Below are 115,343 nucleotides of genomic sequence, written 5' to 3' on the forward strand. Positions count from 1 at the left end.
GCTTTGCTAATGATACATCTCCCAGCACAGGGATCATGTGGAGCAGCAATGCTGCAGCACATCCCGCAAGTCCGCACACTACCATGCTGACTGTTATGAAAAGTTTCATATTGCCTATACCTGTTATGTGTGACAGTTCATTTATCTTCGTACATACCCACTTCATAGAAATCACCTCTTTTCGTCCATGACTCAATCATCAGTCTATATGTTCTCCTGTTATCGAGAAGAGTACCCACTCTGATATATTCGTTGCGTGATCGCCAATCCTCTCAAGATACTTGGCAACCATAAGAAGGTCACAAGCCTGCTCTCCATCATCCGGATTCTCATGTATCATTGTGATGAGTTCATTCTTGACCTTGTCAAAAAGATCATCGACGACATCGTCATGCTCTATTACACTCTTTGCCTTTTTCTCATCTGCGTTGACATATGCCTCTATGCTTGATACCAGCATGACGATCGTCTCTTTTGCCATCTGCTGTATGTGCTCAAGCTTCTTTATATATGGTGTGCCAGCCATGCACAGTGTGAGTTCTGATATATCTGAGGCGTGATCTCCGATCCTCTCCATATCCGTTATCATCTTGAGTGCTGCGGATATATTTCTCATATCCCCGGCAACCGGCTGCTGGGTAAGGAACAGCTTGAGGCACAGATTCTCAATCTCTCTCTCCTGATGGTCGATGGCGTCATCCGCCTCGATCGCCTTCTTTGCGAGCTCTGTGTCCTGGGCCACGAGAGCCTTGATCGCTGTCTCGATCGCCTGCTCGACCATAGTTCCCATCTCTATCATCTCTGCGTGAAGCTTTCTAAGCTGCATCTCATATTTGTCTCTCATCGTGTCCCTCCTAACCAAATCTACCGGTGATGTAATCCTCTGTACGCTTGTCAGCCGGCTTGCTGAACATCTTTTCTGTCTCTGCGTACTCAACGACCTCTCCGAGAAGGAAGAACGCTGTGTTGTCCGCAACTCTGGTTGCCTGCTGCATGTTATGCGTAACCATGATAATGGTGTAATTGTCCTTCAGTTCAAGTACCAGGTCCTCTATCTTGGATGTCGATATAGGATCAAGGGCCGATGTAGGTTCATCCATGAGAAGCACCTCAGGCTCCACTGCCAGTGCTCTGGCTATACAGAGTCTCTGCTGCTGACCACCCGAAAGACCCAGGGCTGATTTCTTCAGTCTGTCCTTAAGCTCATCCCATATTGCCGCCTGTCTGAGGGATCTCTCAACTATCTCATCAAGCTTTGCTCGGTTTCTTATTCCATGGGTTCTTGGGCCATATGCTATATTGTCATAGACACTCATCGGAAAAGGATTCGGCTGCTGGAACACCATTCCAACTCTCTTTCTCAAAAGGTTAATATCCATTCCGCTGTATATATCCTCTCCATCAAGCCTCACATCACCTGTTATCTTGCATCCCTCTACCAAATCATTCATTCTGTTGAGCGACTTAAGGAATGTTGACTTACCACAACCTGATGGTCCGATAAACGCTGTAACCTCATTTGCCGGAATATCCATATCAATCCCCTTAAGGGCATGGAACTTTCCGTAATAGAGATTCAAATTTTTAACGCTGAACTTAACGTTATTATTCATCTATTTTTCTCCATTCTTAATTTGCTTTATCTGCTGCAACCCTGCCTGCAATCTTGTCGGACGCAAAGTTGATAAGCACTACAAGTACAAGAAGCACTACCGCTGTTGCATAACCCTGATCCGTGTGAAGTCCTTCTTTTGACAGAAGGTACATATGAACCGCCAGAGTTCTTGTTGAATCGGTAAGCTTTGTCGCCATCTTTGCAACCGATCCTGCTGTGTATATGAGTGCTGCCGTTTCGCCCACGATACGTCCTGTCGCAAGTATGATTCCTGACAGTATTCCAGGAACGGCACTTGGAAGCACTACTTTGAATACTGTTCTGAGCTTTCCGGCTCCCAGTCCAAAACTTCCTTCTCTATAAGACTTAGGCACTGCCATGAGTGCCTCCTCTGTGGTTCTCATTATGACCGGAAGAACCATTATCGCCAGGGTTAACGCACCTGATATGAGTGATAATCTAAGCCCACACGCATTTGTGAAAAACAGCATTCCAAATAGTCCGTATACGATCGAAGGTATTCCTGTAAGTGTCTCCGCTGTGATCCTCACTATCCCCACCAGCTTATTGCCAGTCTTCGCATATTCGACAAGATATATCGCTGCAAATATTCCTATCGGACCTGCTATCAGGAGAGACAGCAGCGTCATGTAAACCGTATTTATAAGTGCCGGCACCAGCGAACAGTTGTCCGATGTATATTCCCAGCTGAATATGTCCGCATTAAGATTTGGGATTCCCTTTACCAGTACATACACCAACAGAAATCCTATGGAGAGCACAGTTATGAGTGTCGCCAGATGTACAAAGATAAACATTATGAATGATCCCGGTCTCTTTCTGTACTCAGCCCATTTCTCAGACCATGTGCTCTTGTTTATAGCCTCTATGCTGTCCACATCAACTATGGATGAAGGATCGTCCTCAGGTGCCGTCTTTTTCGTGCTGATTATTGTATTTTTTGTTCTGTCATCGCCACATGCGACAACTGTCTTTATTCCTTCTACTCTCTCTGTCATCTATGCCACCGTCTTTCTCTTTATGATGGAGAACAGGAGGTTGATAATGAGTATGAATACGAACAGTACAACGCCCGTCGCTATCAGAGCCTGTCTGTGCAGGTCCGTCGCATATCCCATCTCCATTACTATATTTGTGGTGAGTGTTCTGACACCTCTCAGTATTCCGTCAGGCATATGGACCTGATTTCCAGCGACCATGATGACCGCCATAGTCTCTCCAACTGCACGGCCAACACCAAGGATAATCGCTGCCATAACTCCTGACTTTGCTGCAGGGACAACAGTCTTGAACACGCTTCGCTCATGTGTTGCTCCAAGTGCCAGGGCTCCCTGATAATACTTGTCAGGCACCGCTCTGATGGAAGTCTCGGATACACTGATGATCGTTGGAAGGATCATCATACCGAGAAGTACCGAAGCTGTGAGCATCGTGTTACCATTTACTCCGAATATGCTTCTGACCATTGGAACCAGCACGCACATTCCAAAGAATCCATATACAACCGAAGGTATTCCAGCCATCAGATTGATAAATGGCTTTATAACTTTATATAATCTGTCGGGACAAAACTTTGCCAGATATATCGCTGTCAGAAGTCCTATCGGAACTCCTATTATCAGTGCTCCGGCTGTTACATATATGCTTCCTAATATGAAAGGAAGAATGCCGTAGTATCCATTTGTAGGCTTCCAGATCTCACCAAGGGTGAAATCCCCGAAGCCTATCTCTTTAATGGCCGGTATTCCATTCACAAACAGGAACACACATATGAGTGCTACCGCCGCGATGGATACCAGTGCCGCTATCAGGAATACTACATGCATAATTGTTTCTTTAAGTTTATGCATAAGCTGATTACTTTACGTCCTCCCACTTTGCTGCTGAACCTGTGAATATGTCCTTGACCTGATCTACTGTGTAGTCCTCAGCAGGGTTGTTGTTATTTACTATAACTGCGATTCCGTCCATAGCTATTACAGTTGCCTTGAGACCAAGTGCTGTCTCTGTGTCCTTAAGCTCACGTGATGCCATACCTATATCGCATGTTCCATCTGATGTTGATGTGATACCTGTTGTTGAATCGCTCTCCTGAAGCTCGATGTCAGCATTTGTATTGATCGTCTTGTATGCCTCGATAAGCTTTTCCATAACAGGTGTTACTGACGATGAACCTGCAACAACGATCTTGCCCTTTGGATTTGTTGAAGTAAATGCTCCGCTGTTTGCAACCTCGATGTACTTATTTGCTGATATGATCTTCTGTCCATCCTCGCTCATGATATAGTTGATAAAATCCTGTGCAACATCGCTGATGCCATCCTTTGTAACGATGTTGAATGGTCTTGAGAGGGTGTATGAACCATTGTTGATGTTCTCCTCACTTGCCTCAACTCCACCGATCTTGAGTGCCTTTACTGTATCGTTGAGTGCTCCGAGAGATATGTAACCAATTGCATAATCATCTCCTGCTACTGTTGTGAGTACGACCTCTGTGCTGTTGCATGTGATGGCATTTGTTGTTGTGTTGTCGACCTTATTGCCATCTGCATCCTTCTCCTCAACTCCTGTGAGCTCTACGAATGCTCCTCTTGTTCCTGAGCCTTCCTCTCTTGATACTACTGATATATCCTGTGCTGCATCGAATCCGCCATCTGCGCTCTTTGATGAATTATTTCCACAGCCTGCAAGACTTCCTACCATAAGTGCTGCTCCAAGTGTAACTGCCAATACTTTCTTTAATTTAACCATTTTCTTTTTCTCCTTACTTTGTCCATATTCTTTCTTGGAACATCAGCCATGCAAAATCGCTTTATGGTATGGCTGATGCTACATAACAAGTTTTCTACGAAAACTTATTACATGTATTCTGGAACATCAGCCATGCAAAATCGCCTATCGGCGATGGCTGATGCTGCATAACAATTTTCTCCGAAAATTGTTACATGTGCCGGTTATCTCTTGAACCGGTCTTTGCAAATATTGTATTATTGGGACATATCATTCTTTGCTTATTTCCCGGAAAAGAACTCGCGCGCCTTTTGTTCTTTTCTTTGAACTATAATAAATGGCATAAGTAAAATACATAACCAACGCTATGTAAATTGAATGTAAAGTCGGCGTTAATCAATGCATGCTGAATGTACAGCAAATAATCTGCCATAACTTATAAATTGCAACCAGAAAGTGGGATAAATATACATGACAAATACCAGTTTAGAAGTAATAGGATATGTGAGATGTGACTATAAAGAAAAGTTCGGCATTCCAAGGCAAAGCGGTCTGACAGACTGCGCCACCGCTTTTATAGAGATGCTTCCACCGTACAATCAGGCAGAGGCGTTCAGAGGACTTGACGGATTCTCCCACATATGGCTGCTGTGGGACTTCTCCAGGGCTCACAAGAATGGTTTTACCGCAACAGTAAAACCCCCAAAGCTGGGTGGTAACCAGCGGATGGGGGTTTTTGCCACCAGATCACCTTTCAGGCCGAACAACATCGGACTGTCGTCGGTGAAGCTTCTGGACATTATATATAATGAAGAAACTGGCTGTGTACACGGGCTTGTGGTGTCAGGAGCCGATATACTGGATGGTACACCGGTGTACGACATCAAGCCTTATCTGCCATACACAGACAGCCACCCGGAGGCGACCGGGGGCTGGACGGACCCTCTTGATATTCCGGAGCTGTCAGTACGTTTCTCTGACGATATCGCCACCAAACTTGAAACGATATTTTCAAATACACAGATTGAGGCCCTGAAAGAGATACTTGCGCAGGATCCAAGGCCTGGCTATCAGGATGAACCGAATAGACGCTATGGAATGCTGTACGGCGGATACGATATAAGGTTTACAATATCTGGTGACACTCTTACCATATGCGAAGTGGCTGAGCCCGGACCACAATGATACAAAAAGGCATTTTACCGGCATGTAGCTGAAAAATCATGATATTTTCTCATCATCCTGGCAGTGACGCTCCTCTCCTCAAAGCTGATATTTCCCAGTATTTTCACCGGCATGACCCCCATCAAGGAATTGGTCACAAAGCATTCCTGATATGATGACAGTTCATCAGGGAATATCACCGTCTGCGTGACCGCCTCTGATTCACAGATATACCCCCTTACTGTTCCAGGCAGAAGACCTGAGTCTATCGCGGGTGTGTATATCCTGCCATCTCTCACAAAAAATATATTGCTCACCGTACCCTCGCATATCTGTCCCTTTGTATTCAGGAAGATCCGTTCATCCATTCCAGCTTTCCTAGACCGCCTTTTTTCAAGAATGCAGTCTCCGTAATTCATGGTTTTATGATATACGAACGGCGACGTCTCATTTCTTCTAACATTACTTATGTCCATTGCAAACCCCCGTTCGTATATATCCGTGGTGTATGGATTATCTCTCATTGAAAAAACCACATTTTTCTGAGTCAGCATGATCTTTAACGCACATCTCCTCATATGACCTGATCGATCTCTGTAATCATGCTCACTCATCCACTTTCTCAGATATTCCAGCACAGCTATCCTGTCTATGCCCCGTTCTGCTGGCATGCCAAGATCCAGGAATCTTGCAGCATCTTCCAGGCGTCTCAGATGCCTGTCAAGAAATATCAGCCTGCCGTCAACCACACTTATAGTTTCAAATGCTCCAAGACCAAATTGAAAGCAATCATCCATTTTTACATTCATTTTACATTTCTCCCATTTTCATCATTTTCAAATGCTACTGCAATGCACTGAGTATTGCTTTTGCCTTATCCCGTGTCTCTTCATACTCTGCACCAGGATCTGAATCGGCAGTAATACCGCCTCCAACGCCTAGATAATACCTGCCGTTTCTGTACAATACAGTTCTTATCACTATATTAAAATCACATTTTCCATCCAATGTAATATAACCAATAGAGCCGGTGTAAATATTTCTCTTCCCGCATTCAAGTTCATCTGTAATCTCCATAGCCCTGCGTTTCGGCGCTCCTGTAACAGAACCACCCGGAAATGCCGCAGCAAGAAGAGACATCACATCTTCCCCATCCTGCAGCATACCTTCAACATTTGCCACCTGATGGAAAACAGTCGCATAATCTTCTATCGAAAACAGTTCAGTCACTTTTACGCTTCCCGGTCTGCACACATGGTTCAGGTCATTCCTCTCAAGATCTACAATCATCAGGAGTTCACTCTTTTCCTTCTGTGATTTCTCAAGCTCCCTCCTGAGTGCCTCATCCTCCCTGTCAGTCTCTCCCCGTCTCCTCGTCCCCTTTATCGGCCGGGTGTACACACGACGATCCTTTATCTGCATAAACCGTTCAGGAGAGGCGCTCACTATCTGATAATCTCCCAGATCAAGATATCCACCAAATGGCGACGGATTGCTAACTCTCAGGTCATGGAACACGTCCAGAGGCTTTTTATCGCTGTCGACAATTATATGCCTTGTCATATTTGCAACATATACATCCCCCTCGGTTATATAATCCTTCAGTCTTCTTACAGAGTGCTCATACTCTTCCCTGCTGCATTCTTCGTACACATTCAAGTTATACTTCTTCCTCTTTTGTACAGCTTCACTCGTCCTGTCAATTATATTGCCATTTTCCCGATCATCCCTGCCGCAATACTTCTCTATATCATTCTCCATTACATCAATATTTGACTGTGCATCACCTGTCATCCCATTTGCCACAAGATATGTCTCTTTTTTTAGGCAATCTTCAACAACAAAACAGTCATAGAATGTCATAACTGCCTCTGGAACAGACACAAGGTCTTCATTGATGGAATCAAGCCCCATCCTATCCATTCCATAATCGTAGGATACATACCCTATCGCTCCTGATACGATTGGCAAATCCTCCGAACTCTTATCCATATGCTGTACAAGATACTGTCTCATATATTCTTCAAATGTTATATTCTTTTCAGAATCTCCATTAACCTCAAATGTATCCCCATTCTTAACAAGCCTGAGATACGGGCATCTCCCTATGATCGAATAGTGTCCCAGATTATTCACAAGGGATGAGTCAAGAAATGCTATTCCTGTCTCATCCTCATATATTTCAAAAACATCAGCTGCACACACATATCTGTCAAGTTTTTTTAGCACTCGCCTCATATTTCTCATATATGACTCCTTATCTGCAATTAAATTTCTCCGCCGCTATACAAAAATTATACAATATATCATGACCATACTCCGTAAGTACCGCTTCTGGGTGAAACTGCACCCCGTACAACGGCAGCCTTCTGTGTGATATTCCCATAACTGCACCATCCTCGGATATAGCATCCACCTGGTAATCATCCGGCAGACTACTGCCATTTATTACCAATGAGTGGTACCTTGTGACATGAAAGCTTTCCGGCAGCCGCGCGAACAGACCTGTTCCACAGGTATGTATCTCTGTCACCTTTCCATGCATTGGCATCTTTCCTTTTTCAACAATGGCGCCCGCACAATACCCAAGTATCTGATGTCCAAGGCAAACTCCAAGTATCGGAATCTTTCCCTTATACATGTTCACAACATCCACACACATTTTTGCCTCCCATGGCCGCCCAGGTCCCGGTGAAAGTATTATGCCCTCCGGCTCCAGATCTTCCACATCATGCAGAGATATCCGATCGCACCTTTTTACGGTCACACATCTTCCCATCTCTTCAAAATACGCCTTCAGGTTATACACAAATGAATCAAAATTGTCTATCATCAGATACATGCACTTCTCCTTATCCGCAATCACTATAAAACACAAAAAGGATAACAGCCGGCATGCCAAAGCATGCACAGTCGTTATCCTTTTCGGTCCGTAATCTGCACGTTATTTTTATCTTTGATTTTTACAGATTCTAACATATCTGACCGCAGAAAGCAAATGCCTTTGCTACTTTTGCGCAGTCTCACTATGCAATGCGCCTACTGACGTGCCCTCTCATAGGCATCTGCATACTGCTGTTCCTGATACGCTGCTTGATCTTATCATCATATATAGGTGTAGCAACCTCCACACGGCGGAGAGTGTTACGTGTCATAAAATCTGCTGAAGCTATATATATCTTGTCTCTGTCAGGAGTTCCGAAGATATATATTCTTGAGTGCTCAAGGAAACGTCCGACAATACTTCTTATATGTATGTTCTCCGTCTCGCCGGGGATTTCCGCCAGCAGACAGCATATTCCTCTGACTATAAGTTCAACCTTAACTCCCGCATTTGATGCCTCAACCTGCTTGATGTGACATGAATTAGCGCATATATATCAAGTTAATCACTTGATAACAAATAAAAAAGAGGTCTCCACGTTCTGATGCGCACCCGGAATTCCAGATGTATTCCAGTTACATTGATTGGGAGAACCTCTTTTTTATTTTCTTATATTATTCTCTTCTAATTGTGCTCTGGCACTACAGCATAGAACACCAGATCCTCATCGCCGTTGTTCTTCAGACTATGGCTGTGTCCCGGCGGGCAATAATGGCAGTCGCCCGGATTGAGTATCTCCATGGTATCGTCATACTCCATGGTTCCAACTCCTGAGATGATAAATATGATCTCGCTGTTGGTGTCATGTGTGTGCAGGCCAATGGAGCTTCCTGCTGGAAGTGTTGCCCTCATGATCTTGTTGTAATTGCCTACGTGCATGCGTGGCTTGAATACGCCTTCGCCACCCTTAAAGTTCTGAATATTCTGCTCCTCAAGGGAATCGAATGATATCTTCATCTGTTGTCCTCCTTACGAAAAATACGAAAAAATCCTGCAAACGCATGAAATGCGCTCCGCGCGGCGTCTGCGTGCTATGTCGTCAAGTGCACCACACTCTCAAGAAGTCTGTCACAGGCTTCCTCTATTATATCTTCTTCTATACCCGAATAATTGATAACCAGCGTGTGGCTGTCCTCCTGCTCTTTTCCGTGGCAGTACTGGCTGAGGCTGGATATGTTGATTCCTGCCGCGGCAGCCCTGTCCACCATCTCTCTGTCCGTGTATGACGTGTCGATCTCCATAAGGAAATGAAGACCTGCATTCTCTTCCTTTATCGTTACCTGTGGATACAGCCTGTGACTCCTGATACAACCAAGTATCCTGTCCCTGCTGTTCCTGTAAAACTTTCTCATCCTGTTGATGTGCTTTTCCAGATACCCCTCCTGGATAAACCTTGTGAGTGTATACTGATCAAAATTCGACACCGTACACGCATAAAAGCTTAGTATATGATTATACCTTACCATGAGCGGTATTGGCAATACCATGTAGCTTATTCGTATGGTTGATGACAAACTTTTTGAAAATGTATTCATGTATATGACCTTATCTGAGGCATCTATACTCTGAAGTGCTGGGATCGGATTGCCCACCAGACGGAATTCACTGTCATATTCATCCTCTATGATATATCTGCCCTTCTGCTTTGCCGCCCAGCCCAGCAGTTCATATCTCCTGCTCGCCGGAGTGACAGTTCCCGTAGGGAAATGGTGTGACGGTGATATATGCACCACATCAGCCCCGGACCGCTCTAGCGAATCTATGTTGACACCGCTCTCATCCATGTCTATATAACAGCATTTCACTTGATATGCATCGTATATGTGCTGTATCTTCTGATATCCCGGATTCTCCACACCGTATACGCTGTCCCTGCCGAGAAGCTGTATGATAAGACCATACAGATATTCCGTTCCCGCGCCGACTATGATCTGGTTTGGGCTTACAGACATCCCCCTGAACTGATAGAGATAATCCGCAATGGCCTTTCTGAGTTCAAATATCCCACCAGACGGCGATCTCTTCATAAGCTTTTCCCGGTCATCCATCATCGTCTCCCTCATGAGCTTCGTCCATGTCGAAAATGGGAAGTTCTCACTGAGGGTGGAATTGTTCACAAAGTCGGCAAAGAACCTGTTCTGGTCAGAGGCTTCTGCGTGTTCCCTGATCACATGAGTATGCTCTGTCACATGGTCTTCCGGTCGACTGGTATAGCAGGCATTGCTCACTCCCACAACATCCGCATCCTCAGCCTTCACGTCACACACATAGAACCCGCTCTTCGGCTTGGAATAAATATATCCCTCAGCCAAGAGCTGACTGTATGCGTTTTCCACTGTGACGACGCTCACATTCAGATGAGCTGCAAGCGCCCTCTTTGACGGCAGCTTCTCATGGGCTTTAAGATTTCCCATCAATATGTCATTTTTTATCTCTTTGTACAAATGCTCATAGAGGAAATCCATCCCTCTGTCGTCAAATGAATATGTAAGCATCCACTACTCTCCCAATACTATATCAACGATCTTCTGTGTGTCATGTATGACAAATGGTGCGCCAAGGCTCATGATAAACTCCTCGTCTCTGAATCCCCAGCCGACCATGATGACATCCGTTCCAGAATTTCTTGCTGTGGCAAGATCCACATCAGAGTCACCTATATATACGACATCCTTCTTCTCAAGACCAAGCGTTCTGAGGCACTCCTCCACCATGTCAGGTGCCGGTTTCTTGGCTATGCCAGACTTCTCACCAAGTGCGAAATCAAACATTCCCGGGAAATAGTCAACACACAGATCCTGGACTGCGAAATCCGCCTTGTTGGACACAACCGCAGTCTTCACACCTGCTGCCCTGAGCTTTGCGATGGCATCATGTATTCCGTCATATGGTCTGGTCTTGATGGCACTGTGCTCCTTATAATAAGAAGCAAATGTATCAAACACCTTATCTATCGTTGCCACATCAGTTCCCGCCGGCACAGCTCTCTCAATGAGCTTTCGTATGCCATTTCCAACAAATCTTCTAACCTCATCTATAGTTCTCTCAGGGAATCCATGATGAGAAAGCGCATAGTTTGTACTGTCTGTCAGGTCCTCCAGAGTATTGAGTATTGTTCCGTCCATATCAAATATCGCTGCCTTGTATCTCATGTCATACATCTCCTTGTCTTATTTGTAATTATGCTTATTCCCATTATAATCTGTGAGTTAAGGTTGTCAATCAACAATGACGCCACAAAAAATCCGGCACAGGAGGGAGGTTCCTGTGCCGGTCATCAACACTACGAAATGTATTTAGTCAGCAGACGCATTATATGCGCTTCGCGCGGCGTCTACATGCTTTGTGAAGTATTATTCAATTGTTATATACTTTGACTTTGGCTCCTCTGGTTTCTTTTCAATCTTTGGAACTGTGAGCTTAAGGACACCGTCCTCAAACTTAGCCTTGATATCCTCCTGTGTCAGATCCTTGCCTACATAGAAGGTTCTGCTTCCTGAGCCGCTGTAACGCTCTCTTCTAATGTATCTACTCTTCTTGTCCTCTTCCTTTGTCTCGCTCTTTGTTGTAGCGTTCACGATCAGGTAACCGTCCTTGAGCTCAATCTTCACATTCTCTTTCTTCACTCCCGGAAGATTCATCTCTACTGTATAATCACTTTCACTTTCTGTTACATCAGCCTGCATAAATCCATTCATCTGTGTCTGCTTTGGTGCTGTGTAAGTCCTCTCTGGATATCCAAAGAAATCATCTAAAAAGCTGTCTCCAATAATACTAGGCATTAACATAAGTCATCTCTCCTTCCAATATCTATCCCCTCTGCCTTTATCACATCAGGTATATATATGTTAATAATTTCGTTTTCTTTTCAAAGGATCGCTTCAAGGCTTATCGTTAATTTCTATTTAGAAGCTCTTTCCTTTGACTGATTATGTTATACCACTTCTGTTAGCACTCGTCAACACAGAGTGCTAATAAATTTTGTGAAAAAATTGTGAAATCATATAAATAATACAACTAGACCTTAATGAAACTTAGCAAAACATAAATTTAATGTATTTTATATCTTTGCCCAAAAAGAAAGTCACTGTAAAACATACAATTCCTTGGTTTACAGTGACTTTCTTCATATTTTTCTATTAAATTCTTCTGCCCTGTTTATATCAGCGAAACTTAGCGAAACTTAAATTAAGCCCAATACGGAATATACTTTTTATATCTTAGTGCTGTATCCGAATCCATTACTTTAATATACCCGGCTTCAACAGCACTGGTAAGAAGTCTCGATGCCTTAGCCTTCTCCTTTTCTCCCAAGCCAAATATTTTTCGAATATCTGAATTAGAAATACCTTCAAAATTGACATATACTAAGCACGCCTGCATATAACAGGTTCTTATACGATCTTCTTTCGTAGTCAATTCAAATGGCACTTTTGCAAACAATATTGCCTTTGTGAATTGATTATTCTGATTTTCAATTCTCGGAGCAAGCAGCTCATTCTTACCGGTTGCCTCTACTATCTTATCATAACCACTTCCTCGTTCCTCGCAAATACCACATTTGTGCATAAACCCTGCAATATTTTCATTCCTGGATACCGGAACTGAGTCCACAATTCTTTCGATTGCAACCAATGGCGCTCCTGCATTCGAGAATTCAATTCGATTTTTAAACACATCCACCATCGGATTCGTACCCCTTTGCTGAAGATCCTGATGTATCATTGCATTTGCCAGCAGCTCACGAATAGCAATTTCTGGGAAACTGACTACTGATTTTCTCGTAGCATCCACAATAACTTCTTCCTGTGTAATAATGGTCATAATATACTGCACGATTTCTTCATGTTAAAATACGTAGCCTGCACAAAATTCTTTCTCTCTTATAGCATCCAGCCTGGAGTTTTCTTTATACCATACCACTCTGACAGTTCTTCTATGCAAAAATTCAAATTTCTTTAAATCTTTTGCAATCATCAAAGCACCCATCGCTATTCGCAGTTCATATGGGGTGTAATCAAATGTTCTCCACAATTCTCTTTCTTTGTCCAGATACTCTTTTAAGTTCTTTTTGTTTGTTCCAGTTCTTATATATTCCCCACCAGCAAACTGCACCGGTTGTTTCTCTGCGCAGGGAATATCCATCAACACAATGGTACCTTCATCCATCGGAACTTCAAAAAAGCGAAAATTAATCCTTGGTGAAAGCATCCTGGAAAGCCATGCTTCCAACTCTTCATTCCCCTTTTTCATTTTGCGATACTGAAATTCAGTGCCTACAATTTTGTGCGTTGCATCACCTCTTTAAACTTATATTATTTCATTCTCTATGCAATACATTATATTTTTTATTTGTCCACAATTAATATTATATTTTACAGAACTAAAAAATGATGTCAATGCACACATCACACATAGAACACTTCTTCATCCTCCAGCCTGATACACGCAAGTCTTGCATTCTTTCTTGTGCCCCTCATCCAGCAGCCGCAGTCTATGTCATAGAACAATATATCACGTTCTTTATCGTACATGCGGAACACACGCCCATTGTTCCATGCAAACTCACCTTCCTTGACTGTCGGTGTATGACCGGCGATTATCGTACTATGGCACATACCGCCAACGGTATACCCATCATACCTGGCATTCATATAGAATTCTTCCCTTGAACTGTACTTTGCTTTAAGCTCCGGTGTGTCAAGCTTTCTTATATATCCGGCATGGACTACTATACATTTTCTGCCATTCACATCCATATCGTAGTAATATGGCATGTGCTTTATCCTCTCCGCCCATGCAGAGAGCTGTGAAAATGTGTATCCGGATTCTATCAGTTCATTCACCGTTCCGCATCGGTCAAACCTTACACTGTCATCACGACCTGCGAGCCTGCTCATAGACTTGTACAAAACCTTTGTATCCTTCAGGTCCTCCACGTCAAGATCCATTTTATAGCTGATAATTCTCATCGCCTCTATGTTCTGAACAAAATCCTCGTCATGGTTTCCCCGAATCAGAATGACATTTGCCGGCGCACGCATAATCCACTCCAGCATATCAGCATTCTTCGGTCCTTTATCTATATAATCTCCCGCACATATCAACGTATCCCCATCGCCGAATTGTATCTTTTCGAGCATCTTCTGCAGCTCATCGTAGCATCCGTGGATGTCCGATATAACGTAACTACTCATTTCCAGTCTCCTTTTATACAAACAAACCTTTACTCACAACAGACTTATGGTATTACCTTCATGTAAAAGTCGATACCGCGCAGATGTAAATTGTGGGTAAACGTATGATAATTATACACCCGATGTCTCAGCAAATGGGCATAAAAACAGTCATCTGCCCCTATATTTTTTTGTTATTCACATCAAATTAAACAGTCTTAATTACTTTCTTTCATTTTTCCTGTACCATATATTTCTGATAAATACATACAAAGGAGATTAACTATGGACACCATGAAAACATCTATAAAAAACTACTTGGAATACTGTGACAAACAGAAATGCCTAGATGAAAAGACCTTGAAAGCATATAAGATTGATTTAAATCAATTCGTAAGCTATATTTGCTCATCTGACATCACTGACATTTCCACAAATATATTGGAGGAATACATCGGAATACTTAATAACACATATAAACCCAAGACTGTAAAAAGGAAAATCGCATCTGCTAAGGCTTTTTTTCATTATCTTGAATACAAAGAAATTCTGAATAACAATCCATTTAATAAATTGCAGCTTAAATTTCGCGAACCCATAATATTGCCCAAAACAATTCCAATTCGCACCATTGAAATATTTTTGTCTACTATTTATGAACAACTTAATTGTGCCAAAACCACCTACCAAAGAAGAAATTCTCTGAGGGACGCCGCTGTTATCGAGCTTTTATTTGCAACTGGCATGAGAATTTCTGAGCTTTGTGCACTAAAAATCAATGATATCAACCTATATGATGGAAGTATCCTTATATATGGCAAGGGCGATAAGGAGCGACGAATTCAGATAGGAAGTCCTTCTGTTATAAATATACTGAATAAATACAAAGTTGATTTTCATTCGGAAATAGTAAATTGCAATCACTTTTTTGCAAATCAATCTGGTCGACCTCTGACCGATCAGGCTGTACGCAGAATGATAAATAAATATACTTCACTTGCCGCTATTGATCTACACATCACCCCACATATGTTCAGACATACTTTTGCCACCAGCCTGCTGGACGCTGATGTAGATATCCGCTATATTCAGGAAATGCTTGGACACAGTTCTATCAATATTACCGAAATATACACTCACGTTACATTGGCAAAGCAACGAAGTATCTTGGCAACTAAGCATCCAAGAAATAATTTTAATATTTGAATGCTGAAAATCTTACCAACTATTTCTCTCTACGTTCTGGTACATTTAATGGATAATTCTATATTATCATTCATAAAGCGGCTCAAATATTTAGCACATAAAGGATAAGCTAACATGTATATAAATAGAAAAAATGAGAAAGAAATAATAGAAAAATATATAGATAATGATAAAAATGTAATGTTTATAAATGTTAAGGGAAGTTCTGGATTCTCAGCATTTTTGAACGAACAATTAGGTAAACACAAAACATATCATATAATATATGAAGATCGCTCTATTGAAAGTTTAATGGAGAAATTAATTAAACTAATGAAACCGGGAGAAATTAAAAATATAATATCTTACGCCAATAAAGAATATGGAGAATACGATAAATCATTCCTATCAGCTTTGGCTTCCCAAAACATTCCATTTATTGGGGAGGTTTTAGCAACAATAAATGAAGGTAAAAGAGGAATTAATTATTTGAATTCAAACTTTGAAATCCTTAGTACGTCAATAATAGAATGCTTCAGAGAAATTTCAAGAAATGAAAAAGTAGGAATTCTTATAGATAAAGCTCAGTTCCTTAATGAATCTGATTTTGATTTTATCCATAAACTTTCTCAAATTAAAAATGTTTTTTTAATTATTGCATATACATCATTTACAGACAATATAAGAAAACTGAAGCTGAAAATGAGTGCATATGAAGAATTGACTTTTGGTCATCCTAATTCATATACCATTGTGGAGTTGTCTAAGCAATTTAAACATGAGATTTCCAAAGAAGAGGCAGAGGCTCTCTTGATTGATAAAGATTATAATATTCATAAAATATTATTTTATATTAAAGAGGCAGATAAAAATTTAACTATTTCAGAACTTGATAACGAAATCATATCGATATTGAACATACTTACTAATGGAATTGAAATTACAGAGCTGGAAAAAATAATTTCTTTTGATACCAATACTTTGCATATAGAGACAGATATTACTGAGGCCTTGAAGAAATTAATTGAATATGGAGTTATAAAGCAGCAAGAATCAATTTTATATTTATGTACCAGCGCATTGAGAGATGACAATATCAAATGTTCACAAGCTGATATATTTTACTATAAAGATCTTATTTTGAAATATTACTCTAAAGAAAATTCAGAATCAATCAGTAAAGCAGAAATTTGTTATGAATTAGCAAATGATTTAAACCTGAATAGCCAAGATTGGCTTGAACGAATACTTGTATATAAAATGAGAATTGATTTACCATTTGAAGCTAAATTGATTAGTTATATCAAAGATAATAAAAAATTACAGATAATAGCCTATACATATCTCAGATTATATACCGATGCAAAAAGAGAAATGAAAGAATTGAAAAAGCAGGAAAAATTAAAACTAGAGTGGGAAGAGCTTTTTGCAGTATTACTAAATAGGTGTAGAAAGCATAAAAAAGCTGAAAAAAAGATATTGACCTGCTTAGCAGAGGATCCGAATAACTATGTACTGAAAGCTTTTCTTATAAGTAATTACATTCATACCGAACAGTTGGATAAAGCAAGAAAACTTTACAAAATAGAAAAAAATAATTTAAAAGATACTAGCGCTGATAAAAATGCAGGTTATTTTTTCAGAAATTGTGGAGCTGCATTCTGGGATGATTTAACCCCTTTTAAAGACGCTTTAAAAATCTTCGAAAACTTTAAAGATGAGTTTGGTAGTATTACAACAATGTGCAACCTTGTTACCCGTAAAATGATACTTGATCGGAATGTATCGCAAAGTCCAAAATTCAGGGAGTTAGAAAATAAAATACAGAAATTTGGAAATAATAACATGCATATTTTTTATAATGATTGGGCAATTGCAGAATTATTAGACCGTAATTTTGATTATTGTCACAAATTATTAAATATGGCACATGCATACTCACATTCATTGATGCCTAACATATTTATCAAAATTAACGAAGCATGTTCATTGGTATATGAAAGTAAATTCTCGGAAGCCCTCAACATCATAGATGCAATTGAAGATGATGTTGAGGAAATATCCATAGAACGTGTAAAACAAAAATATTATATAAATAAGGCACTTGTGTATTATGCGAATAATAAATTAAGCACAAATATTCTGGAAAAATGCAAACAATATCCAGATAGATATAATAAAAATTTAACGTATACGAAAATACAATTTTATCAAAATCGACTCGAAGCAAATCAATGCTATATCACAGAAGATTTTACGAAATGTTATTGTCCGTGTTACTTGGAATATTGGTATATTAATCCTTTACAGCTTTTGTCCCAAGAAACTATCGATGAGGTTTTGTCTATATAAACTTGAATATAAGATATTATTGATGAGCTCTGAGTAAGTTATTCCTATATTTTGGGCAGCCATATTTATAGCCGCATGCTTACCTAAATTGCAACATACATTAAATTCTATAAAATATGGCTCCCCATTTGAATCAATAATATAATCTATTCGTGTATAATCAAGCGGTTGGATTGACTCGAAAAATGCTGTTGAAATTTTTTCTATTTGATTTTGCATAGAGCGATCAGTATTAACCGTTCGAGTTAATCCACTAGTAATTTTCCTTTTTTGTTTATACGTAATGACATTGTAGTTTAAATTAGAATTTTCAATAACAAATGGAAGAACCTTAGTTTCTCCGAAATTGTTCAAAATAGGAACCGTAATAGATGTTCCTTCGATAAATTGTTCAACAATAATATCAATATTTTTATCATAAAACTGTATGGCTTTATTTTGGACATCATGCAAATTATCACAAAAACAGGTAGAATCAATATTCATAGACGACGCACCATAACGTGGTTTTACAAAATATGGTCCGTCAAATGGGATACTGTTTATAATTTGATTTACATTATAAGTGCACCAGTTAGGTGTATTTAATCCCACATGTTTTGCTTGCATTTTAGCAATATGCTTGTCTTCAGCGATAGATCTTATATTGGGACGTGCGCCTAAATAGGCAATATTGTAGTATTCAGCCAGACTTGAGACAAATATTTCTGAGTTTCTAAATGGCAACCTGTTATAAAGTGAAAAAATGTAATCAACTTCAGGCCGCTTTTGAACATACGAATCAATATTGTTCGTGGATATAATATCATGAAAATTATTATATAAAATATTATAAATATCATAATGATATTCTGCATATAGTGTGTCTTCTATCCCAGATGGCAATGGACTATTGATGGAGTCGGGAGCATATTTGGCTAAAAAAAGTATTCTTATATCGTTATTTTTCATTTGTGTATCCTTCCAAAAATTAATTTGCGAATGATAATATAGAATTATCCTCTATTTCTAGACTATCAATTTAATTGGAGATTTTACTCATCCCCAACCACAATATACTCGTTTTTCTATATATTGTCAATTAAAAACACTCTTTTTAACCAGATAAGAAGCTTGTCCGTCAAGGCAAAAACAACTACTCCTACCATGCACCAAAAAGGATCTATGCGACATACGCATAGATCCAACTGTTTCGTATCTGCAACTGGCTACTATTTTTACAAACCCTGTAGCTTTACGTCACAGCCTTTCGACTGCTTTACCCATATATTCAGATGTTTGTAATTCTATTTTGATAGCAGCACAATCAAGCCAATCCAGCACTTCCACCTTCTCCAGGTTTTCGTCAGAATGCTCTATCTCTCTTAAATATCTGTATGCAAGTTCTATAAGATCGTCTACGAAAATCTGCTCTCCATTTTTCAGCCGCCTTGAAGAATCACCAAAGGCGACTCTTACGCTTTTATAACCTCCACTTATAAGGTAGGACTCACCTTTAGTAATATTTTTATTTTTCCGTAACATCTATAAACTCATCAGAGCCTGTATCCTCCCACTGCTTTTTGCCGCTGCTGACCACTTTCTTAGTTTCAAGTACATATGCATATATGTCAACCATATGCCCTTCATCGTATGAAACAGTTTCATCTGCAGACGCATCCACCTTATACCGTACATATATGCAGCATTTGCCATTGGGTGATTTTCCATTATAGACAATGTAATCAATCATACCTGTATTTTCATTCAGCACACATCTGGACGAACGCTCCGAGGCACCATATGTGACGTCGAATTCTGTGCGATTGTCATCGTTATACAAATCGTATACCGCCTTATATCCAGCTGTTATGCTGACGTCATCAGGCATTTCTTCAGAGTTATTCCCTGGTATTTCGCCACCTGTTGTTTCTGTATCCGTTCTCGCTGTTTCAGTGGTTGTGGCAGCTGCCTGTTTTCGAATCGTTGTAAGCCTTTTTCTTTCTACACCGCCATCAAAATACATGGTAACAAGTTCATCGTATTGTTCGTTTCCGGATAATACAACTTCCACTCTGTCGGATCACCATGTCACATCCCAACTGTCCTCATCAAATCTGGCTCCGTCATTGGCTATTTCAAATTCTGCTCTTGCCACCTTGCTATTTGCCATTTCCAGTATCAGCCTTCCCGGCGCACCGCCAAATGGCCAGTACGGCTCTCCAACCGAATACATCGACAATATGTATTGTTTATCAGGAGAACTTGTTTTATCAACGAGTTTCTCTTTATATCTGGTTGTGTATCTTAAACAGACAAACGGAATAAACACAATCAGCGCCAATACACCAAGTGTAATTGCCACTATTTTTATTGTCTTCTCCATATATCTTTATTTTTCTTCAATCTCCTCATAATACTTATTGAACACCAACCATGCAAAATTTTCATTGTTGATATTCCTGCATCTCCATCATCAACTCATGGCACATCACCAGTCGATCACATCAAAAAACTCTTCTATATTACTGCTCTTTATATTGATATTATCCATATCCACCACAGTATCTTTTACCACTATTTCAAAGTTCTTCTTCTTTATCTCATATCTGTTATATAGCAGCTTATCTTTTCCGGTAAGTGAAGACAGCATATTTACATATGATAACTCCCCACTATTGAGATAATTGTAAATATCTTTATTTCCCTTGAAAGCGGCAATACTTTTTGTACCAAATGATGACTGAATAAACTTATGAACATCCTGTCCTTTATACGCAGGACTGTGCAGGCAAGCCACATATTCAAAATTAGGATTGTCCATTATAATGAAATGTGGAGTGTTGCCTTTTTTATTTTGAATCATGCAATATTCAAGCAGCTTATTGAACCCATCCAGCTCGCCCTGTATAGTAGTAAGCCTATCCGCATCCACAATAATAAACTTTGCCAGATAGTTACTTTGCGACTCTGTTCTTATTTTCTGCAAGAAATTTGCATAGCCCCCACCATGCATATTAATTGGTTTCAAAACCAGTTCAACGCCCTGATTTCTTCTCATCTTATCTATATAATTATATTCTGTATCTCCTTCACAAAATATTGCAAATCTTTTCTGTAGGATTCGCTTTTTTCTACTCAAACGCTGTACCTCCCAAAATCCCCTTCATGTAAAACTCATATATTTTTGTGTTTTCGTATCTAACTTCAGGAAAATCCGCAAGAGAATAAAGCTCTGAAACAAGATTCTCCCTGTTCTTTGTAATAAAATATATCTGTTCTTTCATATATGTCTTCAAGTTCAAATGAAGTACATTATGCGTTGAAAAGATAAATTGTCCTTTATGCTCCATTCCATTTATATATGCAATTACACGTTCTGATAAGATTGGATTAAGCACCCTATCCATCTCATCTGCAAATACAACCTTATCTGCATATACAACCCGAAAGATCTGCACTGCCCATGCAAAAAATTCACGAACACCAGTAGAATCCTGAGAAAGCTCTCGTTTAAATGTCTGTCCATTTGCATTTGAACGAATTATCATCGTTTTTGAATACGGTTTCTCTTCATCTACCTCTATCCCACATATGCTATAATCCACCATTCTGAAAATTTCCACATATCTTGGATCTTTGAGAATTTCAATATCCGACTCCTGTCTTATTATGTTTTCTACCTGTTCAGAAGGCAAAGTTCCCGGATATAATACATCTGCCATCCAGTCAACAGTCTCAGCCGCATCTGCATTCCCCAACAACGCAAGCTTGCTTACAAATAAGCCATAACTATTGTTGCTGTTCTCCAGTACAGTTGCGATTTCCTTTGCTTTTCCTCTTTTCTGTATATATTTCGAGTCTGAATCCCGCTTAATTTCAAATACCTCACTTGCAGCTCTTTTTCTGAGCTGACTCCTTAGGAGTTTTTCACTATATATTCCCAAACTGTCCACTACTACTTCATATTCATAAACAAAATGATTTCTAGCTACAAACACGATATTAAATCTCTGTTTTGGTATTTTCTCATTTACCAATGTATCAGTATTTATATAGGCATTTACAGACTGCACTTTCAAGTTAGTATCAAACAACGATTTCAAATACTTTAAGCTGTTTATAAAATTAGATTTTCCACCTGCATTTTCACCGACAATTACAGCAGTCTTTAAAAGATCATATCCAATCAGAGTTGTTGTATAATTATCAGGAAAACGTTTCTTTACTTTTCCCCCAGGGGCTTCCATGGAAAACTCACTCTCTGCATTAAAGGAGCAGAAATTATCAAACGTATATCTTATAATCATATTTTTCACCACCTTTTATCACTAATTATATGCACAAAATTGCCATTGTAAACCATTTTTTTGTTTTACTTTTTTATATTTTCCCTAATGAATCTGCATATCATAATCATCCACACAAATAATATGAAAACAAAAATACCACTTCGCAATCTATACCTCTTCAGCTTCTGGCTGCACCTGTAATAGGATTTCTCCAGAACATCCTTGTCAGAATACAACTTTCTCTCATTTATGGACTTAAGCTCATCGCAGGTATCCCTCCAGAAATCAAAATCTGACCACTTTGACGGCAGATTTATGTCCGGTAAAATATCTAGATAATCTATAACATAGTAAAAGCTGTTGCCATAACCATGATGACAGGCTACATCATCTGCATATTCACTCCTATAATTCTCATCCGATACGTCGAGCACTATGCCATTTATAGTTTTACTGTCAACAAACTCCCAGTCACCTCCACGTTCCTGCCCTGCCTGAACGATTATATAACTTTCCTCAGAGTCAACGATAGAACGGACAACATAAGTTTTTTCAAACACTTTTATAATAGAGCCAACGGTGCGACTGCTTCCAAACAGCGTATATGAAAGCTCCCCGCTTATTATGCATCCATCTGTATCATCTCTTTGCAGAGCCCCGGTTACCCCTAAAATATCCTCTACAGTAAAATCAACAACAACTATATCAGATTGGACTTTTTTATATACACTGTCCCCGGCAACTGTCTCCTCTGGGAAAATTCTATATGTTCCCTTTACATAGTCCTCGTCCTTCATTCTGGTGTACACAGTCTGCCCTGTGGTGACAAATGCATAGTTTCTGTCGCCATCATACCTAATACTTATATTTATTACATTCATGACATTCCATATAAACAACCACACCAATACAATACCGAAAACTATGCCGATCACAGCGCTCTTATAAAACCTTCTATTTTTCACGTACAGTATCACCGGCTTCCACTCTCTTATCTGAGCTTACAATAATCTTATCATCACTGGTCAAAGGGCTCTTCTTCAAACCTACGTCATAATTATTTGTATACCCGACTGTCACATATACCTTCGCAGCAACATATTCCGTCCCAAGAAGGTTTTCCTTCGGTCTCTCGACAAGCACATATGACCCAGACACATCAGCACGTATTGCGGCCACAGGAACCACAGAGCTGTAACTCTCAGACTGATGTGAAATCTCTGCCAGCACGCTGTCACCCACTTCAAATATATCTCCTGGAATAACTGCCTCCACTATATATCCCTGTCCACTATCAGCATCACTGTATATCGCAGATATTTCCGTATTCACACCGCTGCCGTCCTGCTGAACCATAACCTTGTCCCCTTTTTCTATATACCTTTTCTGTTCCTCTGTCACAGATATTTTAATAGTGTATTTATCTGCTTTCTCCGTGACCACAAAAGCCGCACTCTCCTCAGTTTTATTTCCTACATCGACTCTGGACTCCGATATGATTCCGTCAAGCTCCGAATAAACAATTCCATCATCATCCATAAGTTTTTCCAGAGATTGGAGCTGTTCATCTACCACTGCAATTTTGTCATCCATAACATCCATCTCTTCTCCCCATGTATACCAGTATTGCTCCTTCAGGCTTTTCTGCTCAAGCTTCTTCTCAAGATACACAGATCTGGCCATGTTCACATCCACCCTCATAAGCGGATCTCCCCGGTTAATCTTTTCCCCTGCACTGACAAATATCTCCTGCGTCGGGAGTCCGGGATAGATATACACCGGCGTCTTCTTATCCCCATCTATAACCACATCCTGTAAAACCTTCATAGACACCGTCCCCGACACTGCATACTCCGTTTCAACCCTCGGGGTAAGAGCACTGCTCGCAAACCTCGACACAAATGTGCCGACAATAACCACCGCCATAAAGATCATAACGGCCTTTATACCGCAGTCTGTCCATCGCTTTCCTGCAAATCGTCTCATAATACTTCTCCTGTTTTCTCCTACAATCTGCCTTTATCAATCTTCGGCAGAACCTATTGATATTCCATCAGCCAGAATTCCCCTACCGACATAGAACACGATCAGTGACGGAATACAACTGAACAGTGCAAATGCAAACGCTCTTCCCGCACTTCCCTCCGTCACATTTGGCAGATAAACAGACAATGGCCACAGGTACTTGTCCTTGAGAAACACGACCGGCTGCTCCACAACATTCCAGTATTCGAGAAATCCCAATATCACTGCAGCTATGATTCCTCTCTTTGCTATGGGTATGGCCATGTGTAAAAATATAGTGAAACTGCCCGCACCATCCAGCCGTGCCGCCTCTACCACTGAATCCGGGATCTGCTCAAATGCGCTATACATAATAAATATCGGAAAGGTTGAGAACATCAACGGCAGAATAATCGCCCAATGCGTATTTATCATGTTTAGCCTATTTAACACAATGTACTGCGACAGCATTGTCACCTGAAATGGAAGTATCATGCAGAACATATACAGACCAAATATCAGATTTGCCCATCTGCTGCCGCTCCGCGACAACCCCCACGCTGCTGGCACAGCGAACACAAGCTGTCCGGCTATCACCACCCCGACTATCTTCACGGAATTCCAGAAAAGTACATAGTATTCCGGAGTGTCAAATAACAGTTCTACAATATTTTTAAATGTCGGATATAGCGGGATCATATGCCACACAACATGTCTCGCACCACTATCTGCCCCCTGAAACAACAACTGATCCAGCTCCATCTCACCCATAAATGTTCCACTTAACAGAATCAATAAAGGGATTACCGCCAGCGCCGCTCCCATTATGACCAGTATCTTCAATAACAAATGTATCCCCTCTGCTACATACCTCATTTGATTCCACGTCCTCTCAGTAAAATCTTTCTTTTATATTTAACTGATATCTCATGCCAATCAGTGAGACATACCAAACGAATTATAAGTATGATTCCGAAAAATACCACGGCTGTCATAACTGCCCCCGCCGTAAGCCTGCTGATTTCCAGCTTCTCAAACCAGTTGTTAAACACATGCTGTATCTGATATATGCTCATGTCCGGATAGCTGCCTGCCATCAAATATTGCTCCCTAAATATCTTAAGGGAATTCACCACAGACAACATGGCAACTATGAAAAATGACCTTTTCATATTTGGAAGCGTGATCCTGAATAGCTGGGTATATCTTCCCGCTCCATCAACTCTGGCAGCATCGTACACAGTCTCCGGTATCGCCGACAACCCAGACATCCATATAAGCATATTGTACCCTGTGTTCTTAAATATAAATGTGCCCACAAACAGCCAGAAGACCGCCTTTCCCGAAAGAAGATCAGCAAACAATAGCCTCCAGACCACCGCAAGTGAATTTGATGGTATAACAAGCGGCACGAGAAATGCAAACCTGACTGCGCTGCTTTTCATTCCATATACCTCTACCGCAGCTATCAACGAGATTACCATGAGAAGTGGAACACTCACCAGCTCAAACTGCAGGGAGTTGCCTGCTGCTAGTCTGAATGCCGTATTTTCCCATACCGCTTTGTAATTTTGCAGTCCTGAAAAGCCACCATGCCCCACACTCTGAAATGACGATATAAATACATCCATCAGCGGAATAACAACAAAGATCATAACCCCCAAAAAACCCGGAATCACAAATCCGACTGTTCCTTTTGTCCTTCTGCTAACTAATTTATTCACTCAAATACACCCCTAAAAGTTTATCTATGGAATTAACTGTGCTGTCCAGACTATCCCCATTTTCAAGATAGTCTCCAACGTTATCCCTTATCACACTGCGCACCCTCGCATCAGTATTCGACGGAGTATCAAGCTCTCTCAATTTATCTATATAGTCCTCAAGATACTCATCCTTACGCCAATACGACCAATCCATGTAATCATTTCCCCCCAGGGTGATCTTTCCTCCCGGAGTTCCCATGGACTGTGCCTCTCTGTTCCATTCCCGCACGCCCTCCATATTGACCGGATTTCCACATTCAACGCCGTAATATATTTTCTGTACATCCGTACTGAACAGATCCTTCATAAAACTTATAGCCTGATCTAAACTCTTTGATCTGGAATTTATCGCAACAACCGTGTTTGGCACAAACACCTTTCCTCCACCATTTCCCCATATTTCATATGCGTAATCCGTATTTTCGCCGCTCTCACCTGTTCCGACCTCATAGTCCTCTTTTATACTGTAAAAACGCCAGGATTCTCCCATCGTCTTCATGTTCACAAATGCTGTTTTTCTTCCAGACCAGGCGCTGTTGAACAGCGGGCTCATATACTCACTGTTTATAGCTTTTTTTATCTGATCACTGTAGGTGCCCCACGTTGCACTCCACTCATCAATCTGATCCTGAGTCGTCCTTTCCATCTCCGTGTCATACAAAAGCTTTAAGTCCTCTAGAAATTTTCTGAGCATCTCTTCGTCATAATTTCCATTGCTATCCACAATCTCCGATGCGTATCCTGAATACAATATATCAAAATAACACTCCCAATTATAGAATGACAGGTCATTTCCATATTTTGGTCTGTCTTGACTGCTTATATATGCTGCAAGCGACTGTACATCCATCATGTTCTTTACCTCTTTTTCCGGCCCGATAATTGCAGTAAACGTCTCCATGGATGGAATTGCGTATATCGAACCATCCTCTTTCCTGTATGTGTTGAGAACATTTTCCAGACAGTCTGAATTTTCCTCCAGTATATCGTCATACACCTGTGACAATTCCAAGAGCACTCCGGTATCCTCATAGCTTCCCACATTCAATCCGTCCATTATGATAACATCAGGTCCCTCACCAGCGAGAAGCTGTGTATTGAGCGCTCTTATTGCATCGCTCTCAGATATTCCATTATCATCATCTATTCCCCATGTATACTTCACCGTCATGTCAGAATGGTATTCCTCGTACCATGAGATGAGAGTTTCATAGCTCTCTGCATAATATAACGAATATAGTGTAACTTCATTATCACCCATCTCTTCTTTGTCTTCTGCTGAAGCATAACCTGAATCATATGAATACACCACCACATACTTTCTTCCACTCTTGCCACCAGCTATCGCAACAAATGTATCACCGCCTTCAACCACATAGTCGTACTCAATATCTGAATCCCTGAACGTAGCAAGTCTAATTCCCAGCCTATCCTTCAGCTTATACTCATATAAACCTGTGCTCAGCATAAGATACAGTGAGTCCGAATCTTCGTCATATTTCATGATATTTCTGCAGCTCACCGCATCCATCCCCTTTTCGTTGAAGGTCTCGTCCAGGTCGTCCGCCATACTCTTATCAAATGCTGTGATGTTTTCAGTCTCACTTCCATCGGATATGTCATATGACAGAAGGCTCTTCTCTGTCAAAACCATAATCCTGTCGCTCGCCACACATATATCTGTGTAATTCATATTTTTGATGACAAATCTCTCTTCACCATCCATTGAAAAACACCTTATATCACCGCCCGGGCAGCCCGAGATATAGCCGGATCCGTCAGCAAGCACTCTGATAGCTGTCACATTTCCCTCAAATTCATCAGATAGCTGTCTGACCTCTCCATTCCCTGTTATGACGGCTATCCTGCTCTCCATGTCTCCATCTCCCAAGACACTGCTCAAAGCTATATATATACTTCCATCCCCATCAACATATGCCGCTGATATCTTCTCGTCCACTGACATCACGAAAGCTGAGTCAAGCTTTTCCTCCTGTACCTCACCATTAGGTGACGTGAATGTCAGCTTTACAGCCTCGCCGTCAGAATTTTCTCCTATACACACATAACCGTCCTGTGTCTTTCCTATTCCATACACCTCCGCCACATTCAATTGTGTCATCTGATATTCAGACAGTTCCTTCACCACCTCTTCATCTCCTGATGTTCCAGCGCAGCCACAGCATATTATCATGACAGCGGCAAGCAGTAAAAATATATTTATACGCCCCATGATTACCTCCTTTTCCCCAGTTAGCACTTCCTCTATTCACATATTTTCATGTACAAATTGTAGCATCTACAGACTCTCAGATTATCTAAAAACCATCTAAATTGCGTATACCGCTTTCAAACGCTCCCCAAATGAATTACTATAAAGTAAGAATGAAATGAACTACATTCCAGATTACAATAACGAAAAGGGGATATGTATGAACCTGCTGCTTGTGGAGGACGACCTCAATCTTGGGAAAATACTGAAAAGACAAATGGAAGATCACGGAATATCTGTGACGCTGTGTACAACTGGAAAGCAGAGCACAGAGCTCATATATTCCGGGGTGGATATCGACATCCTGGTGCTTGACTGGATGCTCCCTGACATGTCCGGTCTGGACATTCTCAATCAGTTATACTTTGACAGGATATCGATACCCGTGATTATGCTCACAGCCCTTGGGACACTCGAGAACAAAACTGCAGCATTTTCCCACGGTGCCGACGATTATATTGTCAAGCCTTTTGAATTTGATGAGCTGTTGGCTCGTATAAACGCACTTTACCGAAGAACCCAACAGATTGGTACATTTGACTATTCATATGGTGATGTCACTTATATGCTCGACAGCCGGACACTTCAATGTGGTACCCAGTCGGTGCGGCTCACCAACAGAGAATCCCAGCTATTTGAATTATTGCTGAGATCTGCTGGTAAGCTGGTAAGTCAAGACGAGATCATCGAAGCCATATGGGGACTGACCTCAAATGTGGGAAATGGGAATATACTGAATTACATTTATTTTCTGAGAAACAGATTAAAAACCATCCATAGCAGTCTTGTGATAAAGGTCGTATACGGCAGTGGCTACATGCTAGTCTGCAGAAAGGAGGACACATCTATATGATAGAACAGCTCAAAAGAAAACTTTCCATATTTCTCTCCTCCGTCATAGCAATTATTCTGACTGCCATGTCCATTCTTCTGCTCCACACTGTGATAAAGGAGTACACAAACAGCACGTACATATCGTACACAAGGGATGTAAACCTTTTATTCTCATATCTTGAACAGGTGAGCATCATAGACATGCCTATCCTCAATGAATATAGTGAGAAAAATCTTAATATAGACGTGCTGCGAAACAACAACACAATCGTCTCCACGAACAGCTTTGCAGAGAGCGCGTCAATTTTTGAAGCTGCATCTCCTTACAATCAGCCGATGTACTGGAAAGATTATTACAATGCGATAAATCAGGGCGAAAACAACAGGAGATTTTATATTGTCAGATATGATCATACCGACTACTGGAACAGCTACAGCATCATAAATATAGGTGGAAATTTCTATACCATACACACCATATTCAACAACGCTACGCTGTCTGCATACAAAGCAAAAATGATGATTTTATTTCTGATCATTACTACCATAGCAATAATACTTCTGTCCATATTCTCATGCATTTTTACAGGCAGGATACTTATCCCTGTAAATGTGGCTTATAAGAAACAGGATATGTTCATAGCTGTAGCATCCCATGAACTGAAGACTCCTGTAACCGTCATAAAATCATGTCTCAACGGACTGTCTGGCAGTAATCCTGACAAGACTGACAATGATTATATTTTGACAGCCCAGAGGGAATGTGACAGAATGACCGATATGGTGAACAATCTCCTGACATTTGCTGATATAAAGAAGTCAGGCAGGGATAACTTCGATGACATTCACCCGGAAGATATAATAATAGAATTATACGATCGCTTTGAATCAATTGCCATGCAAAAAAGTCTTGACCTGGCAGTATCCATACCTGACAATCCCCTTTCACCTGTCTACATGGACAGGGATAGAATGCTTCAATGCCTATCTATTCTGGTGGACAATGCCATATCATGCACCGCCGATGGACAGATAGCAATATCTGTATCCGCGGATGTTTCAAATCTATACTATACAGTATCAGATACAGGTTCTGGAATAAGCGATGAAGATAAGCCGCACATTTTCGAAACCTTCTATTCCAGACGCAACGACCATAAAAATCACTTTGGACTCGGTCTCAGCATCGCCAGGAGCATAGCAGAGCTCCACGGTGCTGACATAACAGTCAGTGACAATATTCCGCACGGAAGTATATTTACTATAACATTTAAGCTGTAAGTTACTTATTTCTACAAGCGGTGTAAGGCTTAATTTTGCAAATCGTTTTTACTTTCTGCCAGCCTGCGTATTTGCAACTATATAGCTGTAATACACTGTATCAAGCATCTCCCTGTCGTTGAAGTCATCGCCAAAGCTTTTTCCATTTCAGACTTATACATTTCTATCGTGTTGTCCAGAATTTTCATCATCTCCTCACAAACCAATAGACTAATCTATCTTTCCAAACCAATCCAGCACTTCCACCTTCTCCAGGTTTTCGTCAGAATGCTCTATCTCCCTTGAATATCTGTATGCCAGTTCTATGAGGTCATCCATGGAAATCTGCTCTCCATTTTTCAGCCATCTGGCCATGAGCAGCATATAAAGCTCAACAGCATGTCCTACGCAGGCCTCCACTTTGCCGATGATGTTGTCGTCGTACACGGCTCCCAGAAGATATATCGAGATGAAGTATACTACGATCTGCTCTAGCACAATCTCCATAGAAGGCAGTATTTCACCGACAGATGCATCGCAGAAATCAGAGTTCAGATCGCGCATGCCTTGATCATCAGCATTTACATTCTCTTCTGAAGCATTGCTGTCCGCAGCCCGCTCATCTGCCATATCCTGACACGCAGAATGCCTGCGCCACCATGCCTCAAACCTTCTCCTGTTCTCCGCAAATGTTTCCGCGCCATCGCTGAACAGAAGACTCTGTGACTCTATGAGCACATCCTCCCAGTCGTCGTACAAAAGCTCCAGCTCACCCCGAAGAAAGCCAAACTGTCTCTGTAACAGGACATATTCATCATCTGAAAAGACTTCATTATTGATCTCCGTATTAGAATGCTCCGGGCAAGATTCTAATTTCCTGCAAATCTCCGGCTTATCCTGCTCTCCGCAGTCATCCCACATGACAAGGTCGCCCTCATCATAGTGTCTCTGTGCCGACGCGCCAATCTGTAGAACTCTCCTGACACGATCACGGATATCTGTATTTCTGTCCTGAATGATCTTCAGAATCTCCTCCCTTATATCCTCAAGATTCGAGTACAGGAAATAATCAAAATCGTCGAACACCTCATCCTCGTCATCCTCCTCGGTCACAAATGTCACCTTGCCCGTGATGTTCATCAGCATCCGTGCCACCTCCGGGCACGACAGAGACAGCGAGATCTCACGGACATTTTCAAATTCCTCCGTATGTCTCGGATACTCCCTGCATGTAGTGCAGAGGCTGTCCTTGCCCATATGTATATACATATCACACAGCATGTCATCCCGCAGAAATGCACACTTTCCACTTCTGCCGTGTCTGAAAACGCCCTCTTTCCAGTTTACTTTCCGGTGAAGTTCCGGTCTGTAATCTCCATCATACTCCTGATACCTTTCAAGAGAATCGTCATCTATCACTATCTGCCATTTGCCGCAGCATGTGTCCGGGCATTTGTCCGCTATGCAGCTGAATTTCTTATAATAATCCGGGTATGTGTAAATCATATGTACTCCTTTATATATAATCATGCCATTATTCCATTCATCGGCTCTGCAGCACGATCACGAACTTGTTACCATCCTTTTGTGGAATAACACTTAACATTCCGCCCTGTTTTTCTATGATCTCCCTTGACAGATAAAGACCTATTCCAACGCCATCCTTGTCACCGGAATTTCTGCCACGGTAAAACCTCTCAAATATATGTGTACGCTCATCCTCTCCTATTGGTTCATTCTCATCTGTCACACTGATTTCAACCGTGAGCCCTAGTTTTCTGACCGACAGGACTATCTCACTTCCGGTTTTTCCGTATTTTATCGCATTATCCAAAAGATTGAAACACGCTTCCGCAGTCCATCTTCTGTCATGCTGTATATCACATTTCACCTGTTCATCATATCTGATAGTTATATCGGCGTTTTTCGCACTCACATATACATCTTTCACTGCCTGCAGCACAGTGTCATTTATACTCTGGCTTTTCACATCGAGATTGATAAGTCCGCTTTCCAGTCTGGATACCTTTATCATACTCTCCAAGAGAAATGACAAGCGCTCCACCGCCAGTTCAAGGACTTGCAAGTACTGAGTACGCTCATCATCACTTATATCCGGATTTTTCAGAAAATCCGTGTACATCCTCAGGTTCGATATTGGCGTCTTCAGTTGATGGGAAAGATCCGATACCAGCCCCTTAATCTTCTCATGCTCCAGCCTCTCTCTGGAATTCTGAAGCTTCAGCGCATCGATTATCTTGTCAACCTTGCTCTGCAGCCTTGATACCAGCGAGTCATCATTTTCCGGAAATACCTGCTGCCGTTTCAGCTCAGAGAGATTGTCCAGAAGATCCGACATAGCTGCCACGACCTCCGAAATAAAGTCATCATCCGCCTTCTGCAGCAACTTTATGACAACAAACATAACTACACCACACGCCAGTGCACCTATGGCCGCAAGTATTTTTCCTGAACATACATACTCAAATACTGCTAAAAACACAAACAAAAGAAGTGAGCATACATACAGCATCCTCACTCTCTTCGTATATTTACCATAGTTTTCAATATATTTATCCATATTATCTCTGTTATCTGCCCCTGCCTATGTCTCGCCAAATGTATATCCAATTTCAAACACCGTGATCACGTACTCCGGATTGCCGGCATCCTTTTCTATCTTCTGACGCAGTCTTCTGATATGCACATTCAGCGTGTTCTCATCCACATAATTTTCATTGTCATCCCAAATCTTCTGTATGATCATATCCCTTGTGAGAACGCGCCCCTTATTTTTTATCAGCAGTTCCAGTATCCTGTATTCCGTAACGGACAGCTTTACAGGTTCATCCGATATGTACACCTGCATCCGTTCAAAGTCAACACTCATATCTCCATAATGAAAACGTTCGCACTTTACCCCGTCCAGTGCATTTTCACTTCTTCGAAGGACTGCCTCTATCCGCTGATACAGAAGTTCCACGGAAAACGGCTTCGCTATATAGTCATCGCAGCCGGCCCGGAACCCCTCTATCATATCAGCCTCCGTATCTCTTGCCGTGAGGAAGATGATCGGGACTTTTGTACTTTTTCTCAGTTCTCTGCAATAGTCAAGACCTCTTCCATCTGGAAGGTTTCTGTCAAGCAATATCAGATCGAGGCCATGTTCCAAACAGCCATCCGCCTCCTTGCATGAGTACGCAGTTTCAACTTCGTATCCCCTCTTTTCAAGGAATAGCTTCACACCTCCACATATGATCACATCATCCTCCACGACCAAAATACGTTTCATACTTTCTCCTATCAATTACATGCTGATTCCATGTCATTTTCACGACTCCCGGTCTGCCAAATATCTATGATGCTTCTCTCAGCCGGCTTGTCACCGTATCTTTTGTCACAAGTCTGAACACCATCGCCGGAACCACAATGCATATAGCAAACAGCATAGCAGCTACTCCGGCAACAAGTGCATACGGATAATGAAACACTGCATAATCGGCTATATTCACACTTAGCCGGCCAGCTCCATACATCATAAGGCTTCCAAGTGTCACAATAAGTACTGTTGTTATAATACCATAAAACATGCCCTCGTACATAAGCATATTACGTATCTGCCTCTTTGTCATTCCAACGCTCTCAAGCACTGCCAGTTCCAGTTTTCTCGTATATACACCAGTGATCATGACATTGATATAATTCACCACTCCGATAAGTATCAATATGATCGACATTCCACCACCTATCACCTCAAGCGACAGCATAGACTTCTTGAATTCTGAGCCCTCCACCGACTTGATATCACTCCCGGCTATGACTGGATTTTCCTTTACGATGCGCTGTACATATGGTGTCACTTCTGATTCTTTTCCTTTCTCCGCATCCGCAATGATGCATGAGATCTCCGCATCCGGAAACAGATCATCCATCACCGCATCACTCACAAATATCGCCTCTGGAGCTCCACCAAGTGTCCAGTAATATCCGGCGGTGATTGCTGACTGCTCTGTTCTCATCATGGCTGCACCGACTGTGATCTGTCTCTTCCCGCCCGTCTGGTCATTTACAAGTGTCAGAGTCTTATCCGCCATCCGCTCCGACGCTGATATGGAATCTACATAACCTATCAGACATACCGCTCCTTTTTCGAATGCATCTATATCTATCTTCTGTCTGGCAGTTTTGTTGTAGAGCTTTATCATATCTGAATTGACCGATATCAGCGGTGCCCCATACTGTGCCTCACTGTTGGTCGTTGTCTCATAAAATGTCGCAAGAGATTCCGGGTCATCCTCGCTCTCAATAAACGGTGCATAAAGTTCAGCATCAAATGGCAGTTTTACCTTTGCGCTTCTGTTCACCTCTACAGTACCCATACCCGGAATGTTTCGCATCTGTTCCGCGATGTCTGCCATGGTCGCCTGAGGCTTATAGTTATCTGATTCTCCGCCGCCATATAGCACATAATCATTGTGAAGATAATGCTCTATATAACTGTCCACATCCATGCATGATATAAATGTATTCACACACAGAAATGTAACTGAACCCATGAATATCGATGCGAACACAAGTATACTTCTCTTTTTTTCACGAAACACATTCCTCCATGCCATCTTCCAGGGCCTTCCTCCACTGGTGGACTTATATCTTGTTCCTGATATATTTCCAGTATATTTCATTGCATCGATTGCAGATATCTTCCCGGCATATTTTGCCGGTTTCCTCGCACTTATAAATACAGTCGCAAATGCAAATACCACGGAGAATACATATATTCCCGGATTGAAACTGACCGCCGATGAAAGTGCAGCTTCCCTGTCTATCGACAGCATGTTCATAGCAAGAGGAACAACGCCAAACGACACCGCAGTTCCAAGGAGTACCCCTATCGGAATTCCTACACAAGCCAGATATAGGGCCTGTTTTTTCACTATCTTCTGTATCTGGGACATCGTAGCCCCGATGGTCTTGAGCATTCCATAGAATCTTATATCCTTTGTAACAGATATATACATTACATTATATATAAGAAGATATCCACTAAGGAGTATCATAAGAGCTATAATGCCTATACTTATAGCTATAAAAACACGGTTTGAACCATTTTCAGACTGAACATCATATTTCACGTCAAACTTCTGGTCCTGCCTCAAAGTAACATTCTTCTCAAGTTCATCTTGGAGTTTATCACCCTTGCCCTCCTTTGCGGAGATACTGACACGTCCATCTTTCTGCATATCTATTCCCTGGGAATCCACATATTTCTTTGACACCAGGCATACGCTGCTCTTGGCAAATCCTGTGTACCAGCCTGAGAGCACAAAATTTTTCCTCTCACCATCCATGACCAAAGTAACGTTCTGACCTACCTTTGGCGACGTGATACCCATATTGCCAAGTATCTGCTTTGTGAGCATTATCTCATTCTCATCCTTCGGATAACTGCCATTTATATCGGTTATGGCAGGTTTCAGATTCTCATTAAATTCCGTATCATCATCATACTGAAGCAGATAACTGTACTCGCCTGATTCCGTGCTTACCGTCTGTGCATCAATCTGTATTCCCGCCGCAAGAAGTGACGGACAGGACTTTATATCATTTATCTGACCTTCAGATGGATGCTCCATATATATAGAAGATCTTGTTCCCTGAAGTCTGAGCTGCATCTGGTTAAGATTTTTAGCTATGGAAAATCCCAATGTAAATACAGCCGTGAACATGAATGTTGTGAGAACGATCGCCAGAATAACAATTACATTTCGCACTTTATTCTGCTTCAACATTCGATGATATATCCTGCTCACTGCCGCCTGGTTATTGTTTCTAAGCATCCTTCTCACCCCCATTTGCCCCATCTGGTACTCCTGCTGAGAATATCCTGCCATCTTCGATCCGGATCATCTGGTCTGCCATGGTTGCTATCTCTTCATTATGAGTGATCATCACTATCGTCTGTGCAAATTCTTTACCAGTCAGCTTTAACAATGCAATGACATCCATACTGGTCTTGCTGTCCAGATTGCCTGTCGGCTCATCAGCCAATATGATAGAAGGTTTTGCTGCCAGCGCTCTGGCTATCGCAACCCTCTGCTGCTGGCCTCCTGACAGCTGGTTCGGCATGGAAAGTTTCTTTTCCGACAAGCCGAGCACATCCATAATTTTATCTACATACGCAGTGTCTATCTTCGTTCCATCCAGCTCGATCGGAAGCACTATATTCTCATACACATTTAATATTGGCACCAGATTGTAATTCTGGAAAACAAATCCTATCTTTCGTCTTCTGAATATCGTAAGTGCCTCATCGTCCATTTCAAAAATAGCTTTGCCGTCCAGTATAACATCTCCTGATGTTGGCCTGTCGAGACCCCCTAAGAGATTTAGAAGTGTTGACTTTCCACTTCCCGAACTGCCTATGATAGATACAAATTTTCCCTCTTCAATATCAAGTGACACATCTGTAAGCGCATGCACGACATTGTCTCCTGTTCCGTATGTCTTTGTAAGATTGTGGGTTGATAATATATTCATGATACCTCTTCCTTTTCATTTCTTTTTCATTTTCTGCCATTTCTTTGTCTGATCTACTTGATGGTTTTATTCTAACATCCACATCTTACAATCTTATTACGTTTAATATTAAGATTTAGTGGTCACTGCTTACATTATCAATATATTAAAAGACCCAGCCCCTGTTAATAAGAGACTGAGTCTTTGATTCCTATCCATTATTTATGTCTGTTTCTATACTTCGCCTACAAGTTGGCTGCCAGCACCTGTTCCATAACCTGCAGCACTCCCCGCTCCTCATTGGATGGGGCGCAAAATCTTGCAAACTTCTCCATGCCAGGCTGCGCATTTGCCACGATATAGCTGTAGTATACCGTCTTCAGCATCTCCGCATCGTTGAAGTTGTCTCCGAATGCCATCATCTCGCTGGTATCGATACCAAGAAGTTCTCCGATCTTTCTCATGGCCATTCCCTTATTGATACCTTTATTCATGATGTCGATCCATTCTCTTCCGCCCACAGTGACTGAGAAGTTATCTCCAAAACGTGGCGTATAGATCTCTTTGTACTTCACCGCAGCATCCTTATCCGGAGTAAATATCGTAAACTTATTGGCCTCGACGTCAAGGCTTCTCATATCATCAACAAACACAAGATTACTGAGAAATGCTTTGAAAAACTTCGCATACTTCTCATATTTTCTCAGGACATATGCTCCGGATAGAGCACACAGTACAGCAACACCATCCGTCTCGTCTTCCACAAAGCGTATCATACTCTGGTACTCTTCCACATCCATCAGGCTCTTGTATATGATCTTGCCGCAGTTAGAGATAGCCGCACCGTTATCACCGATGACCACCATCTTATCCATCTTGTCTCCGAACATGTCCCTCAGGGTGTACATCGGTCTTCCGCTGGCTACAACAAAACGAATCCCCTTCTCATCCAGCCTGTCAATGTAATCAAAGAAACCATCCGGGAGTTTCCCATTCTCCATAAGCAGTGTATGATCCATGTCGGATGCTATTAATTTTACGTTCTTCATGTCTTCTCTTCCTTGTATATTCTCTAATGTTATATTCTCTGATGTTATACTCTCTGATGTTATACTCTCTGGTGTTATATTTTCTGATGTCTATCAGGTAATATTATATATTAACCATGCATCTGTCAGCTTATACCTTGCCATGCATCCTATTTAAATAAGAGCGCACTATTCTTCTCCAGGTCATACTCTCTTGTATAACCGTCATCATCGTACAGCATATAACTGCTGTTCTTATAACCGATCAGCTGCATTGTAGTCTTGTCAATATCAGCAACGCACTCCGCCACATCCACGACAGGTATACATTTGCCACTTCTTACAAAAAGGATAACTTCATTCAAAGGTACCTCAACAAAGTGATGTCCCGCAGGCATCTCCGTCTGCGTGGCGCTGCCGTCTGCCGTAAATCTTACAAGCATCATATCCTCCGGCAGATACACATATCTTCCGATGGCATTCTGCGTGTAAACCGGTGCGATCATGATCTCATTTCCAAGCATGAGCTGATCCTCAACATGAGCCGCGATCCTATCATTCGGATATTCAAATGCCAGTGGCTTGAACATCATGTCGTCCGTCAAGGCCGCCTTCATGTACTCACTGTATATATATGGAAGCAATCGGTAACGGACACCGATCACATTCCTGAAATCTTCTATATGCTCAAACTGATAGCACTCCTGATTTCTTGTACCCTCACAAGAATGGTCACGCATGAGCGGAGTGAACACACCGAGTGCAAGCCATCTGAGCAGAAGGTCTCTGGTCGTGTTGCAGCCAAATCCACCGAGATCCGCACCCGTATACAGGAAACCGCACATATTCATGGACGGAAGCATCTTGATGTTGAGCAGGATGTGTGACCACCACGATTTGTTGTCACCCATCCAGACTCCGCCATAACGATGCATTCCGATATATGAAGAGCGTGAAAACAAAAGTCGTCTCTCATCCGGTGAGATCTCCCGAAGCGCCTCGCCTGCTGCCCTTGTCATGTTATATCCAAAGAGGTTGTGAACCTTGTCGTGACGCACCATCTCACCATCCACATTATGGTACATGGATTCGTAATCCTTCGGGTTGTTGGCAACGCCTGCTGCCATTCCCGAGATTCCCCATACATCATCCACGGTCTCGTCCTTATCAATGAATTTCTTCATCGCTTCCTTCAGCTCGCTCACGCCCTCCGGTGTGAAGAATATCGCCGGCTCATTCATGTCATTCCAAAAGCCCTCTATACCTGCATCTGTCAGGATCTTATATTTTGCACCGAACCAGCGTCTCGCCTCAGGGTTCAGCACATCAGGGAAATGCGTATATCCCGGCCATACCGCCGCAACGAAATCACTTCCATCTGCTCTCTTACAGAAGTAGTTATTTGCCACGCCCTCCTCATACACATCGTAACCTTCCTCAATCTTTACTCCGGCATCGATGATCGGGATCAGGCGTATATTATCCTTTTTCAGATTCTCCACATACTCCGAAAAATCGCCAAAGTCGTCATTTATGGTGAAATCCTTATAGCTGTCCATGTAATCTATATCCATGTAGACCATATCGATCGGAATGTGGTTCTCTCTGTATTTTCTCGCCACCGTCTCAAAGTCCTCCGGTGTCTTGTATCCCCAGCGGCTCTGTCCAAATCCAAATGCAAACTTTGGTGGTATATAGCTTCTGCCTATCATCTTTCTGAACTGCTTTGTGATATCATATGGGCTGTCACCTGTTATCACATAGATATCCAGATCTGCGCTGTCACAGAAAATGTGCAGCTCATCGCACTTCGTATATCCCACGTCAAATGTGATCGTGGATGGATAGTCAAAATACAGGCCAAATGTCTGCGCGCCCGAAACTATGATAAAGTTGTGCGCCGCATACAGTGAATATACATCCTCGTGATGATGAGGAATGTCCGTATTGTTGCTTATATACTTGTAGCCTCTCTTGTTGATACCACGGTTCGCCTCGCCAAGACCATACACTATATCACTGTCCTCAAGACCAAATGTGTACGAGAATCCGGCTGTTAAGTCTATATTGCCGTGATCTGGCTGTCCTTTTTCTGCTGCGATATCTACCACTACTGATTCTGTCTGAAATGGCTTTCCGTATGTATACTTCTTTATCATGCTGTCACCTCTATGCATCTCTCTTTTTTCTCCTGTATCTCTTTTTCTTTCTCCTGACCGTCTTGCCACGCTTTGCCGCCTGAGCCTTCCTGAACTCCTGTATCTGCTCTATCATAGCTGCATAATCCCTCTCGAACAGGATCTCACTTATCTCATGGTGCACGATCTCCGCCGGAAGTCTGTCCACTATAAGTGTCCTGACGAAATCCTTGCTCTTTCCTTTATACATCGGAAGGATGTAGGTCTCCTGGATATGTGCAAGCTCCGGTCTCCACAATATACGTATGGTACGAAGCAGATCAGCCCGTGGATTAGGCTGCATCTCCCTGACCACGTAGAAATCGATCTTGTGAGTCAGCTTGTCTGACACTCCATCCTCCAGGCCTTCTGCATCTGGCTTGCCACCTGTATCTGACTTGATGCCTGTATCATATTCTTCAACAGATATGATCCCCCAGTAGTCCGGCACATGCTCTGCCACATGACCTGCATGTGTGCTTCCCACCACGACGATATTCTGGTCAAAATACAGATCATAGTCTGCTACCTGACTCTCCAGCCGCGTGTATGTATCCGCATCACTTTTTATCTCGATTCCCACTATCTTGTCTGGAATGACCATTACCACATCCGCACGGGAGTTTCCGACGGTCTTCTCCTCAAGGATACGCACCTTGCCATATCGCTCCTCAAGGAAATCAAACAGGGGTTCTCGTATATCTTTATCTAATAACATTTTCCCTCCTGAAATCAATTGTTTTAAGTAATCTTTATATGTATTTTTGTCTGCAAAGTCAAGAATCTCCCGCTTTAGCTGAGAAAACCAGGGCAGACCGCTCATAAAGTGAGCTTTCCGCCCTGGTTTCTATGTGAACATAATATTATCAGCCCTTGTTCACAAGCTCTGTGAACTTCTTAAGCGCATCCTTCGCCTCTGGTGAAATGTTCCTTGGAACTGCAATTCTCACGGTCACATAGTGATCTCCATGGGTATTGCCACCCCTTGCCTGAACACCCTTGCCACGAAGCCTTATCTTGCTTCCCGACTGTGTACCAGGTACTATCTTGCACTTCACGTCGCCGAACATGGTGTGGACCAATATCTCTCCACCGAGAACTGCCGTGTCAAATGGCACAAGAGCCGTGGTGTATATATCCAGTCCTTTTCTCTCATAACCTGCCTTGTCTCTTACATTGACCTTCAGCAGCATATCTCCAGGCTGACCCTTGCCGGTTCCGGGATATCCCTTGCCAGCCAGTCTTATCACACCGCCGTTGTCTATCCCCGCCGGAATGTGTACAGTGAACTGGGAACTTCCTCCCCGTCCATCATTGAATGACAGAGTCTTGTCGCAACCATATACTGCATCATCAAAATCTACCGTGACACTTGCCTCCATATCTCTGCCCCGCGCATTGAAGCTTCCCTGACCGAATCCGCCAAATCCACCTCTCTGTGAGCGGCCACCGCCGCCAAAGAACGAGCCAAATATATCGCCAAACATATCACCGAAGTCTCCACCCTCAAAGTGGAAGCCTCCGCCTCCGAATGGATCACCACCGGCGGCTCCACCGGAGCCATCGAATGCAGCCATTCCAAATTGATCATACATCTTCCTCTTCTCGGCATCAGACAGTACCGCGTAGGCCTCAGAGGCCTCCTTAAACTTCTCTGCAGCCGTCGCATCGCCAGGATTCGTGTCCGGGTGGTATTTCTTCGCCAGGGTTCTATATGCTCTTTTTATCTCAGCGTCTGTGGCTGTCTTTGATACGCCGAGAACTTCATAATAATCTCTTTTTGAAGCCATGATTCCTACCTCCCGATAAGCCTATGTATAGTTTAACACTATCTGTCAAGTGATTCCATATTTTTAATGTTAAAATACACACATATTATCTGGCAATTTTTAGTCATTTTTTTATTTAATTAAAGTATAAAAAAAGCACCTCCACCGATGATTCCACCAGTGGAGATGCATTCGTATGGCTAATGCTATTATCCTACTGCTTTACGTTGAAAGCTTTGATTCCAGGATATACAGCTGAGTCGCCAAGCTGCTCTTCGATTCTGAGGAGCTGGTTGTACTTTGCAACTCTCTCTGATCTTGAAGGAGCACCTGTCTTGATCTGGCATGTGTTGAGTGCTACTGCGAGATCTGCGATAGTTGTATCCGCTGTCTCACCTGATCTGTGTGATGATATTGCTGTGTATCCAGCCTTATGAGCCATCTTGATAGCCTCAAGTGTCTCTGATACTGAGCCGATCTGGTTGAGCTTGATAAGGATACAGTTTGCGCATCCCATCTTGATACCCTTTGCAAGTCTCTCTGTATTTGTAACAAACAGATCATCACCGACAAGCTGTACCTTGTCGCCAAGTCTTGTTGTGAGCTTCTGCCATCCTTCCCAATCCTCCTCGTCGAGACCATCCTCAATTGAGATGATAGGATACTTCTCAACAAGCTTTGCCCAGTGCTCGATGAGCTGCTCTGCTGTATACTCTGTTCCAGCCTTTGGAAGCTTGTACCAGCCCTTTCCCTTTTCGCTCTTCCATTCTGATGAAGCAGCATCCATAGCGATCTTGAAGTCCTTACCTGGCTCATACCCAGCCTTCTTTACAGCCTCGAGAATTGTCTCGATAGCCTCCTCGTCAGACTTAAGTGCCGGGGCAAATCCACCCTCATCACCTACTGATGTAGCAAGGCCTCTCTCCTTGAGGATTCCTGCAAGTGCGTGGAATACCTCTGCACACCATCTCAGACACTCCTTGAATGATGGAGCGCCAACTGGCATGATCATGAACTCCTGAACGTCAAGTCCTGATGACAGAGCATGACATCCACCGTTTACGATGTTCATCATTGGAACTGGAAGCTTGTTTCCTGAGATTCCACCGAGGAATCTATAAAGAGGAATGTCAAGTGAGATTGAAGCTGCTCTTGCTGCTGCGATTGAAACTGCAAGGACAGCATTTGCTCCAAGGTTTGACTTGTCCTTTGTTCCATCAGCCTTGATCATTGCTGCATCAACTGCATATATATCAGACGCATCCATTCCTGTAAGTACGTCATTTATAGTAGTATTTATATTCTCTACTGCTTTCTGAACACCCTTGCCGAGGTATCTTGACTTGTCTCCATCACGAAGCTCAAGTGCCTCAAACTCACCTGTGGAAGCTCCACTTGGCGCCGCACCACGGCCTACTGTTCCATCTGCCAGATACACCTCCGCCTCAACTGTTGGATTCCCTCTTGAATCAAGGATCTCTCTTCCTATTACCTTTTCGATCTCAAGATAATTCATCATTTTTATATTTCTCCTTTCTTGTATCGCCCCCTCCCTTACGGTCGGCGGCAGTTCGTCGGTGCATTCCGATATGTGCCCACAGGGCACATGGCACCTCCTCTTTCGCGCGAGTATAACCCCTGCTGTCCCTCCGATTCAGCAGTTTACAGAGGGTACAGGAGCTCACATGATCTACGATGTTAGTTTAAGCTAACTTATGTTTAAAATCAACATAAGTAGTTGCTCATATTTTATCATTTAGCATTTTTCGTCATTATCCAAGTGCCACATCCAGCACCATCATAAGAGCGAAGCCCACCGCCGCACCGATGGTTCCTATATTGGTATGCTCGCCCGCCTGAGACTCAGGTATCAGCTCCTCTATGACCACATAGAGCATGGCTCCCGCCGCAAATGCAAGGAAATACGGAAGAAGTGGTGTGACCTGGACAGCCAGCAGTGCTGTGAGGAAACCTCCGACCGGCTCCACAGCTCCGGACAGCATTCCATACAGAAATGCCTTCTTCTTGCTCATGCCCTCGCCAACAAGCGGCATGGACACAATTGCACCCTCCGGGAAGTTCTGTATAGCGATTCCTATGGAAAGTGCAAATGCACCTGTGATGGACACGCCCATATTGCCCATGGCTGCGCCGGCGTACACAACGCCCACTGCCATGCCCTCGGGGATATTGTGGAGCGTGACTGCAAATATCATCATGGTCGTCTTCTGAAGCTTTGACCTGACGCCCTCCGGTTTGTCACTTTCCAGATGAAGGTGAGGTATCACCGTGTCAAGAACAAGCAGGAATATGATTCCAAGAGCAAATCCGATAAGTGCCGGCAGCCACGCTATCTTTCCCTGTGCCTCCGCCATGTCTATGGACGGAATGAGCAGTGACCATATGGACGCCGCGATCATGACCCCCGCCGCAAACCCGAGCAGAGCCTTCTCCACAAGCGGGGATATCTTATCTTTCATAAAGAAAACCATGGCCGCTCCCAATGTTGTTCCGGCAAATGGTATAAATAATGTTATGAACTCTGACATTTCATCACCTCTTTATAATATGTATTCTGTCTATACTATATTCGTATAACCTCTTCATTAGTTCATCTTTCTTTTTAAATTGCGACTACAATTTAATTGAACAAGTTCACTTTGTCAACACAAGTTTTTGCATATGATAGAAGTTATCAATACCGGGCCAAAATGCTTCACATTTCGACAATTTAAGTGCTATAATACCAAGGGTTATGCTATAATAGGCATGGTTATACCAGCTTGGATATATTTGTATGCAAATGGAGATAAATATGAAGAGAACAGAACTAATGATCTGAGTATTTTTTATTTGACATAATTATTTATAGAAAGCATAATAAGTGATACATTTAGTCGTACGGATCATAAGTCCGTACAAATACAATAAAAGACACATTCCAAGGGGAAAAGTATGAAAGAGAATTTACAATTTACAGCTTTATTGGATATTTTAAGCGGGCAGGATCTTATAACTGAATATTCGGAGGATTGCAAAGACATCACTCCTTCCCATATAACCATCAATTCCAAGGATGTGGTCCCAGGTACATTCTTCGTGTGCAAGGGTGCCTCATTTAAGGAGGATTACCTGAAATCAGCCATCGCACAGGGCGCCATCGTATATTTGTCACAGCAAAAGTACGACGACGTGGACATTCCTTATATTATTGTAAATGATATAAGAAAGGCCATGGCTCTTGCTGCCAGATGGTTCTTCGGCAATCCAGGCGATAACATGGTCAAGGTCGGGATCACCGGAACAAAGGGAAAGACCACAGTTACATTTGTCATGAAGGATATACTGGACAAATACACCGACAACAGATGCTCAGCATTCTCAACCCATGAGATTGATGTTGGAACAAAGGTTTTTGAGACCACTCTCACCACACCTGAGCCTATTGAACTCCAGACATACTTCGACATGGCTGTAGATGAAGGCTGTACACACTGTATAATGGAAGTTTCTTCCCAGGCCATGAAGATGAACCGTATCTACGGAGAGCACTACAAGGTCGGAGTATTTACCAATATCGACTACGATCACATCAGCCCGACAGAGCACGCCTCCATGGAGGACTATCTCGGATGCAAGGTATCCTTCCTGAAGCAGTGCGACAACGTTGTACTGTACAGTGACACAAGATATTTTGAGACTATATATAATGAAGTAAGGGACAAGCACGTTGTTGTATACGGAAGCAAGGAATCAATTGAAAAGCTCATGTCAAGGGATGACGATTTCTTTGAAAAGGACACTGAATTCGCCAGCATCCACAATGAAGATCTCACAGACCATAACAGCTACTTTGAGCTTATATACGGAGGAGAGAACAGAGCATACAACACCAACCTGATTGGTGATTACAATGTTGAAAATATTGTTGCCGCCATCATCTCCTCTCTTCTCATCGGCATTCCAAATGATCAGATCAGAAGCAGCATCAGAGATGTATATGTTCCGGGAAGACTACAGGTATATCACTGGAAGGATCGCACATTTATGATCGACTACGCACACAACTATATAAGCATGTACAGACTGTATGAGATGGTTAAAAAGACCATGAAGCCAAAGTCTATAACCGTTGTATTCGGCTGTGGCGGTGAGCGTTACAAGAAGCGCCGTGAGGATATGGGAAGACTTGCTGAGCAGTATGCCGACAAGGTTGTTCTCACCATGGAGGATCCGGGCTTTGAGTCCTGTGAGGAGATCTGCAAGGAGATCAAGCAGTACATCACAAAGCCTTGCTATATAATCGTTGACAGGGAGCAGGCTCTCACAAGAGCCCTCGATGAGGCTCAGCCTGGCGAGCTTGTCATCACGACTGGAAAGGGTATTGAGAGTACCCAGAGAATCAACGGAACTTTTGTGCAGTGTCACTCTGATGCGCAGGTCATCGAGCACTGGCTGACAGAGCATCCGGAGAAGTAAGGGACGGACGGTAATCAGTCCTTCATCTGTATTCAGTTCATGAAAAAAGAGATGTATGTTGTGTATGTGCTATCACGTTCGACTGCTGTCGCTTCAGAATTTTCCATTTGCACTCGCTTACGACCGCGATAAGGGCGCTGCGGTCTTCAGCTCGGCAGGAAAATCCTCAAGCTCGGCAGTCTTCACTACCGATAGCCCACACACAACATACATCTCTTTTATTATATTTTTTGAAGCAGATGAATGGCTGATTACCTGTGTTTTGACTGAACATTAGATATGCAATGGTAAACCACAGGTTTATTGCCTTTCTTGCGGCTCAGCTTATAATGAATAGTAGAAACGGGGCGAAAGCGCTGTTATGCAGGTGACAGGAGTTGCCTATCAGACTGACGTAAACTTAATAGTCGTAGCAGGCTGTAGAGTGATGATGCGTGTGATGTTCCGGGAAACAGTGCATGGCTGAGCTTCATAAGGGTTGTTTGTTTACCAAAACCCGGATAGGCAGAGATGCCGAAAGAAAACATTCAGGGAGTTCTACTAAGTAGAACTCCTTTTTTATCTGTTATCTTCCACCACTTTCTCCCTCATCTTCGGATCGAATTTTCCATTTCGGATCATTGCTATCTCCCGTTTGAACGGCTCGTAGCTTTTCTTGCTGTTTTCCGGGTCTTTGATGTATGGGGATTCCAGGATCTTTGGGACTTCCATGAAGTCCGGATGGTTCATGATGTACATGAGTGGCTCAAAGCCGATCTTGCCAAACCCAAAGTTCTCGTGTCTGTCTTTAGCCGCTCCCGGTTCGTTCTTGCTGTCGTTCATATGGAACACGGCTATCTGATCTTTGCCGATGAGTCTGTCGAACTTCTCCACGACTCCATCGAAATCATGTATGATGTCGTAGCCCGCATCGCTGGTGTGACAAGTGTCAAAGCACACACGAAGCTTGTCATTATGACTCACTCCATCATAAATTCGCGCAAGCTCCTCAAAGTTTCTTCCAATCTCACTGCCCTTTCCCGCCATGGTTTCCAGAGCTATGTGACATGCGGTGTCCGCGGTCAGGACTTCATTCAGGCCCTTTACTATGCTTGCAATTCCCTTGTCCACGCCCTCTCCTACATGTGAGCCCGGATGAAGGACTATGGTCTGTGATCCCATCGCTGTCGCCCTGTCAATCTCCTTTGCAAGAAATTCCACTGCAATCTCATAGATTGCAGGATTCACAGTATTTGCAAGGTTGATTATATACGGCGCATGGACCACGAACTCCTCTATGCCGTTCTGAACCATGAGTTCATGTGCCTCCTGTATCCTAAGCTCCGATATATCTTTGCGTCTCGTATTCTGTGGTGCGCCTGTGTAGAGCATAAATGTATTTGCGCCAAATGCCACAGCATCCTTCACTGAGCCTAGCATCATCTCCTTGCCCGACATACCCACATGACATCCTAATTTTAACATAATTTATCTCCATTCATTCTAAACTGGTTTCAGTTTACTCTATCCTCGCCGACTGCACAATACGCTGCCGCTGCAATCAATAAATAGTTTTTTCTAATTTTACCATATATTATGTAGACTGTTTGCAAATCATTTGGTAAACTAAACACTAGAAACCAACTTATATTATACACTTGGGGGAAAACCGCTATGCAATTAAAAAATGTACTAATCGTCGTAAATGACATTGAACGATCAAAAAAATTTTACAAAGATATCTTCGGGCTTGAGGTTATCTTGGACAACGAGGGAAATGTGATCCTGACGGGAGGGCTGGTCCTTCAGGATGCAACTATTTGGGCTGAATTCATTGAAAATCTTGTAATTCCACATAACAATGCTTCGGAGTTATATTTTGAAGAAAATAATATCGAGGAGTTTGCACAAAAACTTGATGAGTCGCCATACAACATTGAATATGTCAATCGTCTCATGACTCATTCATGGGGACAAAAAGTCATCAGATTCTATGATCCTGACGGCAATCTTATCGAGGTCGGAACGCCATAATTTTTCCTATATCCATTCCCTCTATTTCATGTTACAATTAATGACATATTACCCAATTGGAGGACAAATTTTTATGAGTAACACAGGAAGAACCTGTAAGGTTCACTACACAGGAACATTCAACGACGGAACAAAGTTCGATTCTTCATATGACAGAGGCGAGCCTATCGAGTTCGTTTGCGGTGCAGGACAGATGATTCCGGGATTTGATCAGGCAGTTGAGGGCATGAACGTTGGCGATATCATCGATGTACATCTTCGTCCTGAGGACGCATACGGAATGCCTGACCCGGAGGCCATCATCAAGGCTCCTCTTGCAGATATGCCTGGCGCTGAGAATCTTGAGGTCGGCAATCAGGTATACCTTGCCAATTCCATGGGACAGCAGTTCCTTGTAAAGGTCATTGAAAAAGATGACGAATCCATCACATTTGATGCAAACCATGAGATGGCCGGCAAAGAGCTCAACTTCAAGATAGAGCTTGTATCAGTGGATTAACACTTAGACATGGCGAAGAATTCGATTATATAAGGGGGCAGGAATCGTGAACATTTACATAGACGAATCAGGTTCTATCAATAAATATGCCACAAACGATCAGTATTTCGTGGTGTCTATGATCCATGTCCTCGATCCCGTCGCCCTTGAGCGTGCTTACAAGAGATTTATTTCTTCCAACTATGAGATGCTTCTTGATCTGGACAGTGACAAGGTCGATGACATGACCGGCAAGATCACCAAGCACGGCGGGAGAATGTTCCGGGACGGCAAATTCCGTGAACTAAAAGGTGCACAGTTTGACAGAGACATGAAGCACATATTTGTGGATTACTTCTCCAGGAAGCATCACTTTGACGTGTACTATATCATGATGAAGAATGAAAATCTGCCGAACCGCTTCTTCGACAACATCTCCAGGACATTCAACTTCTCCATCAAATCTGCCCTGCTCTACTTCATACAGAATGGATATCTTCCTGACGAGGACTGCTTTCTGCAGCTTGACGAGAGGAATGAGCGGGTGGAGAACAAATCATTCCTTGAAAATTACCTGAACACCGAGCTTTCACTGTCAGGTCAGGTAGCGGGGAATTTCTCAGTGAGCTACTTCGATTCAGCCTGTAACAAGTTTGTGCAGATAGCGGATGTATTTTCTAATCTGTTCTATTCACATCTGCAGACTGGACATTACACTGAGGAACTTGAGCTTATGAGAGAACTTGGAATACTTAAGGGTGTTTACGAGCTGACATAATCAAAAAGGGATTGAACCTTGCGCCCCATATCGCGGTTTCAATCCCTTTTTTGAAATATTTAAAATACCAATTGCCTCCGAGCGATGCTCACACAGAACACTTACATAGATAAACGCACTATCGAAGGACTTACTGTTGGTACTTATATAATATCATGTTTTGCTTCAAAAGACAATAAGTCCGTGTTAAATTCACTGAAATTTTCACTCTTTTTTATCTGTCCTGCCCTCCCGTCCATGTCCAAACGCCAGATAGCCTATGAAAAGAACAAACAATGCTGCAACTCCCATCCAGATACACAGCAGTTTTGGTCCCTTCGGGGCAAATGTATCGTAGTATCCCTTGAAATAGATTACCACAATTATAAGCGGCAGCACGTATGACATGTATTTTCTTAGGTACTGCGGAAACGGCTTACCGATACCGGTGTCTGCCTCAGCGACAAAGTTTTCAAATCCCCATCCATTCTTTCTTGTACAGAACAGGACAAAAAGTAATGATCCGAGTGGTAGGATATTTCCCGATACGAGAAAATCTTCCAGATCCATGATATTTGTACCCGCTCCCATCGGAGTGATTCCTGAGAGCACATTGAATCCAAGCACAGCCGGCAGGGAGAGCACTGATATCCCGATCAGATTTATAATAAGTGACTTCTTTCTCTTCCATCCAAACATATCTATACTTATCGATATGATATTCTCAAACACCGCGATAACCGTGGAAAGCGCCGCAAATGACATGAATATGAAGAACAGAATTCCCCACACTCTTCCTCCCGGCATGTGGTTGAACACATTCGGCAGGGTCATAAACAGAAGTGATGGTCCCTTGTCCGGGCTGATCCCGTACGCAAAGCATGCTGGCAATATGATGACTCCGGCCATGAGTGCCACAAATGTATCAAGGTACATAACACTCTTCGCCTCGCCAGACAATTTTCTCTCCTTGCCTATATAACTTCCAAATATCTCCATGGATCCCATACCTACACTGAGTGTAAAAAATGCCTGGGTCATGGCGTCAAATAATACATTGCCCCAGCCTCTGGCATTTGCACGCTCGATACTTGGAACAAGATAGAACTTAAGTCCTTCTTCGTTGCCCGAGAGCATGAGCGAATTCACTGCCATGACTATCATCAGAACTATAAGTGCAAACATCATGATCTTTGTCACCCTCTCCACTCCGTTCTGAAGTCCCAGTGAACATATACCTATACAACACACGATGACCGCAAGTGTGATCGCGACCATAAGTCCCGGTGATGCAAGCATCCCTGTAAATTTGTCTTCTATTGCTTCTACTGACCCACCATGAAGCTGTCCTGATCCCATGACGTACACATAGTATACCATCCAGCCCGCTACCATAGTATAAAACATCATCAGCAGATAGTTGCCGGCATAGGCATACCAGCTGAATTTATGCCAGTTGCCGCCCTTCGGTGCAAGCTCCTTAAGTGCTGAACCAACGCTCTTGCCGCTTCCTCTGCCTATCGCAAACTCGCAGGTAAGGATAGGATATCCCAGAAGCAACAGACACAGCAGATATATCACGATAAATATCGCTCCGCCATTCTGCCCGCATATATACGGGAACTTCCATACATTTCCAAGGCCAATAGCACATCCCGCCGACACGAGGATGAACCCAAGTCTGGAGGCGAACTTTTCTCTGTCGCCGTTGTTATTTTCTTTACTCATACACTTTTCCTTTCACAGATATCAGTATTATTTGCGTCAGATGTTTACTTCAAGCTGTTACATTCTGTATTATTTTTTCATTTATGCTGACACATACCTTGTGATTGTAACATATATCATTGCATTTGTGTGTTTAAACTTTTACAGTTTAAAGCAAATTTTATCACATATTTGAACCAGATAAAATACAGATATTTTTATGTTTGCTGTGCGTTTTCAACAAGTATATTTTCCTGCAAAATAAATCTATTAATTTACATATAAAGGATTACATTTTTCCATATTATATTTTATTATAATGAGTAGAATGTTCTTAATACTAATAAGATCGTTCTCCGTATTTTGAGGCAGATTTCTGTGTGGGTTTGCAGTACCTTATACCTTATACCTTAAACCACCAGCGCATAGCTGCAAGTGCGCTGCTCATATTATGGAAGAACGAATAGTAACGCATGCGCCGCGCGAAGAGCATTTATATGCGCATGCTGCATTTTTATAAGGAGGACATTTATTATGGCTACATGGCTTAAAGACGCAATTTTTTATGAAATATACCCACAGAGTTTCTACGATACCAACGGCGACGGTATCGGTGATTTTAACGGAATCACTGCAAAGCTTGACTATATCAAGTCTCTTGGATGCAACGCTATCTGGATGAATCCTTGCTTTGATTCACCATTTTCCGATGCAGGCTACGATGTAAGGGATTACAAGAAGGTTGCCGAGAGATACGGAACAATGGAGGACATAGAGAACCTCTTCGCTGAGGCTCACAAGAGGGACATGCACATTCTCCTCGACCTGGTTCCAGGCCACACATCTGAGGAGCATACATGGTTTACCGAGAGCAAAAAAGCTGAGCCAAATGAATACTCAGATAGATATATGTGGACTGACGGATGGCTCTGTGGCGGTGCAGGTCTCAACTACATCGCAGGAGAATCACCAAGAAACGGTGCCTACATCGTCAACTTCTTCAAGTGCCAGCCGGCTCTCAACTATGGCGTCCTGAACCCAACTGAAAGATGGCACAAGAGCATGTACGATCCTGCATGTATCGCAACAAGAGAGGCTATGAAGGACGTATGCCGCTTCTGGCTCGACAAGGGCTGTGACGGCTTCCGTGTAGATATGGCAGATTCACTTGTAAAGCATGATGATGCTAACAAGAGCGGAACAGTTGCCGTATGGCAGGACATTCTCGGCGATATACACGCTGAGTACCCTGAGTCAGCATTTGTATCTGAGTGGGGAAAGGCTGAACAGTCAATCAAGGCCGGCTTCGACATGGACTTCTATCTCGACTGGATGGGCAACGGATATAACTCTCTGGTAAGAGATTACGAAGCTCACCTGAATGCATTTGCATCTCTTCCTGAGTCTCTTGACGACAGCATGGAGAACAACAGCTTCTTCAAGGCTGACAGCAAGGGAACCTGCGACCACTTCATTGATGAATACATGGGAAGATACGAGCAGATAAAGTACAAGGGTGCTATAGCCCTCATCACAGGAAATCACGACACTACACGTATCAGCTACGGGCTCTCTGAGGATGAGTTAAAGCTTGCCTATGCATTCTTCATGACCATGCCCGGCAATCCATTCATCTACTACGGCGATGAGATTGCTATGAAATTCAGAAGCATGGCAAGCAAGGAGGGCGGATTTACAAGAACCGGCTCAAGAACTCCTATGCAGTGGACAAGCGGTGACAACATGGGCTTCTCATCAGCGCCTGCCGACAAGCTCTATCTGCCGGTTGATCCTGCAGAAAATGCCGCAAATGTCGAGGCTTCCGAGGCAGACCAGAACTCACTGCTCAATACAGTGAAAGCCCTCACTTCCCTCAGACATTCACAGGCCGATCTGCTGGACAAGAGCAACCTTGAGATCATCAGCAGAAAGCCACTGGTATACAAGAGAGGAAATCTACTCCTTGCAGTGAACCCTAAGAATACAGACACCCAGTCAAGGAAGCTTGCTGAGCTGACTGGTGACGCAAAGGTTATCTATTCTATAGCAATAAACGGCACACAGCCAGGTATCGCTGACGGAGTTATCACTCTTCCGGCACAGAGCTTTGTTGTGATAAGCTGCTAATTTGGAGCAATATATAACAACTCAATAACCATATAAAAAGGTCATCACATAATATGGCAATCATACACAACGGAGATTTCATTTTCCATGTGGGTTGCTCATATTATGCGATGGCCTCTTTTTATCTTCTTCCCTGTGGTCATCTCCCCAAACTTGTGGTAATATTTAATGGATTATATGCTCATATGCCACGACAGAATAAATGCACATGACATACCGGATTATAAAGGAGAACAATATTATGAACATGCAGGAAGCTACAAGCATCATGAAGGCTGACAGCTACAAAATGGCTGCACTTTCAGAAGATACAAGAAACAATATACTAGTACATGTAAAGGACGCACTCATCGCACATAAGGATGAGATATTTGCGGCAAATGCAAAGGACATGGCTGCTGCCGAGGAGAACGGGATCGCTGCATCAGTCAAGAAGAGACTGAAGTTCGACGAGCACAAGCTCGCTGACGTGACAAATGGAATCGATGAGCTCATAAAACTCCCTGACCCGGTTGGACAGATCCAGCTCAAGAGAGAGCTTGACGAGGGGCTGGTCCTTCAGAGAGTCTCCTGCCCTATAGGTGTCATCGGAATCATATTCGAGGCAAGACCGGATGCGCTGGTCCAGATATCATCATTGTGCATCAAGAGCGGCAACTGCGCAGTACTCAAGGGTGGCAAGGAAACTGCCAACACCAACAAGGCTCTCTTCGATGTGATCTACAGCACAGCCGTTGCAAACGGAGCACCAGAGGGCTGCATGCTCCAGGCAAGCCAGCACAACGAGATCGATGAGCTTCTGTCATGCAACAAGTCCGTTGACCTGCTCATACCTAGAGGCTCAAATGCATTTGTGCAGTATATAATGAACAACACCAAGATTCCTGTCATGGGACACGCAGACGGAATCTGCCACACATACATAGACAAGGATGCAGATATAGAGAAGGCTATCCCTATCATCATAGATGCAAAAACACAGTACACCGCTGCCTGCAACGCAACGGAGACACTTCTCATCCACAGGGATGTGGCAAATGAAATGCTTCCAGTCATGGCTAAAGCTCTCAGGGAGAATGGTGTAAAGCTACGCGGAACCGCAGAGGCAGCGGAGATCATCAAACGGGCATACACAGCTGACGGTCAGGCCAATGGTTCACATACGAATGCCGCAACTGACAGCCAGAACGTTTTTGAGATCATGGGAGACGACGATTTCAATACAGAGTATCTTGACCTAGTACTCTCAGTCAAGATCGTGAACAATGTCCAGGAGGCTATCTCACACATCAACCACTTCGGTTCACACCATACTGACTGTATCGTGACTGAAAATGCCGACACTGCCGACCTCTTCATGCAGCTTGTCGACTCGGCGGGAGTATACCAGAACTGCTCCACAAGATTTGCCGATGGCTTCAGATACGGTTTCGGCGCAGAGGTCGGAATCAGCACAAGCAAGATCCATGCAAGAGGCCCTGTAGGACTTGAGGGACTTGTAACTTACAAATACAAGCTTTACGGACATGGACAGATAGTTGATGACTACGCAACCGGAAAGAAGCAGTTCCATTTCAAAGACCTGTAGAATAATGAACGATCATCAGCGGGGACTTTCTCATGTACATCAGTCCTCGCTGATGCATTTACTATATAAATAGGAATTACATAAAAATGAAAACAATACTGAAAATATTTAAAAACGACCTGATCGGTATCAAAAAAAGTATACTCACAATAGTTCTCGCCGTTGGACTGTGCATACTGCCTGCGCTGTATGCATGGTTCAACATATTTGCAAACTGGGATCCATATGCCAATACCGGCAATATCAATATCGCCGTCGTCAACCTGGACAGGGGCTACACAGACGCAGACGGCAACGAGATGAACATGGGTCAGTCCGTGGCTGATAAACTGAAAAGCCAGACCAGTATCGGATGGGTATTCCCAGATTCTGAAAAGTCCGCCATCGACGGTGTGAAATCAGGCAAATACTATGCCGCCGTCGTCATTGATGAGGATTTCTCCTACAACATGTTCAATGCCCTGACGGACAACTTCGTAAATCCAAGCTTCACCTACTATGAAAATGAGAAGAAAAATGCCGTGGCACCTAAGATAACCGACACCGCAGTCTCTACTCTCAAGACAAGTATCAACGAGACCTACGTCAAGGCGATATCACAGAAGCTTATCACTGCCATTGACGACTCCGACACGGATCTGTCGAAGGATCTCAAGGGAACGGACTTCATCACAGCACTCAAGACCGTCGATGACAATCTCGCCGGATATCAGAAAACCATAGATTCCATAATCAAGGCAAATAACAAACTCAAGACCAGCACAAAGCTCAAGGACGCAACTGACAAGAGCAGCAAGCTTCTGTCCGATGCGGGTTCCGCCATTGATTCAAGCATGTCCGATATAGACTCAGTGGGCTCAACCTACTACACTGTCAGGAATTCTCTTCAGGATCAGATTGACAGCATCGCGCAGGACATACAGAATCTGAAAAGCTCTGCAAAGCTTATCCATATGAAGGATGATGCAGAGAACATATCTGCCGATCTTGAGAATATCAAGGCAGATGCAGACAAACTTCAGCAAAAGATCGATGCAGTCGACGAATATATCAAATCTCTTGACATAAGCAACACGAATGAGGTTTCAGATGCACTCAACAAGCTTGACAAGCTGAAAACAGAGGTTAAGAAAATTTCCTCTCTCACCGCTGACACCATCGATAGTCTGGATATGTCTGCGATCACAAATGCAGAAAATGCCGTATCAGATAAGCTCGACCAGATCATCGACTCTGTCTCAGACATCGACGATACATTTACCAGTCAGGTCATTCCTGACATGGACAACATAATCCTGAACATCAAAAATGCACTGAAAAACGCTCAGGATCTGTTAAATACCCTGAATTCTACCATAAACAGTGCAAGCTCTGTATTTGACAATTATAAGGTTACCATTGCATCAATGAACACCAGTCTCTCAGATCTCTCTGATCTCATAAGCGGCATCAGGGACAAGATCCAGACCGCCACAGACGAGATAAACAAGGCCGCTGACAGCGAGGTGACCGACATGATCATCGCCTTCCTCAATGGAGACTCAGAGGCGCTGGCGTCATTCCTGTCAAAGCCTGTTGCCGTCGAGGAACATTACTACTACAGCATTGCCAACTACGGCTCGTCCATGGCACCATTTTACTCAGTGCTTGCCATCTGGGTCGGAATGACAATTCTCGTCTCCCTCATGAAGGTGCATGTGAAGGATGCGGACTATCTGAAGGATGCCAGACCACACCAGTTGTTCTTTGGAAGATACCTTATTTTCTTCCTGCTGTCTCAGCTTCAGGTTCTGGTCATAGTGCTTGGAGATCTGTTCCTGCTGAAGATACAGTGTCTGCACCCATTTGCATTCTGGGCAACTGCGGCACTCACAGGGCTGACATTTTCAATATTGATATATTCACTCACCATATCATTTGGCGACATAGGCAAGGCCCTCGCTGTTGTGATCATGGTGCTGCAGATAGCGGGGAGCGGTGGAACCTACCCTATTGAGGCTCTTCCGAACTTCTTCAGACAGGTGTACATATTCTTCCCATTCCCATATGCGATAAATGCAATGCGTGAATGTATTGGCGGAATGTATCACGCAGACATGTTCAAATATCTGCTTGAATTGTCAATTTTCATTGTGGTTGCACTGGTCATAGGACTTATAATCAGAAAACCATTTATCCATATCATGCACTTCATCGAGAAACGTATGGAAGATACGGATATGATGTAATGCAAATAAGGAGGAACACCCATGAACGAAGATACAAATTCAAATACAACCAGCACCGAACCATCTGACATAAAGTCCCAGGTGCTTGCATTCAGAGACAATGCCCATGCAGCAAATGTAAAAAAGCTGAAGGCGGGTATTAAGTGTATATTCACTGTTCCCGCATGCTTCCTTATCCTGCTCTTTCTGACCGGCAGCTCCAAGATCATATTTCTTGTTCTGTGGATCGCCAGCCTGTTCATAATCGCGGCGTATCTGATACATGTGGAATACTCGGATTACAAGGTACAGGAGATGGTTAACTCGCTTCAGGATACGGAAGATAATATTGACGGTCTCATCGACATCAACAGCATATATACAAAAGTCGCTGCACCGAAGAAGAAGCTGGACGACATAATAACAAATGTAAAAACAGACATTCAGACACAGATCACCGCCGTGCAGGACAAGGTGGCTGAGATGGCTGAGGCTGTGCAGAATGATCAGAGTGTGTCTGTGCAGTCTGATGAGCAAAACAAGAAAGTTCAGACAGATGAACATGGCGACTCGGTTCAGACGGATGAACAGGATGAAGCCACAGAAAACACAGAAGCTGACAAGGAGGAATTATCATGAAAAACATTTGGCGTGTATACATATCTGATCTGCGCAGGATCACCACAAATGTTGTCGCACTGTCCATAGTCATGGGTCTGTGCATAATCCCTTCCCTGTATGCGTGGTTCAACATCCTGTCAAACTGGGATCCGTATGGAGAGTCCGCCACCTCACTCATGAAGATCTCCGTCTACTCTGAGGATGATGGAATCGAAATGAGCGGAATAAATCTAACCATCGGAGACATGGTGATCGAAAGTCTTGAAAACAACAACACTATCGACTGGACATTTGCCGATAATAAAGATGAGGCACTTGAACTCATCGCCAGCGGGGAATGTTATGCCGGAATAATCATACCAAAGGACTTCACGGCGAACATGCTCAGCATACTAAATGGCAACATCGTCAATCCAAATATCGAATACTACGAGAACAGCAAGAAGAACGCCATTGCCACCAAGATAACCGGCAAGGTCAAGACGACCGTCCAAAACGAGATAAACACAAAGATCATAAGCACGCTGACCGAGGTATTTGCAAATGCCGGAGATTTCATTTCTGGAAATAACATAGACGGTTCAGACCTCGTTGCCGGTCTTGAGAGCAAACTGGAACAGATCTCATCCACGCTGGACAATTACGTCTATATGCTGAATACATTTTCACTGCTCACAGAGTCTGCATCAGATGCCATCGATACCACTCAGCTTCTGTTTCCAAGCATAGACAGCATGGCACAGAGCGGCTCAAGCAGTCTTGGAAATCTGAGTGACAGCGCAGGCATAAGCAGCGACGTTGCAGACACCTCGATATCACTGCTGAACACAGGTCTCGACATGATCTCTGACAGACTTACAGAGCTTGGTAAAACCGTGGACAGCCTCTCAAGAACCCACGATATCGGATCAGTATCAATCGAAACTGACCTCAATGGTTCCCTTGGCACCAATGTTCTGGACACCATAAACCGATTGATCGAAGCCCAGTCACCTATAGTATCGGATGCCAAACTTCAGTTTGAAAATCTGAACGAAGACTTAGCAAAGCTTGTATCCGACACAAGCCTGTCGGACGAAGAATTTGCATCACTGAAAAAAGCGGTATCGTCCGACATAAAGAAGTGTACAAATGACATTGCTTCAGTGAAGGATCTCATAAATAACGAACTTTCGCCTGAACTGAAATCTTCGTTAGAGAATATCCAGTCATCTCTGGCACAGGCACAGACCGTGCTGGCAAATGTTCCGGGAAACTTCAACGATATCAGCAAGTCCCTGACCGAGTATCAGGACATTCTGAAGGACGGAACCTCAGACATCGCGGGAACGATCAAATGTCTGAAGGATCTCAAAGAAAGCATAGACAAGATCAAGGCCGACATACAGACGATCACGTCTAACAGCAGCTACCAGGATTTCATAAATGCCATCAAGGACAATCCACAGGTGATAGTGAATTTCATCTCATCACCGGTACAGATGAACACAGTTGCTGTATACGAGATATCCAACTACGGATCAGCCATGGCACCATTCTACACGGTCCTGGCACTGTGGGTCGGTGCTCTCATACTTGTGGCACTCATACACGTTAAGGTCAAGGACAATGAAGAGCTTGAGGGCGTGAAGCCTTACCAGAAGTTCTTCGGAAGATATCTTAACTTCTTCGTCATCGGACAGGTCCAGACAATCATAACCGTTATGGGCGATCTGTTCTACGTGGGAATACAGTGCAAGCATCCGATAGCATTTGCACTGGCCGCCATAATGACGAGCTTTGTATTTACATTCCTGATCTACTCTCTCACCGTGGCATTTGGCAATATCGGTGAGGCCATCGCCGTGATCATCATGGTCATTCAGGTTGCGGGAGCAGGTGGAACCTTCCCTGTGGAAGTGCTCCCATCAGTGTACCAGTACCTGTACAAATTCATGCCGTTCTCATACTGCATGAACGCCCTCAGGGAATGTGTCGCCGGAATGTATCAGCACACCTACGGCAAATGTCTTGCCACCCTGCTGATATATGTTGCGATATCCGCGGTCATCGGACTGCTGCTCGCCAAGCCTTGTGCAAAGCTTCTTGACAAGCTTGAGCACAGCAAGGAGAAATCCGGATTGTTTATATAATTAACGCCTCAGGTAGTATCCGTATGAAGCCGTTGTGGTGAGGTTGTAGCACAAAAATATCTCTAAAATGATTATTTGCATGAAAAAAAGGATAAAATTCCCTTGCTTTGTCCCAAATATCACTTTTCAGGACATTTGACGAGAATTTTATCCTCTTTTCATATATAATTCAGCTAATAGTTATATTATTTCTTACTTGAACAGATTGTCGTTCTCGAAGTAATCTATCTTCATCGCACGGCGCACATCTGCAAGTGTCTCTGCTGCCTTTGCTCTGGCAACCTCGCTGCCACTCTTTAAGATGTCATATACATCCTGTGGTCTCTTCTCCCACATCTGACGACGCTCTCTGATAGGTGCAAGCTCAGCCTGAAGAACATTGTTCAGGAACTTCTTGACCTTTACATCACCGAGGCCACCTCTGGTGTAGTGCTCCTTGAGCTCATCCATACCACTGTAGTCTGGAAGGAACTCCTCAAAGTACTCTGGCTTGCTGAATGCATCAAGATATGTAAATACTGAATTGCCCTCGATCTGACCAGGATCCTCTACACGGATGTGGTTTGGATCTGTGTACATGGACATAACCTTCTTCTTGATATCTGCAGGATCCTCTGACAGGTAGATACAGTTTCCAAGTGACTTACTCATCTTGGCCTTACCATCTGTACCTGGAAGTCTGAGACATGCCTCATTGTCAGGAAGAACGATCTTTGGATCAACAAGTGTCTCACCGTATACCGAATTGAACTTGTGAACGATCTCCTTACACTGCTCGATCATAGGCATCTGATCCTCTCCAACAGGAACCTCTGTGGCCTTGAATGCTGTGATATCTGCAGCCTGGCTGATAGGATAACAGAAGAATCCAACAGGGATACTTGCCTCGAAGTTTCTCATCTTGATCTCTGCCTTAACGGTAGGATTTCTCTGGACTCTTGCCACTGTTACAAGGTTCATATAGTAGAATGTGAGCTCTGTGAGCTCTGGTACCATTGACTGGATGAATATAGTAGACTTCTCTGGATCTATGCCACAGGCAAGATAATCCAAAGCAACCTGCATAATATTCTGTCTGACCTTCTCAGGATGCTCTGCGTTGTCTGTAAGCGCCTGCGCATCAGCCACCATGATGTAAATCTCATCATACTTTCCTGAATTCTGAAGATCGACTCTTCTCTTAAGTGATCCTACATAATGTCCCACATGAAGACGGCCCGTAGGACGGTCGCCTGTTAATATTACCTGTTTCATAACCTTCTCCTTTATATTGTATCTTTTATACCTGTCATTTATATATCTTTTTATAATCAGTCAGCTTATTTTTTACCCACTGCCAGCCTCACCGATTACTCGGCCAGCAGCTTACTCAGCTCATACTGGAAGGAATCGATCTGATTGTTCTGTATATCAATTGCCTCTTTTATATCATAGTCTATAAGTATATCGTTCTTGATAGCTATCATACGATTTGCCTTGTTCTTCTTGAGTACATCAACGGCATACGCACCCATGAGTGAGCCATACATCCTGTCCTTTGCCGTTGGCTGTCCGCCTCTCTGTATATAGCCAAGCACCGATACCCTCGACTCTATACCAGTCTTATCAAGAATCATCTGTGCAAGCTCTGGAGCATCTGTAACACCCTCGGCCACAACCACCAGATAGCTGTTCCTTCCGTCAGCATGCTTTGCCTTTATCGTATCTATGATACTGTCATAGTCACCATCCCATTTTTCAGGAATTATGATGGCATCAGCTGATGTCGCCATGCCTGCCCAGAGCGCTATATAGCCTCTCTTTCGTCCCATGACCTCCACGACGCTGCATCGTCCGTGGGAAACCGATGAATCTCTTATCCTGTCAATGGCCTCCATGGCTGTATTCGCCGCTGTGTCAAATCCCAGGGTATACTCAGAACATGCAACATCTCTGTCTATTGTTCCAGGGATGCAGATGGTATTGATACCCTCATTCTGAAATGCTATGGCTCCACGGAGTGTTCCATCCCCACCGATGGCAACAAGCGCATCTATATCGTGATCTCTCAGATTCTTTGCCGCCTGCTCGCGGTATTCTTTCTGAAGGAATCTCTCGCTTCTGCTGGTGAAAAGTATCGTTCCACCCTGATTGTTTATGTTCCTGACGTCCGCCAGGCCGAGCGGCTGTGTCTCCCAGTCGATAAGTCCCTCGTAACCACGCATCACTCCGACTATCTCTATTCCACTGTTGATGGCCGATACAACCACAGCCCTAACAGCTGAATTCATGCCCGGAGCATCTCCTCCGCTGGTAAGAACCGCTATCTTTCGTATGTCACTCATTTGTATGTCCTCTAATTATTTTTATACTGAAGCTCCTGCTTCTTGGCAGTAACCCTTGTATCCTTCTCTACTGAGTTGGTGATAAATGTATTACCACCCACAACAACGTTGTCCTCGATGATAGTCTCGCCTCCAAGGATGGACGCGCCTGAATAGATGGTTACATTGTCACCGATGGTTGGATGTCTCTTGGCTCCCTTGAGCTTCTGACCTCCCTGTGTAGAGAGTCCTCCAAGTGTCACGCCCTGATATATCTTCACATGCTCGCCGATAATAGTCGTCTCGCCGATAACGATTCCCGTACCATGGTCAATAAAGAAATACTTTCCTATGGTGGCGCCCGGATGAATATCTATTCCGGTCACGCTGTGGGCGTGCTCAGTCATGATCCTTGGTATCATCGGCACATCCAGCAGCCAAAGCTCATGTGCCATACGGTATACAGATATGGCATACAGTCCAGGGTATGAAAGTATGACCTCATCCTTGCTGCCCGCAGCAGGATCCCCATCAAACGCTGCCTGGATATCAGTCTCAAGATAGTCTCTTATCTGAGGTATCTTGTCCATGAATTCATATGTTATATCCATCGCCTTATCCTCAAGGTCAGCATCTGTGAGCTCAGGAAACTTTTTGCAATACCTGAGAACTATCATGATCTGCTTCTTCAGATGGAATATTACATCCTCTATGATAACAGACATGTTATTCTTCAAGCTGTATATCTTATACAGCTTGTCGCTGTAATAACCCGGATACAGAATCTTCATGAGTTTGTCGATCACATCGATAATGGCTGTCTTATCCGGCTCGTTGCACAGATCCGTCTTGTTGATGGCTCTGTCATCGCCGAAATCATCCAGTATCCTCTGCACGATTCCCTCAATTCTCTGTTTATCTGATCTATCCATTACTTATTCAGATCCTTTCTAATAATATCTCCCAATATCACCTGCCCAGACAAAATCTGCCGCGATGATATCTTCATATTATAATATGTGCTTAAGTCGATAAACACACAGCTATTCTAACAAATTATGCACGTTCATTCAATAGTGGGATTCTGCGTACAAATTATCCGCAATCCGATTGCAGAGATTACTGCTAAAAACAATCAACCAAAAATGATTATCTACATTATGCGCAGCATAATCATATAACTCGCAGTTCCCAGCAGGATACTCAGAAGCGTATTGTGCCTCCATTTGTATGTCCCGCCTGTCACCAGAACGCCAACGAGACTTGGTATTCCAGTTGCCACCGGAGCCGCCACCGCCCCCTTCAAACAGTACACTATGAGCACCGCCATGATGGTCGCCGGAAGCACCTTCCCAAGCTTTACCAGCATCTCCGGCATCTGTCTTTTTCCATTAAATATGACAAATGGAAGTGCCCTCAGTGCAAATGTTACAACTGCCGACACCGCAATTCCTATCAATATATATTTCGTATTCATGTTATTTCCCTGTTCTTCCTACACTTCTTAAATCGTACTGTTTCAATTTTATCTGAGACTTATTTGCGTCTCATATTCCACACCACAAGCACCGCTGACGCTATGATCAGTGATGGCAAAAGGAAATACTGCGGTCCAACTACCAGCAGACACACTGCCGCTATCACAATTCCTGCAATCGCCGGGATATGGCTCTCCGCCTTCTCCCACTGATTGATAAATATGATGACAAACAGCGCCGTCATACAGAAATCAATCCCCGTCATATCAAACGGAATGATCTGCCCCAGGATTCCCCCGGCAACCGCACCGACCATCCAGTAACACCTCGACAAAAAAGCCACCCAGAACATGATGCTCTGTTTCTCCTTACCGGTGTCCGGCAAGGTGCAGTTCACGGCATAAGTCTCATCCGTCATTGTATGTATCATATATAACTTCCGCTTTCCCATACGGTTGAATTCATCCACAAATGTCAGTGCATAAAAACTCTGCCTGCTGTTCATCAGAAATGCAGTGAGTGCCATGGTGAGTATGGATGCTCCGCTTGAAAGCAGCGTCACAAGCACAAACTGGTACGCCCCCGTGTACACCGTCAGGCTGACCAGCAGTGAATAATACCATTTGAATCCGGCATTCTCCATCATAATTCCGTATGCCATGCTGACGAACAAATAACTGCACATGATTGGGATTGATTTGATGAATGCTTTTCTGAATATATTTCCCACGATTTTTCCTTTCTCTCAAGCTAGCGCGATGGTCTCCAAATTCACTTATTACAATAGCTCTAAATCAGCACAGCACAAACTTGGGGCTTATTGCCACGCAGACAAAGCAGCCATAATTATCCTACTATTTCTATAGGATAACCATGATCATTCTAACATACTGCATATTATTGGGCAATACCGCCATCTCATTCAAAGGTATAAATTCTCATCTCACAGCCCCTCTATATATAAACGCCGCGCACACCGCCGTTATAAGCTCTGCTACCCAGAACGCATTCCACACACCAGCAGGTCCGAAACCACAAAGCCTTGAAAGTATCCATGCAGCCGGGATTATGACAACCACATATCTGAGCAGGGATATGAGCAGGGACGGAGTGCCCTTTCCCAATCCCTCAAGTGCTCCAGATGCAGTTACCGACACAGCCGACACTAAAAATCCGGCGCATATGATGCGCAGTGCTGTTCCACCTGCATTTATTGTAGACATATTCTCTGTGAACATACCTATAAGCCTCTCCGGGATGAGCAGGCACACAACTGTTCCAGCCAGCATGATTCCAACATTTAATGCAAGCGTTATGGTGAATATCTTCTTCACCCTGGCATGCTCTCCAGCACCATAGTTATAGCCTATGATAGGACGCATTCCCTGAATGATTCCATTTGCCGGCATATACAGGAATGTCTGAAGCTTGTAGTACACGCCCAGGATCATGACATAAGTTGCCGAATACATGCTGAGTATGGCGTTGAGTGCGCTTGTGAGCAGAGAAGGCAGTGCCATATTGAGTATAGCAGGTATGCCTATGGCATACAGCTTCTTCACCATCAGACCGCCCTCATGCAAATGCCTTATGCCGAACTTCACATTTATCGGTCTTCCAAAGTACACAATAAAATAAATGATCAGTGTAAACACCTGTCCCAGACCAGTTGCCAGCGCAGCGCCTTCTATCCCCATTTCAGGAAATGGTCCCACACCAAATATCAGCAGCGGATCAAACACTATATTCACAATACAGCCGCCCATCAGTCCAACCATTGTAACTATCATGCGTCCAACCGACTGGAACACCTTCTCAAATGCAAGATCAACCGAAATAATTATAGAAAATCCAAATACTATGTCTGCGTAACGACAGCCAAGGTCAAGGACGTCTCCACTTGCCTTGAAGGCTCTGAGAAACGATGGAATGATGGCAATACACACGACTGTCATCACTATTCCCTGTATAACAGCAAGAAACATCCCCCAACTAGCTGCCCGATTTGCCCGATCATTATCCTTGGCTCCAAGATATATGGCTATCACCGCGTTTATTCCAACACCAAATCCGATCGCCACAGCATTTACAAAATTCTGCAGCGGAAATACATACGAAAGTGCTGTCATCGCATCCTCACTTATCTTCGCCACAAAGAAACTGTCAACTATATTGTACAAAGCATTCACCATCATCGATATAACCATAGGCAGTGCCATGGACATCAAAAGTGGGAACACCGGCTTTTCTTTCATAAAATTCTCGTTCATAAAACCTCCGTCCCCGGATGGCATAAATAAAGCCCCACAACCTTGCGGTTGTGGGGCGAAAAGATGACCTGATCCGGAAAAATCCACCAACTTGTTTTCGTTAAAATTATTATGTATTATTTTATACTTCAACCAGCATATATGTCAAGATCCTGTACGACCACAAAGTAGCCTCTGTCACCATCCTCTTCCACTGGGATAGCATGTATAAGGCTTGCACCCCCATGGTTGTTTGCACAGCTGACTGACAAAACCCCTCTGAGGAAATTTTCTGTCTGATATTCCGTATTGCCGCCTGCGTAACTCTCCATGCGCTCACGGCTGAGAAAATCTCTGACTATTTTTCTTGACCGATCCGAGTCAAACCGGTTACTTATCAATCCAATTACTTCATCGTAGTTATTCGCACAAGATACAGCATTGTTCAGCTCAGAATCGCCTTTTATAACACGGTATTTATCGTTCTCATAATTAACATATATAATATCAGTATACATATATGCGATCCTTGCCTCTACCCTGGATTGAGCCTTTTTTATATCAGACTCTATCTTGTCAAGTACGGTCACTCTGTCCGTACCATCCCTGTTGATGCTGTGGATCACGCTGACATTCTTGCCCTTCTTTTTTGCTTCATACAGCGCAGTGTCCGCGACATTCATACACTCTTCTGTGCTGAATCCTGAACCATTGATCTGACATATACCAGCACTGCAATGGACATTCTGCCCTCTCTCCATTGTCTTGCGCTGAAGTTTTCTGGCAAATCTTATCACCTTTGACTCCAGAACAGATATATCCGATAAGCCCTTGTGAAGCACAACATACTCGTCTCCACCATACCTGCAGGCAACGTCCTCTTCATAGCAGTCACTCCGGAGAAACTTTGCCACCTTCTCAATCCAGTAATCACCAACTGCGTGACCATATGTATCATTTACACTCTTGAAATCATCTATATCCACAAATACAAGAGAAGCACTATCTTCGTCAGTCATGTTATCTATATACTCTCTTATCCTCTGCATTCCGGCTGTCTTGTTGTACATGCCGGTCAGAAGATCATGCTCAGCCTCGTACTTTGTACGCTCAACCTCCTGTCTGGATCTCGCAAGTGATCTGTCCATCTCGACCATATCAACTGCAAACATGATCTGTGTAGAAGCAACCACAGATATTGTCTGGAATGAAATCCCATAATAGAATATGACAACAACCGTGGATATACATGGCAGGATAAAATACAAAACACTTGACCAGAAAACTCTTTTTTCCAGTCTTTTTTTATACTGCAAAAGTATCGAAAAACTTAGAACAAGTCCTGCTGCTGCAATAAGCTGCGACAACAGATAACCGCTGCTCCTGTTATAGAAGTTATTATCATCTATATAATAGAACAGCTTGTCACTGAACTGGGATATAATGAGCAGGACTATCCCAGCAGCACTCAGAACTACCACGCCCCTTGCTTTCGCTGGCATCTTCGTCTCTCCTCTGTTGAGAATGACAAGAAGATAAAACGTAAACAGAGTCATATATAAATAGTTGATAAAGAACACGGCAAAATTGCTTATCTTCAGCATGTAATAGGCTGTCTGTCCTGTTTTTCCCTGATAATACCATGACAATATATCTGCAGCCAGCAGGATGATACATGCAGCCTCCATACATAGACTCACATTCTTTTTATCTCTATTATTATTCTTCTGAAGGAATATAACCACAAATGCAAACAGACAGATTAATATTCCCCACATTTCAAATGCTATATTAAATACAGCAGTCCTATCCACTAACTATGCGCCCCCTTAAACTTCCTGGCGATTTATTGTAGTAATTGTACAATTTGATTTGTGCAACATTTTCTCAATTTTATAAGTTCATATGAGAATCATTCTATATATCATACCTTAATTTGTCAATTACTAGATAACACATATTTATGGAATTTTGTCGCCACAGGGGACATATATGTCCGGCTGTCATGAACAACATAGTAAAGCCTGTCAACCGGCTGATGTTTTATACTAAGAACCTTCACATCAAGCCTTTTGAGCATATCCATGTAAGGGACTACCGCTATTCCAAACCCTGCTGCCACAAGTCCGGCTATGACCTCATCCTCCTCCGTTTCGCATGCTATCTCAGGAGCTTTGCCAAGCCCTTCAAACATCTCATCCACAAGACTTCTCATTCCAGATTCCTTCGAAAAATATACATGTTTATACCCAAGTGTATCCTCAACTGTCACCGAATCCCTGTCTGCCAAAGGGTGTCCCGACGGTGCTATGACAACAAGATCCTGTCTGCCAACTGGAATGGCGGAAAATCCCATCGTCTCAGGCGGTCTCGAACAGAAAACCATGTCATATTTTCTAGCCGCAAGATCATCAAGCAGCTGTCCTGTGGTTCCTGTGTGAAATGTAAATGACACATTTCTGTTTTCATCCTTCTTCAGATACTCCGCTGCCAGACGCGGTACAAATTCCATTCCAAGAGGTCTTATGAGACCAAGCCGTATCACGCCATCCCCGGCAGCCTCCTTTTGTATGGACTCTACCCCCGCATCAAGCGTGCCAAGCGAACGCTCTGCACATGCAAGGAATTCTCTGCCAAATGCAGTGAGCTCCGTATTGCGCCCATTCTTTTCAAAAAGCATTACCCCAAGATCTTCCTCTAGCTGGGATATTGCGTGACTGAGACTTGGCTGCGTTATATTCAGATTTCTGGCTGCATTTGTATAATGCTGAACATGGGCCAGTTCAACAAAATATCTAATATATGACAGATTCACTTATACCTCCCCCTTTTTCACTATTTATATATGATCCTATTCATATTTTAATACAATCCGAATATTTTTTATAGACAAAATCTATCAAACCATAAAAACTATTTATTTGTTATGTGGTGTTGTCGGTGCTACAATCAAAAACCGCAGGGATATACATATATGAAGTCTTATACAATTAAAGCTTCCCTGATGCTGGGGAAATCAAAGGCTATGTTATAAAACACATTATATAAAGAAAGAAATGAGGAAAAGCAGAAAATGAATACTCAATCAGGAAATGCACATCTGCATAACATGTGGGGCGAAATTGCCCTGATAACAGCAGTCACCATCAACAGTTTCGGAGTGGTTCTCATGCTCTATTCTGCAGCAGGAATATCGGCAATATCCAGCGTGCCATACGCATTCTCGCTGGTTCTTCCAAGACTGACTCTCGGAACCTGGACATACATATTTCAGGGCGTACTTATTCTCACCCTCATGATCATGAGAAAGAAATTCGTTCCCCAATATCTGTGCAGTTTCATAGTTGGTTTCGTATTTGGCAAGATGCTGGATATCCATGAGATGTGGATCGGGGCTTTGCCAACTGCCCTCCCATGGAGAATCCTTTACTTTGTGATAAGTTACATTTTGATATGTATCGGAATCGCACTGTCCAACAGATGTGGACTTCCGATCATCCCGACAGACCTTTTCCCAAGAGAGCTGTCTGAGATTATATCAGCAAAATATTCCAAGGTTAAGATTTCGTTTGATGTGATCTGCCTTGCAACGACAGCTGCCATGACAGGTTTTATCCTCGGTCATATCTACGGTCTGGGAATCGGCACAGTCCTTGCTGCCTTCACCATGGGCAAGGGAATCGCCATAGTTGGAAATGTCATGGACAAACATGTTACAATAGCTCCATACATAACAGCACACATTAAGCGCCACGGCAGCCATAACGCCCAGTATGCAGGACGCTAAGAACAAATTCAACACAAAAAAGAACCGCCTGAGAGAATCACATTCAAATTACAGATTTTCTCAAGCGGCTCTTTTTATATCCCCACGACCAGGCACGTAGATAAAAAATAACCATATATATGCCAGTCGGTAGTGAAGGCTCCATTGGTTCGATCAGTTACCTGCTAAGGCGAAGCAAACAACGCCCTTATCGTTTGCGTAGCCGCATGCATATGTAACTGGTCGAATCAATGGAAGCCGAACGTGACTGCATATATATGGTTATTTTTTATCGTCCGTGCCGTCCGTCAATCAGGCATTTGCCAGCTGGCGTCCAAGCTCCTTACACTCCTCAAGGCCTTCTGCGTCAGGTGTCTCATGGCACATAAGTCCGGCTCCGCCTACGAGTTCTGCGCCTGCTGACTGCATTCTCGCCTCCCAGTCGCGCATCCACTCGCCATCTCCCCAGCCGTATGAACCGAAGAGTGCGATCTTCTTGCCTGAAGCAAATCCCTCAACCTCAGCAACAAATGGCTCCATCTCAGCCTCCTCAAGCACCTCAGCTCCCATAGCCGGGCATCCCAGTGCAAATACTGGTTCATCCTTGAGTGCATCTGGTGTGATGCTGCTTACAAATACTACCTCCGCTTCCTTTCCGGCATCTCTCACGCCGTCTGCGATAGCCTCCGCCATCATCTGTGTATTTCCGCCCTGTGTCCAGAATACGATATTAATTTTGCTCATAATAATCCTCCTTATGAAATTATATGTAAAAGGGGGCTTTCCCTATACATCCTTGTAAACTGTGTTTATCTGCATCTTTCCATATACTTCTACGCCGCGTTTCTGCTCGCCGTGTACATCCCCATGATATCTCTAATATGCAGTCCATTTGAAAGAAATTGAATAAGTCTCTCTTCCGCACATTCAAATATATGAAATGTTCTCCGCTTTGATTCAGCATCCTCATATACCTTCCAATAACCGGAGCAAAGTGCATTTCTTCCGTTCTGCAGAATAAATCCCTCCACATCCTCTGGCGGGTATCCCAGCAACAAGCCCATCTCGTGTGGGAACCACTCCTTGCCAAGAGATCCATCGCCACAAGCCAGATCTTCATGTGCCGGTTGTTTTGAGGTGAATCTTCCTCTGCTCTTTAAGTACTGCTGATATTTTTCACGAAACACCGCAAGTATCTCAGAAAGCTCCATGTCCTCATATCCCAGCTCAGACATAAGTCTTTGCACATCATCCCTCCGGACAAATGCCCTGAGCTTTGCCGCATTGTAGATAAATACATTTACCCTGCCACAGGTTGCTCCCAGTGTGTACATACATATATCACTGTCCTTCAGTATCTCCACCATCTGACGATATCCGCTGAGTTCTATGTTCAGCAGATTTGACACCTTGACACCCGTTATCACCGGTGCACATTGAAGTGCCATCTGAAGTTCCACGTCACCGAGCTCCATGCCCTTCATGATCTCCCATGTATTTTCACTCATACAAAACCTCCTTGTGACAAATAGGTTTGGTTAGGCTTGTCTAACTCTAGTGAAAATACTACATGATTCCTCCCCGAACGTCAATAACCCGGAGTGAGACATTTTCTCACTCCGGGTTATCTTGTTGATTAAAAATATACATTTATAAATTCTGCTTTATCATCGTCCTGCGTGGCTCTTTATTTCCGCCTGTTACCATATTGAGCAGCCGCCACACACCATATGCACAGATCCCACACACAGCCACAGGTACAAGGAGCACTACTATGACTCCTGTGCAGACTCCTGTAACCAGGTATCTAAACCATTTCATCACATCACCATTCCTCATATCTACTGCCATCTTAATGCATTCCTCTCATTACATTATAAGCTGATCTTCTTAGTAAGCAGTGTCGCACTTCCTATATAACTGCCGATCATGCATACAACATAGAGAATAAGCTGCGGTATGTTCTTATACATCGCGTCAAGCATAGTCTCCACCTGCACGTTCTTCCCAAGGTGCGGAAGCTTGTATGCTATGTAGCTCACCAGCACATAAAGAGCCACAAAAAGTATAAAGCTGACAACGCCCTTTATCTTCTTATTCTGGAGCACTGTGGAAGACAGTGACACTGCGAGGTACGCTATGGTGATCATTGTATAGAATTGAATAAGTGCTACTACTATGAACCCTGCAACATTTGCAATGACACTTCCTATTGACAACCCTCTTGTTCCCAGAATATCATCCAGCACAAGCTCAACGCCAGCTACACCGCCGTTATGTGACTTAAGCAGGTTATAATCAACAACTATAAGCAGTCCAAGAAAGGCCACAAGTGTCGCACCGGTGAGCAGGATTGAAAGCAGCTTTGCACCGATAATCTTGTAATTTGAAATTGGCGTCATAAACACCATATACCCCGTCTTGTTCTTCAGATCCTGACTGTATATTATCACACCATATATCAAGACGAACATAAACGAAGCCCAGCCTCCCATCACAAGGAAGATGATACCAAGTCCAGCTAACAAATCCTTTTCTGCAAATATTCCAATCACGAACAGCAATTCTGCTGCCGCAAGAGCCGTTATAACCACCAGAAGTGGAAATACTCCACGTCTGTATTCATATTTCATCATCTTTAACATAATATCTATTTCTCCTTCATCAACAAATTTAACTATCCAATATGTATCGCCCCTCTCGCTCACACGAGCGGGGCAGGTCGTCGGAACCGATTCCTAGTATGAACTTCGTTCATAGCGGTTCCTCCTAAGCATATATTTCCTTATACATATCAACTATCGACTTGCCCCTGCTCACTCGCAGCTCCTCCGCATCACCCTGAAGCACACAGGTGCCATTCTTGATAAAGAATGCGTGATCCACGATCCTCTCAAGTTCATCCACAAGGTGGCTCGACATGAGCACGGCTGTGTCATCCGATATATTCCGGACAATCGTGCTGATGATCTTCTCCCTAGCTATGATGTCTATTCCGTTCAGTGGCTCATCAAGCATAACGATCCTGCTGTCTCTGGACAGAGTAACCGCTATCTTGAGCTTTGCCAGCATTCCTGAAGACATGCTCTTCGCCTTCTGATCTGGATTCAGCTCCATCTCAGCAAGCAGTCCCATGTATTTGTCATAGTCAAAGTCATCAAAGAAATCTTTGTAATACTTTCCTATGTCTTTACAGTTCATATATCCGAAGAAGAAAGCCTCCGTCGGCATATACGCTATGTCTTTCTTTGACCTGTATGTCATAGGCACTCCATCTATTGTGATAGTTCCTGAATCCGGCTTGACCAGACCGGCTATGATCTTCATAAGTGTTGACTTTCCACTTCCATTCGGACCGAGCAGCGCATATATGTGTCCCGGCTCAATCTCCAGTGACAGGTCAGATATGGCTGTGGTCGTGATATACTTCTTAACAAGATGTTCGCATTTTAACATTGTATCATTTCCCTTCTTTTTTATTCCTTCTTGTTTCTTTCCTTTTTTCCTTTTTATTTACTTCCCAAAGTGTTCTTTTAGCAACTCTAGGATCTCATTCTGTGAAAATCCCATACCAGTGAGCTGTTCGTCAAAGCTCTGTATGATTTCCTCTATTCTCTCCTTTTTCAGGTCGTCTATGACCCTGTCATCCTCCGTCACAAATGTTCCTATTCCACGTCTGGTATAGGACAACCCCATAGACTCCATCTCGCTGTAAATCCTCGCTGCAGTATTCGGATTTATCTGGTATTCTATGGCAAGTTCTCTTGATGACGGAAGCTTAGATCCCAAAGGCAGTGTGCCCGCTATGATCTTCTGCTTTATATCCTCTATGACCTGAAGATATATGGGGATATTCGTCTTAAATTCCATCACACACCTCCTCCTTGTATGCTATCTAGCTCTTCTGTACCGCTGTACTAGTTGAATAGTACACTAGTGTCATGGTGTTGTCAACTGTATTTTTGAAATAATATATTCTTTTAAGTTTTTAACCATCCGGATAGCACCTCATGTCCTCTTTTCCTGAGTTCATTTGACAGATTGACAACCGATGTCACAACTCCATTTATAACAGGTTCATACCAGTCCGTAGTAATAAGTATCTTCATGATCTATCGTCTCCTTCTATTTCAGGCGGCGTTCATTCTGTACATCACCGCCTGCGCTTTATCCTCATATCAACTACTTTCTGGTTATTACTCTGCCATTGATAGATTTTCTGTTCCATAAAAGAACTTTTCGGATACCCTGAAGATAAATTGCCAGGAAAATCTCTTGGTGAATTTAATGCCAAATTATTTAGAAAACTCCTTGCATTTTTTTCAGAATCTTCTTATACTATTATGGCAGTGTTGATAAACACTATCGGTGCGTGGCTCAGCTTGGTAGAGCGCTTCGTTCGGGACGAAGAGGTCGTGGGTTCGAATCCCGTCGCACCGATTTTTTTGTATTCTTTTTTATATTTCACAGATATACTTTAGCAAATTTGCGTATAAAACTCCTGTTCACTGTCCATACTCTATTTAGAAGAAAATCCACAGACTGCCAGGCAGTCACCAGTTTTTTCAGATAGATTCATAATTTCAGGAGGTATACAGTACATGTCAAATATGTTTTGTTTTCAGTGTCAGCAGACAGCGGGGGGATCCGCATGTATCAATACTGGAGTGTGCGGCAAGCAGCCATCCACATCTAATCTACAGGACGAGCTTGTGTGTGAGCTTATAAAACTTGCAGAACTCTCAAAAAATGAGAATAAACACAGCGCGGTCGCCGACAGACTTATCATAGACGGTCTTTTCACAACCCTGACAAATGTAAACTTTGACGACAATGCAATAAAAGAATTTATGGGAAGGGTTAAAAACGAGCAGAACAAGATCAGCAGACCTGAGGCTGAAAAGATACAGGTGATCGACCTATGGGATGGTGACACGGATATAGTGTCCTTGCGTTCCACCCTGCTGTTTGGACTCAAGGGTATGGCGGCATACGCCCATCACGCCATGAATCTCGGCTACACAGATAATGAGGTTCTGAAGTGGTTCTACAAGGGACTGTGCGAGGTTAACAGGGAGCACAGCGTCACCGAATGGATAGAACTCATCATGGAATTTGGCCAGGTCAATTTCAAATGCATGGAGCTGCTGGACAAAGCCAACACTGAATCATTTGGCAATCCTGTGCCTACGAGAGTAAATGTTGACATCAAAAAAGGGCCATTTATCGTGGTCTCCGGTCACGACCTGAACGACCTGTCACAGCTCCTTGAGCAGACTGAAAAGACAGGAGTAAATGTATATACCCACTGCGAGATGCTGCCTGCGCACGGCTATCCGGAGCTTAACAAATACCATAATCTGGCGGGCAATTTCGGAACCGCATGGCAGAGCCAGCAGACAGAATTCGAAAATATACCCGCGCCGGTGCTCTTTACCACCAACTGTCTCATGCCGCCAAGGCCGAGCTACAAGGACAGGATCTACACCACATCAGTCGTGGGTTATGACGGCATGGTTCACATCTCAGGTACAAGAGCAGGGAAGAAAGATTTTACCCCTCTGATCAAGCACGCACAGAAGCTTGGCGGCTATGAACACGACAGGAGCATGAGCGGCATAAACGGCGGCCATATGCTGACGACCGGATTTGGCCACAACGCAGTTCTGTCACAGGCTGGCAAGATCATAGATGCAATCAAGGCTGGTCATATCAAACACATTTTCCTCGTTGGCGGCTGCGACGGCGCACATCCGGGACGCAACTATTACACCGAATTCGTAAAGCAGACTCCGATGGACACCCTTGTCCTCACCCTCGCCTGCGGCAAATACCGTTTCAACGATCTCGACCTCGGCGAAATTGACGGGATTCCTAGAATACTCGACATGGGACAGTGCAATGACTCCTACAGTGCCATCAAGGTTGCTTTGGCTCTGGCTGATGCATTTAATTGCAGCATAAACGACCTCCCACTCACCCTTGTCCTGTCATGGTATGAGCAGAAGGCTGTCTGCATACTCCTCACCCTGCTGTCGCTGGGCGTGCGCAACATGTATATCGGACCGACACTTCCGGCATTCATGTCCGAGACCGTGGTGAAATATCTGGTGGAGAATTATAAGCTAAACCCGATCACTGCTCCTGAACAGGATATGGATGCGATACTGAAACGTTGAGTATATCACTTATACTCTCCGCCATATCCGCATTTATCCCTATAGCTCTGTTTCCAAGACTTTCTGGAATCACAGCCTGATCGAGATTTAACCTGACAAGGGTTACGTTATCGTGTTCTCGTGTCAGCTTCTCAAAAGGAAAGCGGATTATTGTTGGGGTGTTAAAACCTACCCCCAGTTCAAGAAGTACAAGCTTACTGTCTATAGACTTTGTGACAAACTCACTAAAATTCCGCTCTGCCTCATACCAGGCACTGTCCTGAACAAAATAACCATCCTTGCGGAGGTTCATGTCCATAGAACCTCCGCAGACAGGGCAGCGTGGATACAGTTATCGATACAATTGTGGCATGGCACATAACATCCAGTCATACCGCTGTTTGCAGCGTTTACTATGCCTTTCTCATCATTTACCTGTGTCAGGTATTCATCCTGTATCAATAGAACGGCTCAAGCACATATCTGCTGTCATCCGGGTACACATTGTTCATAGATGGATTCTCCGCAAATATCCTGTCGATCCACAGCTTCTGATCATCCAGCCTGTGCGCCTTTCCGCTTAACCTTATCATCTGATATTCTCTGTTCATGCCCGTCACCGCAACATTTCCATCACGCATGAGCTGCGCGTAAAAATCCTTGTCCCTTGCCGTGCAGAAATAAACTTTCACACCTTCAAACAGCACTGAGAAAAAGACATATACTTCCGGCAATATATCTGCCAGATGCAAAGTTACAGTAAAATAAAAAATAAAGTGGACGGGGGATTCTATCCTCCGTCCACTTATATATTTTATATTTAGTTGTTGGATACCGTTTCCTCGGACTGCTGTGCCTCCAACGACACAGTCTCTCCGGACATATACTTCACATAATCCAGATAGTCATTATTCCAGTCCGCATACTTTTCTGAATGTCTCTTATCCTTAAAAGAATAATTCTCTGAAATATATTTTCCAAGATAGGCGCTTACCTTCTCTGCGCCCTTACAGTTGAGATGTCTTCCGCCATCCCTCGTGTCGGTGCTCCAGTCAATCGCATAATCACCCTTGAGCGTATTCATATCGACAAATTCAATATTCTTGGCCTTAGCATACTTAACCATTGCATTGTGTCTTGCATAATTCCATGACTTCGCCGTCGGAGTCTCCATGAACATGATCTTGATTCCATTCTTCTCACACTTGTCTATAAGCTTATCGAGCAGTATCTTTGATACCTCCGGTATGTCCTCAACAGCCTTGGTTTCCACCATCTTGCTCTGGCCTGAAAACGGCTTGACCTCCATGCTGAGATACTGTCCTCTTGAGGCTGATCTGTATGTGTAATCCCTGGCACCGAACATGTCCGAAACACTCATGCTCTTCCACCTGTTGTGGTACTGTGCAAGAGGCAGATACTTATATGCCAGATTCTTCAGGTTGTTCTCAACCTTTTTCAATGTCGTCTTGCCTGTCCAAAGCATATTCACATCAAACACCACCAGCTTTGGCTTCTGACATGTGAGCACTTCATCCAGAAGGTTGGATGCCCCGGTCACATTCTGGAATCCCTCAGCCGCCACATATGTTGGAATTCCATATTTGTTCCATATATACATCGGAGAACATGCACTGTAGGCATTGCTGTCTCCAAGCACCAGTACGTCTATCGAATTCTTCGGTTCTCCATAGAAGCCCCTTGCATTCGAGTTGGTTATTCCGCTTCCCGGATCGCTCCGCTTCGGAGTAAACGCAGCTCCCAGCACTCCCATGATCATCACGGCCACCAGGGCAAATGCTATGGATTTTATTATATTACGTCCACTTTTCTTCATAGATAAATCACCTCTAAAACTGTGCATATATAAATCCAGCCACCTCATAGCCCTTGCCATATGCTCCGAGTATGATCACTCCAAACAGCAGCACATAGTAAACTGCCCATCTGAGGGCTATATTCTTCGTTGCAAGCTCTGCTCTTATCTGGTGTCCCTTCTCCTTGTAAAGTCCAACCAGGAACAGAATGAGCGCGCCCACTGCCAGCACTGCAAAATCTGCCATGTCAAGCTTCATTCCAAGCAAAGTTCCATTTGTCAGATCCGCAAATGTAAATCCCCTGAACATGGACACAAACATGTGTCCAAATGCTGTAAGATCATCAGCCCTGAACATGAGCATTCCCACATTCACAAAAATGAAGGTCCTGACAACCTGAAGCAGCCTGTATACCTTTCCCTGGCGGTCAACATTCATTTTCCCATACAGCTTCTTGAAAAGAGGCTCCATGAGAAGTCCGATTACCATGATAGCCCAATAATAAAGACCATACATGACGTACTTCCAGCTTGCGCCGTGCCAAATACCCGTTCCAAACCACACTATGAACATCGCTATAGACATAGGAACAAATGTCGCGAAGAAAGTATTCATATGTTCCCTGGTCTTCTTACTCAGCTTCACAAATGGCTTGGACAGTGAAACTGAATAGAACACATAGTCCTTGAACCATGCACCGAGAGTCATATGCCACCTTCTCCAGAACTCACTGACCGTCTTTGACATAAACGGCTGATTGAAGTTCTCTGAGAGTCCTATTCCGAACATCTGGGCACTTCCCCTTACTATATCCATACAGCCTGAGAATTCCGCATAGAGCTGTAATGTGTAGAGCAGCATTCCCACTACTACCGGAAGTCCTGTGTAGCTTGCGTAATTGTCAAATATCTGGTTCACATACATATTTGCGCGATCTGCAATAACTATCTTCTTGAAGAAGCCCCACAGTATAAGCTGGAGTCCCATGGTCATGTTCTCATAACTGAACCTATGCCCCTCATACATCTGCTCTCCAACAAGATCGAACCTGGCTATAGGTCCCTCAACAATGTGCGGGAAAAATGCAAGGAAAAGTGCAACCTTGCCAAACTTGTCCGATGCCCTGTATTTGCCTCTGTACACGTCCACTATGTAACTCACCGCAGACAGTGTGTAGAACGAGATTCCAAGCGGCATCATCCTCTGATACATCGGATTCTCTACATTTATGTGTATGAGTCCAAGCACATCTGTAAATACCTGTCCAAGGAATACCGAATATTTCAGGAATACCAGGATTCCTACATTCACAAGCACCACGCATACGCACACGCACTTTTTCTGCCATCCGATAAGTGCCTTGTACTCTTTTTTGTTTTCCTTTGGCAGAGCTTTCCTTGCCATGCTGCAGCCATCATCTATCTTGTTTATCAGCAGGCCGCCCACATATATGGTCAGCGACCCGAACAGGATAAATATGATATATCTGCCTGAATTGATAAAATAAAACAGATAGCTGAATGCCAGCAGCACCTTCCATCTGTGCTTCAGCGGCACTATATTGTACACTATAAACGCTCCGAGCAATATAAATACCAGATACGATATCGACGTATATGACATATTTCTCACTCCTCCAGTATTTTTTGACGGCAGTCAGTCCCCGCCATCTTCCAATATCTATATCTGCTCTTACTCGTCTTCAAGTCTCTGGATCATATCGTATATGGTCTGGACTGTCTTGAAGTTCTCCGGTGTGATATCAACAGGAGAAATGTCTACGTCAAACTCATCGCTGAGCTGAAGCACCAGCGTAACCATCGTGATGGAATCCAGCACGCCATGTCCTATAAGATCTGTCTCGTTCTCATAATCAACTCCAGGTTTTACCTCATTCAAAATCTTTAATAATTCTTCCATAATCCCATATCTCCTTATAATAAAAATTTTCTACATATTATAATTTTCACGGCAATACCAACGCAGCACATAAAGTGAATTATATCTATATAAGCTTGATAATACCACATGAAGGACATTTGAGGTCGCCGGCACTCAACGCGCTTGCAAGTGCTAGTGCCGCTGCAGACCGAAATGAGCGAGAGCGTTCCGAATGTGGTATATCACGCTTATGTAGATATTCGCTATTTTCCCTGCGCGTATTCCGCCTTCAGCCTCTTCCTGTCTATCTTGCCATTTGCATTGTGGGGCATGCTTGTCACCCTGACAAAACGGTTCGGCTCCATGTAGTGTGGGACCCTCTCCTGAAACGCCTTAAGCAGCTCCGTCTCGTCCTTCTTCTTGCCCTCGTAGATGAACACGATCTTGTCAGCCGCATCATCATATATACAGGCATAGCTTCTGATACCGTCTATGGCTCCCGCTGCCGCCTCGATCTCGCCGAGCTCTATGCGGTAACCCATGTGCTTGATCTGGTAATCCTTACGGCACACATAGACCAGCTCGCCGTATCTGTTGTACTTCACCAGATCACCGGTCTTGTATACCAGCTCTGGATAGTTCGGATTGATCGGATTCTGGACAAATGCCTCTCTCGTCTTCTCCGCATTTCCGAAGTAGCCCAGCGCCACAAATGAACCCCTGGCATAGAGCTCCCCCTCACGACTGAAGCCCGTCTCAGGATCAATCTCCGGTGACACCTCCCTACCGTTCTCATCAAGAACAAACACATCACAGTTGTTGCACGCATGTCCCATCGGCAGCGGCTCGTCATCGGCAAATACTCTGTCCACCACGTAATACGTACATATGTCGGTCGTCTCTGTTGGGCCGAACAGATTTGCATACATGGCATCCGGAAGATTCTGTATCCAGTAATTCAGCGGCTTTGTCGGCATCACCTCTCCGGCAAACAGCACCTTCTTCAGCTCGGGAAGCTGGGCGTACTGGAACAGCTTGTAATTTGCAACGATCTGCAATGCCGATGGCACCCAGTATATCGTGTTGATCCTGTATGTATTCATGAATTCCATCAGCTTCATAGGGAAGGTGAAATACGCCTTCGGTATGATGTACAACGTGGCACCATTTTTAAGAGTGCTGTAGAGATCTGACACCGACATGCTGAAGTAGAACGGTGTCTGGCTTCCGAATATCGTACTCTCGTCTATACCAAATGCCTCCGTGTACCAGTAGGTGTAGGATATTACATTCCTGTGTGATACCACAGCGCCCTTTGGAACTCCGGTCGAGCCCGATGTGAAAAGCGCATACACGGGATCCGTGTCTATCGCCCTGCTTCTGACCGCATCCAACACCGACTGATCTGCACTTGTGTCCAGCTCGTCAAGATTTAATATCCTGAATACCTCTTTGTTCTCGCCTTCCTGTCCCTGGCATCCATCTTCATCCACGCCATTTCTGGAAAGCTCCAGTGCCTTCTCCATATGCCCGATGTCAGTCACGACTGCAACCGGATTCAGCGTTCCGAGTATCGACTCGGCTCTGGACGCCGGCATCTCCGCATCCAGTACCACATAGAAATTGCCACTGTAGACAACTCCCATATAGGCAGCCACACTCCCAGGCTTTTTGTCCAGCAACACGGCAACAGGCTTATTCCTCACGCCATCTGTCTTCTCATATATCCATGCACCGATCTGTCTGGAAAGCCTCTCCATCTGACCATATGTGAGTCCGCCTTCCTCATCTGCAACTGCCAGCTTATCTGGATATTTTAAAGCCGAATTCTCTATAAATTCCAATATATTTTTCAATATTTACCACCTCGTTTAACCACCTTTTTCTTTCTTCCAAAATCGAATAGATTATATGCCAAGCCTTTCTGCCAGTTCAACTTAATATACATTCAACAGACTTAATTATATGTAAGAGTTATTACAATATGGTTACACTTCCTCAATCCATCAGCGTAATCCGCACTGCAGCTTCTCACTACACCTGCTGATTATAGCCGCCATCCCTTTAAGTTTCAATGAGGCGAATCTTTAAGATATCTTTAAGTAAAACAAAAAACAGCGGCAGACATGTCCATCCACGGACATATCTGTCGCTGACAAATGTATAAATATTTGTTTTCCCGGCACGGCTTACACGCCATACCTGATCCTTAGTCTCTTGACAAATCCCACAGATTTTCTCGCATTGTATAGCTTATCGGCAAATATATACAGGGTTCTGAGCTCTGCCTGCAACACGTGCATCAAACTCCAGATTCTCCTGTCTGTCCCAGCCCTCATATTTCTTTCTGAACTGTCTGTATACCTTCTGATCCATAAGCTGGCTTACCGCACTTATGTCCTCCCGCCGCACCAGCATATGCGCCTCATCCGTTCCGGCACATACCGCACGATCATAAAGTCCTGCTCCATCTTCTCTATTCCTCTGCCTTCTTTCCCTTCTCCTTATATTAATATAAAGATTAAGTATTGCGACAAGAGCTATAAGTTCCAGTATAACTCCTGCCACAAGGCATATATTCATATATTTCATTTCAAACAATCCAAACATTACAACCATTCTTTTCGTTATAACAACATATTATCCTAAAGTATATGGCAAAAAGTAATTCCAGACGCACAAAAACCGCCAATATCGCTTATGATATGGCGGTTTTGTCGATATTCTTATTACTTTCACTCTTATTCCAGCTCCTCCAGAGCATCCAGATAACTCTCCATCCACTGCACCTGCTTTGCGCTTTTCGCATCTTCTTCATCCGGTTCGTCCGGATCATCCGGCCACTCATCGCCCTCGTCAAGCTCCTGCATGGTCAGCCAGTTGTCAGCCACCTCAAGCTGAAGCATCCTTCCATCGTCACACTCCAGACTCACCAGCACCATAAGCGGCTCCCCCGGAAGCCTCTCCTCACAGCCGAAGTCGGCCTCATCTATTCTCTTTATTGTCCACATATTATCACCTCATGTTCTGTAGATGTCATAAATCACTCTACCCGTATCTTCAAAAAGTCTATGAGTGCTTCCAGCGTCAATTCCTCCTTGCGCCATATCCACTCTGTCTCTATCGTATAGAACAGCCCGCCGCCTATGTCACATGCCGCCGCAAACTTCTGTCTCTGCTTTCTGGACTTCTTATACTTGAATATATAATAGTAATAAAGTCTTCCCTCTATCACTTCATGTTTCAGATATGCCCTTGTCCGCAGTTCCTCCGGGCAGGCTTCATCCTCCACCAGCTCATCCAGCACGTAATCCTCAGCCGTCTCATCATCGATAGCCTCCTGAAGTGAACAATAGACAAGTTCCGGCTTAAGCTCCTCATTAAACCCCGCAAATGCCGGATCACTGTCATCGCCATCTATCAGTCTATACCTCTGAGGCAGGTCAAAGCTTATCTTTCTGGCACCTGACTGCAATGAATATGTATTGATTAATTGTGCATCTCCAGTCATCCCATAGATGTCCGCATATGGCATATCGTTTTTTCCATATACATTCCTATCATTTTCCATACCTGAACCTTCATCTAACTTTATAGATGTGTCCGTTAAATCATATGTATATCCGCCACCAGCATTTATCGTGCCAGAATAATCAGCCTCACCATATCCTACACCATCATACTCGTTCCCACCGTTAGCAGCTCTATCCGCCTCGCTGGCCTTCTTCGCCTGAAATCCGGATACTAGGAACGACACAAAAGCCAGCAATCCGATCAGAAACATCAATCCCTGTTCCGAAATATACGACCACAGCTCTGACAGATCCGATATATTTCCATGTGACTCTTGATATATATTGTATATTCCTGCTCCCCAGAACAGCACCAGCATGGCCCCGGCCACGACAAAGCAGGCGATCGCACTCTGTAAAACATACTTTAATCTTCTCATCTACCCTTCACCCCTGTCATTTCGCTTTTAATACACACATGCTTGCATCAACATACCGCAAGCATCTACCCCAAAGATACCGCATATTATACCCTCCAGTTCGCAGAATATCAATTACATTTGATATTTGATTACTCTTCTCATACAGCCGTTTCATATAGTCTCTTATGCCATATCTGTTATAAAGTCCTGTGAGTGCATCGTTGGAGCTCTTGGAATCGCTCTTCACCATGACCTTCATTACGTCCATGGACTTAACAGAAAACTTGAGCTCAGCGCCATACTTACCGGACTTGTTCATGCCTGCGATCATGGATTTTGATCCGTCTCTCACACCAAAAGAGAACCCCAAATCTGAAGTGTGTACTTCTAATCTGGGGTCCTTTTTCATATATACTAGATATATCCTATTTTAGTACAGCTTCGCACCTGCAGGAATATGGTTATCAACCATCAGAAGGTGAAGCTTCTCCTCGCCCTCTTCCTCATGGATAGCTGAAAGAAGCATACCGCATGAATCGATTCCCATCATCTTTCTAGGTGGAAGGTTTGTTATTGCAATAAGTGTCTTGCCGACTAACTCCTCTGGCTCATAGAATGCATGGATTCCTGAGAGGATGGTTCTGTCTGTGCCTGTGCCGTCATCCAGTGTGAACTGAAGGAGCTTCTTGCTCTTTGGCACTGCTGAACATTCCTTAACCTTTACCGCTCTGAAGTCTGATCTTGAAAATGTCTCAAAATCAACCTCATCAGCAAAAAGTGGCTCTATATCTACCTTGGAGAAATCGATCTTCTCGTTTGGTGTGAAGAATCCGTTGTTGTCACCGGCTGTCTCAGATACTGAATCAGAATCTGAACCACCCTCACTCTTCATAGTCGGGAACAGAAGAACATCTCTGATCGCCTGTGAATCTGTAAGGAGCATAACCAGTCTGTCTATACCATAACCGATACCGCCTGTTGGAGGCATACCGATCTCAAGCGCATTGAGGAAATCCTCATCTGTGTGCTCAGCCTCGTCATCTCCGGCTGCGGCATTCGCATCCTGAGCGGCAAATCTCTCACGCTGATCGATAGGATCGTTCAGCTCTGAGTATGCGTTACACATCTCCCATGTGTTGATGAAGAGCTCGAAACGCTCAACCTTTGTAGGGTCTGAAGGCTTCTTCTTCGTAAGTGGTGAGATCTCGATCGGATGATCCATGATGAATGTAGGCTGGATCAGCTTCTCCTCACAGAACTCCTCGAAGAACAGGTTCACGATGTCGCCCTTCTTGTGGCGCTCCTCGTACTCTACGTGATGCTCGTCAGCGATCTTCTTCGCCTCAGCGTCATCAGCAACCTGGTCAAAATCAACACCTGTATATTTCTTGATAGCGTCAACCATAGTCAGACGCTCAAATGGCTTGCCAAAGTCGATCTCGATTCCGTTGTATGAGATCTTGGTGCTTCCACATACCTTCTCTGCGAGGTAACGGAACATGGACTCTGTGAGCTCCATCATACCATAGTAATCTGTGTATGCCTGGTACAGCTCCATCAGAGTGAACTCAGGGTTGTGACGTGTGTCAACACCCTCGTTACGGAATACTCGTCCGATCTCGTATACTCTCTCAAGACCGCCGACGATAAGTCTCTTCAGGTAGAGCTCAAGTGATATACGGAGCTTTACATCCTCATTGAGTGCATTGTAATGTGTCTCAAATGGTCTGGCTGCGGCACCACCGGCATTGCTGACCAGCATAGGTGTCTCAACCTCCATGAAGTCACGTCCTGCCAGGAAGTTACGGATCTCCTTTAATATCTGTGATCTCTTGATAAATACTTCCTTGCTGTCCTGGTTCATGATGAGATCCACATATCTCTGACGATATCTCATATCTGTATCTGTCAGTCCGTGGAACTTCTCAGGAAGGATCTGGAGTGACTTAGAGAGAAGTGTGATCTCCTCTGCATGTATGGATATCTCACCAGTCTTTGTTCTGAATGCATATCCCTTAACTCCATATATATCACCGATATCTGACTTCTTGAAGTCAGCGTATGACTCCTCACCGATCTGATCTCTTGCAACATACACCTGAATGTTGCCCTTAAGATCCTGAATGTTACAGAAAGAAGCCTTACCCATGACACGCTTGAACATCATACGTCCTGCGATGCTCACATTGATAGGTGAAGCATCCATGATGGCTCTTCTCTCATTGTAATCGTTGTTTAAAACTTCTCTCTTCTCTGCCTCTTCAAGGTCCTCAACTGAAGGTGTCTGTCTACCAGCCAGAAGCTCTGCCTCATGTGCTGTGTACATCTCCTTCACATCTGCGCTGTGCTGCTGCACATCATACTTTGTTATGACAAATGGATCCTTGCCTGCCGCCTGAAGGTCTGCCAGCTTCTCGCGGCGCACCATCTGCAGCTTATTAAGATCCTGATCTTTTCCCTTGTTATTCTGCTCTGCCATCTTCTCTTACAGCTCCTGTCTCTTAATATCAAGTACCCTGTACTTAAACTCTCCGTCCGGTGCCTCCACCAGAACCTCTTCGCCAACCTTTGCACCCTTGAGTGCCATTCCAACAGGTGACTCATCTGAGATCTTGTTGTTCATGATATCCGCCTGTGATGAACCAACGATATCGTACTCGATCTTCTCATCGAACTCGTAGTCATATACAACTACCTTACATCCGATACCCACAACTCCTGTATCGACCTCATCTTCGTCGACTACTTCTATATTCTTGAGCATGGCCTCGAGCTGCTCGATTCTTGCCTCGATGTCTCTCTGCTCGTCCTTGGCTGCATCGTACTCTGCATTCTCTGACAGATCTCCCTGCTCTCTGGCCTCTTTGATCTTAGCTGCGATCTCTCTACGTTTATTAACCTTCAGATTCTGAAGCTCTTCCTCTATCTTCTTGAGACCTGAATAAGTAACCACATTCTTCTTCTCTGCCATTGCCGCACATACCTCCTAAATATCATAAATTATTGACTCCACAGCTCAGCATTTCCGCATACTATGGTATAAAAAAATGCGGAAGATGGGACTTGAACCCACACGGTATTGCTACCACAGGCACCTGAAGCCTGCGCGTCTGCCAATTCCGCCACTTCCGCATGTTCACAACGAACGTTAATATAATATACTGTTTGCCTTGGTATGTCAACCACTTTTTTTGCATTTCCGCAAGCATTTTCCCATAAAAAAGGAAAAACATATATACCACATTTCCATGCATGTATATATGTTTTCCCGCAAATATATCTACTGCTTGTTATTACCTAACATATGCCATTACTTTTTGCTCTTGGCACTGGCGGTCTTGGAGTATGCTGACTGAGCAGCACATCCACCGTCGTTAACTGCCACTGCAGCGACCTTGTAATAGTATGTCTTGCCCTTTGCAGCCTTCTTGTCTGTAAAGCTGCATGATGATGTTGTACCGATCTTAGAGTACTTACCATTCTTCTTTGTTGCGCGATATACTACGTAGTTCTTCGCTCCTGTAACGCTACTCCACTTTACTGTGATCTTCTTGGCTCCGGTGTTAGATGCACCTGACATCTTTGGTGTACCTACAGCATGTGTATACACTGCCTTATACTGCTTTGCAACTTCATAGTCAATGCTGCAGTTAACCCCGCTGACAATTGTCGATGGCTGTATAAAATATGTATACTCAAGCTTGGTCGTGAGCTTGCGGTCACTGAAGTTTGTTGACGTTGTCTGTCCCAGCCACTGGGTTGTGCCGAGAACAGGGTTCATTCTGTATACTGTGTAAGAATCTGCACCAGGCACCGCTGACCATGTAACTCTGACCTCGGATGTGGACTTTCTCACAGCCTTTACATTCTTAGCAAGAGGGATATAGTTGACGCTGACGGATGTCATCTCGCCCTGCTTCTTACCCTTGTATGGCACTACGTATGCAGAGTAATACTTAATACCCTTACTGCTGCTTCCTGTATTCTTGAACTTGTATGTATTTCTGGCTGCAGATTTGATCACTGCAACCTGCTCAAGCTTATTTGTGTAGTTATTTCTCGCAAATATCTTGTAGCCTGAAGCTCCCCAGACTCTGTTCCACTTGAGATTGGTGTATATCGTCAGGTTTTTCTTGTCTTTGCTTGCAGATACCGTGGATGAGACAGCCTCGAGCTCTCTCACGCTCTCTGTGTATCCGGTCTGGAGCCATTTGTATGTCACGTTCTCACAAATGACCTTTCCACCTGAAACGCTCTGGCTCTTAAGCTTGAATGAATACTCAGCGCCAGATGCAAGTCCCTTGATGGTGCATGATGTTCTCTTTGTCGCAACAGCTCTCTTATATCTGTCTCCCGATATATCGGATCTCATATACCAGACTTCATACATATTTGCTCCGGCTGCCTTATCCCATGTGAGCTTTACTGAGCTCTTTGTGTTCTGAACCGCTGTGAGCTCTGTGGTACCCATGAGTATCTTTACGCCGCGGACCTCACTTGCAGTTCCCTTTGAAACCGCTCTGGTAGAGGCATCATAATACTTTGGAACTACCTTGTAGTAGTATGTCTTTCCAGCCTTAACTGTTGTATCTGTATACTCCGGTGTGTATATCGTCTTTATCTTCTTAAAGCCCTTTGTCTTTGAAGTTGAACGGTACAGATCGAACTGGTTGGCAGCGCCGTAATCGCTTACCGTTATATCAGCACCCTTTGCGCCTCTATCGACTGAAAGCTCCGCTGTTCCAAGCCTGCAGTCCACCTTTGCAACGGCTGATGTCTCTACAACCCTGGATGTCTTATTGTATGAGTCAGTTCCGGTTACTATCTTCGCCATATAGTAATAGGTATTTCCTACTTTTACATTATCATCATAATACCTCACTTCAGAAGCTCCATACATGTAACCGACGCCTGACAAAATCCTCGTAAAGCCTCCTGATGGCTTTGTGGATCTGTACACCTCATACCAGATATCATTCTGTACGTAGCTGTCAAATGGGAACGACACAGATACTCCACCTAATTCTCTATATCCGGTATCTCCCGTAGAATATGATACGTATTCTGAAGGCTTCCTGCTGCGGCTGAACTTAGGTGCTTCAAAATATATCTTTCCCGACTCCTGCGACACCGTCTGTCCATTGTCATCACTGACTACCAGCTTAAACTGATATGTCGCACCGGCAACTCCTCTGAATTCCGTATCCACATGCCAGCTTCCGTCATAGTCACTGTCTGTCCACGAGTCATACCATGCTCCATTTACATAGAGAACAGCCTCTGTTCCATATCCCAGAGCGCTTATATGTACAGAACCGCTACTTACGGTATCCTGACCTCCTACACTAAAATATGTTATGGATGCTTCTTCAGCAAACGCCACCTCAGCCTGAGCGGACTGTACATCTGCACTGCCGTCTGCTGCCATTGCTGGCAATGCATCACCAAACACCATGGTTGAAGCAAGCGCCACGCATAAAGCTTTCTTTATCAATCTATTCTTCATAGTTTACCCCTTTTCATCTATTTGCGGATCTTTATTCCCTTTGCATGTGATGCAACTGACTTGACTGTCTTTCCTCCATCATTAACTGTTGAAGCCACAACCTTGTAGTAATAGGTCGTTCCCTTCTTGAGCTTCTTGTTCATGTATGAAAGCTTTGTAGCTCCAGTCTTGCCGACCAGCTTGTATGTTCCATTCTTGCTGGTTGAACGATATACATAGTATCTGGTTGCATTTGTAACCTTCTTCCATGTTACAGTCGCTGTACCCTTGGAACCGTTTACAACCTTTGTTATGGCCGGTGATGCAAGCTTATGTGTATAGTCACTGCTATACAAATCATATCCGCTGCTGAATCCAAAGTCTGTGCCTACAACAACAGAGTATGTATACTTCATTCCGTCTGTCACGTTCACATCCGTGAAGTTAGTTGCCTTTGTCGATCCTATGTACTGGCGTACACCGAGCTCTGTAGTTCTGTATACATAGTATTCCTTTGCCCCGCTTACAGCAGACCATGTTATCTTGGTCGATGTTGTGCTCTTCTTTACAGCCTTAACACGCTTTGCACTTGGCATCTCTGAATTCCACAGAGTGTTATCCTCGCCTCTTGCCTTTCCCTTATATGGTCTCACATATATCTGAGAGTATTTGCGCTCCTTGCCCTTGGCACTTGTGTTTGTAAATGTATATGATGTCTTTTTTCCCGATTTTATCTTCTTGATGGTCTCTATCTTGCCTGTACTGCTGTTGAGGCCTGATATAACATATCCTGATGCGCCCCAGTCTCTGTACCATGTGAGAGAATATCTTACAGACAGGACATCCTTCCTGCCGTTCAGTGATGAAGATACAGCTCCCGCAGTCAGATCCTGGACTCTCTTGGTGTAACCCATGGTCCTCTCAGATGTATCTGTCGTCTCATATCTCACGGCAGCTCCTGATTTCTTGACTGTCCTTATCATCACCTTGTATGTTCCGTTCGGATCAAGCTTTGTAAGGGTGCATGAGTTTTTCTTGGTGACCACCATACGCTTGTATGCATCACCGGTTATATCGGTTCTCTTTGCCCATACCTCGTATGATACGTCTGCGGTATTGTCCGCAGCCCATGTACACTTCAGTGATCTGTTGCCTGTCTGTATAAGGCTAGGTGCACCTGCTGCATTCATGATAAACTTTACGCCGACAACACCAGATGTCTTTCCTGTTGTTATCTTTCGTGTCTGTGAGTCGTAATACTTTGGCACTACCTTGTAGTAGTATACCGTTCCACTCTTGACCGCTGTGTCCGTGAAATCAGCAGAATATATAGTCTTTATCTTTCTGTAGCCCTTGCTCTTGTTTGTTGAGCGGTACACATCGTACTGATTTGCAAAATTGCTGGTCATCCACAGGAATACTCCCGGCTTACTTATCTTTTCTGATACATTCATGCTTGAAGCATAGAGCTGATCCACCTCTGGAATGCCCACCTTTACTGAAGCTGTCTTACTTGTAGCTATGACCTTGCTCGTCTTCACATACTGATCTGAACCGCTCACGATCCTGAATCTGTAATAATATGTAGTTCCGGTCTTCGCAGTGCTGTCAAGATATGCAAGTCTTGACGTGTAAGATTCACTTCCCGTTGCAATCGTGGTAAATGGCCCACCTGACTTGGTCGCTCTCTGAACCTCATACTTGACCTCATCTGAATGCCTGCTATCAAGATATACGCTGACAGACACATAGCCTGGTTTTGCATAGCCAGTGCTTCCGACTGTATATCCTACACTAACACTAGGATCACCATCAAAGCTCACCTTGTCAGTTTTGACCGGTGAAACCTTCTGTACAGTCACCTCTCCATTTGAATCGTAGGCTCTAACCTCTGCGTTGTAGGTGGAATCAAGCAACGCCGGGATCTCACAGTTAATACTAAAGGACTGCTGGTCCTCTCCGTTGTACTGTTCCCCGCACTTTACTCCATTGACCCAGACCTCAACTCTGTAAGCCCGGCCGCTTGCATTGATCGTTATGGTCCTTGAGTTCTTATAAGCTCCCGCATACCATATGCTGACATTGGCTGCCGCCACATCAGCCTGTTCCTCCGCCGCCACTGTGGCAGCAGTTCTTCCGTCTGCCGCATTTTCCACACTGGCTGCCATAGCCGTGCCCGCCTCACCGAGCATCATGGCTGAAGCCAGAGCAATGCACAGACATTTTCTCGCAATGTTCTTTCTCATAATATCCCCTTTCCTTTTCTATCTTTAAAATAAAGACATGTTCTCTTTTATTTTAAATTCCCGGAGCCCCTTAGTCAATGTGGATAAACCACAGATTCATTTGTCTATAGACGACAATAGAGACCGGGCATAAAACCTCGGTCTCTATCAGCTTATCCATATTCAAATATATCGCGTGCAGCTTACTCCTCTGTGGCTGCCTCAGATGCATCTGTTGCAGTTGCCTCCACCTGAACTGATCTGTTCATGAGATAGTCAAGCACGTTCTCCTCTGTGGCATAGAACATCAGGTCTGACTCTGAGTAATACTTGTCCACGTCTGAGTCATTCTCCAGATTGTTCTTGTCCATAACCTTCTGTCTGTACGCCTTTATGTCTGCGTTATCGGCGATGAGGTCATTGTCCATTGCTATGCATGACACAACGATCTTCTCCTTCATGACGTTCTCAACTGTGGTGTGAAGGTACTCAAGGAATGATGCCTCGTCCTCATATCCATAGAAATACTTCATATATGCCTCGAAGTCGATTCCGTAGTTGTCTGCGGCACTTCTCACATTTGACACCATGGACTGAACGTAGGAAGCTACCTCATCCTCAGGATACTTGTCAAATGTAACCTTCTCCTCAACAGCCTTGAGAACAGAAGTTCTGTCTGTCTCGTCCGCGGAATCGTCCTTGTCCTTCTGAACATCTTCCTTCAGATGTGCTGTGTAGTCATCGGTTGTTGTGTACTCACCATCAGTAGCCTTCTTGACCAGTGCGTCTGTGTACTCAGGCACCGTGGTAACTGATATATAATTGATCGTAACCTTGTACTCTGCTGTAAGTCCGGCAACTGTTGTGTCGCTGTAATCATCAGGATATGTCACTGTGATCGTCTTGACATCACCCGGCTTACTTCCTATGAGCTGATCGTCACTGCCATCACCAAGAGTGTTATTTCCCATGGTCAGTGTGTAATCTGTCTTGCTGTCCTTCTCTGTTCCTGAGACAGTCTCAACATAGTCCACATTGATCTTGTCGCCATCTGCCACTGTGCTGGTCTTATCCTCTGTAGTCTCAGAATTGTCACTGCAAAAACTGCTTATCGCACTGTTTACATCGTCCTCGGACACCTCTCTCGATGCCGGAACATATTCGATATCAGTGTATGCCGCCTTGTCTATGGTCGCACACTTTGAAAACTTCTTAAACTGGCTCTTTGTGTCATTGCTGCCACAGCCTGTCATCAGGCCTGCGCACATGACTGCCACCATTCCTGCTGCAAATATCTTCTTTGCTCTCATATCTTTCTCCGTACCCCTTTACTTACTCTTCAGCCTGCTCTGCGTCAGCCGCCTCTGTTGACTCTGTGGTCTCTGCAGCCTCAGTTGTTGCTCCAGTTGTCGCCTTTGCATTGTCCATAAGGAAGTTCATGACCTTCTCTGCCAGAGCGTTATACTTTATCTCAACGTCTGTAAGATTCTGTCTGAGCGTAGACTCATCAACACTGTTCTTCGTTGCATAATCAGCTATATACTTATCAGCCTCGTCATCTGTGACACTGATATTCTCCTTCTTGGCAATGGCACATACGACCATTCTCTCCTTCTGTGATTCCTCACAAACCTGCTGTACATACTGTTCAAATGCAGCGCTGTCATCATATCCATAGTAATAGTAGATATATGTGTCATACTCTATTCCGTTTGTCTCTGCCTGAGTCTTTATGGATGTTATGATCTTGTCAGCATTCGCCTGAACATCATCTGCTGATATGTTCTCTATTGTACTGTTGTTTATAACGGCAACCATGACCTCATTCTGAGCACTTGCAAGAGCTGAATCCTCCTTGTCCTGCTTGAGCTGCTCACGTACAGATGCCTCATACTCAGCAGTTGTCTTATATGAAGTATTGTTTGCAACCAGCTCATCATTGTATGTAGCCGGTTTATCTATCTTTATATAGTTAAGTGTCGTCTCGAACTTGGCCGCCTTGCCATTTAACTCATCCTTGCCATAATTCTCAGGAAAGGTTACATTCACGGTAAATGTCTCTCCCGGCTTATGTCCAACTATCTGATCCTCAAAGTTATCTATGAATGAACCAGAACCAAGGACGAGATCATATCCGCTGCCATTGGTATTGCCTCCATCGAACTCCTCACCATCTACAGTTCCGACAAAGTCAATATTTACTGTATCTCCGTTCTTCGCCTCGCTGGTTGTGTCCTTATCAAATGTAGCAAGTCCGTTCACAAATGAATCAACCTTGGCCTGAACCTCATCATCCGTGACATCAGTGCCCTTCTCCTCATACTCCATGCCCTTGTATTCACCGAGTGTGACATCTGCCGCATACTGATCCACCATATCCTCTATAGAAGCAAATTCTTCTGATGAATTGTCAGCACTCTCTGTAGCATCAGAAGATGTTGCCTTACTCGCTGTATTATCCAGCTTTCCACTCGTACCATTACTGTCGCCACAGCCTGTCATAAATGACATGGACAGAGCGAGTGCAAGAACAACTGCACATCCCTTATTAAATTTTCGCATAATCATACCTCTTTTACTTTTTATTAGAAGTGTAACCATCTTCATGATAAACTTCAACGAGTAAACTTATACCATATTTTCCTGTAAAAATAAAGCAATTTGAAATAATTCATAGAATTCTCACAAATGATTTCACATTCCTATAACAGGCAGTTTTACATCTGTTTTTGTGATGTATTTTATCTGTCCCACATTATTCAAAGGCAAATCCACAATATGTTGTGTCTACATATTTTTTATTTTTCTATATTTTGTACTTTTTGCAAATAACCTGTAGACAAACAAAATTGGGAATGATATAATCGACCATGTTGAGACATCAGTGTGAGATTTGCGACGAGGCACCTTATTTGTCGCTAATTTTTTTGCGGCTTTTTCAGTCGGCATACCATATATTGATGTCTCCTGTATGGTAGTATACAATATTTAGGGGGCGTACTTTTTTTAACGCCCATTCACATCACACACAGGGAGAATGGGAAATGCAAGTTATCAAGAGAGACGGTCGTGCTGTTTCTTACGACCGAAGCAAGATCATATTGGCTATCCAGAAGGCTAACTCGGAGGTTGAGCCTTGTGAGAAGATCTCTGACGAGAAGATCGAGGAGATCGTCGGAAGCATCGAAGCCAAGAACCGAAAGAGAATGCTCGTTGAAGATATCCAGGATATCATCGAGCAGGGGCTTATGGCCGACGGCAAGTTTGTCCTTGCCAAGACCTACATTATATACAGATACAGCCGCGAGCTCATCAGAAAGGCAAATACGACTGATGATTCTATCCTCAGTCTTATCCAGAACAGGAATAAGGATGTCATGGAGGAGAATTCCAACAAGAATGCCACCGTCGCATCCACACAGCGTGATCTTATCGCAGGAGAGGTATCAAAGGATCTTACCAAGAGAATGCTCCTCCCTGAGAAGATCTCCAAGGCTCATGAGGAGGGCGCCATCCACTTCCACGACGCAGATTATTTCCTCCAGCCTATATTCAACTGCTGCCTTATCAACATTGGGGATATGCTTGACAACGGCACAGTCATGAACGGCAAGCTCATAGAGAGCCCGAAGAGCTTCCAGGTGGCATGTACCATCGTGACTCAGATCATCGCATCTGTCGCATCCAGCCAGTACGGCGGCCAGTCAGTCGATGTCCGTCACCTTGGAAAGTACCTCAGAAAGAGCTACAACAAATATAAAAAGAGATACACCGAAGAGTTCGGCGACAAGATAGACCCTGACACACTTGAGAAGCTCATCACCGAGAGACTCAAGGACGAGCTGAAGTCAGGAGTTCAGACTATCCAGTATCAGATAAATACTCTGATGACCACCAACGGCCAGTCTCCATTTGTCACTCTCTTCCTCAACCTCAGAGAGGACGACGAGTACATCAAGGAGAACGCCATGATCATCGAGGAGATCCTCAGACAGAGACTTGAGGGAATCAAGAACGAGGCAGGCGTGTATGTTACACCTGCATTCCCTAAGCTCATATATGTCCTTGACGAGCACAACTGCCTCAAGGGCGGTGAGTACGACTATATCACAGAGCTCGCCATCAAGTGTTCTGCCAAGAGAATGTACCCTGATTACATATCAGCCAAGAAGATGCGTGAGAACTACGAGGGAAATGTATTCTCATGCATGGGATGCCGTTCATTCCTCTCCCCATGGAAGGATGAGAACGGAGAATATAAATGGGAAGGCCGTTTCAACCAGGGAGTTGTCAGTCTTAATCTTCCACAGATAGCTATACTTGCAAAGGGAGACGATGACAAGTTCTGGAGTCTTCTGGATGAAAGACTGCAGCTCTGCTACGACGCACTCATGTGCCGCCACAGAGCCCTCGAGGGTGTAACCTCTGACGTCAGCCCAGTCCACTGGCAGTACGGTGCCATCGCCAGACTTAAGAAGGGCGAGGTCATCGATCCACTGCTCCACAACGGTTACTCAACCATATCACTGGGATACATCGGTGTATATGAGACCACCAAGCTCATGCGTGGTGTGAGCCACACAGATCCTGTGGGCGAGGAATTTGCACTGAAGCTTATGCACAAGCTCCGCGCAGCCTGCGACAAATGGAAGGCAGATACGGGACTTGGCTTCGGACTCTACGGAACTCCGGCCGAGAGCCTTTGCTACAGATTTGCACGTATCGACAAAGAGCGTTTCGGAACCATAAAGGATGTCACAGACAAGGGCTACTACACCAACTCTTACCACGTTGATGTCCGTGAGAAGATCGATGCATTCAGCAAGTTCAGATTTGAGAGCCAGTTCCAGACCATATCATCAGGTGGTGCCATCTCATATGTTGAGATACCAAACATGCGCAACAACCTGGATGCTCTGGCAGAGGTCGTAAGATATATATACGACAACATACAATATGCTGAGTTCAACACCAAGTCTGACTACTGTCATGTATGTGGATACGATGGTGAGATCCTCATCAACGATGACGGCGAATGGGAATGTCCGCAGTGTGGCAACAAGGATCACAACAAGATGAATGTTACCAGAAGAACCTGCGGTTATCTTGGCGAGAACTTCTGGAACGTGGGCAAGACCAAAGAGATAAAGGCAAGAGTGCTTCATCTATAGTCTTTTATAGAAAAACACTTGATATATTCAGGCAACTGATATAAAATAACAATATGCATTAATAATTTCAATTGTATGGTCTGCATGTCGTAGAGGGCAACGCAGGCCATACTTTTGTTTTAAGATAAATTTAGAAGGGATCACATTATGAATTACGCAGATATCAAACTATTTGATGTGGCAAACGGAACCGGCGTCAGAGTGTCTGTATTTGTATCCGGCTGCACACACCACTGCAAGAACTGTTTCAACCCTGACACATGGGATTTCGGCTACGGCAAGCCGTTCACGGATGTGGAGATCAACCACATAATAGATAGTTGCAAGGAGGACTATATAGCAGGTCTCTCCCTGCTCGGCGGAGAACCTATGGAATATGTGAACCAGCAGGGGCTTCTTCCTCTGGCAAGAAAGTTCAAGGAGACCTACCCTGACAAGACCATCTGGTGCTACACCGGTTATACATTTGAAACCGATCTCTTAGACCGCATGTGTAATGAATGGGAGTATACAAAAGAACTTCTCTCCTACATTGACGTCCTTGTGGACGGAGAATTCATAGACGAACAGAAGGATCTGTCACTGAGATTCAAGGGCTCAAGGAACCAGCGTATCATAGATGTACCAAAGTCCTTGAAGACAGGCACCACAGTCCTGTGGAATGAAAGCGGAAAGTATTTTAAATAAAAGAAAAGCGGTCTGGCACACCATTAAAATGATGATGCACGGCCGCTTTTTTGTTACTTTCCTGTTGAACCGAATCCGCCGGCTCCTCTGACTGTATCGCTGAGCTCGTCCACCTGATGGAATGCTCCAACGATATAAGGAGCGATCACAAGCTGTGCTATTCTCTCCTCAGGCTCAACCGTCTGTGCCTGGGTTCCGTGATTGTGGAGTGCAACCATGATTTCCCCTCTGTAATCCGCATCCACAACTCCAACCTTATTGGCCGGTGCAAGCCCCTTCTTGGATGCCAGACCGCTTCTCGCATACACAAGTCCTGCAAATCCCTCAGGTATCTCCATGGCTATACCCGTGTGAACCATCACCGTCTGTCCCGGCTCTATAGTAATCGCCTCATCAAGACACGCATACAAATCCGCCCCCGCTGCGTAATCTGAACCGTATGTCGGTATGACTGCCTTTTCATCCAGCTTCTTAATATTGATATCGTATACTGTTGCCATCTTTCTTCTCCTCTTATTCGTCAAATTTTATCTTGTTGTACACATCCATATCCACACTCTTACTGTATGAATATCCGTTGTCCAGCTCATCTATCCAGTCCTTCATAAGGTTGTCATAGTATTCCGCATCAGCGGCATCCGTGAGCTTCTTCTTGTTCTCGGCCGTGGCCTTCTCATCCGTAATGCTTATCATCTGGAATATATGGTAACCATACTCAGTCTCCACCACCGTGGATATCTCGCCATCCGACATGCTGTACAGTATGTCCAGCGTATCCTGGCCATAGGTGCTCAATATATCATCCCTGCTCATCGTATGTGTTCCCGCATACTTAAGCTCCTTTGCGCTTCCAAGGAATGATATATCCATATCTGTGCCATCCGAGGCTTCCTCTATGGATTCATATGCCTCATCCGCCTTTTTCTTCTGCTCATCTATCTTGTCCTGTGAGTACAGGGTGATATTTCCATAATCGTCCTCCGAGTAGCACTCAAAGAACATGTCATAAAATGTACTCATCCTGGCCTGCTCATCGGATATCTCCGTGGAGCTCTGCTTCATCACATAATCATATATCTTGTCTGCCAGTGCGCTCTCACGCAAAACTCTCTTCACCGTATCGAGTTCAAGTCCAACCTCTGCGATCTGGGCATCAGCCAATTTGTCATAGAACTCTTGCGCCGCCGTATCCTGATCCTTCTGCTCGCTTGCAGTCAGGCTTATGCCGTACTCCCCGGATTTGGTTATAAGAGTCTTGGTCTTTATGAGCTTTGATATCGCCTGACGCCTTGCTGCATCCACGGCATCCATCTCCAGACCATCATCAGTCACTATGCTCTGTTTCCACACGTCACTGCCATACTTTGATTCGTACTCCTCCTTCACAGTCTGGGCATAAATATACACCTCGTCTATCTCTATGTTCTGCCCGTTGTATCTGAGAACTACCTCCTTGCCAGTCTCCTCAGTGGCATCACTGCCACATCCAGTCACGGCAAATGCACATATGAGCGCCAGCAGCACACACAACCATCTCTTCAACTTAACCGCACCTCCTTATCTTTGTATTCTCCTGTCTGTATATTTCTAACTCATTATCTATGCTTTGTTATCCACACTGTCTTCTTCACTGTGGGTCATTATCAACATCTGGGACATATCCGCCACGACAAATTCCGCCTTTCTGAGAAGATCATTTTTCTCCTCCCGTCCAAGCTTCAATATAAACTCAGGCTTTGCCCCCATGACAAATTTCATCCTGCCTGAATAACTCTTAACGAGCTCATCTATCCCATCTACATTTATGTCAGCCCTGTTGTACATGACAAATCTCAGGTCTCCGTCCTTGTACCATATACGGGTTATGAAGCAGATATTTGCATTTGCCCTTAACAGTGCCACATCAAGAAGATTCATTGTCTCGTCAGGGATGTCGCCAAATCTGTCAATGAGCTCATCCACTATGTCATTGTACTCATCCTCATTCTTGATGAGGGATATTCTCTTACAAAGCTCCAGCTTGACAAAGTCGTTTTTGACGTACGTCTCAGGGATGAACGAATCCACCGGAAGGTCTATCTCCGTCTCGTATTCATGGAAAACCTTCTCGCCGCGGAGCTCCCTGACCGCATCATTAAGCATCTTGCAGTAAAGGTCATAGCCCACGACCTCATAGTTGCCCGACTGACTCTCGCCCAGGACGCTTCCCGCACCTCTGATGTTGAGATCCGCCTTGGACACCTTGACTCCCGAGCCGAGATCCGTATATTCTTTTATCGCTCTAAGTCTCTTCTCAGCGACCTCGGATATCATCTTGTTGCGCCTGTAGAACATAAATGCAAATGCACTTCTGTCCGAGCGACCAACTCTTCCGCGTAACTGGTAGAGCTGTGCCAGACCAAACAGGTTAGCGTCGTGTATGATTATGGTATTTGCATTCGGTATATCAAGTCCGGTCTCTATGATGGTCGTGCACACAAGCACGTCTATCTCCTTTTTGTTGAACCGGTACATGATGTCCTCCAGCGTGCGGCCATCCATCTGTCCATGGGCAAACTCTACATTTGCATATGGCACGAGGCTTCTCACATCATCCGCAAATCTCTCTATGCCTTCGACCCTGTTGTACACATAGTATACCTGACCATGCCTTGCAAGCTCTCTGGCAATCGCCTCCCTGGCAAGCTCCCTGTCATATTCCATGACATAGGTCTGTATCGGTCTCCTGTCCACCGGAGGTTCCTCAAGCAGGCTCATGTCTCTGATTCCAACAAGACTCATATGGAGTGTTCTCGGGATAGGCGTCGCCGTCAGTGTCAGAACATCCACATTGGTCTTCATCTCTTTTATCTTCTCTTTGTGATTTACACCGAATCTCTGTTCCTCATCTATTATGAGAAGTCCCAGATTCTTGAACTCCACATCCTTTGAGAGCAGCCTGTGGGTTCCTATGACTATGTCCACCTTGCCCTCTTTCAGCTCTCTGAGTGTAGATTTTATCTCCTTCTGGGTACAGAATCTACACAACAGTCTCACCGTCACTGGATAATCCTTCATTCGCTCTGTGAACGTCTCATAATGCTGCTCGGCAAGGATCGTGGTCGGCACAAGATACGCAACCTGTTTGCTGTCACCGACAGCCTTGAACGCAGCACGGATCGCCACCTCAGTCTTGCCAAATCCAACGTCTCCGCACACCAGTCTGTCCATGATCTTATGGCTCTCCATGTCCGCCTTGACATCCTCTATGGCCTTTAACTGATCGTCAGTCTCAGTATAAGGAAATGTCTCCTCGAACTCCTTCTGCCACTCGGAATCAGGAGAATAGGCAAAGCCTTCCCTCGCCTGTCTCTCTGAGTACAGCTTTACAAGATGCTGAGCCACCTCGCTGACATGGCCCTTAACCTTGTTTCTTACCTTCTGCCACTCACTGCCACCGAGTCTGTTGATCTTCGGGGCTCGGCTCTCCTTGCTCCTGTACTTCTGGATCCTGTCCGTCTCGGAAGCCAGGACATATAATTTGCCGCCCTCAGCATACTCGATAACCAGATAGTCCTTCAAGGCGCCGTCGACCTCTATCTTCTCAAGCCCACGATAGATACCTATTCCGTACTTCTCATGGACCACATAATCGCCCACGCTCACATCCGAGAATGACTTTACTATCTCCCCGGCACGCGGCAGCTTCTTCCTCGAAGCCTGCGAATGTGATGTCTTGCTGGAGAACACATCTCCCTCACTGACCACGATGAGCTTCATCTCCGGGATCATAAAACCGGCTCTGAGCCTTCCCGGCATGACCGCCATCTCTCTGGCAGCCAGAGCTTTGTCCGGGTCGTTCAGGTAATGACATATGACGTCATTGTCCATGAGGTTATCGACCATTCTCTTCGCACCGACCGATGATGGCGATACGAACAGGACGCTGTATTTGTCCTTCTTCCATTTCTTGATATCAGTAACCAGCGCATCAAAATTGTTCCTGTAGCTGTGAACCTCCCTGCTCTCGATCTCCACGCGGTGAGCATACTTTACACGGTCATCCTCACCCACAAATGAGTCAAAGCCCACAACCTTGTAGCGTCTGCATTTTTCCAGGACATCATCATAAGTGAACAGAACCTTCATCTGCCCCGGGAGGATATATCCCCCCTCCAGCCTGTGCGTCAGGCTGCTAAGAAAACTCTTCTCACTGCCATCCGCCTTCTCCGTGACCTTCTTCGTCTCATCTATGAAAATGTACGCATCCTCCGGCAGGCAGTCCACCAGAGACACCGTGTCACTGTAGAAATAATCAACATAGCTGTCCACTCCGTATATCGCACTGAACTCCGTGAGCTGTTCCTTCAGCGTGGCTATCTCGCCCTTTATCCTGGCATACGCCTCCGTCTGAAATGAATCCTTAAGCTTCTTCGCATACGGCTTCAGCTCTGCCTCCAGCCTGTGTATACCTCTGTCGATCCTCTCCTTTGAAAGCACCATCTCTCCCGCGGGATAAATTACAAGTTCATCCACATTCTCTATGGATCTCTGACTCTCCGCATCAAATGTCTTGATGGTATCGACTTCATCGTCCCACATGTCTATTCTGTATGGACATTCCTCAGTCAGCGGAAATATGTCCACGATACCGCCTCGTATGGCAAATTGTCCCGGCTCCTCCACACTGTCAGTTTTTTCATAACCAAGGTCCACCAGCTTGCCCTTGAGCTCATCCAGATCAAGAGACTGTGCCGCATGGATATTTATCACGTATTTTTTCATATAGGACAGTGCAGGTATCTTGTCATACATTGCATCTACCGTGGCTATGATCGTACATGGTTCTCCCGTTGCCAGACGCCGAAGGACCTCCATGCGCCGTCTGGTTATGGCATTGCCGTGGACATCTGCACTGAAGAACAGAATATCCTTTGCAGGATACATATATACATCCCTTCCGTAGAACTTCATATCGCTGTACAGCTCCTCCGCACGCCTGTCGTTATATGTCAGTATCAGGCGCACCGATGCGTCATCACCGAAGCCCTGCATCATGAATACTCTGTCCGTGCCCTCGCCCGTCGTACCTGTCACATTGACAAATCCATCTCCGGATGCAAGCCACTCCTTCAACTCTGTATATATATTCAGTTTTTCAAATGGCTCACCAAGTACACGTATCATTCTTCATCACTCTCAATTAAACTTATTCATAGCTGCAACTGTGCCATCCGCCAGTATGGTCTCCACCGCATCGCAGGCATTACCACAGCTCTCTCTTATATTCGCCAGATCTTCCTTTCCAAATCTCGACAACACATAATCAGCCAGATCCATGTGATCCGGCTTTTTGCCAACACCCACTCTGATCCTGACAAATTCCTGGCTGCCAACGTGCTGTATGATATTCTTCATACCGTTATGACCGCCGGCGCTTCCCTTCTGTCTGATCCTGAGCTTGCCGACGTCAAGATCTATGTCATCGTACACGACTATCAGATCTTCAACCGTACATTTGTAGAAGTCCATTATCGCCCTTACGCTCTCTCCGCTGAGATTCATAAATGTCTGAGGCATGGCGAGTATGACCTTCTCTCCGTCTATTATACCCTTTCCTATAAGTGCCTTATGCTTTGCAGTGTCTATCCTTATATTATGTCTCTCTGCCAGCTCATCCAGAACCGCAAATCCTACATTGTGTCTTGTTCCGGCATATTTCGCACCGGGATTGCCAAGTCCAACTATGATCTTCATTTGGTCTCTCCATTTTCCTCCACCCAGGTGGATCGTTCTATTGTTATCTGTTCTCCATGATCTTCTCAGCATCTGCAAGCTGCTCCAGGGTGTTGACTCCTCTTATCTGGTCAGCATCGTCCATCGGAACAGCGGAAGCCGGAAGCCCCATTTTCTTTATTATCTCTATCGCATCCGGAAGATAATACTCTCCCTGGGCGTTGTCATTTGATATCTGTGACAGTGCGTCCTGAAGTGCTGCGCAGTCAAATATATACATGCCCGAGTTAACTTCCTTCACAGCCTGCTCCGCTTCGTCAGCATCCTTCTGCTCCACGATCTTTGCCAGGCTGTCACCGTCCCTTATGATCCTTCCATATCCAAATGGATCATCAAGCATCGCCGATATTACAGTTACACCATTCCCGCTCTCCTTGTGGAAATCAAGTGCTTTTCTGAGTGTATCCCCTGTCACAAGCGGTGTATCTCCACAGAGTATGATCACATCCCCATCACGTCCAATAAAATCTGCAGCGCACTTTACCGCATGACCTGTTCCGAGCTGCTCCTCCTGAAGCGCATAGTCAACCTTCACATCGTTGACACTGGCAGCTATGGCTGACTTCACCTCGTCTGCCTTGTATCCAACGATCACACACACCTCGTCTGCACCCGCCTGGCGCGCCGCTTCTATAGAATAATATACCATCGGTTTCCCCATCACCTGATGAACTACCTTTGGCTTATCTGACTTCATTCTTGTTCCCTTGCCTGCCGCAAGTATAACTGATTTTACCATTATTATATCCTCCATATTCTATCTGGATCTAAACAGATACATTCTACTTTATACTATATTTTTTTACAAGACCATATAAAAAGAGCCAATGCTATCAGCTTGGTGACTTACGCCTCTAGCACTGGCTCTGAATGTCTATTTGAGACTGGTATTACTCTTCCAAAGATTCCTGATACTTTGAAAGAATCATACTCTGCAGACGCTCTCTTGTAGCTGTATTGATCGGATGAGCGATATCTCTATATTCTCCATCCGCTGCCTTTCTACTCGGCATCGCGATGAACATGCCCTTCTCACCCTCGATGATCTTGATGTCATGCACAACAAACTCGTCATCGATCGTAATAGAAACAACCGCCTTCATCTTGCCTTCCTTCTCAACACTTCTGATCCTGATATCAGTTATCTGCATCTGAATTACCCCCTTAACCCTGACACACATTGCGATCCCACACGCAACTGTCATTTGTACTACTTATACCGTATGCATCCTACAACGCATATCTGAAATCCTTCTCCACTATTACCTTGATGTCCTCAGGTGTTCCCTGATGTACTGTGTTCGCGCGGAGTGTATCCCTGCTCTCCACGATACAATTCTCGATGATGGAATTATCACCGATGTTGACATCGTTAAGTATGATCGAGTTCCTGATCACACAGTTATTTCCAATGTATACCTTCTTGAATATAACTGAGTTCTCAACGGTTCCGTTGATGATACAACCGCTTGCTATCAAGCTGTTATTTACCACCGCATCTGCATTGTACTTTGCTGGTGGGAGATCATCCACTCTTGAGTAGATATCCGGATGCTGTTTGAAGAAGAAGTCTCTTACGTCCTTCTTGAGGAAATCCATATTAGCTCTGTAATATGACTCCTTTGTTCCTATGTTTCTCCAGTAGCTGTCCATCTTGTATCCGTAAATTCTCTTGACACCCTTATATCTCACGAGAATATCTCTTACGAAATCATTTCTTCCCTCGTTGGCACATGTCTCAAGAAGTTCGATGAGCTGTCTTCTTCTTATGACATATACACCTATGGAAACCGTGTTGGTTCCTGCCACAAGAGGCTTCTCCTCGAAGTCTATGATCCTGCCATCCTCGTTCATCTTGATAACACCAAATCTGTTGATGTCATCCTCGCCCGGTGCCATATCCTTGCATACAACCGTGATATCTGCACCATTGCTTATATGCTCCTCAAGAACCTTGTTGTAGTCAAGCTTGTAGATACCGTCTCCTGAAGCGATAACTACATATGGCTCATGGCTCTCCTTGAGGAACTTGATATTCTGATAAAGTGCATCTGCTGTTCCCTTGTACCAGTAGCTGTTAGCTGCTGTGATGGTAGGTGTGAAGATGAACAGACCTCCCTGCTTTCTTCCGAAATCCCACCACTTGCTTGAGTTCAGATGCTCATTCAGTGATCTTGTGTTGTACTGTGTGAATACCGCTACCTTCTGAATATGAGAATTGGTCATATTGGAAAGTGCGAAATCAATTGCTCTGTAGCTTCCTGTGATAGGCATGGCTGCAACGGCTCTCTTTGCTGAAAGATCTCCCAGCTTATTGCTGTTACCACCTGCCAGAATAATTCCTAATGCTCTCATGTCTACTCACCTGCCTTTATAATACTACCGCCACTCGGAAGTGTTCCGTCCGGATAATCCGAAGGATCTGTGTCACCGAATATTGCAGTGTTCTTACCTATTGTTACGCCCTCAGGTATAACTGAGTTCTCACCTATAGTAACAAGGCCAAATGCGTAGATATTAGGCTTCATCTCATTGACAGCTTCCTCACCAACTCCAAGCTTGGCATTTGCACCAACCTTGACATTCTCGGCAATGATTCCCTTTTCAACATAGGCACCAGCTTCGATCGTAACCCCATTCATTATAATCGAATCCTTAACGACCGCACCCTCTCCTATGGTTACACAAGAGCCTATAACTGAATTCTCAACGGTTCCGTATATCTCGGTCCCCTCTCCGATGATACACTTGGATACCTTTGCCGCTTCATCTATGTACTGAGGGGGTATGGCGTCTGTCTTCGTATATATCTTCCAGAATTCCTCATACAGATTGAACTCAGGAACTATGTCGACAAGCTCCATGTTGGCCTCCCAGTATGAACCGAGAGTTCCTACATCCTTCCAGTATCCCTTGAAATCGTATGCACATATCTTGTTGCCGTTCTCATGGCAGTATGGAATAATATGCTTACCGAAATCGCATCCCGGCTGATCCTTCATGGTAACAAGTGCCTCGCGGAGGATCTTCCAGTTGAATATGTATATACCCATGGAAGCCTTGTTGCTTCTTGGGTTCTCCGGCTTCTCCTCAAACTCTGAGATGATGCCGTCATCATTCGTTATAACTACTCCGAATCTGCTTGCCTCCTCCCATGGAACCTGGTATGTGGCAAGTGTCACATCCGCATTCATGGACTTGTGATAGTCAAGCATGTGTTCATAATCCATCTTGTAGATATGATCACCGGAAAGTATGAGAACATAGTCTGGATTGTAATAATCTATGAACTCTATGTTCTGGTAGATAGCGTTGGCAGTACCTGTGTACCACTCGCTGTTGTTGCTCTTCTCGTATGGTGGAAGAACTGTGACACCACCAATGTTTCTATCGAGATCCCAAGGAATACCGATTCCGATATGCTGGTTAAGTCTGAGTGGTCTGTACTGTGTAAGTACACCTACTGTGTCAATCCCCGAGTTGATACAGTTGCTCAGTGGGAAATCGATTATCTTGTATTTGCCGCCAAATGCTACCGCTGGCTTGGCAAGCTTGGATGTAAGAACCCCAAGACGGCTGCCCTGTCCACCAGCAAGGAGCATGGCGATCATTTCTTTTTTAATCATGTAAGTCACCTCTCCATGCAAAATTATAAAGACATTATACCATCCTTTTTATAATAATCAAAGTTTTTTATGCATTTTCACAAAAAAAATGCGCATTTTTCGATTTTTTTAAACATTTTTTACTCAGAGTATATATGACAAATGATGTATTTTGTCAGTATCAGGCGATATTTTTTAGTTATTACTTACTTACACTCAATTACATTTCTCATATTTTTCTTATATATTATGTAATTTTCATTTTGCAAACGGATATCTTTTTCATATAATGACTATATTGGAAGAAAATCATACAAAATACAAATGAGGTGTTGAATATATGTCAGAGATATTAGTAAAAGAATACCGTGGAAATATTGTTGAGAATGCACACCGCGGCTCCATCGCAGTTGTGTCATCCACAGGAGATACAATCGCCTACCTTGGCGACATAGAGAAACAGACTTTCATGCGTTCCGCAAGCAAGCCTATACAGGTGCTGCCTACACTGCTGGCAGGACTTCACAGAAGGTTCAACCTCACCGACGAGGATGTTGCCATGTTCAACTCTTCCCACTGGGGAAGCAACCATCATATATTTGTGCTGGAGGAGATCTCGCGCAAGACAGGATTGAATCCCGATGACATGATCATGAAGCCATGCGCTTCCACATCAGCTTCAGCGCTGGCGGCAAAGCTCACCGACAGGTCAAAGCTCCACCCAAGGCAGGGACAGAGCAAACTTCAGCACTGCTGCTCGGGAAAACATTTCAGCCTTATGTTGCTCCAGAGAGAGCTCACCGGTAAGCCGGACGGCTATCAGCTCAAGGATTCCCCTGTACAGCAGCAGATAATCAATTTCATATCCATGCTCAGCCAGACCCCTACATTCAAGATCGGGCTCGGCATAGACGGCTGTGGAGTTCCAGTATTTGCACTGCCACTTAGAAGCATCGCCATGTCCTACGCAAAGCTCATGGATCCATTCAGCCTGTCAAACGAACTCCGGGAGACTATAGACTACAACTTCTCATGCATCCACAAATATCCTGAGAAGATCAACGATTACGGAACACCTTCATATTATATCAACCAAAATCCTGACCTCATAATGAAGGACGGCTCCAGGGGTGTTATATGTATGGCGATAAAGAGCATGAAGCTCGGTATCGCAGTAAAGCTTGAGGACGGATGGACGGATGAATATCAGGGAATGATAATCGCAAACATACTCGAACAGCTCAAGTACGAAAACACTGAACTCATCGAGAAACTGAAAAACTGCTACACGACCAAGCTGTTCAACGACTGCGGCATTGAAGTGGGTCACTCAGAGGTCGACTTCAAGCTCGATATAGATCCTACATTTTTTGAGAAGCCTGAGGAGTATGTCGACTCCGATCCTGAATTTGGCGACACTGAATCAGATGAAAAATATGACCCTGATCTTGACAGCGCATTTGCTGATGAATACGATCCTGATCTCGACAGTGCATTTGCAGACGACGATACGGATACTTCCATCCACGCAGAACCGATAATTACAGATGCGCTGGATGACGATACGGATGATGAGCAGGAGGAAAATGACAGCAGCTTTGAGATAGACCTTTTCGGAGACGGCAATCTGGTGGATGCCGCCCCTGAGCTCACACCAGAGGAGGAAAGAGAGTTTCGCAACAAGAAGTCCATCCTCGGAATGACAGTTGTAAAGCCTTCGGCCAACAAGACATTTATCAGCAATCCACGCGTGGATCCTATAAGTGTAAACTCACATACAGTTGAGGCGCAGCCGGACACACCTGAATCTGACCAGAAAGACAATTCCGCGATTCCTGAATTTATAAAGAAGGAAATAAAATCTGCAAATATCATTTCACAGAAAAAGAGAGACTGACAGAGCAGATAAGATACAGGCTCTTGGCATTGCCTGCACATACAAAAAGGCCGGTACACATACACCGCATACAATATGCGTTTATGTGTACCGGTCTTTTGCATTTCCCCATCACAGACTTTTCAGGCTGTCCTTACAGGATGGACATATCCCGATGAATTCCAGGTTGTGTGACAGTATGACGAAATCGCTGTCCGCCTCCACGCCCATCTGTGTGATGGAATCCTGATATGGAAGCTCACTGTCAAATATCCTGTCACATACCTTGCAGCGTATGTGATAGTGATTCTCGGTATTGCCATCAAAATGCTCCATCTTGTCCCCTGAATACACATTCATGACAATTCCCTCATCAACCGCATCAGAGAGCACCCTGTACACAGTTGATTTGCCTATCTTATATCCTCTCTTTTCCAGTTCATCTATCAGACTCTGGACTGTAGGATGAGTCTTGAGCTCCTTTATAACAGAGTATATGACCTGTTTCTGCCATGTGTTACGCTTCTCACTCATTGTATAGTCCTCCTTCTGGTATTTATAATTTTCTATTAGGAACAGTTCTCTATAAGAGTAAGATAACACATTCCATATATTATTTCCACTATTTTTATAATGTAAGTTTTTCATGTGATTCAATTCCATATATGAGCATTTGCATGTGATCATATATATCACTGTCTGGTGAAGGTATATAACCTCAGTCCATGCTCTGTCCAGAGAGCGGTCTGGTCGTTGTAGCCAGTTCCCGCAAAGTTCGGAGTAAGGTTCACTCCAACGCGGTTAAACACTGCACCGGACGCCTTTACATATTCCTTCTCGCCCTGAAGCTTTACCACCTTGTCTATCGCACTCTGGGTCAGGGAATCAGGTTTCACATGCACCGGCGTAACAGTGTTGATGAGATCTCCCATGAGCTTTACGCTGTACTGCAGGCTTCTGCCCTCCATGACATAAACTGCATTCTCGTCAAGTCCCTTAGTCCGCATATGCTTGTAAGTGTAATTCGGTATCACCTGTCCCTCATAATAGCAGGACACCGCCTCGGAGCCATCCTGGGAAACCGTCATGAACTGGTACACATTCCTCCGGAGATCTGACACTGTGCCATTCTCGATCCTGTGATATTCGCCGAACTGAAATGTGCGCCTGTGTTTCTTGTAGAACTCCACCTGATCCTTTATGGCATCAAGATCTTTCTTCTTCATGTCACACAGGTTGCACTCATAGCCCAGCACGCCAAATGCCGCCACTCCGAATCTCGTCTCAAGAGGAGTAACTCTGAGTGTCTGGTGATTCGGACAGCCCGACACGTGACTGCTGACAACCGACATAGGGTAGCCATAGCTGTAACCCGTCTGTATCTCAAGCCTCTCCCTGGCATCCGTGTCATCACTTGCCCATATCTGCGGCATATAGCACAGTATGCCGAGATCAAATCTGTTGCCACCGGCAGCACATCCCTCAAACAGAATCTCAGGGAAACGCTTAGTAATCCTTCCCATGATATCGTAGAGCCCCAGCACATACCTGTGTCCAAATTCGCCCTGCCTGTCAGACGGCAGCGTCTGGCTGTACCTGTCAGACATGATCCTGTTCATATCCCACTTCACGTACGAGATATTCGCAGATGAGAACACATTTGCCATGGCTTCCACTATATGATCTCTCACGTCCTTGTTGGTGAGATCCAGCAGCATCTGATGACGCCCCTCGGCATGACTCTGTCCCGGCACTCTGACTGCCCACTCCGGACGAGTCCTGTAGAGATCACTGTCCTCGTTCACCATCTCCGGCTCGACCCATATACCAAAGTCAAGTCCAAGTGCATTTATCTTGTCAGCAAGCTGCTTTACTCCACCCGGAAGCTTGCTCCGGTTCTCCTGCCAGTCTCCAAGTGAGGATGTGTCATTGTCTCTGTGTCCGAACCAGCCGTCATCCATGACGAACAGCTCTATGCCGCACTTCTTTGACTCTTTTGCAAGCTTCAGCAGCTTCTTCTCATTTATATCAAAGTATGCGGCCTCCCAGCTATTCAGCAGAACAGGCCTCTCCCGGTCCGCCCAGCGGCCTCTGACTATATGTCTTCTGACAAATGCATGCATATGACTGCTGACACCGCCAAATCCTGAATCTGAATATGTCATGACCGCCTCCGGCGACTGGAATGACTGTCCCGGCTCAAGCGCAAATGAAAATCCTTCCGGATTGATGCCGCTGAGTATACGCATACGTCCATATGAATTCTGTTCACAGCTCTCCATATGGTCTCCTGAATATATGAGATTGAAACCGTAACACTCACCATGTTCCTCTGAACTGCCGTGCTCAACCACCATGAAGAACGGATTGGCCCTGCTGCCCGAGGTTCCGGTCGACGATGAGACAGACACTCTTCCCTGCCTTACAGGGTGCACCGATCTGTGCATTTCCCTTGCCCAGGCTCCTCCGAAATGTATCATGTCATATTCCTGATACATTCTCATATCAAACTGCATGGACATAAGTCTGTCCACCCGCTCCACGTCATCACTTTCATTTGTCAGGCGGGCACTTCTGGTTATCACGTCGCAGTCATCCCATGTGACATATATTAGCTCAAGCCTTTGTCTGTAGAATTTGTCCCGGAGGGTTATTGTGAGCTGTGTTACCTCGCCCGCTGTATTCTGTCGCTCATATGCTTGTATGCTCTGCAATCCACCAGCCACACCGCTTCCCACTTCTGTGCCTTGCTGCTCATTTACTGTGTTGAATCTGCCATCTGTCCCTCTATGATATTCCACCGCACACGGAAGTCCTTCAAGCTCATCCCTGCCGTTTTTTATCTCGTATGATTCGTACACAAAGTCGCAGGTCGTACTGCCATTTGCATGGGTCATACAGACAAATGGTTCGCTGACATCCCCCTTGCCGGTTGACGACAGTTCCTGCAGCAGACTTTCTAAGGTAAGTCCACCATCCAGCGCTATGGCATTGCCGGTCTCGAACAGGCTGCGGTCATGTGCCACATCCCAAAGTCCCACAATATTCTGATCTCCGCAGTCCAGACTCCTGCCACCGTAGTACAGGTGCTCAAGGTGTCCATCCGGGCGCACGCACATGGCATACTGCGTCGACTTTGTCCCCAATATGAATACCTGATGTTCTTCTATATATCTGATCATAGCGGTTCCTCCTATCTAATATGTATCGCCCCTCTCGCATATGCGAGCGGGGCAGGTCGTCGGAACCGATTCCGAGTATGAACTTCGTTCATAGCGGTTCCTCCTATCTAAGTTTCGTCATGATCTCCTGCATCCTCTCCTCGGTCAGCTTGTATTTCCTGATGAAGAATACAAGTCCTATGATGAGAAGGACTATCGGAACGACCGTCATCATCATGGAAAGTCCCATGAGAGTTCCTGTGCTCTGCTCTATGACTTCCGATGTTCCATCTGCCGGCTGGATAAGTCCGACCCATTTGATCGCAAGTCCGGCAAAGAACACTGCAACTCCCGATGCAAGCTTTACTACAAATGTCTGCATGGAGCATATGACGCTCTCATCTCTCTGCCCATTCTTGTACTCTCCGTAGTCTATGCTGTCGGCAAGACACACGGTTATCAGCACATTTAGAAGTCCGCTTCCCGCAAATACCAGAAGTCCCGGGATGAACAGAACGTACCAACAAGGCACTCCGCCCACCGTCATACGGGTAACACCGGCAAGGCTGCAGGCAAGCAGCATCACATATCCGACGATCTCATATACTACCGAATGTACAAACAGCTTTCTCTTGGACATCTTCTTTCTAAAGAGCGGGAACAGCATCATAGCAAGTATCTGCGCACCGCCGCCAAATGCGGAGAACAGCGCATATCCGCTCTCACTTCCTATGTCATATGTGAAGAAATATATGAGCAGGTTGCTTGTTATATAGAGTGCAGAGTTTACGAGCACGATGGTGATGACCACCGCCAGAGCCTGGTCATTTGTCACCAGCGAATGGAACATCTCACCTATGCCATGGGACTCCACTACTGTGTCACCCCTCTCCTTTACATTTGCCACGCAAATGGCCTCCGAGATGACGAACACCACTGCAACCAGAAGAGCCCACCACTTGAAGCCGATGCGGTAATCCGTGATCTTCAGCTTGTCCGCCGCCAGGGCTGCGCCGCTGATGGCTGGAACTACTATCATAGTAAGTACAGTAGGGATGGCAGAACCCACGCCCGCGCAGGATCTTGCAAGTGCAGACAGATTCTCCCTCTCCTTGCCCGGCTCAGTGATGGCCGGGATCATGGACCAGTACGGAATATCCATCAACGTGTATGTGATTCCCCACAGGAAATATGTCACTGTCAGAAACACCTTCATCCCACCAGCTCCCATGCTTTCCGGCACGGCGAACATCGCATAGAGGACAACCGCATTCAGCACGGTTCCCGAGAATATCCACGGTCTGAACCTTCCCCATCTGCTTCTGGTCTTTGCCACCACGATACCCATGATAGGATCGTTAAATGCATCAAACACTCTCGCCACCATCAGCACTGTTCCTATGAACACTGAGCTGACACCAAGCACAGAATTGTAGTAGTACAGTATATAGCTGGCTACCAGCATATACACCATGTCTTTTCCCACGGCCCCTACTCCGTAGGCTATCTTTGTCTTTTTCTGAAGGCCGCCCGCAGGTGCGCCGTTCTGTGTATTATCCTGTGAATTTTCTCCCATATATAACCTCCTTAAAGGCCTAACCTTTTATATCTGCAAGCCTTGTCTCAAGCCACTTGTCAATATCGTCAAATACCTTATCCCTGCACAGCTCATTCAGTATCTCGTGTCTGCAGTCCTCATACAGATAGCATGCCACATTGTGCGAAACTCTCTTGTGGTATAACTCGTAGAGCTTCAGAACATCCCTGCCGTAATGTCCAACAGGATCCCTGTCACCGGACACAAACAGAACCGGCACATTCTTCGGTATTTTCGCTATGTTCCTGTCCTCCTGTATATAGTGGAGTGTATTGAACAGCGTCTCGTAGCCCTTCAGGGTAAATGAGAACTGGCACAGCGGATCATCCACATATGCATCCACGCGCTTCGGGTCACGGCTCACCCAGTCTTTATTCGTCCTCTTTCTCACCTCACCGTCCACGATAGTGGTCTTCGGGATACCCCTGTTGTATGTTCCAAATGCCAACACTTCCATGAGGGTACTTCTGTATCTCTCGCCGTGCTGACTCTTCTCAAGCTCCAACACAAGTCTTCCGATCTGCAGCATATACTCAGGCATGCTTCCAGTTCCCATGCAGATAAAGCCGTCCACACTTGAGCCCTCCGTGTAAGGTGACGGATATTTTGGATCCCAGCCGTAGTCACTCATGTATCGTCTCGCCATAAATGAACCCATAGAGTGTCCCATCAGGAAGAACGGTACTCCTTTGTATGCCTTCTTCAGACTTCTAGTGACTCTATGAAGATCCGCGACTATTGCCTTGCTCGCATCGTAGGCATTCATATATCCAAGCTCATCCATATTTGCCGCCGTGAGTCCATGTCCCAGATGATCATTTCCTGCCACCACAAAGCCCTTTGCTGCAAGATACCTTGCAAATTCATCATATCTGTCTATCAGCTCTATCATTCCATGGGATATCTGAAGTATCGCTCTTATCTCCCCCTGTGGCTCCCACACGATAACGTGCAGCTTGTCCTTGCCATTTGATGATGGTATAAATGTCTCTTTCTTCTTTACCTTATACATAATGTAACCCTCCATTCTCAGTTCTTCATATCCATCGCCAGTTTTACGACCTCATACGCTCCGTCGTATATTCCATCCAGTTTGTTCCGCTTTATGTTCTCACACATATCTGTGAGTATGCTGTCATCCTGCATGAACAGCTTCATCATCTGTAGAGTGTGCGGTATATCACGGCACTCCAGTGTTCCATCTCCGATCTCCGCCGAGTGTATCGCCCCCCACTGCTCATGCCCGCCAACTCTCTTGATGAACAGCTTTGGAACTGGATAAAAGGCCAGCTCAGACGGCTTCGTTATGAGTACATCACAGCTTCTCATGAGAAGGTTGGTGCAGTACACAGCCTCATATATATTCTCATGGCAAAATGCGTGTATTCCGTACACCTCTTCCTTAAGAGCCTTATCCGCAAATGCTGTGGTGTCGCTCCAGTCATCGAAATGTGTAGTGACAAGGCTCTCCATAGCGGGTATCTCTCTCACCAGCTCTTCCCACACGTTCATGTAGTCGCCCACATTTACATACAGAACCATGTTGCCCTTCTTCACGCTGGCAAGCGCCGTCCTGATGATAGCTGCAAATATATCCTTCTGTGCTCCGGCACCTCCTATGGTGAGAAGGAAACGCATCGGTGCCTTTTTCTTTCTTCTCTCTATTCTCCTGTCGCAGTCCTCCTCTATGGCTGCCACCAGCTCATGGTCTATATAGTGTCCAACGTATCTGATTGAATCACCGGGCATAGGCTTAAGCACCTCGTCGCCCTGCATGCCGTTCAGGGTCCTGTATCCGAGGTATGCCGATCTGGTCTGAACCGTGTGAAGGCTTCCCTCCGCAAGGTGGAGCGCCATAGGCCAGTTGTCAGGGATTGCATTCACCACATGTTTCATTCCTGCATGAACCGCCGCCTGAGCCGGCCACACATGTGTAGCCACAAGTGGGATATCCTTTGGAACATTCCTAAACACCGGTGTCATAAGCTCCGCATTCATCTGATCCGAGGCATTGTATGACAGCTTCCTGAAACCCTCAT

The 115,343-nt window shown here is 44.3% G+C and carries 102 protein-coding genes, 2 tRNA genes, 3 pseudogenes and 1 riboswitch (2 of these 108 running past the window's edge); of the genes and pseudogenes, 20 read left to right on the forward strand and 87 right to left on the reverse strand.

Features of this window, described 5'->3' with window-relative positions; translation table 11 throughout:
• The 6 genes in view from DWW70_RS09155 to DWW70_RS09180 are tightly spaced (at most 33 nt apart) and all read right to left on the reverse strand, a layout consistent with a single transcriptional unit that may run on beyond the window.
• On the reverse strand, nucleotides 1-166 hold the 5' portion of the coding sequence (locus tag DWW70_RS09155) for a hypothetical protein (RefSeq protein ID WP_118649706.1). Its footprint begins 95 nt before the window's first position; 166 of the gene's 261 nt are visible here — the first part of the coding sequence; its start codon is at nucleotides 164-166; its stop codon lies off the left edge, out of view.
• A gap of 33 nt (nucleotides 167-199) precedes the next feature.
• On the reverse strand, nucleotides 200-844 hold the full coding sequence (phoU, locus tag DWW70_RS09160; protein WP_118649707.1) for a phosphate signaling complex protein PhoU: 645 nt from the start codon (nucleotides 842-844) through the stop codon (nucleotides 200-202).
• Nucleotides 845-854: 10 nt separating this feature from the next.
• Entirely contained in the window at nucleotides 855-1,613 is a 759-nt protein-coding gene (gene pstB / locus DWW70_RS09165; RefSeq protein ID WP_118649708.1) for a phosphate ABC transporter ATP-binding protein PstB, read from the reverse strand.
• A gap of 16 nt (nucleotides 1,614-1,629) precedes the next feature.
• A complete protein-coding gene (gene pstA / locus DWW70_RS09170; protein ID WP_243017702.1) occupies nucleotides 1,630-2,634 on the reverse strand; it encodes a phosphate ABC transporter permease PstA in 1,005 nt (334 codons plus the stop codon).
• On the reverse strand, nucleotides 2,635-3,486 hold the full coding sequence (pstC, locus tag DWW70_RS09175; protein WP_118017293.1) for a phosphate ABC transporter permease subunit PstC: 852 nt from the start codon (nucleotides 3,484-3,486) through the stop codon (nucleotides 2,635-2,637). It lies immediately after the preceding gene.
• Between the two features lie 7 nt (nucleotides 3,487-3,493).
• Entirely contained in the window at nucleotides 3,494-4,387 is an 894-nt protein-coding gene (locus tag DWW70_RS09180) for a substrate-binding domain-containing protein (protein ID WP_118649709.1), read from the reverse strand.
• A 450-nt stretch (nucleotides 4,388-4,837) separates the two neighbouring features.
• Between DWW70_RS09180 and tsaA the strand changes: the two genes are divergently transcribed.
• Entirely contained in the window at nucleotides 4,838-5,551 is a 714-nt protein-coding gene (gene tsaA, locus DWW70_RS09185; RefSeq protein WP_118649710.1) for a tRNA (N6-threonylcarbamoyladenosine(37)-N6)-methyltransferase TrmO, read from the forward strand.
• A 14-nt stretch (nucleotides 5,552-5,565) separates the two neighbouring features.
• On the opposite strand, the gene DWW70_RS09190 is transcribed toward tsaA, so the two are convergent.
• From DWW70_RS09190 to DWW70_RS09235, 11 genes and pseudogenes are all read right to left on the reverse strand, one after another.
• Nucleotides 5,566-6,339 (reverse strand): aminotransferase class IV, encoded by a 774-nt coding sequence (locus DWW70_RS09190; protein ID WP_118649711.1) that lies wholly within the window; start codon nucleotides 6,337-6,339, stop codon nucleotides 5,566-5,568.
• Between the two features lie 34 nt (nucleotides 6,340-6,373).
• The gene (gene pabB / locus DWW70_RS09195) at nucleotides 6,374-7,777 is read right to left on the reverse strand and encodes an aminodeoxychorismate synthase component I (RefSeq protein ID WP_118649712.1); all 1,404 of its coding nucleotides are present in this window, start codon (nucleotides 7,775-7,777) and stop codon (nucleotides 6,374-6,376) included.
• Between the two features lie 10 nt (nucleotides 7,778-7,787).
• Nucleotides 7,788-8,372, reverse strand: a complete 585-nt coding sequence (locus tag DWW70_RS09200) for an anthranilate synthase component II (protein WP_015533771.1) — start codon at nucleotides 8,370-8,372, stop codon at nucleotides 7,788-7,790.
• 235 nt (nucleotides 8,373-8,607) lie between these two features.
• Nucleotides 8,608-8,883: pseudogene (locus DWW70_RS09205) on the reverse strand (polyphosphate kinase 1); the annotation flags it as partial.
• Nucleotides 8,884-9,038: 155 nt separating this feature from the next.
• The gene (locus DWW70_RS09210) at nucleotides 9,039-9,371 is read right to left on the reverse strand and encodes a cupin domain-containing protein (protein ID WP_004850052.1); all 333 of its coding nucleotides are present in this window, start codon (nucleotides 9,369-9,371) and stop codon (nucleotides 9,039-9,041) included.
• 74 nt (nucleotides 9,372-9,445) lie between these two features.
• Nucleotides 9,446-10,909 (reverse strand): MocR-like pyridoxine biosynthesis transcription factor PdxR, encoded by a 1,464-nt coding sequence (gene pdxR / locus DWW70_RS09215; protein WP_117550735.1) that lies wholly within the window; start codon nucleotides 10,907-10,909, stop codon nucleotides 9,446-9,448.
• Between the two features lie 3 nt (nucleotides 10,910-10,912).
• A complete protein-coding gene (locus tag DWW70_RS09220; protein ID WP_330410626.1) occupies nucleotides 10,913-11,566 on the reverse strand; it encodes an HAD family hydrolase in 654 nt (217 codons plus the stop codon).
• A gap of 201 nt (nucleotides 11,567-11,767) precedes the next feature.
• The gene (locus DWW70_RS09225; RefSeq protein ID WP_117550739.1) at nucleotides 11,768-12,202 is read right to left on the reverse strand and encodes an Hsp20/alpha crystallin family protein; all 435 of its coding nucleotides are present in this window, start codon (nucleotides 12,200-12,202) and stop codon (nucleotides 11,768-11,770) included.
• A 400-nt stretch (nucleotides 12,203-12,602) separates the two neighbouring features.
• Nucleotides 12,603-13,208: an ATP-binding protein gene (locus DWW70_RS15170; RefSeq protein WP_242992688.1), complete on the reverse strand. Its 606-nt coding sequence runs from the start codon at nucleotides 13,206-13,208 to the stop codon at nucleotides 12,603-12,605.
• A gap of 54 nt (nucleotides 13,209-13,262) precedes the next feature.
• Nucleotides 13,263-13,700 (reverse strand): annotated as a pseudogene (locus DWW70_RS15175) (ATP-binding protein); the annotation flags it as partial.
• A 122-nt stretch (nucleotides 13,701-13,822) separates the two neighbouring features.
• Complete coding sequence (locus DWW70_RS09235; protein WP_117550741.1) at nucleotides 13,823-14,611, reverse strand: metallophosphoesterase; 789 nt, start codon at nucleotides 14,609-14,611, stop codon at nucleotides 13,823-13,825.
• 264 nt (nucleotides 14,612-14,875) lie between these two features.
• Here DWW70_RS09235 and DWW70_RS09240 point away from each other — a divergent pair, with 264 nt between their 5' ends.
• Nucleotides 14,876-15,796: a tyrosine-type recombinase/integrase gene (locus tag DWW70_RS09240; RefSeq protein WP_118649714.1), complete on the forward strand. Its 921-nt coding sequence runs from the start codon at nucleotides 14,876-14,878 to the stop codon at nucleotides 15,794-15,796.
• A 114-nt stretch (nucleotides 15,797-15,910) separates the two neighbouring features.
• Entirely contained in the window at nucleotides 15,911-18,127 is a 2,217-nt protein-coding gene (locus DWW70_RS09245) for a hypothetical protein (RefSeq protein ID WP_118649715.1), read from the forward strand.
• Here the strand turns inward: DWW70_RS09245 and DWW70_RS09250 are convergent.
• The 11 genes from DWW70_RS09250 to DWW70_RS09295 form a co-directional block, all read right to left on the reverse strand.
• Entirely contained in the window at nucleotides 18,080-19,078 is a 999-nt protein-coding gene (locus DWW70_RS09250; protein ID WP_117550746.1) for an ATP-grasp domain-containing protein, read from the reverse strand. The two genes, DWW70_RS09245 and DWW70_RS09250, sit on opposite strands and share 48 nt — an antisense overlap.
• A gap of 245 nt (nucleotides 19,079-19,323) precedes the next feature.
• A riboswitch (cyclic di-GMP riboswitch) is annotated at nucleotides 19,324-19,400 on the reverse strand.
• Nucleotides 19,367-19,651, reverse strand: a complete 285-nt coding sequence (locus tag DWW70_RS14885; RefSeq protein WP_147567732.1) for a hypothetical protein — start codon at nucleotides 19,649-19,651, stop codon at nucleotides 19,367-19,369. It overlaps the preceding riboswitch by 34 nt.
• On the reverse strand, nucleotides 19,635-20,180 hold the full coding sequence (locus tag DWW70_RS09255; protein WP_117550747.1) for a hypothetical protein: 546 nt from the start codon (nucleotides 20,178-20,180) through the stop codon (nucleotides 19,635-19,637). The genes DWW70_RS14885 and DWW70_RS09255 overlap by 17 nt, the downstream gene beginning before the upstream one ends.
• A gap of 9 nt (nucleotides 20,181-20,189) precedes the next feature.
• Nucleotides 20,190-20,492, reverse strand: a complete 303-nt coding sequence (locus tag DWW70_RS09260; RefSeq protein WP_117550749.1) for a hypothetical protein — start codon at nucleotides 20,490-20,492, stop codon at nucleotides 20,190-20,192.
• Nucleotides 20,493-20,597: 105 nt separating this feature from the next.
• The gene (locus DWW70_RS09265) at nucleotides 20,598-21,248 is read right to left on the reverse strand and encodes an RloB domain-containing protein (protein ID WP_117550751.1); all 651 of its coding nucleotides are present in this window, start codon (nucleotides 21,246-21,248) and stop codon (nucleotides 20,598-20,600) included.
• The gene (locus DWW70_RS09270; protein WP_117550753.1) at nucleotides 21,241-22,416 is read right to left on the reverse strand and encodes an AAA family ATPase; all 1,176 of its coding nucleotides are present in this window, start codon (nucleotides 22,414-22,416) and stop codon (nucleotides 21,241-21,243) included. The genes DWW70_RS09265 and DWW70_RS09270 overlap by 8 nt, the downstream gene beginning before the upstream one ends.
• A 65-nt stretch (nucleotides 22,417-22,481) precedes the next feature.
• On the reverse strand, nucleotides 22,482-23,363 hold the full coding sequence (locus DWW70_RS09275; RefSeq protein ID WP_147323114.1) for an ABC transporter permease: 882 nt from the start codon (nucleotides 23,361-23,363) through the stop codon (nucleotides 22,482-22,484).
• Nucleotides 23,353-24,384: an efflux RND transporter periplasmic adaptor subunit gene (locus DWW70_RS09280; protein ID WP_117550757.1), complete on the reverse strand. Its 1,032-nt coding sequence runs from the start codon at nucleotides 24,382-24,384 to the stop codon at nucleotides 23,353-23,355. Before DWW70_RS09280 ends, DWW70_RS09275 begins: the two co-directional genes overlap by 11 nt.
• A 36-nt stretch (nucleotides 24,385-24,420) precedes the next feature.
• Complete coding sequence (locus DWW70_RS09285; protein WP_118017265.1) at nucleotides 24,421-25,278, reverse strand: carbohydrate ABC transporter permease; 858 nt, start codon at nucleotides 25,276-25,278, stop codon at nucleotides 24,421-24,423.
• Nucleotides 25,275-26,126 (reverse strand): carbohydrate ABC transporter permease, encoded by an 852-nt coding sequence (locus DWW70_RS09290; protein ID WP_118017263.1) that lies wholly within the window; start codon nucleotides 26,124-26,126, stop codon nucleotides 25,275-25,277. Before DWW70_RS09290 ends, DWW70_RS09285 begins: the two co-directional genes overlap by 4 nt.
• Entirely contained in the window at nucleotides 26,119-28,401 is a 2,283-nt protein-coding gene (locus DWW70_RS09295; RefSeq protein ID WP_118649716.1) for an ABC transporter substrate-binding protein, read from the reverse strand. The genes DWW70_RS09290 and DWW70_RS09295 overlap by 8 nt, the downstream gene beginning before the upstream one ends.
• A 199-nt stretch (nucleotides 28,402-28,600) precedes the next feature.
• Between DWW70_RS09295 and DWW70_RS09300 the strand changes: the two genes are divergently transcribed.
• Nucleotides 28,601-29,293: a response regulator transcription factor gene (locus tag DWW70_RS09300; RefSeq protein ID WP_158547604.1), complete on the forward strand. Its 693-nt coding sequence runs from the start codon at nucleotides 28,601-28,603 to the stop codon at nucleotides 29,291-29,293.
• Nucleotides 29,290-30,555 (forward strand): sensor histidine kinase, encoded by a 1,266-nt coding sequence (locus DWW70_RS09305; protein ID WP_118017259.1) that lies wholly within the window; start codon nucleotides 29,290-29,292, stop codon nucleotides 30,553-30,555. The genes DWW70_RS09300 and DWW70_RS09305 overlap by 4 nt, the downstream gene beginning before the upstream one ends.
• Before the next feature lie 48 nt (nucleotides 30,556-30,603).
• Here the strand turns inward: DWW70_RS09305 and DWW70_RS15480 are convergent.
• The 12 genes and pseudogenes from DWW70_RS15480 to DWW70_RS09365 all read right to left on the reverse strand — a co-directional run.
• Nucleotides 30,604-30,681: pseudogene (locus tag DWW70_RS15480) on the reverse strand (hypothetical protein); the annotation flags it as partial.
• A gap of 84 nt (nucleotides 30,682-30,765) precedes the next feature.
• A complete protein-coding gene (gene fliB, locus DWW70_RS09315) occupies nucleotides 30,766-32,040 on the reverse strand; it encodes a flagellin lysine-N-methylase (RefSeq protein ID WP_118649717.1) in 1,275 nt (424 codons plus the stop codon).
• Nucleotides 32,041-32,077: 37 nt separating this feature from the next.
• A complete protein-coding gene (locus DWW70_RS09320; protein WP_118649718.1) occupies nucleotides 32,078-33,115 on the reverse strand; it encodes a sensor histidine kinase in 1,038 nt (345 codons plus the stop codon).
• Between the two features lie 24 nt (nucleotides 33,116-33,139).
• Nucleotides 33,140-33,826, reverse strand: coding sequence for a response regulator transcription factor (locus DWW70_RS09325; protein WP_118649719.1), 687 nt, complete (start codon nucleotides 33,824-33,826; stop codon nucleotides 33,140-33,142).
• 64 nt (nucleotides 33,827-33,890) lie between these two features.
• Nucleotides 33,891-36,374 (reverse strand): ABC transporter permease, encoded by a 2,484-nt coding sequence (locus tag DWW70_RS09330; RefSeq protein ID WP_243017704.1) that lies wholly within the window; start codon nucleotides 36,372-36,374, stop codon nucleotides 33,891-33,893.
• A complete protein-coding gene (locus DWW70_RS09335) occupies nucleotides 36,367-37,074 on the reverse strand; it encodes an ABC transporter ATP-binding protein (RefSeq protein WP_118649720.1) in 708 nt (235 codons plus the stop codon). Before DWW70_RS09335 ends, DWW70_RS09330 begins: the two co-directional genes overlap by 8 nt.
• A gap of 224 nt (nucleotides 37,075-37,298) precedes the next feature.
• Nucleotides 37,299-38,102, reverse strand: coding sequence for an HAD family hydrolase (locus DWW70_RS09340; RefSeq protein WP_118649721.1), 804 nt, complete (start codon nucleotides 38,100-38,102; stop codon nucleotides 37,299-37,301).
• Nucleotides 38,103-38,251: 149 nt separating this feature from the next.
• Nucleotides 38,252-40,240: a glycoside hydrolase family 31 protein gene (locus DWW70_RS09345; protein WP_118649826.1), complete on the reverse strand. Its 1,989-nt coding sequence runs from the start codon at nucleotides 40,238-40,240 to the stop codon at nucleotides 38,252-38,254.
• A gap of 10 nt (nucleotides 40,241-40,250) precedes the next feature.
• Nucleotides 40,251-40,976: a sce7726 family protein gene (locus tag DWW70_RS09350; protein ID WP_118649722.1), complete on the reverse strand. Its 726-nt coding sequence runs from the start codon at nucleotides 40,974-40,976 to the stop codon at nucleotides 40,251-40,253.
• Between the two features lie 148 nt (nucleotides 40,977-41,124).
• Complete coding sequence (locus DWW70_RS09355; protein ID WP_117550783.1) at nucleotides 41,125-42,048, reverse strand: DnaJ C-terminal domain-containing protein; 924 nt, start codon at nucleotides 42,046-42,048, stop codon at nucleotides 41,125-41,127.
• Nucleotides 42,049-42,241: 193 nt separating this feature from the next.
• On the reverse strand, nucleotides 42,242-43,543 hold the full coding sequence (eno, locus tag DWW70_RS09360) for a phosphopyruvate hydratase (RefSeq protein WP_118649827.1): 1,302 nt from the start codon (nucleotides 43,541-43,543) through the stop codon (nucleotides 42,242-42,244).
• A 256-nt stretch (nucleotides 43,544-43,799) separates the two neighbouring features.
• The gene (locus DWW70_RS09365) at nucleotides 43,800-44,576 is read right to left on the reverse strand and encodes a ZIP family metal transporter (protein WP_118649723.1); all 777 of its coding nucleotides are present in this window, start codon (nucleotides 44,574-44,576) and stop codon (nucleotides 43,800-43,802) included.
• Nucleotides 44,577-44,982: 406 nt separating this feature from the next.
• Between DWW70_RS09365 and DWW70_RS09370 the strand changes: the two genes are divergently transcribed.
• On the forward strand, nucleotides 44,983-46,506 hold the full coding sequence (locus tag DWW70_RS09370; protein ID WP_118649724.1) for a Mur ligase family protein: 1,524 nt from the start codon (nucleotides 44,983-44,985) through the stop codon (nucleotides 46,504-46,506).
• A gap of 558 nt (nucleotides 46,507-47,064) precedes the next feature.
• On the opposite strand, the gene DWW70_RS09375 is transcribed toward DWW70_RS09370, so the two are convergent.
• Nucleotides 47,065-47,970 carry a deoxyribonuclease IV gene (locus DWW70_RS09375; RefSeq protein ID WP_118649725.1) on the reverse strand — a complete coding sequence of 302 codons (906 nt, stop codon included), beginning with the start codon at nucleotides 47,968-47,970 and terminating at the stop codon, nucleotides 47,065-47,067.
• A gap of 189 nt (nucleotides 47,971-48,159) precedes the next feature.
• On the opposite strand from DWW70_RS09375, the gene DWW70_RS09380 reads away from it, so the two are divergent.
• The 3 genes from DWW70_RS09380 (at nucleotide 48,160) to DWW70_RS09390 (ending at nucleotide 49,775) form a co-directional block, all read left to right on the forward strand.
• Nucleotides 48,160-48,519: a VOC family protein gene (locus DWW70_RS09380; protein WP_117550788.1), complete on the forward strand. Its 360-nt coding sequence runs from the start codon at nucleotides 48,160-48,162 to the stop codon at nucleotides 48,517-48,519.
• A 73-nt stretch (nucleotides 48,520-48,592) separates the two neighbouring features.
• On the forward strand, nucleotides 48,593-49,018 hold the full coding sequence (locus DWW70_RS09385; RefSeq protein WP_004850005.1) for an FKBP-type peptidyl-prolyl cis-trans isomerase: 426 nt from the start codon (nucleotides 48,593-48,595) through the stop codon (nucleotides 49,016-49,018).
• A gap of 46 nt (nucleotides 49,019-49,064) precedes the next feature.
• On the forward strand, nucleotides 49,065-49,775 hold the full coding sequence (locus DWW70_RS09390; RefSeq protein WP_118649726.1) for a DUF3800 domain-containing protein: 711 nt from the start codon (nucleotides 49,065-49,067) through the stop codon (nucleotides 49,773-49,775).
• Between the two features lie 204 nt (nucleotides 49,776-49,979).
• Here the strand turns inward: DWW70_RS09390 and DWW70_RS09395 are convergent, their stop codons facing one another.
• Complete coding sequence (locus DWW70_RS09395; protein WP_118649727.1) at nucleotides 49,980-51,482, reverse strand: sodium-dependent transporter; 1,503 nt, start codon at nucleotides 51,480-51,482, stop codon at nucleotides 49,980-49,982.
• Nucleotides 51,483-51,995: 513 nt separating this feature from the next.
• On the opposite strand from DWW70_RS09395, the gene DWW70_RS09400 reads away from it, so the two are divergent.
• The 5 genes from DWW70_RS09400 to DWW70_RS09420 all read left to right on the forward strand — a co-directional run bounded on the left by DWW70_RS09400 (nucleotide 51,996) and on the right by DWW70_RS09420 (nucleotide 60,136).
• Nucleotides 51,996-53,588, forward strand: coding sequence for an alpha-amylase family glycosyl hydrolase (locus tag DWW70_RS09400; RefSeq protein ID WP_118649728.1), 1,593 nt, complete (start codon nucleotides 51,996-51,998; stop codon nucleotides 53,586-53,588).
• A 241-nt stretch (nucleotides 53,589-53,829) separates the two neighbouring features.
• Nucleotides 53,830-55,176 carry a glutamate-5-semialdehyde dehydrogenase gene (locus tag DWW70_RS09405; RefSeq protein ID WP_117550794.1) on the forward strand — a complete coding sequence of 449 codons (1,347 nt, stop codon included), beginning with the start codon at nucleotides 53,830-53,832 and terminating at the stop codon, nucleotides 55,174-55,176.
• Between the two features lie 86 nt (nucleotides 55,177-55,262).
• A complete protein-coding gene (locus DWW70_RS09410) occupies nucleotides 55,263-57,404 on the forward strand; it encodes a YhgE/Pip domain-containing protein (RefSeq protein ID WP_118649729.1) in 2,142 nt (713 codons plus the stop codon).
• Between the two features lie 21 nt (nucleotides 57,405-57,425).
• Nucleotides 57,426-58,022, forward strand: coding sequence for a hypothetical protein (locus tag DWW70_RS09415; protein WP_118649730.1), 597 nt, complete (start codon nucleotides 57,426-57,428; stop codon nucleotides 58,020-58,022).
• Nucleotides 58,019-60,136: a YhgE/Pip domain-containing protein gene (locus DWW70_RS09420; protein ID WP_118649731.1), complete on the forward strand. Its 2,118-nt coding sequence runs from the start codon at nucleotides 58,019-58,021 to the stop codon at nucleotides 60,134-60,136. The genes DWW70_RS09415 and DWW70_RS09420 overlap by 4 nt, the downstream gene beginning before the upstream one ends.
• A gap of 192 nt (nucleotides 60,137-60,328) precedes the next feature.
• On the opposite strand, the gene trpS is transcribed toward DWW70_RS09420, so the two are convergent.
• The 8 genes from trpS to DWW70_RS09460 all read right to left on the reverse strand — a co-directional run bounded on the left by trpS (nucleotide 60,329) and on the right by DWW70_RS09460 (nucleotide 68,981).
• A complete protein-coding gene (trpS, locus tag DWW70_RS09425) occupies nucleotides 60,329-61,390 on the reverse strand; it encodes a tryptophan--tRNA ligase (RefSeq protein WP_015533736.1) in 1,062 nt (353 codons plus the stop codon).
• 95 nt (nucleotides 61,391-61,485) lie between these two features.
• A complete protein-coding gene (locus DWW70_RS09430) occupies nucleotides 61,486-62,460 on the reverse strand; it encodes an ATP-dependent 6-phosphofructokinase (RefSeq protein ID WP_015533735.1) in 975 nt (324 codons plus the stop codon).
• An 11-nt stretch (nucleotides 62,461-62,471) separates the two neighbouring features.
• On the reverse strand, nucleotides 62,472-63,371 hold the full coding sequence (locus DWW70_RS09435; RefSeq protein WP_118649732.1) for a serine O-acetyltransferase: 900 nt from the start codon (nucleotides 63,369-63,371) through the stop codon (nucleotides 62,472-62,474).
• A 221-nt stretch (nucleotides 63,372-63,592) separates the two neighbouring features.
• Nucleotides 63,593-63,916, reverse strand: a complete 324-nt coding sequence (locus DWW70_RS09440; protein ID WP_118649733.1) for a branched-chain amino acid transporter permease — start codon at nucleotides 63,914-63,916, stop codon at nucleotides 63,593-63,595.
• 59 nt (nucleotides 63,917-63,975) lie between these two features.
• Nucleotides 63,976-64,647, reverse strand: a complete 672-nt coding sequence (locus DWW70_RS09445) for an AzlC family ABC transporter permease (RefSeq protein WP_243017705.1) — start codon at nucleotides 64,645-64,647, stop codon at nucleotides 63,976-63,978.
• 208 nt (nucleotides 64,648-64,855) lie between these two features.
• On the reverse strand, nucleotides 64,856-66,187 hold the full coding sequence (locus DWW70_RS09450) for an MATE family efflux transporter (RefSeq protein ID WP_118649734.1): 1,332 nt from the start codon (nucleotides 66,185-66,187) through the stop codon (nucleotides 64,856-64,858).
• Between the two features lie 128 nt (nucleotides 66,188-66,315).
• Complete coding sequence (locus tag DWW70_RS09455) at nucleotides 66,316-67,980, reverse strand: GGDEF domain-containing protein (RefSeq protein WP_118649735.1); 1,665 nt, start codon at nucleotides 67,978-67,980, stop codon at nucleotides 66,316-66,318.
• A 125-nt stretch (nucleotides 67,981-68,105) separates the two neighbouring features.
• Entirely contained in the window at nucleotides 68,106-68,981 is an 876-nt protein-coding gene (locus tag DWW70_RS09460; RefSeq protein ID WP_118649736.1) for a LysR family transcriptional regulator, read from the reverse strand.
• 258 nt (nucleotides 68,982-69,239) lie between these two features.
• Here DWW70_RS09460 and DWW70_RS09465 point away from each other — a divergent pair, with 258 nt between their 5' ends.
• On the forward strand, nucleotides 69,240-69,953 hold the full coding sequence (locus DWW70_RS09465; protein WP_118649737.1) for a DUF6198 family protein: 714 nt from the start codon (nucleotides 69,240-69,242) through the stop codon (nucleotides 69,951-69,953).
• Between the two features lie 291 nt (nucleotides 69,954-70,244).
• Here DWW70_RS09465 and DWW70_RS09470 read toward each other — a convergent pair whose 3' ends face one another.
• The 7 genes from DWW70_RS09470 to DWW70_RS15330 form a co-directional block, all read right to left on the reverse strand.
• Nucleotides 70,245-70,676 carry a flavodoxin gene (locus tag DWW70_RS09470; protein WP_055146627.1) on the reverse strand — a complete coding sequence of 144 codons (432 nt, stop codon included), beginning with the start codon at nucleotides 70,674-70,676 and terminating at the stop codon, nucleotides 70,245-70,247.
• An 89-nt stretch (nucleotides 70,677-70,765) separates the two neighbouring features.
• Complete coding sequence (locus DWW70_RS09475; RefSeq protein WP_022217297.1) at nucleotides 70,766-71,440, reverse strand: DUF3793 family protein; 675 nt, start codon at nucleotides 71,438-71,440, stop codon at nucleotides 70,766-70,768.
• Nucleotides 71,441-71,582: 142 nt separating this feature from the next.
• Nucleotides 71,583-71,783, reverse strand: a complete 201-nt coding sequence (locus DWW70_RS09480) for a hypothetical protein (protein ID WP_015533727.1) — start codon at nucleotides 71,781-71,783, stop codon at nucleotides 71,583-71,585.
• Between the two features lie 23 nt (nucleotides 71,784-71,806).
• On the reverse strand, nucleotides 71,807-72,577 hold the full coding sequence (locus tag DWW70_RS09485) for a hypothetical protein (protein WP_022217296.1): 771 nt from the start codon (nucleotides 72,575-72,577) through the stop codon (nucleotides 71,807-71,809).
• Between the two features lie 124 nt (nucleotides 72,578-72,701).
• Complete coding sequence (locus DWW70_RS09490) at nucleotides 72,702-73,388, reverse strand: ABC transporter ATP-binding protein (protein WP_004849959.1); 687 nt, start codon at nucleotides 73,386-73,388, stop codon at nucleotides 72,702-72,704.
• Nucleotides 73,389-73,445: 57 nt separating this feature from the next.
• Nucleotides 73,446-73,802, reverse strand: a complete 357-nt coding sequence (locus tag DWW70_RS09495; protein ID WP_022217295.1) for a GntR family transcriptional regulator — start codon at nucleotides 73,800-73,802, stop codon at nucleotides 73,446-73,448.
• A gap of 110 nt (nucleotides 73,803-73,912) precedes the next feature.
• A complete protein-coding gene (locus tag DWW70_RS15330) occupies nucleotides 73,913-74,041 on the reverse strand; it encodes a hypothetical protein (protein WP_279220212.1) in 129 nt (42 codons plus the stop codon).
• Nucleotides 74,042-74,298: 257 nt separating this feature from the next.
• On the opposite strand from DWW70_RS15330, the gene DWW70_RS09500 reads away from it, so the two are divergent.
• Both DWW70_RS09500 and hcp read left to right on the forward strand, forming a co-directional pair.
• Nucleotides 74,299-74,372, forward strand: a tRNA-Pro gene (locus DWW70_RS09500).
• A gap of 170 nt (nucleotides 74,373-74,542) precedes the next feature.
• The gene (gene hcp / locus DWW70_RS09505; RefSeq protein ID WP_334294912.1) at nucleotides 74,543-76,111 is read left to right on the forward strand and encodes a hydroxylamine reductase; all 1,569 of its coding nucleotides are present in this window, start codon (nucleotides 74,543-74,545) and stop codon (nucleotides 76,109-76,111) included.
• Here the strand turns inward: hcp and DWW70_RS09510 are convergent.
• From DWW70_RS09510 to tig, 17 genes are all read right to left on the reverse strand, one after another.
• A complete protein-coding gene (locus DWW70_RS09510) occupies nucleotides 76,068-76,409 on the reverse strand; it encodes a hypothetical protein (RefSeq protein ID WP_055146654.1) in 342 nt (113 codons plus the stop codon). The genes hcp and DWW70_RS09510 overlap by 44 nt on opposite strands.
• Before the next feature lie 139 nt (nucleotides 76,410-76,548).
• Nucleotides 76,549-76,782, reverse strand: a complete 234-nt coding sequence (locus tag DWW70_RS09520; RefSeq protein ID WP_147360145.1) for a hypothetical protein — start codon at nucleotides 76,780-76,782, stop codon at nucleotides 76,549-76,551.
• Nucleotides 76,783-76,910: 128 nt separating this feature from the next.
• On the reverse strand, nucleotides 76,911-77,927 hold the full coding sequence (locus DWW70_RS09525; RefSeq protein ID WP_022217288.1) for a hypothetical protein: 1,017 nt from the start codon (nucleotides 77,925-77,927) through the stop codon (nucleotides 76,911-76,913).
• Between the two features lie 13 nt (nucleotides 77,928-77,940).
• Nucleotides 77,941-79,530, reverse strand: a complete 1,590-nt coding sequence (locus DWW70_RS09530; RefSeq protein ID WP_118649740.1) for an MBOAT family O-acyltransferase — start codon at nucleotides 79,528-79,530, stop codon at nucleotides 77,941-77,943.
• A gap of 69 nt (nucleotides 79,531-79,599) precedes the next feature.
• Complete coding sequence (locus DWW70_RS09535) at nucleotides 79,600-79,827, reverse strand: acyl carrier protein (RefSeq protein WP_015533721.1); 228 nt, start codon at nucleotides 79,825-79,827, stop codon at nucleotides 79,600-79,602.
• Nucleotides 79,828-80,051: 224 nt separating this feature from the next.
• Complete coding sequence (locus DWW70_RS09540) at nucleotides 80,052-81,644, reverse strand: AMP-binding protein (RefSeq protein ID WP_118649741.1); 1,593 nt, start codon at nucleotides 81,642-81,644, stop codon at nucleotides 80,052-80,054.
• A 397-nt stretch (nucleotides 81,645-82,041) separates the two neighbouring features.
• The gene (locus tag DWW70_RS09545) at nucleotides 82,042-82,380 is read right to left on the reverse strand and encodes a hypothetical protein (RefSeq protein WP_147360146.1); all 339 of its coding nucleotides are present in this window, start codon (nucleotides 82,378-82,380) and stop codon (nucleotides 82,042-82,044) included.
• Between the two features lie 149 nt (nucleotides 82,381-82,529).
• Nucleotides 82,530-82,799, reverse strand: a complete 270-nt coding sequence (locus tag DWW70_RS09550; RefSeq protein ID WP_015533718.1) for a hypothetical protein — start codon at nucleotides 82,797-82,799, stop codon at nucleotides 82,530-82,532.
• A gap of 32 nt (nucleotides 82,800-82,831) precedes the next feature.
• Complete coding sequence (locus DWW70_RS09555) at nucleotides 82,832-83,740, reverse strand: hypothetical protein (RefSeq protein WP_118649743.1); 909 nt, start codon at nucleotides 83,738-83,740, stop codon at nucleotides 82,832-82,834.
• A 16-nt stretch (nucleotides 83,741-83,756) separates the two neighbouring features.
• On the reverse strand, nucleotides 83,757-84,074 hold the full coding sequence (locus DWW70_RS09560) for a hypothetical protein (RefSeq protein ID WP_147360147.1): 318 nt from the start codon (nucleotides 84,072-84,074) through the stop codon (nucleotides 83,757-83,759).
• A gap of 78 nt (nucleotides 84,075-84,152) precedes the next feature.
• Nucleotides 84,153-86,201 carry a lysine--tRNA ligase gene (lysS, locus tag DWW70_RS09565; protein ID WP_055146672.1) on the reverse strand — a complete coding sequence of 683 codons (2,049 nt, stop codon included), beginning with the start codon at nucleotides 86,199-86,201 and terminating at the stop codon, nucleotides 84,153-84,155.
• A gap of 6 nt (nucleotides 86,202-86,207) precedes the next feature.
• Nucleotides 86,208-86,693, reverse strand: coding sequence for a transcription elongation factor GreA (gene greA, locus DWW70_RS09570; protein ID WP_015533707.1), 486 nt, complete (start codon nucleotides 86,691-86,693; stop codon nucleotides 86,208-86,210).
• A 77-nt stretch (nucleotides 86,694-86,770) separates the two neighbouring features.
• Nucleotides 86,771-86,854 (reverse strand) — tRNA-Leu (locus DWW70_RS09575).
• Nucleotides 86,855-87,032: 178 nt separating this feature from the next.
• Nucleotides 87,033-89,228 (reverse strand): fibronectin type III domain-containing protein, encoded by a 2,196-nt coding sequence (locus DWW70_RS09580; RefSeq protein ID WP_118649745.1) that lies wholly within the window; start codon nucleotides 89,226-89,228, stop codon nucleotides 87,033-87,035.
• A gap of 17 nt (nucleotides 89,229-89,245) precedes the next feature.
• Complete coding sequence (locus DWW70_RS09585) at nucleotides 89,246-91,453, reverse strand: fibronectin type III domain-containing protein (RefSeq protein WP_118649746.1); 2,208 nt, start codon at nucleotides 91,451-91,453, stop codon at nucleotides 89,246-89,248.
• Between the two features lie 182 nt (nucleotides 91,454-91,635).
• Complete coding sequence (locus tag DWW70_RS09590; RefSeq protein ID WP_055223063.1) at nucleotides 91,636-92,742, reverse strand: FKBP-type peptidyl-prolyl cis-trans isomerase; 1,107 nt, start codon at nucleotides 92,740-92,742, stop codon at nucleotides 91,636-91,638.
• A gap of 22 nt (nucleotides 92,743-92,764) precedes the next feature.
• Nucleotides 92,765-93,994, reverse strand: coding sequence for a trigger factor (gene tig / locus DWW70_RS09595; RefSeq protein WP_015533703.1), 1,230 nt, complete (start codon nucleotides 93,992-93,994; stop codon nucleotides 92,765-92,767).
• A 482-nt stretch (nucleotides 93,995-94,476) separates the two neighbouring features.
• Between tig and nrdD the strand changes: the two genes are divergently transcribed.
• Complete coding sequence (gene nrdD / locus DWW70_RS09600) at nucleotides 94,477-96,603, forward strand: anaerobic ribonucleoside-triphosphate reductase (protein ID WP_055146687.1); 2,127 nt, start codon at nucleotides 94,477-94,479, stop codon at nucleotides 96,601-96,603.
• Nucleotides 96,604-96,750: 147 nt separating this feature from the next.
• On the forward strand, nucleotides 96,751-97,290 hold the full coding sequence (nrdG, locus tag DWW70_RS09605) for an anaerobic ribonucleoside-triphosphate reductase activating protein (protein WP_118649747.1): 540 nt from the start codon (nucleotides 96,751-96,753) through the stop codon (nucleotides 97,288-97,290).
• A gap of 53 nt (nucleotides 97,291-97,343) precedes the next feature.
• Here nrdG and dut read toward each other — a convergent pair whose 3' ends face one another.
• The 8 genes from dut to DWW70_RS09645 all read right to left on the reverse strand — a co-directional run bounded on the left by dut (nucleotide 97,344) and on the right by DWW70_RS09645 (nucleotide 106,691).
• Entirely contained in the window at nucleotides 97,344-97,790 is a 447-nt protein-coding gene (gene dut, locus DWW70_RS09610) for a dUTP diphosphatase (RefSeq protein WP_118649748.1), read from the reverse strand.
• Between the two features lie 13 nt (nucleotides 97,791-97,803).
• Nucleotides 97,804-98,832 (reverse strand): SurA N-terminal domain-containing protein, encoded by a 1,029-nt coding sequence (locus DWW70_RS09615; RefSeq protein WP_243017706.1) that lies wholly within the window; start codon nucleotides 98,830-98,832, stop codon nucleotides 97,804-97,806.
• 57 nt (nucleotides 98,833-98,889) lie between these two features.
• Complete coding sequence (gene mfd, locus DWW70_RS09620; protein ID WP_055223059.1) at nucleotides 98,890-102,456, reverse strand: transcription-repair coupling factor; 3,567 nt, start codon at nucleotides 102,454-102,456, stop codon at nucleotides 98,890-98,892.
• Between the two features lie 12 nt (nucleotides 102,457-102,468).
• On the reverse strand, nucleotides 102,469-103,026 hold the full coding sequence (gene pth, locus DWW70_RS09625; protein ID WP_015533697.1) for an aminoacyl-tRNA hydrolase: 558 nt from the start codon (nucleotides 103,024-103,026) through the stop codon (nucleotides 102,469-102,471).
• A gap of 43 nt (nucleotides 103,027-103,069) precedes the next feature.
• Entirely contained in the window at nucleotides 103,070-103,804 is a 735-nt protein-coding gene (locus DWW70_RS09630) for a sugar phosphate nucleotidyltransferase (protein WP_022217273.1), read from the reverse strand.
• 151 nt (nucleotides 103,805-103,955) lie between these two features.
• On the reverse strand, nucleotides 103,956-104,216 hold the full coding sequence (spoVG, locus tag DWW70_RS09635; RefSeq protein ID WP_015533695.1) for a septation regulator SpoVG: 261 nt from the start codon (nucleotides 104,214-104,216) through the stop codon (nucleotides 103,956-103,958).
• 79 nt (nucleotides 104,217-104,295) lie between these two features.
• Nucleotides 104,296-105,420, reverse strand: coding sequence for a glucose-1-phosphate adenylyltransferase subunit GlgD (gene glgD, locus DWW70_RS09640; protein ID WP_022217271.1), 1,125 nt, complete (start codon nucleotides 105,418-105,420; stop codon nucleotides 104,296-104,298).
• Nucleotides 105,421-105,422: 2 nt separating this feature from the next.
• On the reverse strand, nucleotides 105,423-106,691 hold the full coding sequence (locus tag DWW70_RS09645) for a glucose-1-phosphate adenylyltransferase (protein WP_022217270.1): 1,269 nt from the start codon (nucleotides 106,689-106,691) through the stop codon (nucleotides 105,423-105,425).
• A gap of 319 nt (nucleotides 106,692-107,010) precedes the next feature.
• Here DWW70_RS09645 and DWW70_RS09650 point away from each other — a divergent pair, with 319 nt between their 5' ends.
• The gene (locus tag DWW70_RS09650; protein WP_118649749.1) at nucleotides 107,011-108,567 is read left to right on the forward strand and encodes an asparaginase; all 1,557 of its coding nucleotides are present in this window, start codon (nucleotides 107,011-107,013) and stop codon (nucleotides 108,565-108,567) included.
• Between the two features lie 111 nt (nucleotides 108,568-108,678).
• Here DWW70_RS09650 and DWW70_RS09655 read toward each other — a convergent pair whose 3' ends face one another.
• The 5 genes from DWW70_RS09655 to DWW70_RS09675 form a co-directional block, all read right to left on the reverse strand.
• The gene (locus tag DWW70_RS09655; RefSeq protein WP_015533691.1) at nucleotides 108,679-109,080 is read right to left on the reverse strand and encodes a Fur family transcriptional regulator; all 402 of its coding nucleotides are present in this window, start codon (nucleotides 109,078-109,080) and stop codon (nucleotides 108,679-108,681) included.
• 158 nt (nucleotides 109,081-109,238) lie between these two features.
• Nucleotides 109,239-111,728 carry an alpha-galactosidase gene (locus DWW70_RS09660; protein ID WP_118649750.1) on the reverse strand — a complete coding sequence of 830 codons (2,490 nt, stop codon included), beginning with the start codon at nucleotides 111,726-111,728 and terminating at the stop codon, nucleotides 109,239-109,241.
• A gap of 103 nt (nucleotides 111,729-111,831) precedes the next feature.
• On the reverse strand, nucleotides 111,832-113,283 hold the full coding sequence (locus tag DWW70_RS09665) for a glycoside-pentoside-hexuronide (GPH):cation symporter (protein WP_118649751.1): 1,452 nt from the start codon (nucleotides 113,281-113,283) through the stop codon (nucleotides 111,832-111,834).
• 19 nt (nucleotides 113,284-113,302) lie between these two features.
• Nucleotides 113,303-114,316 (reverse strand): alpha/beta fold hydrolase, encoded by a 1,014-nt coding sequence (locus DWW70_RS09670; protein WP_055223047.1) that lies wholly within the window; start codon nucleotides 114,314-114,316, stop codon nucleotides 113,303-113,305.
• A 17-nt stretch (nucleotides 114,317-114,333) separates the two neighbouring features.
• Nucleotides 114,334-115,343, reverse strand: partial view of a DUF6937 domain-containing protein gene (locus DWW70_RS09675; RefSeq protein WP_118649752.1) — the 3' portion only. 475 nt of this gene lie beyond the right edge of the window; 1,010 of the gene's 1,485 nt are visible here — the last part of the coding sequence; its start codon lies off the right edge, out of view; its stop codon occupies nucleotides 114,334-114,336.

The sequence above is a fragment of the Coprococcus sp. AF16-5 genome (genome assembly GCF_003479365.1).
Taxonomy (GTDB): domain Bacteria; phylum Bacillota; class Clostridia; order Lachnospirales; family Lachnospiraceae; genus Coprococcus; species Coprococcus aceti.

Bases quoted from the DNA above. Each gene is read 5' to 3' on its own strand.
- phoU (WP_118649707.1), bottom strand. From the start codon at position 844: ATGAGAGACAAATATGAGATGCAGCTTAGAAAGCTTCACGCAGAGATG.
- pstB (WP_118649708.1), bottom strand. From the start codon at position 1,613: ATGAATAATAACGTTAAGTTCAGCGTTAAAAATTTGAATCTCTATTAC.
- pstA (WP_243017702.1), bottom strand. From the start codon at position 2,634: ATGACAGAGAGAGTAGAAGGAATAAAGACAGTTGTCGCATGTGGCGAT.
- pstC (WP_118017293.1), bottom strand. From the start codon at position 3,486: ATGCATAAACTTAAAGAAACAATTATGCATGTAGTATTCCTGATAGCG.
- DWW70_RS09180 (WP_118649709.1), bottom strand. From the start codon at position 4,387: ATGGTTAAATTAAAGAAAGTATTGGCAGTTACACTTGGAGCAGCACTT.
- tsaA (WP_118649710.1), top strand. From the start codon at position 4,838: ATGACAAATACCAGTTTAGAAGTAATAGGATATGTGAGATGTGACTAT.
- DWW70_RS09190 (WP_118649711.1), bottom strand. From the start codon at position 6,339: ATGAATGTAAAAATGGATGATTGCTTTCAATTTGGTCTTGGAGCATTT.
- pabB (WP_118649712.1), bottom strand. From the start codon at position 7,777: ATGAGAAATATGAGGCGAGTGCTAAAAAAACTTGACAGATATGTGTGT.
- DWW70_RS09200 (WP_015533771.1), bottom strand. From the start codon at position 8,372: ATGTATCTGATGATAGACAATTTTGATTCATTTGTGTATAACCTGAAG.
- DWW70_RS09210 (WP_004850052.1), bottom strand. From the start codon at position 9,371: ATGAAGATATCATTCGATTCCCTTGAGGAGCAGAATATTCAGAACTTT.
- pdxR (WP_117550735.1), bottom strand. From the start codon at position 10,909: ATGCTTACATATTCATTTGACGACAGAGGGATGGATTTCCTCTATGAG.
- DWW70_RS09220 (WP_330410626.1), bottom strand. From the start codon at position 11,566: ATGAGATACAAGGCAGCGATATTTGATATGGACGGAACAATACTCAAT.
- DWW70_RS09225 (WP_117550739.1), bottom strand. From the start codon at position 12,202: ATGTTAATGCCTAGTATTATTGGAGACAGCTTTTTAGATGATTTCTTT.
- DWW70_RS09235 (WP_117550741.1), bottom strand. From the start codon at position 14,611: ATGAGTAGTTACGTTATATCGGACATCCACGGATGCTACGATGAGCTG.
- DWW70_RS09240 (WP_118649714.1), top strand. From the start codon at position 14,876: ATGGACACCATGAAAACATCTATAAAAAACTACTTGGAATACTGTGAC.
- DWW70_RS09245 (WP_118649715.1), top strand. From the start codon at position 15,911: ATGTATATAAATAGAAAAAATGAGAAAGAAATAATAGAAAAATATATA.
- DWW70_RS09250 (WP_117550746.1), bottom strand. From the start codon at position 19,078: ATGAAAAATAACGATATAAGAATACTTTTTTTAGCCAAATATGCTCCC.
- DWW70_RS14885 (WP_147567732.1), bottom strand. From the start codon at position 19,651: ATGTTACGGAAAAATAAAAATATTACTAAAGGTGAGTCCTACCTTATA.
- DWW70_RS09260 (WP_117550749.1), bottom strand. From the start codon at position 20,492: ATGGAGAAGACAATAAAAATAGTGGCAATTACACTTGGTGTATTGGCG.
- DWW70_RS09270 (WP_117550753.1), bottom strand. From the start codon at position 22,416: ATGATTATAAGATATACGTTTGATAATTTCTGCTCCTTTAATGCAGAG.
- DWW70_RS09280 (WP_117550757.1), bottom strand. From the start codon at position 24,384: ATGAGACGATTTGCAGGAAAGCGATGGACAGACTGCGGTATAAAGGCC.
- DWW70_RS09285 (WP_118017265.1), bottom strand. From the start codon at position 25,278: ATGAGGTATGTAGCAGAGGGGATACATTTGTTATTGAAGATACTGGTC.
- DWW70_RS09295 (WP_118649716.1), bottom strand. From the start codon at position 28,401: ATGGGGCGTATAAATATATTTTTACTGCTTGCCGCTGTCATGATAATA.
- DWW70_RS09300 (WP_158547604.1), top strand. From the start codon at position 28,601: ATGAACCTGCTGCTTGTGGAGGACGACCTCAATCTTGGGAAAATACTG.
- DWW70_RS09305 (WP_118017259.1), top strand. From the start codon at position 29,290: ATGATAGAACAGCTCAAAAGAAAACTTTCCATATTTCTCTCCTCCGTC.
- fliB (WP_118649717.1), bottom strand. From the start codon at position 32,040: ATGATTTACACATACCCGGATTATTATAAGAAATTCAGCTGCATAGCG.
- DWW70_RS09320 (WP_118649718.1), bottom strand. From the start codon at position 33,115: ATGGATAAATATATTGAAAACTATGGTAAATATACGAAGAGAGTGAGG.
- DWW70_RS09325 (WP_118649719.1), bottom strand. From the start codon at position 33,826: ATGAAACGTATTTTGGTCGTGGAGGATGATGTGATCATATGTGGAGGT.
- DWW70_RS09330 (WP_243017704.1), bottom strand. From the start codon at position 36,374: ATGCTTAGAAACAATAACCAGGCGGCAGTGAGCAGGATATATCATCGA.
- DWW70_RS09335 (WP_118649720.1), bottom strand. From the start codon at position 37,074: ATGAATATATTATCAACCCACAATCTTACAAAGACATACGGAACAGGA.
- DWW70_RS09340 (WP_118649721.1), bottom strand. From the start codon at position 38,102: ATGAAGAACGTAAAATTAATAGCATCCGACATGGATCATACACTGCTT.
- DWW70_RS09345 (WP_118649826.1), bottom strand. From the start codon at position 40,240: ATGATAAAGAAGTATACATACGGAAAGCCATTTCAGACAGAATCAGTA.
- DWW70_RS09350 (WP_118649722.1), bottom strand. From the start codon at position 40,976: ATGTTATTAGATAAAGATATACGAGAACCCCTGTTTGATTTCCTTGAG.
- DWW70_RS09355 (WP_117550783.1), bottom strand. From the start codon at position 42,048: ATGGCTTCAAAAAGAGATTATTATGAAGTTCTCGGCGTATCAAAGACA.
- eno (WP_118649827.1), bottom strand. From the start codon at position 43,543: ATGAATTATCTTGAGATCGAAAAGGTAATAGGAAGAGAGATCCTTGAT.
- DWW70_RS09365 (WP_118649723.1), bottom strand. From the start codon at position 44,576: ATGTCAGAGTTCATAACATTATTTATACCATTTGCCGGAACAACATTG.
- DWW70_RS09370 (WP_118649724.1), top strand. From the start codon at position 44,983: ATGAAAGAGAATTTACAATTTACAGCTTTATTGGATATTTTAAGCGGG.
- DWW70_RS09375 (WP_118649725.1), bottom strand. From the start codon at position 47,970: ATGTTAAAATTAGGATGTCATGTGGGTATGTCGGGCAAGGAGATGATG.
- DWW70_RS09380 (WP_117550788.1), top strand. From the start codon at position 48,160: ATGCAATTAAAAAATGTACTAATCGTCGTAAATGACATTGAACGATCA.
- DWW70_RS09385 (WP_004850005.1), top strand. From the start codon at position 48,593: ATGAGTAACACAGGAAGAACCTGTAAGGTTCACTACACAGGAACATTC.
- DWW70_RS09395 (WP_118649727.1), bottom strand. From the start codon at position 51,482: ATGAGTAAAGAAAATAACAACGGCGACAGAGAAAAGTTCGCCTCCAGA.
- DWW70_RS09400 (WP_118649728.1), top strand. From the start codon at position 51,996: ATGGCTACATGGCTTAAAGACGCAATTTTTTATGAAATATACCCACAG.
- DWW70_RS09405 (WP_117550794.1), top strand. From the start codon at position 53,830: ATGAACATGCAGGAAGCTACAAGCATCATGAAGGCTGACAGCTACAAA.
- DWW70_RS09410 (WP_118649729.1), top strand. From the start codon at position 55,263: ATGAAAACAATACTGAAAATATTTAAAAACGACCTGATCGGTATCAAA.
- DWW70_RS09415 (WP_118649730.1), top strand. From the start codon at position 57,426: ATGAACGAAGATACAAATTCAAATACAACCAGCACCGAACCATCTGAC.
- DWW70_RS09420 (WP_118649731.1), top strand. From the start codon at position 58,019: ATGAAAAACATTTGGCGTGTATACATATCTGATCTGCGCAGGATCACC.
- trpS (WP_015533736.1), bottom strand. From the start codon at position 61,390: ATGAAACAGGTAATATTAACAGGCGACCGTCCTACGGGCCGTCTTCAT.
- DWW70_RS09430 (WP_015533735.1), bottom strand. From the start codon at position 62,460: ATGAGTGACATACGAAAGATAGCGGTTCTTACCAGCGGAGGAGATGCT.
- DWW70_RS09435 (WP_118649732.1), bottom strand. From the start codon at position 63,371: ATGGATAGATCAGATAAACAGAGAATTGAGGGAATCGTGCAGAGGATA.
- DWW70_RS09440 (WP_118649733.1), bottom strand. From the start codon at position 63,916: ATGAATACGAAATATATATTGATAGGAATTGCGGTGTCGGCAGTTGTA.
- DWW70_RS09450 (WP_118649734.1), bottom strand. From the start codon at position 66,187: ATGAACGAGAATTTTATGAAAGAAAAGCCGGTGTTCCCACTTTTGATG.
- DWW70_RS09465 (WP_118649737.1), top strand. From the start codon at position 69,240: ATGAATACTCAATCAGGAAATGCACATCTGCATAACATGTGGGGCGAA.
- DWW70_RS09470 (WP_055146627.1), bottom strand. From the start codon at position 70,676: ATGAGCAAAATTAATATCGTATTCTGGACACAGGGCGGAAATACACAG.
- DWW70_RS09475 (WP_022217297.1), bottom strand. From the start codon at position 71,440: ATGAGTGAAAATACATGGGAGATCATGAAGGGCATGGAGCTCGGTGAC.
- DWW70_RS09480 (WP_015533727.1), bottom strand. From the start codon at position 71,783: ATGGCAGTAGATATGAGGAATGGTGATGTGATGAAATGGTTTAGATAC.
- DWW70_RS09485 (WP_022217296.1), bottom strand. From the start codon at position 72,577: ATGTTAAAGATGATGAAATATGAATACAGACGTGGAGTATTTCCACTT.
- DWW70_RS09490 (WP_004849959.1), bottom strand. From the start codon at position 73,388: ATGTTAAAATGCGAACATCTTGTTAAGAAGTATATCACGACCACAGCC.
- DWW70_RS09495 (WP_022217295.1), bottom strand. From the start codon at position 73,802: ATGGAATTTAAGACGAATATCCCCATATATCTTCAGGTCATAGAGGAT.
- DWW70_RS15330 (WP_279220212.1), bottom strand. From the start codon at position 74,041: ATGAAGATACTTATTACTACGGACTGGTATGAACCTGTTATAAATGGA.
- hcp (WP_334294912.1), top strand. From the start codon at position 74,543: ATGTTTTGTTTTCAGTGTCAGCAGACAGCGGGGGGATCCGCATGTATC.
- DWW70_RS09510 (WP_055146654.1), bottom strand. From the start codon at position 76,409: ATGGACATGAACCTCCGCAAGGATGGTTATTTTGTTCAGGACAGTGCC.
- DWW70_RS09525 (WP_022217288.1), bottom strand. From the start codon at position 77,927: ATGAAGAAAAGTGGACGTAATATAATAAAATCCATAGCATTTGCCCTG.
- DWW70_RS09530 (WP_118649740.1), bottom strand. From the start codon at position 79,530: ATGTCATATACGTCGATATCGTATCTGGTATTTATATTGCTCGGAGCG.
- DWW70_RS09535 (WP_015533721.1), bottom strand. From the start codon at position 79,827: ATGGAAGAATTATTAAAGATTTTGAATGAGGTAAAACCTGGAGTTGAT.
- DWW70_RS09545 (WP_147360146.1), bottom strand. From the start codon at position 82,380: ATGAAATATATGAATATATGCCTTGTGGCAGGAGTTATACTGGAACTT.
- DWW70_RS09550 (WP_015533718.1), bottom strand. From the start codon at position 82,799: ATGTGGACAATAAAGAGAATAGATGAGGCCGACTTCGGCTGTGAGGAG.
- DWW70_RS09555 (WP_118649743.1), bottom strand. From the start codon at position 83,740: ATGAGAAGATTAAAGTATGTTTTACAGAGTGCGATCGCCTGCTTTGTC.
- lysS (WP_055146672.1), bottom strand. From the start codon at position 86,201: ATGGCAGAGCAGAATAACAAGGGAAAAGATCAGGATCTTAATAAGCTG.
- greA (WP_015533707.1), bottom strand. From the start codon at position 86,693: ATGGCAGAGAAGAAGAATGTGGTTACTTATTCAGGTCTCAAGAAGATA.
- DWW70_RS09580 (WP_118649745.1), bottom strand. From the start codon at position 89,228: ATGAAGAATAGATTGATAAAGAAAGCTTTATGCGTGGCGCTTGCTTCA.
- DWW70_RS09585 (WP_118649746.1), bottom strand. From the start codon at position 91,453: ATGAGAAAGAACATTGCGAGAAAATGTCTGTGCATTGCTCTGGCTTCA.
- DWW70_RS09590 (WP_055223063.1), bottom strand. From the start codon at position 92,742: ATGAGAGCAAAGAAGATATTTGCAGCAGGAATGGTGGCAGTCATGTGC.
- tig (WP_015533703.1), bottom strand. From the start codon at position 93,994: ATGCGAAAATTTAATAAGGGATGTGCAGTTGTTCTTGCACTCGCTCTG.
- nrdD (WP_055146687.1), top strand. From the start codon at position 94,477: ATGCAAGTTATCAAGAGAGACGGTCGTGCTGTTTCTTACGACCGAAGC.
- nrdG (WP_118649747.1), top strand. From the start codon at position 96,751: ATGAATTACGCAGATATCAAACTATTTGATGTGGCAAACGGAACCGGC.
- dut (WP_118649748.1), bottom strand. From the start codon at position 97,790: ATGGCAACAGTATACGATATCAATATTAAGAAGCTGGATGAAAAGGCA.
- mfd (WP_055223059.1), bottom strand. From the start codon at position 102,456: ATGATACGTGTACTTGGTGAGCCATTTGAAAAACTGAATATATATACA.
- pth (WP_015533697.1), bottom strand. From the start codon at position 103,026: ATGAAGATCATAGTTGGACTTGGCAATCCCGGTGCGAAATATGCCGGA.
- DWW70_RS09630 (WP_022217273.1), bottom strand. From the start codon at position 103,804: ATGGTAAAATCAGTTATACTTGCGGCAGGCAAGGGAACAAGAATGAAG.
- spoVG (WP_015533695.1), bottom strand. From the start codon at position 104,216: ATGCAGATAACTGATATCAGGATCAGAAGTGTTGAGAAGGAAGGCAAG.
- glgD (WP_022217271.1), bottom strand. From the start codon at position 105,420: ATGAGAGCATTAGGAATTATTCTGGCAGGTGGTAACAGCAATAAGCTG.
- DWW70_RS09645 (WP_022217270.1), bottom strand. From the start codon at position 106,691: ATGATTAAAAAAGAAATGATCGCCATGCTCCTTGCTGGTGGACAGGGC.
- DWW70_RS09650 (WP_118649749.1), top strand. From the start codon at position 107,011: ATGTCAGAGATATTAGTAAAAGAATACCGTGGAAATATTGTTGAGAAT.
- DWW70_RS09655 (WP_015533691.1), bottom strand. From the start codon at position 109,080: ATGAGTGAGAAGCGTAACACATGGCAGAAACAGGTCATATACTCTGTT.
- DWW70_RS09660 (WP_118649750.1), bottom strand. From the start codon at position 111,728: ATGATCAGATATATAGAAGAACATCAGGTATTCATATTGGGGACAAAG.
- DWW70_RS09665 (WP_118649751.1), bottom strand. From the start codon at position 113,283: ATGGGAGAAAATTCACAGGATAATACACAGAACGGCGCACCTGCGGGC.
- DWW70_RS09670 (WP_055223047.1), bottom strand. From the start codon at position 114,316: ATGTATAAGGTAAAGAAGAAAGAGACATTTATACCATCATCAAATGGC.